This is a genomic window from Acinetobacter sp. Q186-3, assembly GCF_013420655.1.
Lineage (GTDB): Bacteria > Pseudomonadota > Gammaproteobacteria > Pseudomonadales > Moraxellaceae > Acinetobacter > Acinetobacter indicus.
The window spans coordinates 57,672-173,014 of the sequence record NZ_VOXS01000006.1 but is presented as its reverse complement, the minus strand read 5'-3'; the positions used below and the strand labels follow the sequence as shown (position 1 = coordinate 173,014).

The 115,343-nt window shown below is 46.1% G+C and carries 111 protein-coding genes, 1 tRNA gene, 1 other RNA gene and 3 pseudogenes (2 of these 116 cut by a window edge); 44 read left to right on the top strand and 72 right to left on the bottom strand.

What is annotated here, in order from left to right:
* The 5 genes from FTT64_RS07660 to FTT64_RS07640 form a co-directional block, all read right to left on the bottom strand.
* A protein-coding gene (locus FTT64_RS07660; protein ID WP_180182247.1) for a DUF6160 family protein crosses the window boundary here: on the bottom strand, nucleotides 1-69 show its beginning. It extends 2,187 nt beyond the left edge of the window; only the first 69 of its 2,256 coding nucleotides appear in the window; it begins with the start codon at nucleotides 67-69; its stop codon lies off the left edge, out of view.
* 27 nt (nucleotides 70-96) lie between these two features.
* Nucleotides 97-750: a hypothetical protein gene (locus tag FTT64_RS07655; protein WP_180182246.1), complete on the bottom strand. Its 654-nt coding sequence runs from the start codon at nucleotides 748-750 to the stop codon at nucleotides 97-99.
* 13 nt (nucleotides 751-763) lie between these two features.
* The gene (locus tag FTT64_RS07650; RefSeq protein ID WP_180182245.1) at nucleotides 764-2,224 is read right to left on the bottom strand and encodes a hypothetical protein; all 1,461 of its coding nucleotides are present in this window, start codon (nucleotides 2,222-2,224) and stop codon (nucleotides 764-766) included.
* A 244-nt stretch (nucleotides 2,225-2,468) separates the two neighbouring features.
* Nucleotides 2,469-3,038 carry a dCTP deaminase gene (gene dcd / locus FTT64_RS07645; RefSeq protein WP_005179553.1) on the bottom strand — a complete coding sequence of 190 codons (570 nt, stop codon included), beginning with the start codon at nucleotides 3,036-3,038 and terminating at the stop codon, nucleotides 2,469-2,471.
* A 112-nt stretch (nucleotides 3,039-3,150) separates the two neighbouring features.
* Nucleotides 3,151-3,744 carry a LysE family translocator gene (locus FTT64_RS07640; RefSeq protein ID WP_005179555.1) on the bottom strand — a complete coding sequence of 198 codons (594 nt, stop codon included), beginning with the start codon at nucleotides 3,742-3,744 and terminating at the stop codon, nucleotides 3,151-3,153.
* 407 nt (nucleotides 3,745-4,151) lie between these two features.
* On the opposite strand from FTT64_RS07640, the gene FTT64_RS07635 reads away from it, so the two are divergent.
* From FTT64_RS07635 to FTT64_RS07625, 3 genes are read left to right on the top strand one after another with little or no spacing between them, the layout of a single operon-like run.
* Nucleotides 4,152-5,153, top strand: coding sequence for a TAXI family TRAP transporter solute-binding subunit (locus tag FTT64_RS07635; RefSeq protein ID WP_180182244.1), 1,002 nt, complete (start codon nucleotides 4,152-4,154; stop codon nucleotides 5,151-5,153).
* Nucleotides 5,153-5,650 carry a DUF1850 domain-containing protein gene (locus tag FTT64_RS07630; RefSeq protein ID WP_180182243.1) on the top strand — a complete coding sequence of 166 codons (498 nt, stop codon included), beginning with the start codon at nucleotides 5,153-5,155 and terminating at the stop codon, nucleotides 5,648-5,650. The genes FTT64_RS07635 and FTT64_RS07630 overlap by 1 nt, the downstream gene beginning before the upstream one ends.
* Entirely contained in the window at nucleotides 5,647-7,665 is a 2,019-nt protein-coding gene (locus FTT64_RS07625; RefSeq protein WP_180182242.1) for a TRAP transporter permease, read from the top strand. Before FTT64_RS07630 ends, FTT64_RS07625 begins: the two co-directional genes overlap by 4 nt.
* A gap of 53 nt (nucleotides 7,666-7,718) precedes the next feature.
* Here FTT64_RS07625 and apbC read toward each other — a convergent pair whose 3' ends face one another.
* Nucleotides 7,719-8,996, bottom strand: a complete 1,278-nt coding sequence (gene apbC, locus FTT64_RS07620; RefSeq protein WP_168390797.1) for an iron-sulfur cluster carrier protein ApbC — start codon at nucleotides 8,994-8,996, stop codon at nucleotides 7,719-7,721.
* A gap of 250 nt (nucleotides 8,997-9,246) precedes the next feature.
* Here apbC and metG point away from each other — a divergent pair, with 250 nt between their 5' ends.
* Nucleotides 9,247-11,304 carry a methionine--tRNA ligase gene (gene metG, locus FTT64_RS07615; RefSeq protein WP_180182241.1) on the top strand — a complete coding sequence of 686 codons (2,058 nt, stop codon included), beginning with the start codon at nucleotides 9,247-9,249 and terminating at the stop codon, nucleotides 11,302-11,304.
* Between the two features lie 29 nt (nucleotides 11,305-11,333).
* On the opposite strand, the gene FTT64_RS07610 is transcribed toward metG, so the two are convergent.
* Together FTT64_RS07610 and FTT64_RS14540 are read right to left on the bottom strand one after the other, a co-directional pair.
* Nucleotides 11,334-12,221 carry a hypothetical protein gene (locus FTT64_RS07610; RefSeq protein WP_180182240.1) on the bottom strand — a complete coding sequence of 296 codons (888 nt, stop codon included), beginning with the start codon at nucleotides 12,219-12,221 and terminating at the stop codon, nucleotides 11,334-11,336.
* A gap of 342 nt (nucleotides 12,222-12,563) precedes the next feature.
* On the bottom strand, nucleotides 12,564-12,884 hold the full coding sequence (locus FTT64_RS14540; RefSeq protein WP_306670448.1) for a hypothetical protein: 321 nt from the start codon (nucleotides 12,882-12,884) through the stop codon (nucleotides 12,564-12,566).
* A 13-nt stretch (nucleotides 12,885-12,897) separates the two neighbouring features.
* On the opposite strand from FTT64_RS14540, the gene FTT64_RS07600 reads away from it, so the two are divergent.
* Both FTT64_RS07600 and FTT64_RS07595 read left to right on the top strand, forming a co-directional pair.
* Nucleotides 12,898-13,869, top strand: coding sequence for an MBL fold metallo-hydrolase (locus FTT64_RS07600; protein ID WP_180182239.1), 972 nt, complete (start codon nucleotides 12,898-12,900; stop codon nucleotides 13,867-13,869).
* A gap of 450 nt (nucleotides 13,870-14,319) precedes the next feature.
* On the top strand, nucleotides 14,320-15,507 hold the full coding sequence (locus FTT64_RS07595) for an ammonium transporter (RefSeq protein ID WP_180182238.1): 1,188 nt from the start codon (nucleotides 14,320-14,322) through the stop codon (nucleotides 15,505-15,507).
* 73 nt (nucleotides 15,508-15,580) lie between these two features.
* Here FTT64_RS07595 and FTT64_RS07590 read toward each other — a convergent pair whose 3' ends face one another.
* Together FTT64_RS07590 and FTT64_RS07585 are read right to left on the bottom strand one after the other, a co-directional pair.
* Entirely contained in the window at nucleotides 15,581-16,204 is a 624-nt protein-coding gene (locus FTT64_RS07590; RefSeq protein WP_104473084.1) for a LysE family translocator, read from the bottom strand.
* 235 nt (nucleotides 16,205-16,439) lie between these two features.
* Nucleotides 16,440-16,646: an NF038215 family lipoprotein gene (locus tag FTT64_RS07585; RefSeq protein WP_005179579.1), complete on the bottom strand. Its 207-nt coding sequence runs from the start codon at nucleotides 16,644-16,646 to the stop codon at nucleotides 16,440-16,442.
* Nucleotides 16,647-16,805: 159 nt separating this feature from the next.
* On the opposite strand from FTT64_RS07585, the gene FTT64_RS07580 reads away from it, so the two are divergent.
* Nucleotides 16,806-17,666: a 1-aminocyclopropane-1-carboxylate deaminase/D-cysteine desulfhydrase gene (locus FTT64_RS07580; protein WP_180182237.1), complete on the top strand. Its 861-nt coding sequence runs from the start codon at nucleotides 16,806-16,808 to the stop codon at nucleotides 17,664-17,666.
* 25 nt (nucleotides 17,667-17,691) lie between these two features.
* On the opposite strand, the gene FTT64_RS07575 is transcribed toward FTT64_RS07580, so the two are convergent.
* The 4 genes from FTT64_RS07575 to FTT64_RS07565 all read right to left on the bottom strand — a co-directional run bounded on the left by FTT64_RS07575 (nucleotide 17,692) and on the right by FTT64_RS07565 (nucleotide 20,151).
* Nucleotides 17,692-18,021, bottom strand: coding sequence for a hypothetical protein (locus FTT64_RS07575; protein WP_180182236.1), 330 nt, complete (start codon nucleotides 18,019-18,021; stop codon nucleotides 17,692-17,694).
* Between the two features lie 262 nt (nucleotides 18,022-18,283).
* Entirely contained in the window at nucleotides 18,284-18,595 is a 312-nt protein-coding gene (locus FTT64_RS14435; protein ID WP_227554611.1) for a hypothetical protein, read from the bottom strand.
* Nucleotides 18,555-18,851, bottom strand: coding sequence for a hypothetical protein (locus FTT64_RS14430; RefSeq protein ID WP_227554610.1), 297 nt, complete (start codon nucleotides 18,849-18,851; stop codon nucleotides 18,555-18,557). Before FTT64_RS14430 ends, FTT64_RS14435 begins: the two co-directional genes overlap by 41 nt.
* A gap of 10 nt (nucleotides 18,852-18,861) precedes the next feature.
* A complete protein-coding gene (locus FTT64_RS07565; protein ID WP_180182235.1) occupies nucleotides 18,862-20,151 on the bottom strand; it encodes a YncE family protein in 1,290 nt (429 codons plus the stop codon).
* Nucleotides 20,152-20,481: 330 nt separating this feature from the next.
* On the opposite strand from FTT64_RS07565, the gene FTT64_RS07560 reads away from it, so the two are divergent.
* Entirely contained in the window at nucleotides 20,482-21,684 is a 1,203-nt protein-coding gene (locus tag FTT64_RS07560; protein WP_075167132.1) for an NAD(P)/FAD-dependent oxidoreductase, read from the top strand.
* Nucleotides 21,685-21,708: 24 nt separating this feature from the next.
* Here the strand turns inward: FTT64_RS07560 and FTT64_RS07555 are convergent, their stop codons facing one another.
* From FTT64_RS07555 to FTT64_RS07540, 4 genes are all read right to left on the bottom strand, one after another.
* Nucleotides 21,709-21,855: a hypothetical protein gene (locus FTT64_RS07555; protein ID WP_168397513.1), complete on the bottom strand. Its 147-nt coding sequence runs from the start codon at nucleotides 21,853-21,855 to the stop codon at nucleotides 21,709-21,711.
* 133 nt (nucleotides 21,856-21,988) lie between these two features.
* On the bottom strand, nucleotides 21,989-22,183 hold the full coding sequence (locus tag FTT64_RS07550) for a hypothetical protein (RefSeq protein ID WP_168399079.1): 195 nt from the start codon (nucleotides 22,181-22,183) through the stop codon (nucleotides 21,989-21,991).
* A 76-nt stretch (nucleotides 22,184-22,259) separates the two neighbouring features.
* The gene (locus FTT64_RS07545; protein WP_180182234.1) at nucleotides 22,260-24,050 is read right to left on the bottom strand and encodes a mechanosensitive ion channel; all 1,791 of its coding nucleotides are present in this window, start codon (nucleotides 24,048-24,050) and stop codon (nucleotides 22,260-22,262) included.
* A 198-nt stretch (nucleotides 24,051-24,248) separates the two neighbouring features.
* Nucleotides 24,249-24,581, bottom strand: a complete 333-nt coding sequence (locus FTT64_RS07540) for a hypothetical protein (protein WP_005179600.1) — start codon at nucleotides 24,579-24,581, stop codon at nucleotides 24,249-24,251.
* A 442-nt stretch (nucleotides 24,582-25,023) separates the two neighbouring features.
* Between FTT64_RS07540 and FTT64_RS07535 the strand changes: the two genes are divergently transcribed.
* Entirely contained in the window at nucleotides 25,024-25,446 is a 423-nt protein-coding gene (locus tag FTT64_RS07535; RefSeq protein ID WP_034598216.1) for a hypothetical protein, read from the top strand.
* A gap of 94 nt (nucleotides 25,447-25,540) precedes the next feature.
* Here the strand turns inward: FTT64_RS07535 and FTT64_RS07530 are convergent, their stop codons facing one another.
* Together FTT64_RS07530 and FTT64_RS07525 are read right to left on the bottom strand one after the other, a co-directional pair.
* Entirely contained in the window at nucleotides 25,541-26,203 is a 663-nt protein-coding gene (locus FTT64_RS07530) for a hypothetical protein (protein WP_180182233.1), read from the bottom strand.
* Between the two features lie 70 nt (nucleotides 26,204-26,273).
* The gene (locus tag FTT64_RS07525) at nucleotides 26,274-27,035 is read right to left on the bottom strand and encodes a ferredoxin--NADP reductase (protein WP_180182232.1); all 762 of its coding nucleotides are present in this window, start codon (nucleotides 27,033-27,035) and stop codon (nucleotides 26,274-26,276) included.
* A gap of 85 nt (nucleotides 27,036-27,120) precedes the next feature.
* Here FTT64_RS07525 and gigC point away from each other — a divergent pair, with 85 nt between their 5' ends.
* Nucleotides 27,121-28,002: a LysR family transcriptional regulator GigC gene (gigC, locus tag FTT64_RS07520; RefSeq protein WP_005179612.1), complete on the top strand. Its 882-nt coding sequence runs from the start codon at nucleotides 27,121-27,123 to the stop codon at nucleotides 28,000-28,002.
* A gap of 49 nt (nucleotides 28,003-28,051) precedes the next feature.
* Here the strand turns inward: gigC and FTT64_RS07515 are convergent, their stop codons facing one another.
* From FTT64_RS07515 to ndhC, 16 genes are all read right to left on the bottom strand, one after another.
* Complete coding sequence (locus FTT64_RS07515; RefSeq protein ID WP_016659365.1) at nucleotides 28,052-28,753, bottom strand: cold shock domain-containing protein; 702 nt, start codon at nucleotides 28,751-28,753, stop codon at nucleotides 28,052-28,054.
* A 112-nt stretch (nucleotides 28,754-28,865) separates the two neighbouring features.
* Complete coding sequence (locus tag FTT64_RS07510; RefSeq protein ID WP_005179613.1) at nucleotides 28,866-29,159, bottom strand: cold-shock protein; 294 nt, start codon at nucleotides 29,157-29,159, stop codon at nucleotides 28,866-28,868.
* An 80-nt stretch (nucleotides 29,160-29,239) separates the two neighbouring features.
* Nucleotides 29,240-29,875 carry a uracil phosphoribosyltransferase gene (upp, locus tag FTT64_RS07505; protein WP_045796291.1) on the bottom strand — a complete coding sequence of 212 codons (636 nt, stop codon included), beginning with the start codon at nucleotides 29,873-29,875 and terminating at the stop codon, nucleotides 29,240-29,242.
* Between the two features lie 122 nt (nucleotides 29,876-29,997).
* Complete coding sequence (gene nuoN, locus FTT64_RS07500) at nucleotides 29,998-31,491, bottom strand: NADH-quinone oxidoreductase subunit NuoN (RefSeq protein ID WP_180182231.1); 1,494 nt, start codon at nucleotides 31,489-31,491, stop codon at nucleotides 29,998-30,000.
* A 3-nt stretch (nucleotides 31,492-31,494) separates the two neighbouring features.
* Nucleotides 31,495-33,108 (bottom strand): NADH-quinone oxidoreductase subunit M, encoded by a 1,614-nt coding sequence (gene nuoM / locus FTT64_RS07495; protein ID WP_104491474.1) that lies wholly within the window; start codon nucleotides 33,106-33,108, stop codon nucleotides 31,495-31,497.
* A 1-nt stretch (nucleotide 33,109) separates the two neighbouring features.
* Nucleotides 33,110-35,005, bottom strand: a complete 1,896-nt coding sequence (gene nuoL, locus FTT64_RS07490; RefSeq protein WP_180182230.1) for an NADH-quinone oxidoreductase subunit L — start codon at nucleotides 35,003-35,005, stop codon at nucleotides 33,110-33,112.
* On the bottom strand, nucleotides 35,002-35,310 hold the full coding sequence (gene nuoK, locus FTT64_RS07485; protein ID WP_005179622.1) for an NADH-quinone oxidoreductase subunit NuoK: 309 nt from the start codon (nucleotides 35,308-35,310) through the stop codon (nucleotides 35,002-35,004). The genes nuoL and nuoK overlap by 4 nt, the downstream gene beginning before the upstream one ends.
* Nucleotides 35,310-35,828 carry an NADH-quinone oxidoreductase subunit J gene (gene nuoJ, locus FTT64_RS07480; RefSeq protein ID WP_171065113.1) on the bottom strand — a complete coding sequence of 173 codons (519 nt, stop codon included), beginning with the start codon at nucleotides 35,826-35,828 and terminating at the stop codon, nucleotides 35,310-35,312. The genes nuoK and nuoJ overlap by 1 nt, the downstream gene beginning before the upstream one ends.
* Nucleotides 35,828-36,370: an NADH-quinone oxidoreductase subunit NuoI gene (nuoI, locus tag FTT64_RS07475; RefSeq protein ID WP_005179629.1), complete on the bottom strand. Its 543-nt coding sequence runs from the start codon at nucleotides 36,368-36,370 to the stop codon at nucleotides 35,828-35,830. Before nuoI ends, nuoJ begins: the two co-directional genes overlap by 1 nt.
* Before the next feature lie 16 nt (nucleotides 36,371-36,386).
* Entirely contained in the window at nucleotides 36,387-37,388 is a 1,002-nt protein-coding gene (gene nuoH, locus FTT64_RS07470) for an NADH-quinone oxidoreductase subunit NuoH (RefSeq protein WP_005179637.1), read from the bottom strand.
* A gap of 3 nt (nucleotides 37,389-37,391) precedes the next feature.
* Nucleotides 37,392-40,070 carry an NADH-quinone oxidoreductase subunit NuoG gene (nuoG, locus tag FTT64_RS07465; protein WP_168405462.1) on the bottom strand — a complete coding sequence of 893 codons (2,679 nt, stop codon included), beginning with the start codon at nucleotides 40,068-40,070 and terminating at the stop codon, nucleotides 37,392-37,394.
* Between the two features lie 11 nt (nucleotides 40,071-40,081).
* Nucleotides 40,082-41,413 carry an NADH-quinone oxidoreductase subunit NuoF gene (nuoF, locus tag FTT64_RS07460; protein ID WP_104487502.1) on the bottom strand — a complete coding sequence of 444 codons (1,332 nt, stop codon included), beginning with the start codon at nucleotides 41,411-41,413 and terminating at the stop codon, nucleotides 40,082-40,084.
* Nucleotides 41,410-41,919 carry an NADH-quinone oxidoreductase subunit NuoE gene (gene nuoE, locus FTT64_RS07455; RefSeq protein WP_005179645.1) on the bottom strand — a complete coding sequence of 170 codons (510 nt, stop codon included), beginning with the start codon at nucleotides 41,917-41,919 and terminating at the stop codon, nucleotides 41,410-41,412. Before nuoE ends, nuoF begins: the two co-directional genes overlap by 4 nt.
* Nucleotides 41,920-41,933: 14 nt before the next feature.
* On the bottom strand, nucleotides 41,934-43,721 hold the full coding sequence (gene nuoC, locus FTT64_RS07450; protein WP_005179647.1) for an NADH-quinone oxidoreductase subunit C/D: 1,788 nt from the start codon (nucleotides 43,719-43,721) through the stop codon (nucleotides 41,934-41,936).
* 87 nt (nucleotides 43,722-43,808) lie between these two features.
* Complete coding sequence (locus tag FTT64_RS07445) at nucleotides 43,809-44,486, bottom strand: NADH-quinone oxidoreductase subunit B family protein (protein ID WP_005179652.1); 678 nt, start codon at nucleotides 44,484-44,486, stop codon at nucleotides 43,809-43,811.
* A gap of 6 nt (nucleotides 44,487-44,492) precedes the next feature.
* Nucleotides 44,493-45,038, bottom strand: coding sequence for an NADH-quinone oxidoreductase subunit A (gene ndhC / locus FTT64_RS07440; RefSeq protein WP_005179655.1), 546 nt, complete (start codon nucleotides 45,036-45,038; stop codon nucleotides 44,493-44,495).
* 471 nt (nucleotides 45,039-45,509) lie between these two features.
* On the opposite strand from ndhC, the gene FTT64_RS07435 reads away from it, so the two are divergent.
* Nucleotides 45,510-45,866: a hypothetical protein gene (locus FTT64_RS07435; protein ID WP_180182229.1), complete on the top strand. Its 357-nt coding sequence runs from the start codon at nucleotides 45,510-45,512 to the stop codon at nucleotides 45,864-45,866.
* 36 nt (nucleotides 45,867-45,902) lie between these two features.
* Here FTT64_RS07435 and FTT64_RS07430 read toward each other — a convergent pair whose 3' ends face one another.
* A complete protein-coding gene (locus FTT64_RS07430; protein ID WP_005179661.1) occupies nucleotides 45,903-46,811 on the bottom strand; it encodes a farnesyl diphosphate synthase in 909 nt (302 codons plus the stop codon).
* A 209-nt stretch (nucleotides 46,812-47,020) separates the two neighbouring features.
* Nucleotides 47,021-48,211, bottom strand: coding sequence for a 2-methylaconitate cis-trans isomerase PrpF (gene prpF / locus FTT64_RS07425; RefSeq protein WP_160242898.1), 1,191 nt, complete (start codon nucleotides 48,209-48,211; stop codon nucleotides 47,021-47,023).
* Between the two features lie 328 nt (nucleotides 48,212-48,539).
* On the opposite strand from prpF, the gene FTT64_RS07420 reads away from it, so the two are divergent.
* Both FTT64_RS07420 and FTT64_RS07415 read left to right on the top strand, forming a co-directional pair.
* The gene (locus FTT64_RS07420) at nucleotides 48,540-49,895 is read left to right on the top strand and encodes an amino acid permease (RefSeq protein WP_180182228.1); all 1,356 of its coding nucleotides are present in this window, start codon (nucleotides 48,540-48,542) and stop codon (nucleotides 49,893-49,895) included.
* An 85-nt stretch (nucleotides 49,896-49,980) separates the two neighbouring features.
* Nucleotides 49,981-50,056, top strand: a tRNA-Arg gene (locus tag FTT64_RS07415).
* A gap of 105 nt (nucleotides 50,057-50,161) precedes the next feature.
* Here FTT64_RS07415 and FTT64_RS07410 read toward each other — a convergent pair.
* The gene (locus FTT64_RS07410; protein WP_180182227.1) at nucleotides 50,162-50,938 is read right to left on the bottom strand and encodes an IclR family transcriptional regulator; all 777 of its coding nucleotides are present in this window, start codon (nucleotides 50,936-50,938) and stop codon (nucleotides 50,162-50,164) included.
* Nucleotides 50,939-51,171: 233 nt separating this feature from the next.
* Here FTT64_RS07410 and fahA point away from each other — a divergent pair, with 233 nt between their 5' ends.
* The 7 genes from fahA (at nucleotide 51,172) to FTT64_RS07375 (ending at nucleotide 58,493) form a co-directional block, all read left to right on the top strand.
* Nucleotides 51,172-52,482 (top strand): fumarylacetoacetase, encoded by a 1,311-nt coding sequence (gene fahA, locus FTT64_RS07405; RefSeq protein WP_005179674.1) that lies wholly within the window; start codon nucleotides 51,172-51,174, stop codon nucleotides 52,480-52,482.
* A complete protein-coding gene (maiA, locus tag FTT64_RS07400) occupies nucleotides 52,469-53,107 on the top strand; it encodes a maleylacetoacetate isomerase (RefSeq protein ID WP_104490737.1) in 639 nt (212 codons plus the stop codon). Before fahA ends, maiA begins: the two co-directional genes overlap by 14 nt.
* Before the next feature lie 25 nt (nucleotides 53,108-53,132).
* On the top strand, nucleotides 53,133-53,708 hold the full coding sequence (locus FTT64_RS07395; protein ID WP_005179677.1) for a VOC family protein: 576 nt from the start codon (nucleotides 53,133-53,135) through the stop codon (nucleotides 53,706-53,708).
* Between the two features lie 18 nt (nucleotides 53,709-53,726).
* Nucleotides 53,727-54,428 carry a CoA transferase subunit A gene (locus FTT64_RS07390; protein ID WP_075168145.1) on the top strand — a complete coding sequence of 234 codons (702 nt, stop codon included), beginning with the start codon at nucleotides 53,727-53,729 and terminating at the stop codon, nucleotides 54,426-54,428.
* A 3-nt stretch (nucleotides 54,429-54,431) separates the two neighbouring features.
* Entirely contained in the window at nucleotides 54,432-55,079 is a 648-nt protein-coding gene (locus FTT64_RS07385) for a 3-oxoacid CoA-transferase subunit B (RefSeq protein WP_180182226.1), read from the top strand.
* Between the two features lie 455 nt (nucleotides 55,080-55,534).
* The gene (locus tag FTT64_RS07380) at nucleotides 55,535-57,037 is read left to right on the top strand and encodes an outer membrane protein transport protein (protein WP_180182225.1); all 1,503 of its coding nucleotides are present in this window, start codon (nucleotides 55,535-55,537) and stop codon (nucleotides 57,035-57,037) included.
* A gap of 310 nt (nucleotides 57,038-57,347) precedes the next feature.
* Complete coding sequence (locus FTT64_RS07375; RefSeq protein WP_180182224.1) at nucleotides 57,348-58,493, top strand: OmpP1/FadL family transporter; 1,146 nt, start codon at nucleotides 57,348-57,350, stop codon at nucleotides 58,491-58,493.
* 127 nt (nucleotides 58,494-58,620) lie between these two features.
* Here the strand turns inward: FTT64_RS07375 and thrH are convergent, their stop codons facing one another.
* The gene (thrH, locus tag FTT64_RS07370) at nucleotides 58,621-59,238 is read right to left on the bottom strand and encodes a bifunctional phosphoserine phosphatase/homoserine phosphotransferase ThrH (protein ID WP_075168141.1); all 618 of its coding nucleotides are present in this window, start codon (nucleotides 59,236-59,238) and stop codon (nucleotides 58,621-58,623) included.
* Nucleotides 59,239-59,440: 202 nt separating this feature from the next.
* Between thrH and FTT64_RS07365 the strand changes: the two genes are divergently transcribed.
* Together FTT64_RS07365 and FTT64_RS07360 are read left to right on the top strand one after the other, a co-directional pair.
* Nucleotides 59,441-60,175, top strand: a complete 735-nt coding sequence (locus tag FTT64_RS07365; RefSeq protein ID WP_016659380.1) for a phosphoadenylyl-sulfate reductase — start codon at nucleotides 59,441-59,443, stop codon at nucleotides 60,173-60,175.
* Between the two features lie 163 nt (nucleotides 60,176-60,338).
* Entirely contained in the window at nucleotides 60,339-61,730 is a 1,392-nt protein-coding gene (locus FTT64_RS07360) for a wax ester/triacylglycerol synthase family O-acyltransferase (protein ID WP_005179696.1), read from the top strand.
* Nucleotides 61,731-61,839: 109 nt separating this feature from the next.
* Here the strand turns inward: FTT64_RS07360 and FTT64_RS07355 are convergent, their stop codons facing one another.
* From FTT64_RS07355 to FTT64_RS07330, 6 genes are all read right to left on the bottom strand, one after another.
* On the bottom strand, nucleotides 61,840-62,013 hold the full coding sequence (locus FTT64_RS07355) for a PA1571 family protein (protein ID WP_005179698.1): 174 nt from the start codon (nucleotides 62,011-62,013) through the stop codon (nucleotides 61,840-61,842).
* A gap of 132 nt (nucleotides 62,014-62,145) precedes the next feature.
* Nucleotides 62,146-63,600, bottom strand: a complete 1,455-nt coding sequence (gene rng / locus FTT64_RS07350; protein ID WP_075168139.1) for a ribonuclease G — start codon at nucleotides 63,598-63,600, stop codon at nucleotides 62,146-62,148.
* Nucleotides 63,601-63,640: 40 nt separating this feature from the next.
* On the bottom strand, nucleotides 63,641-64,210 hold the full coding sequence (locus tag FTT64_RS07345) for a Maf family nucleotide pyrophosphatase (RefSeq protein WP_104484656.1): 570 nt from the start codon (nucleotides 64,208-64,210) through the stop codon (nucleotides 63,641-63,643).
* Nucleotides 64,195-64,689 carry a rod shape-determining protein MreD gene (gene mreD, locus FTT64_RS07340; RefSeq protein WP_016659382.1) on the bottom strand — a complete coding sequence of 165 codons (495 nt, stop codon included), beginning with the start codon at nucleotides 64,687-64,689 and terminating at the stop codon, nucleotides 64,195-64,197. Before mreD ends, FTT64_RS07345 begins: the two co-directional genes overlap by 16 nt.
* On the bottom strand, nucleotides 64,676-65,533 hold the full coding sequence (gene mreC, locus FTT64_RS07335) for a rod shape-determining protein MreC (RefSeq protein ID WP_005179707.1): 858 nt from the start codon (nucleotides 65,531-65,533) through the stop codon (nucleotides 64,676-64,678). The genes mreD and mreC overlap by 14 nt, the downstream gene beginning before the upstream one ends.
* Nucleotides 65,534-65,549: 16 nt before the next feature.
* The gene (locus FTT64_RS07330) at nucleotides 65,550-66,596 is read right to left on the bottom strand and encodes a rod shape-determining protein (protein ID WP_005179708.1); all 1,047 of its coding nucleotides are present in this window, start codon (nucleotides 66,594-66,596) and stop codon (nucleotides 65,550-65,552) included.
* Nucleotides 66,597-66,728: 132 nt separating this feature from the next.
* On the opposite strand from FTT64_RS07330, the gene gatC reads away from it, so the two are divergent.
* The 3 genes from gatC to gatB are packed head-to-tail and all read left to right on the top strand — an operon-like array spanning nucleotide 66,729 to nucleotide 70,046.
* A complete protein-coding gene (gatC, locus tag FTT64_RS07325; RefSeq protein ID WP_045796270.1) occupies nucleotides 66,729-67,043 on the top strand; it encodes an Asp-tRNA(Asn)/Glu-tRNA(Gln) amidotransferase subunit GatC in 315 nt (104 codons plus the stop codon).
* Between the two features lie 49 nt (nucleotides 67,044-67,092).
* The gene (gatA, locus tag FTT64_RS07320; protein WP_180182223.1) at nucleotides 67,093-68,571 is read left to right on the top strand and encodes an Asp-tRNA(Asn)/Glu-tRNA(Gln) amidotransferase subunit GatA; all 1,479 of its coding nucleotides are present in this window, start codon (nucleotides 67,093-67,095) and stop codon (nucleotides 68,569-68,571) included.
* Entirely contained in the window at nucleotides 68,571-70,046 is a 1,476-nt protein-coding gene (gene gatB, locus FTT64_RS07315) for an Asp-tRNA(Asn)/Glu-tRNA(Gln) amidotransferase subunit GatB (RefSeq protein ID WP_180182222.1), read from the top strand. Before gatA ends, gatB begins: the two co-directional genes overlap by 1 nt.
* 50 nt (nucleotides 70,047-70,096) lie before the next feature.
* Here the strand turns inward: gatB and FTT64_RS07310 are convergent, their stop codons facing one another.
* Nucleotides 70,097-70,804 carry a DUF4145 domain-containing protein gene (locus tag FTT64_RS07310; RefSeq protein ID WP_035363249.1) on the bottom strand — a complete coding sequence of 236 codons (708 nt, stop codon included), beginning with the start codon at nucleotides 70,802-70,804 and terminating at the stop codon, nucleotides 70,097-70,099.
* A gap of 1,085 nt (nucleotides 70,805-71,889) precedes the next feature.
* Nucleotides 71,890-72,129: pseudogene (locus tag FTT64_RS07305) on the bottom strand (hypothetical protein); the annotation flags it as partial.
* Between the two features lie 170 nt (nucleotides 72,130-72,299).
* On the opposite strand from FTT64_RS07305, the gene FTT64_RS07300 reads away from it, so the two are divergent.
* Nucleotides 72,300-72,878: a DJ-1/PfpI family protein gene (locus FTT64_RS07300; protein ID WP_005399998.1), complete on the top strand. Its 579-nt coding sequence runs from the start codon at nucleotides 72,300-72,302 to the stop codon at nucleotides 72,876-72,878.
* 173 nt (nucleotides 72,879-73,051) lie between these two features.
* On the opposite strand, the gene FTT64_RS07295 is transcribed toward FTT64_RS07300, so the two are convergent.
* The 3 genes from FTT64_RS07295 to sbmA all read right to left on the bottom strand — a co-directional run bounded on the left by FTT64_RS07295 (nucleotide 73,052) and on the right by sbmA (nucleotide 76,075).
* On the bottom strand, nucleotides 73,052-73,546 hold the full coding sequence (locus tag FTT64_RS07295) for a hypothetical protein (protein ID WP_180182221.1): 495 nt from the start codon (nucleotides 73,544-73,546) through the stop codon (nucleotides 73,052-73,054).
* Nucleotides 73,547-73,682: 136 nt separating this feature from the next.
* Nucleotides 73,683-74,648: a hypothetical protein gene (locus FTT64_RS07290; protein ID WP_180182220.1), complete on the bottom strand. Its 966-nt coding sequence runs from the start codon at nucleotides 74,646-74,648 to the stop codon at nucleotides 73,683-73,685.
* A 230-nt stretch (nucleotides 74,649-74,878) separates the two neighbouring features.
* On the bottom strand, nucleotides 74,879-76,075 hold the full coding sequence (gene sbmA / locus FTT64_RS07285) for a peptide antibiotic transporter SbmA (protein WP_180182219.1): 1,197 nt from the start codon (nucleotides 76,073-76,075) through the stop codon (nucleotides 74,879-74,881).
* 375 nt (nucleotides 76,076-76,450) lie between these two features.
* On the opposite strand from sbmA, the gene FTT64_RS07280 reads away from it, so the two are divergent.
* Nucleotides 76,451-76,648 carry a hypothetical protein gene (locus FTT64_RS07280; RefSeq protein WP_005179730.1) on the top strand — a complete coding sequence of 66 codons (198 nt, stop codon included), beginning with the start codon at nucleotides 76,451-76,453 and terminating at the stop codon, nucleotides 76,646-76,648.
* Nucleotides 76,649-76,749: 101 nt separating this feature from the next.
* Here the strand turns inward: FTT64_RS07280 and pgaD are convergent, their stop codons facing one another.
* From pgaD to pgaB, 3 genes are read right to left on the bottom strand one after another with little or no spacing between them, the layout of a single operon-like run.
* On the bottom strand, nucleotides 76,750-77,187 hold the full coding sequence (gene pgaD, locus FTT64_RS07275; RefSeq protein ID WP_160241067.1) for a poly-beta-1,6-N-acetyl-D-glucosamine biosynthesis protein PgaD: 438 nt from the start codon (nucleotides 77,185-77,187) through the stop codon (nucleotides 76,750-76,752).
* A 32-nt stretch (nucleotides 77,188-77,219) separates the two neighbouring features.
* Complete coding sequence (pgaC, locus tag FTT64_RS07270; RefSeq protein ID WP_104490215.1) at nucleotides 77,220-78,479, bottom strand: poly-beta-1,6-N-acetyl-D-glucosamine synthase; 1,260 nt, start codon at nucleotides 78,477-78,479, stop codon at nucleotides 77,220-77,222.
* Between the two features lie 18 nt (nucleotides 78,480-78,497).
* Entirely contained in the window at nucleotides 78,498-80,423 is a 1,926-nt protein-coding gene (gene pgaB / locus FTT64_RS07265) for a poly-beta-1,6-N-acetyl-D-glucosamine N-deacetylase PgaB (RefSeq protein WP_227554609.1), read from the bottom strand.
* A gap of 576 nt (nucleotides 80,424-80,999) precedes the next feature.
* Here pgaB and tehB point away from each other — a divergent pair.
* Entirely contained in the window at nucleotides 81,000-81,866 is an 867-nt protein-coding gene (tehB, locus tag FTT64_RS07260) for an SAM-dependent methyltransferase TehB (RefSeq protein WP_163145519.1), read from the top strand.
* A gap of 140 nt (nucleotides 81,867-82,006) precedes the next feature.
* On the opposite strand, the gene FTT64_RS07255 is transcribed toward tehB, so the two are convergent.
* Nucleotides 82,007-82,117: a hypothetical protein gene (locus tag FTT64_RS07255; RefSeq protein ID WP_005179737.1), complete on the bottom strand. Its 111-nt coding sequence runs from the start codon at nucleotides 82,115-82,117 to the stop codon at nucleotides 82,007-82,009.
* A gap of 190 nt (nucleotides 82,118-82,307) precedes the next feature.
* Here FTT64_RS07255 and FTT64_RS07250 point away from each other — a divergent pair.
* Nucleotides 82,308-83,546, top strand: a pseudogene (locus FTT64_RS07250) (IS256 family transposase).
* 236 nt (nucleotides 83,547-83,782) lie between these two features.
* Here the strand turns inward: FTT64_RS07250 and FTT64_RS14425 are convergent.
* Both FTT64_RS14425 and ssrA read right to left on the bottom strand, forming a co-directional pair.
* Nucleotides 83,783-83,887 (bottom strand): annotated as a pseudogene (locus tag FTT64_RS14425) (hypothetical protein); the annotation flags it as partial.
* Nucleotides 83,888-84,234: 347 nt separating this feature from the next.
* Nucleotides 84,235-84,594: a transfer-messenger RNA gene (gene ssrA / locus FTT64_RS07245) on the bottom strand.
* A gap of 132 nt (nucleotides 84,595-84,726) precedes the next feature.
* Here ssrA and glpK point away from each other — a divergent pair.
* Nucleotides 84,727-86,211 (top strand): glycerol kinase GlpK, encoded by a 1,485-nt coding sequence (gene glpK, locus FTT64_RS07240; RefSeq protein WP_075175175.1) that lies wholly within the window; start codon nucleotides 84,727-84,729, stop codon nucleotides 86,209-86,211.
* A 119-nt stretch (nucleotides 86,212-86,330) separates the two neighbouring features.
* On the opposite strand, the gene FTT64_RS07235 is transcribed toward glpK, so the two are convergent.
* Nucleotides 86,331-86,828 carry a thioesterase family protein gene (locus tag FTT64_RS07235; protein WP_034597877.1) on the bottom strand — a complete coding sequence of 166 codons (498 nt, stop codon included), beginning with the start codon at nucleotides 86,826-86,828 and terminating at the stop codon, nucleotides 86,331-86,333.
* A 108-nt stretch (nucleotides 86,829-86,936) separates the two neighbouring features.
* Here FTT64_RS07235 and hemB point away from each other — a divergent pair, with 108 nt between their 5' ends.
* Together hemB and thiO are read left to right on the top strand one after the other, a co-directional pair.
* On the top strand, nucleotides 86,937-87,950 hold the full coding sequence (gene hemB, locus FTT64_RS07230) for a porphobilinogen synthase (RefSeq protein ID WP_005179750.1): 1,014 nt from the start codon (nucleotides 86,937-86,939) through the stop codon (nucleotides 87,948-87,950).
* A gap of 16 nt (nucleotides 87,951-87,966) precedes the next feature.
* On the top strand, nucleotides 87,967-89,091 hold the full coding sequence (thiO, locus tag FTT64_RS07225) for a glycine oxidase ThiO (RefSeq protein ID WP_180182217.1): 1,125 nt from the start codon (nucleotides 87,967-87,969) through the stop codon (nucleotides 89,089-89,091).
* A gap of 67 nt (nucleotides 89,092-89,158) precedes the next feature.
* Here the strand turns inward: thiO and FTT64_RS07220 are convergent, their stop codons facing one another.
* Entirely contained in the window at nucleotides 89,159-89,608 is a 450-nt protein-coding gene (locus FTT64_RS07220) for an ABZJ_00895 family protein (protein WP_034598225.1), read from the bottom strand.
* 407 nt (nucleotides 89,609-90,015) lie between these two features.
* On the opposite strand from FTT64_RS07220, the gene FTT64_RS07215 reads away from it, so the two are divergent.
* The 3 genes from FTT64_RS07215 to FTT64_RS07205 are packed head-to-tail and all read left to right on the top strand — an operon-like array spanning nucleotide 90,016 to nucleotide 95,982.
* Entirely contained in the window at nucleotides 90,016-91,266 is a 1,251-nt protein-coding gene (locus FTT64_RS07215) for an exonuclease SbcCD subunit D C-terminal domain-containing protein (RefSeq protein ID WP_180182216.1), read from the top strand.
* Nucleotides 91,267-91,275: 9 nt separating this feature from the next.
* Entirely contained in the window at nucleotides 91,276-94,881 is a 3,606-nt protein-coding gene (locus FTT64_RS07210; protein ID WP_180182215.1) for an AAA family ATPase, read from the top strand.
* Between the two features lie 3 nt (nucleotides 94,882-94,884).
* On the top strand, nucleotides 94,885-95,982 hold the full coding sequence (locus tag FTT64_RS07205; RefSeq protein WP_180182214.1) for an acyltransferase: 1,098 nt from the start codon (nucleotides 94,885-94,887) through the stop codon (nucleotides 95,980-95,982).
* Between the two features lie 45 nt (nucleotides 95,983-96,027).
* Here FTT64_RS07205 and FTT64_RS07200 read toward each other — a convergent pair whose 3' ends face one another.
* Nucleotides 96,028-96,714, bottom strand: coding sequence for a YggS family pyridoxal phosphate-dependent enzyme (locus FTT64_RS07200; protein ID WP_005179764.1), 687 nt, complete (start codon nucleotides 96,712-96,714; stop codon nucleotides 96,028-96,030).
* Nucleotides 96,715-96,837: 123 nt separating this feature from the next.
* On the opposite strand from FTT64_RS07200, the gene FTT64_RS07195 reads away from it, so the two are divergent.
* Together FTT64_RS07195 and FTT64_RS07190 are read left to right on the top strand one after the other, a co-directional pair.
* A complete protein-coding gene (locus tag FTT64_RS07195; protein WP_005179768.1) occupies nucleotides 96,838-97,875 on the top strand; it encodes a type IV pilus twitching motility protein PilT in 1,038 nt (345 codons plus the stop codon).
* Nucleotides 97,876-97,902: 27 nt separating this feature from the next.
* Nucleotides 97,903-99,021 (top strand): PilT/PilU family type 4a pilus ATPase, encoded by a 1,119-nt coding sequence (locus FTT64_RS07190; protein ID WP_005179770.1) that lies wholly within the window; start codon nucleotides 97,903-97,905, stop codon nucleotides 99,019-99,021.
* 72 nt (nucleotides 99,022-99,093) lie between these two features.
* On the opposite strand, the gene fur is transcribed toward FTT64_RS07190, so the two are convergent.
* The gene (gene fur, locus FTT64_RS07185; RefSeq protein WP_005179771.1) at nucleotides 99,094-99,531 is read right to left on the bottom strand and encodes a ferric iron uptake transcriptional regulator; all 438 of its coding nucleotides are present in this window, start codon (nucleotides 99,529-99,531) and stop codon (nucleotides 99,094-99,096) included.
* A 112-nt stretch (nucleotides 99,532-99,643) separates the two neighbouring features.
* Here fur and FTT64_RS07180 point away from each other — a divergent pair, with 112 nt between their 5' ends.
* Nucleotides 99,644-100,042 (top strand): outer membrane protein assembly factor BamE, encoded by a 399-nt coding sequence (locus FTT64_RS07180; RefSeq protein WP_005179773.1) that lies wholly within the window; start codon nucleotides 99,644-99,646, stop codon nucleotides 100,040-100,042.
* Between the two features lie 42 nt (nucleotides 100,043-100,084).
* Here FTT64_RS07180 and FTT64_RS07175 read toward each other — a convergent pair whose 3' ends face one another.
* The 10 genes from FTT64_RS07175 to FTT64_RS07130 form a co-directional block, all read right to left on the bottom strand.
* Entirely contained in the window at nucleotides 100,085-100,408 is a 324-nt protein-coding gene (locus FTT64_RS07175) for an RnfH family protein (RefSeq protein WP_005179774.1), read from the bottom strand.
* Nucleotides 100,408-101,490, bottom strand: coding sequence for a hypothetical protein (locus FTT64_RS07170; RefSeq protein ID WP_127800517.1), 1,083 nt, complete (start codon nucleotides 101,488-101,490; stop codon nucleotides 100,408-100,410). Before FTT64_RS07170 ends, FTT64_RS07175 begins: the two co-directional genes overlap by 1 nt.
* A 166-nt stretch (nucleotides 101,491-101,656) precedes the next feature.
* Complete coding sequence (locus tag FTT64_RS07165; protein WP_005179777.1) at nucleotides 101,657-102,112, bottom strand: bacteriohemerythrin; 456 nt, start codon at nucleotides 102,110-102,112, stop codon at nucleotides 101,657-101,659.
* A gap of 256 nt (nucleotides 102,113-102,368) precedes the next feature.
* On the bottom strand, nucleotides 102,369-103,217 hold the full coding sequence (locus FTT64_RS07160) for a class II glutamine amidotransferase (RefSeq protein ID WP_075168090.1): 849 nt from the start codon (nucleotides 103,215-103,217) through the stop codon (nucleotides 102,369-102,371).
* 86 nt (nucleotides 103,218-103,303) lie between these two features.
* The gene (locus tag FTT64_RS07155) at nucleotides 103,304-104,116 is read right to left on the bottom strand and encodes a GNAT family N-acetyltransferase (protein ID WP_005179781.1); all 813 of its coding nucleotides are present in this window, start codon (nucleotides 104,114-104,116) and stop codon (nucleotides 103,304-103,306) included.
* Between the two features lie 114 nt (nucleotides 104,117-104,230).
* Nucleotides 104,231-105,133 carry an acetylglutamate kinase gene (gene argB / locus FTT64_RS07150; protein WP_016659457.1) on the bottom strand — a complete coding sequence of 301 codons (903 nt, stop codon included), beginning with the start codon at nucleotides 105,131-105,133 and terminating at the stop codon, nucleotides 104,231-104,233.
* A gap of 10 nt (nucleotides 105,134-105,143) precedes the next feature.
* Nucleotides 105,144-106,568 carry a phosphomannomutase/phosphoglucomutase gene (locus FTT64_RS07145; RefSeq protein ID WP_180182213.1) on the bottom strand — a complete coding sequence of 475 codons (1,425 nt, stop codon included), beginning with the start codon at nucleotides 106,566-106,568 and terminating at the stop codon, nucleotides 105,144-105,146.
* A gap of 193 nt (nucleotides 106,569-106,761) precedes the next feature.
* A complete protein-coding gene (gene dut / locus FTT64_RS07140) occupies nucleotides 106,762-107,214 on the bottom strand; it encodes a dUTP diphosphatase (RefSeq protein WP_005179786.1) in 453 nt (150 codons plus the stop codon).
* Nucleotides 107,215-107,244: 30 nt separating this feature from the next.
* A complete protein-coding gene (locus FTT64_RS07135) occupies nucleotides 107,245-109,284 on the bottom strand; it encodes a UvrD-helicase domain-containing protein (protein ID WP_005179787.1) in 2,040 nt (679 codons plus the stop codon).
* 127 nt (nucleotides 109,285-109,411) lie between these two features.
* Nucleotides 109,412-110,062: an OmpA family protein gene (locus FTT64_RS07130; protein WP_104472555.1), complete on the bottom strand. Its 651-nt coding sequence runs from the start codon at nucleotides 110,060-110,062 to the stop codon at nucleotides 109,412-109,414.
* A gap of 242 nt (nucleotides 110,063-110,304) precedes the next feature.
* Between FTT64_RS07130 and FTT64_RS07125 the strand changes: the two genes are divergently transcribed.
* The 6 genes from FTT64_RS07125 (at nucleotide 110,305) to FTT64_RS07100 (ending at nucleotide 114,789) form a co-directional block, all read left to right on the top strand.
* Nucleotides 110,305-111,225 carry an acyltransferase gene (locus tag FTT64_RS07125; protein WP_005179793.1) on the top strand — a complete coding sequence of 307 codons (921 nt, stop codon included), beginning with the start codon at nucleotides 110,305-110,307 and terminating at the stop codon, nucleotides 111,223-111,225.
* 18 nt (nucleotides 111,226-111,243) lie between these two features.
* Nucleotides 111,244-112,299, top strand: coding sequence for a preprotein translocase subunit SecA (locus FTT64_RS07120; protein WP_168381989.1), 1,056 nt, complete (start codon nucleotides 111,244-111,246; stop codon nucleotides 112,297-112,299).
* A gap of 121 nt (nucleotides 112,300-112,420) precedes the next feature.
* Complete coding sequence (minC, locus tag FTT64_RS07115) at nucleotides 112,421-113,143, top strand: septum site-determining protein MinC (RefSeq protein ID WP_005179806.1); 723 nt, start codon at nucleotides 112,421-112,423, stop codon at nucleotides 113,141-113,143.
* A gap of 68 nt (nucleotides 113,144-113,211) precedes the next feature.
* Nucleotides 113,212-114,024 (top strand): septum site-determining protein MinD, encoded by an 813-nt coding sequence (gene minD / locus FTT64_RS07110; protein WP_005179808.1) that lies wholly within the window; start codon nucleotides 113,212-113,214, stop codon nucleotides 114,022-114,024.
* Between the two features lie 2 nt (nucleotides 114,025-114,026).
* Nucleotides 114,027-114,299, top strand: a complete 273-nt coding sequence (gene minE / locus FTT64_RS07105) for a cell division topological specificity factor MinE (RefSeq protein WP_005179812.1) — start codon at nucleotides 114,027-114,029, stop codon at nucleotides 114,297-114,299.
* Nucleotides 114,300-114,501: 202 nt separating this feature from the next.
* Entirely contained in the window at nucleotides 114,502-114,789 is a 288-nt protein-coding gene (locus FTT64_RS07100) for a PA4642 family protein (protein ID WP_016659463.1), read from the top strand.
* Nucleotides 114,790-114,851: 62 nt separating this feature from the next.
* On the opposite strand, the gene FTT64_RS07095 is transcribed toward FTT64_RS07100, so the two are convergent.
* Nucleotides 114,852-115,343, bottom strand: partial view of a DNA translocase FtsK gene (locus tag FTT64_RS07095; protein ID WP_160242864.1) — the final stretch only. 2,568 nt of this gene lie beyond the right edge of the window; only the last 492 of its 3,060 coding nucleotides appear in the window; its start codon lies beyond the right edge, outside the window; its stop codon occupies nucleotides 114,852-114,854.

Below are 115,343 nucleotides of genomic sequence, written 5' to 3'. Positions count from 1 at the left end.
TAGTGCGTATGCCTGCTGAGCTAAACAGATAGATAAGGCAAGTACATTTAATTTTATTGTTTTATTCATTTCAATGTCCTTTTGAAATCCCAACGCTTAACAGCGGCTGGTTGCAGCTCCTGAGCAGTTATAACTGAAAATTTTGATATCTCCTGACAGATGCAAGTTGCCATGAACATTCAGTCCCATAAATCCCTGTTCCTGTCCCTGATCAAATGAAGGAACCTGAGAACCATTGTTATAGGTGGTATATCGGGTATTGTTTAAATAACCTTCATTACCTGACTCAACCGCCAGACTCGCAAAACCTAGATTCCTGATTTTCAGAGGATGCTGATCATAAAATTTAAGCAGCATCGCTGTTTGTGGATTTTTATCCTTATTAATAATGGTGGTGCCTTCCAGAGAGAATTTATCAATCTGAATCGTACCCTGAATCTGTTTAAACACCAGCCACTTCTGACCATTTTCATCACGGTGATTATTGGGAGAAAAAGCAAAACGGCATAACACATCATTGCTACATTCATACTGATAATTTGACGTAGTGACCTCACCATTACTGAGTTCGGAAATATTCTTGAGACTAATGTCATTGGCATATTTATGGTTTAAAGAAAGCGTCCAGCTTAAATCGGCACCGCCCTGCCCGACCGTATTTAACAGTTCATCTTGATTTAAACTGACCAGTTGAGCAGAACTGAATGTGCTGACACAAAGAGCCAGTGGAAAGCAGATTTTTTTCAGCATCTCAAATTCCCTCTTATAGTCCCGTGGTCTTAAACTTCAAGTGCTGGATCAGCACACCATCAATTGCCACCGAGCCCAAGTTTACAGGTGCTGTAGTTGCATGGGGACTTCTAAATACCACACCGGTAGAATTACTCGCAGTGTTGGCTTTTAACAGATTCGTGGTCGGATCACGTGTCACGCTACCAATTGAAATACTGCTATGTGTTGCATTGGTTCCCTGGTAGTTGGTGGTTCCTGCCCCTGAAAGTACTTGGGAAATATTAGAGCCACAATAAGCAACATTACAGGTTGAGCCTTTATAGTCAGCAGGGTTGATCTCGGTGTTATCGCCATCAATATCGGCATAATAGGTATAAATCTGTTTATAAATTTCAGGGACATTCGGAATGCGGGTCACTTCTAAAATAATATTCTGACCTTCCGAGCCCAAAATAAACGGTTGGTGCATATTGCCGAGCACTAAATTGATGTTAGGGCTATACAAATACAAACCCTCTTCAGCATGGAAAATTGGGGCTAAAGAACGGTCGAGTGCAGGCGTAACCGCGGTACCATCATTGAGGGTTGCTGTACTTATACGCAAACCTCTGGCATTGAGCAGTTCTTTATTGGCCTGGGTATTTTCATAAATTAGAACTTCAGGATTATCATTGGTATTCAGACGGATAAGACTGGCCATACCTAAAGTCTGACTTTCTACCGCCTTGGTAGAAGGCATGGTTTGAAACAGTCGAACCTGTGAACCACTTAGGCTTAGACCATTGGCCACCAATTGCAAACGAATTCGCTGATTTTTTAATAAGTCAGGATCATTGACCGCATCGGTCGTGACAGGTGCCCCCGTAATTGGGTCCACCTTGTTACTTGAGTTCCAGCTGCGTGAAAAAGCATCTAACCAAAGCCCAAGTTTAATATTATTGTCCTGATCATCAGCATCCACTTTGGCCAAAGGAGCTTCTAAAGAAATATAACTGATATCGGCCGCTGCATTCGTACTGTCAAATTGACGGATATTTTCGGCTGTACCAGCGCGAAATAACCAGGGATTCGCAGCACTGCCCCAATCAAACCCCTGATTACTATAGCGCTGGTTCATATTGTTATTGGTTTCAGAGAGCGCCAGACCATAAATAAAAATATCCGCTTTGGTTCTCTGATTGGCAGCATCAGTCTGACTGAGGGTTAAATTATCGTAATTTTCACCTACCGGAATGATGCGAATAAAACCGGTGTCATATTGTTCCGGATTATCGAGATTACGGGTATAACTTGATGCCGCAGACACATCATTCGGGCGCTGAAATACCATTTTGAAATTTTCAGGAAGCAAGGCAATCCCTTCACCTGTGGTATTTGCCAGATGTTCATCGGATAGATTCTGTAAAGCATATGCAGGAGAACTTAGCAACATCCCGACCAAGGCAGCTAAGCAACTTTTTCTAAAATTTAGGCCAATTCCATATTCAGTCATCTCGACCATCCTATTCCCAGATGCTCCGCATCATTCTTTTATTTATCCAGAACTTGGCTATTTATTTATGTGTTTTTATCCTTAAAAACATGCGATTACCAAGTCATAATTGTTGTTCATTATGCGTAATAATTTATCAATTGCAAAAAAATACGGGCCAAAAGGCCCGTTTTTCCGATGAATGAATTGGAGAAAAAATAAGCGAGCACAACGGCTCGCTTGTTTTTATTTTAAGTTTCCACTATCAGGCTTTCGGTAAGGTCACCCCGGTTTGGCCCTGATATTTCCCCCCACGGTCTTTATAAGAGGTTTCACACACTTCGTCTGATTCAAAAAACAGCATCTGTGCAACGCCTTCACCCGCGTAAATACGTGCAGGCAGGTTGGTAGTATTAGAGAATTCCAAGGTCACATGCCCTTCCCACTCTGGTTCGAGCGGCGTGACATTGACAATAATACCGCAGCGCGCATAGGTCGATTTGCCCAGACACACGGTTAAAACATTACGTGGGATACGGAAGTATTCAACTGTACGCGCCAAGGCAAACGAGTTTGGTGGAATAATGCAGACATCCGATTCAATATCAATAAAGCTTTTTTCATCAAAGTTTTTTGGATCAACAATGGCAGAATGGACATTGGTGAATACTTTAAATTCACGTGCACAACGGACGTCATAACCATAACTTGAAACGCCATAGGAAATCAGTTTGTTGCCATTTTCATCAAATCGAACCTGATTATGTGCATACGGTTCAATCATGCCGTGTTTTTCGCTCATTTCGCGAATCCAACGATCAGACTTAATTGCCATTTATTTCTATCCAAAAGCGAATGTTTTACTGCGCTGTACTTTAACTGAAATCGGCACCAATGGAAATAAGCAGGCATGAAGTCGACTTTTCTGCCTGCTGTAGATGGGTCATTTAAAGCCTTAAAAGCGCCGAATAACTTAACGGAATTGAAAAGCTGAACAGCAGCAAGGATGCTGTTTTTTGCAGATTGGCCGGATTAAGCCAGCGGATTTTATTGCTAGCCAAAAAGGAACCAATCAGGGTCCAGAAAAATGCAATGGGAATAATCAGGATCAGAAACATCAGAATATGTGCCACATAATGTGCGGCGCTGGTCCAGGCGATGGCCGGAAAAATTGCAGAAGCAAACAGCAAGGCCTTCGGATTTAGTAAAGTGGCCACAAACAGTTCACGCGCGCGAATGGTCGGCTGCTGAAACTGCTGTTCGACATTGGCAGTACGCCACAACTTGATGGCCAGATAAATGATATAAACCGCACTAAACAGTTTTAGCACAGTGGGCAATAACGGTAACTGGCTCGACACCTGCCCGATTAGCATGCCCCATAGAGTAATGGAAATCAGATAACCAAAGGCTTCGGCGGGAATTAAATGAAAAGATTTACGGATGCCGACCTGAATTCCGGAAGAGGCCAGCAAGGTGTTGGTTGGACCAGGTGTCAACAAGATGGTGATCACCAAACCAATAAAAAACCATGAAATCATAGCCAGCCTCATGCGCGAATGCTGCAAATGTAATGGAGTTGCAAGGCATAGGCAAAAAATAAATTGTAACTGGCCTCATTGTGCAGCAAAACAGAGGAATTCCTCAACTAAAAACACAGTCAATTACAATATATTTATTATTAATTATCATAAACTTAAAAACATATTAAAGAATATATAACAGTCATCAAAACTGGGCCGTTCATCTCCAATAAATCAAGAGTTTTTAGTCCATTTTTACCCACCTCTAATTGTATAAATGCGTAAAAAAACTGTTCAAGTTCAAATTATTCGGTTAATTTTTAACTCAACAAGCTGCCTTAATCAGAATAACCAGAACCAGCTTTAAGTTTGAAATCTTTCAATATTTCAACAATGGATGACGATAATAATCACAGGAGAAGTCAATGAAAAAATGGACGCAACTGACCTTACTGACGCTGGCCTTAGCTGGTGTAAGTGCTTGTTCCAATGATCCGGGCCAGAACAACACCCAGGCCGATCCACAAAGCAGTGCCGCTGCTGCCGACAAACTGCAAACCCGTTTTGTCAGTATTGCCACGGGTGGCGCCTCCGGTCCCTATAACGTGATCGGGACCAGTCTGGCCGAACTGTATAACAAAACCTACGGCGTTAACTCCAAAACCCAGACCACCGGCGCTTCGGTTGAAAACCTGAACCTGCTAAAACAGAATAAAGTCGAAATGGCTTTTGTGATGAGTGATAGTCTGACCGAAGCCATTCTGGGCACAGGCAGCTTTAAAGATAAAATTGGCAATGTGCAGCAAATTGCGGCTTTATATCCTAACTATGTGCAGATTGTGGCTTCAAAAAAATCCGGGATTCGCTCTATTGAAGATTTAAAAGGCAAACGTATTGCCGTGGGCGCACAAAACTCCGGGGTGGAAGTTAATGCGCGTACCCTGCTGAATGGTTTTGGGATTAGCTATGACGATGTCAAAGTCGATTACTTGGGCTATGCCGAAGCCGCCGATGCCTTAAAAGGTGGCAAACTGGATGCGGCCTTCCTGACCAGTGGTATTCCAAATTCATCATTGATGGAACTACAACAGAGTTTTGATCTGCAACTGGTGAGTATTAATGCAGATAAAGTCAAACAGATTGCCCAGAACCAGTCTTACTTCCTGCCGATGGTGATTCCAAAAGGCACGTATGGCAATACAGAAGATGTGCAGACCGCGGCCATTATGAATGCCTTGGTGGTACGTTCCGACCTGTCTGAAGATGATGTGTATAAGCTGACCAAAACCTTCTTTGACAATTTAGGCAATTTGGCCAATGCCCATCAGGCCGCTACAGATATTACTCTGGAAAAAGCCCAGCAAGGTCTGGTTGCACCGCTGCACCCAGGGGCGAAACGTTATTATGATGAGGTGGCAGCACCTTAATGTTCAGCCATAAAAGTGCAGTTTGGGCTGCACTTTTTCTGTTGATGCTGATCATCCTGCTCGGCTTGTGGTTTCCGCAAAGTTATACCCTGGTCAAGATTGAAGAGAGTCACAAAGGTCCTAACACCAGCTGTGTGATTCGCCCGCAACAGTTTCAGTTGCAGTGGCAACATTCGGTAGAAAAAACCCGCTGGAAGGAACATTATCAGCGTGAAGATCAGCATTTTATTTTAACGCATACCGACCTGGTGTCCTTTGGTGCCGGTACACCGGATCATTATCCTGTGCTGCGCCAAGCCAATGGCCAGGTACGTATGCAGGTCAATCATCGTTTAAAAGAATTACATTGGACCATTTCACGCCGTATGCAAGGACAGCTCCAGATCAATCAGAAACGCTGGCCCATTGCCGAAGATTTTCCTGATTACACGGTGGTGCATTTTTCGGTACAGCAACGACCGTTCTGGAAATGGTGGGGTCAAGGAGACTGCGTATGACACGACAAGAAAAAGTAACCATTGAACAGCTGGATGAAAAAGAACAGCAGGCCCTGCTGGAAAAATTTGACCGGGAATCGGTCACGCGCCAACCTCTTAGCAAATCGGTCAGCTGGTTTATTGCTGCGATTGCCATCAGCTATTCGCTGTTTCATCTGTTTATTACCTTTAACCCGCTTCCAGAGCTGCTGCAACGCTCGGCGCACGTGGCCATTGGTCTGGTGCTGGTATTTTTGCTTTATCCGGCACGACAGTCCAGTTCCCGCCAGCATGTGGCCTGGTTCGACTGGATTCTGGCCCTCGCCTCTCTCGCTTCATTTTTATATTTATGGAAAGAATATCAGGCCATTATGACCACTCGCGGCGGGATTCCCAATGTGCTGGATATTGTGTTTTCAATTATGACCGTGGTGCTGGTGGTCGAAGCAGCACGACGGGTCATGGGCTGGATGCTGCCAATTCTCGGGCTGATTTTCCTGGCTTATCCTTTTATCAGTCATTTTAACTGGATGCCAGAACGGTTGCTGACCCGACCTTATACCGTGAGTGATATTTTCGGGCAGATGTATCTGAAAACCGAAGGCCTGTATTCATCGGCGATTGGCGCATCGGTGACTTTCATTTTCCTGTTTATTTTATTTGGCGCCTTTCTGGCTAAATCGGGGATGGGCAAATTATTTAATGATCTGGCCATGGCCCTGGCCGGGCATAAACAGGGTGGCCCGGCCAAGGTGGCGGTTATTTCCAGTGGCTTTATGGGCAGTATTAATGGTACGGCAGTGGCCAATGTGGTCGGTACCGGTTCCTTTACCATCCCGCTGATGAAAAAGATTGGTTATCACAAAAATTTTGCCGGCGCGGTGGAAGCCAGTGCTTCAGTCGGCGGACAGATTTTACCGCCAGTGATGGGCGCCAGTGCCTTTATTATGGCGGAAACCACCGGCGTCAGTTATGGCACCATCGCCCTAGCCGCGACCCTGCCGGCGCTGTTGTATTATTTAGGCGTGATGGCCCAAGTCCATTTTCGTGCCGGGAAAGACAACCTAAAAGGAGTACCCAAAGCAGATTTACCTCGGGTTAAAGAAGTGCTAAAAGAGCGCGGACATTTGTTGATTCCGATTGTGGCGCTGGTGTTTTTCCTGTTCCAGTCAATTCCGGTCAGTTATGCCGCGGTGTATATCATTGTGCTTACGGTTATTGTGGCAGCCTTTAGAAAATCTACCCGCATGGGAATTAGGGAGATTCTGGATGCCCTGGCCGATGGTGCCCGGCAGTCCTTATCGGTGATGGCGGCCTGTGCGGTGGTCGGGATTATCATTGGGGTGGTCAGCCTGACCAGTTTCGGTACCGTCATGACCTCATCTATTATGAGTATTGGTGCGGGCAGCCTGTTCCTGACCCTGTTCTTTACCATGCTGGCTTCCATGATTCTGGGCATGGGCCTGCCTTCGATTCCGGCCTATATCATTACCGCGACCATGGCTGCACCAGCCTTGGCCCATTTTGATATTCCGACCTTGGTAGCGCACATGTTTGTGTTCTATTTTGGTCTGTTTGCCAATATCACCCCGCCAGTGGCGCTGGCCGCCTTTGCCGGTGCCGGGATTGCTGGCGGCGACCCGATGCGGACCGGTTTTCAGGCACTGAAACTGTCACTGGCCGGTTTTATTGTGCCGTTCCTGTTTGTATATAACCCGGCCATGCTGATGATTGATACCACCAATGTGGCCGTTAATGCGCGTGAATTTGCCTTCCCGGCCTGGACCACCATTGTCAGCATTACCGTGACTTCGGTTATTGGGATTCTAGCCTTGGGCGCGGCGGTCGAGGGCTATTTCAAAACCGGTTTAAACTGGTTCTGGCGAATTTTCATGGGGGTGGGTGCCTTAATGATGATTATTCCGGAAACCTATACCGATATTGCCGGTACCATCATGGTGGTGATTGCAGTGGCTGTTAATGTGCTGCAAGCCAGAAAGCAAAAATCGACGCCATCCGGTTTATCATCTGCCTAAAATAAAAGCCCAATCTGAAGATTGGGCTTTTTTCTATTCACTACATTACAGAATTAAAAAATCCGGTTCTGGTCTTTGTCTGCTTTTGGCAGTTTATCCATGATTTTCTGGGCAATTTCCCGATAGCTGTCGGCTGCATCATCTTCGGCAATCACAGACGGTTTACCGGCATCGGCATTTTCACGAATCTGTACATTCAGCGGCAAACGGCCCAGTAATGGAATATCGTATTGCTCGGCCAGTTGATCGCCACCACCGGTCCCAAAAATTTGCTCTTCAAAACCACAGTTAGAACAGATGTGCGTCGACATATTTTCAATCACACCTATCACCGGAATCTGTACACGGTTAAACAGCTCAATGCCTTTGGTCGCATCCATTAAGGCTACGTTTTGCGGTGTAGTGACAATTACGGCACCCGTGACCGGAATACGCTGCGCCAGGGTTAACTGGATATCACCGGTTCCCGGCGGCATATCAATCACCAGTACATCTAAATCTGGCCACAAGGTCTGATTGAATAACTGCATCAGGGCACCCGTAGCTTTTGGTCCACGCCAAGCCACCGGGGTATTATGATCACCAGTTAAATGACCAATCGACAGCACCGCCATCCCATAAGCATCTAAAGGCACAAAATGCTCGGCTTCAATCATCGGGGTTTGGCCGGCATTGCCGAGCATGGTTGGAATACTCGGGCCATAAATATCGGCATCCAATACACCCACTTTCAGACCCAGCTGTTGCATCGCCAAGGCCAGATTAACGGTAGTGGTTGATTTTCCAACCCCACCTTTACCGGATGACACCAGAATTACGTTTTGAATACGTGGATGTTTTGGCACATCACGCTGCTGCGGTGCAGCTTTTTGAATTGGCGCTTCTTCTTGCTGGGGTTGATAGTTGGCATTGGCTTGCTTGAGCGCATCTGAACTTGCCGAAGCATCGACCACAGGTGGCAGACTGGATTTTGCTGCAACTTGTGGCTTGCTGGAACAGCTTTCACCTTCGGCATGGTGATGACCACAGCCGCCCTCTTTTTTCGCCCCGGTTTTTTGCTGCACCACATGCAGATTCAGTTCCTTGATGCCGCATTGCTCGAGTGCATCGGCTAGTTCATCATGAATCTGCTGCAAATACTGTTTTTCTTCCGGATAAGTATTGATGGTTAATTGCAGGATTTGTCCCTGTACATTGACCTGAGAAATACGCTCTTTGAGTGCGTTTTGGGAAGCAGGAAGTACATAGTTTTGCAGTACCTTCTGGATTTCTTCCTCTTTCACCTCCTGTGCAGGAGCAAAGACCGATTTTAGTGAAGAAAGCCACGACATAAAGTTACTCCAAATCTGGATATACAACCGAATGCCCTAGTTTAACGGGTATTTAAACGAAGGTTAAGCCAGCGCAGCCACAGGAATTATAAATCTTAGTCAAAGACTTGGTTTTTTCTGTTTTTTCGGCACAGAAATGCAGATTTTATCCGGTCCTGAAAAGAATTCACCGATTCCCTTGTGCAAGCCTGCATCATCTAAGGTAAAATCGCGGACATTGCATAATGAATACGAATGAGAGAGTTAATCCGTGCGTAAAATTTTAGTCACCAACGCCCTTCCATACGCCAATGGTCCAATCCATATGGGCCACTTACTCGGTTATATCCAGGCAGATATCTGGGTTCGTGCCATGCGTGCAATGGGCTATGAAGTGACTTATGTCTGTGCGGATGATGCTCACGGTACCGCCATCATGCTACGTGCTGAAGCCAACGGTATTTCACCAGAACAGCAGATTGCCAATGTTCAGGCCGAACATATGCGTGACTTTGCCGGCTTTAAGGTCGATTTTGATCATTATGATTCCACCCATAGCGACACCAACAAGGCACGCGCGCAAGAAATTTATATCAAGAACCGTGATGCCGGCAATATTGCCGTACGTCCTGTGACACAACTGTTCGACCCGGAAAAAGGCATGTTCCTGTCGGACCGTTTCATTAAAGGCACCTGCCCGAAATGTAAAGCCGAAGATCAGTACGGCGACTCATGTGAAGTCTGCGGAACTACGTATAACGCGACTGAACTGTTAAATCCAAAATCGACGTTAAGCGGTGCCACGCCGATTGAAAAATCATCGGATCACTACTTCTTTAAATTGCCAAACTTTGGTGAATACCTGCAAAAATGGACCCGTGATGAAGGCCGTTTGCCGGTATCAATTGCCAACAAGTTAGATGAATGGTTTGACAATGGCCTGAACGATTGGGACATCTCCCGTGATGCACCTTACTTCGGCTTTGAAATTCCGGATGCGCCAAATAAATATTTCTACGTTTGGGTTGATGCACCTATTGGCTATATGTCGAGCTTTGAAAACTACGTCAAAACCAAACGTCCAGACCTGAATTTTGATGATTACTGGAAAAAAGATTCTGACAATGAGGTCTATCACTTCATTGGTAAAGATATTGTCTATTTCCACGCGCTGTTCTGGCCAGCAATGCTGGAAGGTGCCAACTACCGCACCCCAACCGGTTTATTTGTAAACGGTTTCTTGACTGTAAATGGTCAGAAGATGTCGAAATCTCGCGGCACCTTCATTAAAGCAGAAACCTATTTACAGCATCTGAATCCGGAATACTTACGTTACTACTTTGCCTCTAAACTGTCTGATAAAGTTGAAGATTCTGACCTGAATCTGGATGATTTCGTGCAGAAAGTAAACTCTGACTTGGTGGGTAAAGTGGTCAATATTGCCAGCCGTTGTGCCAAATTTATTAACACCAAGTTTGATAATACATTAAGCGCAACCTGTGCCGAGCCTGAACTGGTGCAAAGCTTTATTGACGCTGGTGATTCAATCGCGCAAGCATACGAAGCACGTGAATTCTCAACAGCGATTCGTGAAATCATGGCGCTTGCTGATAAAGCCAATCAATACATTGATGAGAAAAAGCCTTGGGCGCTTGCGAAAATTGAAGGCGAAGAACAGCAAGTGCATGATGTGTGTTCTGTCGGGATCAACCTGTTCCGTCAATTGGCGGTTTACTTGGCGCCTGTATTGCCAACATTGGCAGAACAAGTTCAAGCGTTCTTACAGTTAGACAGCTTTAACTTTGCATCGCGTCAGCAGATTCTGCTTGCACATGAAATTGCACAGTTCCAACCATTGATGCAACGTGTAGATCCAAAAGCTGTTGCTGCAATGGTCGATGCATCTAAAGATTCTTTAGCTGCGCCTGCTGAAGCACCAAAAGCTGAAAAGAAAAAAGAGAAAGCCAAAGAGAAGAAAGCTGAACCGAAAGTCGGTGAAGCTGAAATTATTGGCATTGAAGACTTTATGAAAGTTGACCTACGTGTAGCGGAAGTTTTAGACGCTGCAACAGTTGAAGGTTCAGACAAGCTTCTTCAGTTAACGCTCAATGTCGGTGAAGCTGAACCACGTAACGTATTTAGCGGTATTCGTGAGTTTTACCAACCTGAAGACTTAAAAGGCAAATTGGTGGTGATGGTGGCAAACCTTGCACCACGTAAAATGCGTTTTGGTATTTCAAACGGTATGGTGTTAGCTGCGGGTAATGGCGAAGGTGTTTGGGTGATTTCACCTGAAACTGGTGCTAAACCGGGTGATAAAGTGTCTTAATTTTTTAAATAGACATCGAAAGAACCGTCTTAATAAAGTCGGTTCTTTCGATGTCCTGTATAAATACAATTTTCGATATCAAAATTTAATTTATTATTTTTAAAATTATTATATTCTCTTGAAGTCATAAAATCTTCAAAATTACTAATATTAGCTTGATAATATGAGTTTACTAAGACTCTATTTTGCTGATTACCAATATATAATATGCTATAATTTGGTTCTATATTTGAACACAAGTGCTTACCATCAAAATCATATTGCAATGCTAATCTAAAAATTTTATATTTCAATGCATCTTCTTGAAGCACAATATTTTTACAGTGGTATAAAATAATAGAGAAAGCTATAAAAACAATAATATACCAACATTTTTCACCCCATGTAAAATGCCAATATGATTCTTTTTTCTTTTCTCCAAACTCATTTTTTTCAGGTATATACGATTCTTGGAGATATAACAATATCAACGCTAAAATAATAATGTTTGAATACCAAAAAAAAATTACTACTAAATGATTAAGAAAATAAAAAAAAGTGCCAAATGATGAACTTACTTTAAAATTACTACTAGATACTTTGAACATAGTATTTATAATAATAGAAACTTCAGCTAAAGAATAAAAAATATAACCTGAAAAGAAAAATGTAAGAATAAACTTTGTTAGCGGTATCTTTAAAAATAATTCTAGAGGGGGGATAGCCTTTATTGAATTAAAAACCAATAAAATAAAAACAATAATCATTCCTATCATTGAAGATATATATTGGTATGATGTTGGGTCTTTTTTATCAGTAAAGAAAATAGTAAAAATTAATATTGTTCCTAATGTATAAAAAAGAACATTCATATCTCTATAGTTAGGTTCACAGTTATTCCTTAATAACTGATATATTTCATCAATTTTATTATTCACAATCGGTTCCAAATTACAGATATTGAATTAAAGAAATCAAAGAATTTTATAAACCATAAACTTGTAAGATGCTAGACATACATATCACTTCAAACCTAATCTCTACTTATCAAATCTGATTTCAAATGAACCAAAAAATAAGATTATGGAAAAATATTGTTCACAATTTCAACTTTAATTTTACTCAGTATTTCATCCACCACACTTGCAAAAACCACTAACACTCTACCGATCGCTGAACAGCAACCACAAATCGGTAATACCCAAATTATTTCGCTATTGGCTAGGAAACTACCTTAATTTATTCCCTATCACTAGAGGCCTTTTGCTAAGTAACTATAATTATTCGACTACAATCATCACTTTCATCGCATTTTCATCAGCAGCATGTTTAAACACATCATAGGCTTTTTCAAACTCATCAAATTTAAAATGATGCGTTGCCAACTTCTCTAACGGTAACTTGCCCGAAAAACAGGTTTTCAGCGACATGCCTATATCCCTCACCCCGACCCTCTCCCATAGGGAGAGAGAGAACGCATTACTATAATAATTTCGTGCAGTTTCCTCTCCTTTTAGGAGATGAGTAGCACTGCTGCGCAAGGGAGAGGTATTTTTAAAAATCGCAAAAAAATATGATAAAAATAAACAGTCATTTAACATCTAAAAGAATCCTATGAAAACTCTAAAACCCCTATTCCTCACATTCGCTTTAAGCACCACAGCCTTCAGCACCCAAGCTGCTGAACCAAACCCTATCCCAACACAAAAACAGGTCGCGGGCTATTATCAGCATCAGTTTGGGCCTTATCAGATTACCGCCCTGCTCGATGGCACCAACTATCTCAACCGCTCACAATTTAAAGGTGCGGCAGATCAGGAAGTCAGCGAGATTCTGAAAAAATACTATGCCGATCAAGCCAAAGGCATCCAGACCTCCGTCAATGCCTTTTTGGTCAATACCGGCAGTCAGCTTTATCTGGTTGATAGCGGTGCAGCCAGCTGTTTTGGCGATCACTTAGGTTCAATCTATAACAATTTAAAAGCCTCAGGCCATCAGCCTGAACAAGTGAATGGTGTCTTTCTGACACATTTACACCCTGACCATGTCTGTGGCATCTCAAATAATGGTGTAGCCAATTATCCCAATGCAACCTTGCATATTGCCAAAACTGAATATGATTTCTGGCTCAATCCCAATACTGTAAAAAAACTGCCTAAAGATAAACAGGCTGGCTTTTTGGGTACGGTGGAAAAAATCAAAGCGGCTTTAGTACCTTATGAAAAAGCGAAAAATATTAAAGTCTTTTCAGACAAATCTTTAGCATTTGGTGATATTCAATTTAAGCCATCATTCGGGCATACACCGGGACATTACAGTTTTAAATTAAAGCATGAGCAGCAGAAACTGGTGTTTATTGGCGATATTGTGCATTCGCATACCATTCAGTTTGATAAACCTGAAACCGCCATTGAATTCGATATTGACCCGAAAGCAGCAGTCGAAACTCGCTTAAAGCATTTTGCTGAATATGCCAAAGACGGTCAGACTATTGCGGCCGCGCATTTACCGTTCCCGGGCATCGGCCATATTTATTCAAAAGATGGTAAAAGCTATCAATGGATTCCAGTACATTTTACCGATTAACTCAGTTCTCTTGAGCTAAGTCACTTTTATAAACAGAACCCCGCTAATGGGGTTCTTTTGTTTTAAACCCAGTACTCTTTTGCCATTTTTTTTCGTTTTTTCTGTTCCTACACGCAACCACATTAGCCCTCGCAGCAATTTTCGCCTTAATTTTTAAAATTTTCTAAACAGTTCAGCCTGTTTCAAAATGCACCGTAAACATACAAACTGCTGCACATCTTTGTATCAATCAATTTAAATCCTTCAAAAATAGCCAATAATATTGAATTTTACAGCGTTCAAAAAAGACTTGATTTGGTGCAAAAAACCGCACTGTGCTTTATATCGAGTCTTATTCATTTCACGAAATTCTTCATCAAAATTTCCGCAGTCTGCCCCTCTTTTACAATCTATTCGCCTCGATATACTGAGCTTCTTTTCCTGATCCCGTGCACTCAATTGGAACGCACAATGCCAAATATCGACTTATTATTTCTCCTTCTTGGTGCAGTGCTGGTACTGGCCATGCATGCCGGATTTGCATTTTTAGAGCTCGGCACCGTTCGGCATAAAAATCAGGTCAATGCCCTAAGCAAGATTCTCACGGACTTTGCCATTTCTGCGGTGGCCTATTTTCTGGTGGGCTATTATATTGCCTATGGCCAGCATTTTTTCCATAGCTCGACCACTCTGGCGGCCGATCATGGCTACAACCTGATGCGCTGTTTTTTCCTGCTGACCTTTGCAGCGGCGATTCCGGCCATTATTTCTGGTGGGATTGCCGAACGTGCCAAAATGCGTTCGCAGGCCTTGGCGACCTTATTTCTGGTGGCGCTGATTTATCCATTTTTTGAAGGGATGATCTGGAATGGCAACTTTGGTCTGCAACTCTGGCTAGCACACAGCTTTGGTGCCAGTTTCCATGATTTTGCCGGTTCGGTGGTGGTACATGCCATGGGGGGCTGGATTGCACTGGCCGCGGTGATTCTGCTGGGCGCGCGTTATGGGCGCTATAAAAAAGATGGTCGTATCAGTGCGCATCCGCCCTCGTCTATTCCTTTTCTGGCTTTGGGTTCCTGGATTTTAATTGTCGGCTGGTTTGGCTTTAATGTCATGAGCGCACAGCGTCTGGATGCCATTTCCGGACTGGTGGCAATCAATTCTTTAATGGCGATGGTCGGGGGCACAATAGCCGCCAAAATTGCAGGTAAAGATGACCCGGGCTTTTTACATAATGGTCCGCTTGCCGGTCTGGTGGCCATCTGCGCCGGCTCCGATGTGGTACATCCACTCGGTGCCTTTGTGATTGGCGGCATCGCCGGGATTATGTTTGTCAAACTCTTCACCTATACCCAAAATAAACTCAAGATTGATGATGTGCTTGGTGTCTGGCCCTTGCATGGCGTATGTGGTGCTTTTGGTGGACTGGCAGTCGGTATCTTTGGGCAGCAATGGCTTGGTGGTATGGGGGGCGTATCCCTGATCTCCCAGCTGTTCGGCACAGCGCTGGCAATTCTGATTGCACTGGCCGGTGGTTTCCTGATTTATGGCATGCTTAAACTGCTGATGGGGATTCGTTTAAGTCAGGAAGAAGAATTTAATGGCGCAGATTTATCTATCCACCGGATTTCCGCCAATTCTGAAGAAAATATGTTCTAAGATAAAAAAGCCTCCGACAAAACGGAGGCTTTTTTGAGATATGTTGATCAACGATCAACACAATTTAAGCCATCTATTTCATACCAAAAATCAGCTTTAGACCCAGCACCGTCATCACCACACCGGCCGCACGATCAAACACTTTTTTAAACTTTAAATAGACTGCGCGCGGTTTTTCCGCCGATAGTGCCACCGCCAGCAAGGAACACCAGCCGGCATCAATAAAGAAACACAGAATAGGCAGGACAAAATAAAAATACAGCGGAATCTCTTTGGGTAATAGCGCGGTAAAAATACTGGCCAGCACAATGGCAATTTTAGGATTCGACAATTGGGTAATCAGACCGGTCATAAAAGCACGGCGTAAGGACATTTGCGTGCCGGCAGCATGATCGGCCTGAATCGGGTCTTTGGCATGTTTAATAATTTTAAATGCCAGCCACAGCAGGTATAAACCGCCACAAATTTTTAAGGCCAGATAAGCCGATGGCACAGCCAGTAAAAAGGCCTGTAAGCCCAGCACCGCAAGCAAACCAAAGATGGCTGCGCCCAAACCGGTGCCCAGCGCGGTAAACAGACCATGCTGACGTGAAATCGCAATCGAGTTTTTCGCCACATAAATTGATGTTGGCCCCGGACTCATGGCCCCCAACATCAATGCCAGCGCAATTGATCCCAAAATAAAAACGGATTCCACAGTCCTATCCAATACAATGATCTGCCGGCATTTTACAAGCAAGTGCTTTGAATATCTTCCTATTTTTTACCAGTTGTTTTGATTTTCACAATATTTTTCACTATAGATCTTTATACTGACCTTATAAAATTCACTCCGTATTTTAATCAATCTGCTGAAATTTGCTTGCCATAAAAAAGCGCCCAGATACCAGCATGGCCTGAGCGCTTTTCAAGATCATCAATTAAATACAATATTAATAAATCTGTGATGGATCGGTCTGCTCTGGCCTCACACTCGCTTCTTGCTTGGGCAGCAGATAATCCTGATCATGCACCGGCACACCGCCAATAATCATGCTGCGTGTTTCTTCCGTTTTGGGCTGGTTTAAATCTTTGGTCGGGTCACAAGCCGCCAGTAAAGCGCCCTGGATTAAAATAAGCAGGAAGATGATTCTTTTCATCATTATTCTCCCTTTCTGCAAAGTCTATCCGTTTATTTTTTGCACAGTTACTATTTTTATGCAAGCCTGATCCGGCTTTTATCGTGAAAGATTATTTAGCCTCGTTGATGGCCGCGCCCCGTTTTCAGTTAGAATTGTCAAAAACGTTCCGTTCTGTCTATGTTTGATTCTATTACCCAGCAGGTGCCTGATCAGCACATTGAATATCGCCACCAGCGCATCAGCATCAAGCGGCTGGATCTGATTCATCCGCAGATTTCGGGCAACAAGTTTTTTAAACTGAAATACAACCTGCTGGCCGCCCGGCAACAGGGGCTTGAAAAAGTACTGACCTTTGGCGGAGCCTATTCCAATCATATTGCTGCAACCGCTTTTGCCTCGCATAAGTTTGGTTTTCAGAGCTTAGGCATGATTCGCGGTGAAGAACTGGCGCAGCGTCCTCTAAACCCAACCTTGGCTACGGCGCAGCAATTTGGCATGCAGCTGGAGTTTATCTCCCGCAATGCCTATCGCCAGAAAGATCAGCCCGATTTTTTGCAGCACCTGCAACAGCAATATCCCGATTTTTATCTGATTCCGGAAGGTGGCACCAATGCGCTGGCGGTTCAAGGCTGTCGGGAAATTCTGACAGCGGAAGATGCGCAATTTGACCTGATCTGCTGTGCCGTCGGTACGGGTGGCACGTTTGCCGGGTTGATTGAGGCCAGCCAGCAACATCAGCAATTGCTGGGATTTTCGGCCTTAAAAGGTGATTTTTTAACTCATGAGGTCGCGCAGCTCACGACCAAATGCAACTGGCGTATTCTGGATAATTACTGCTGTGGCGGTTATGCCAAAACCACACCCGAATTAATCCAGTTTATTCAGACGTTTGAGCAGCGTTATAATATTCCGCTGGAGCAGGTTTATACCGGCAAAATGCTGCGCGGCATCTTTGATCTGATTGATCAAGATAAAATTGGGCCAGACCAGAAAATTTTACTGATCCATACTGGCGGGCTACAGGGACGCGCGTTTTAAAGCATTAGCTTCAAGTGCAGTCTATTTATGATACCGGCTGGTTATTGTTTAGCGCCATCAGGCCTTTCACCAAACGGTAGATATGCCAGATAAAGGCCAGCAACAGCACAATAAAACCAATCAGAATGGTGGTCAGAACCGCACCGACCAGATAGGCAATCAGCGTCACCCAAAAGGTTTTGATTTGCCAGTTCACATGACTTTCCAGCCAGGTACCACGCATTTCCGCGCGTTTTAAATAATTCATGATAATGGCAATAATTAGCGTAACACCGACAAAAAAGCCGACGATATACAGAATATAGGTGATCAGGTTGTATTGTTTGAGCTGATCCAGCCCCGCGGTTTGATTCATTGATTTTTTCCTTTTTTATAAAGTCCGATACCAGATATAGATGTCTAGCCGACATTTCTATTTATTGTTAAGCAAATCAAAGTGCAACTGCGTCAAGTTGAAGCTCGACATCTTAATATAAACAGATCATAAAAAAGTCTGATGAAAGTTTTGTTGATGATCTGTATGTGCTGTGAAATTCAAAGTTCATCTGTTGTGACGTCCTCAATCGGGCTTCCATCCAGCGGATACAGTTTCAACTGGATGGAAGGAAAATCAAAACTTAAGGCTGATTGGTCTCTGGCAATGGATTGGCGGCAAAATAGCGCTCCAGATGATTCACATGTGAATCCGGACGTGGTCGGCGCATATTTTCTGCGACCCCGTTATAGAGCTCAGCCCGTGGCGTTAAGTGGAATTTATTCAGCTCTGGGTCCATATACGGCAAGCGCTGTTTACGCTGTAAATATTGATGCAATTGCTGATTAATTTCCTGTAAACCGTAGCCGCCTTTGGCCCAGGCGCTGTCGTAGCTGCCCCAGTGATGGCCGAACTCATGGCCCACAGCCAATACTGGTATTAAAATAATGCGCATAGAACAGCCAGGTATCGACTCCCAGCACATTTCGTCCGCCTAAACCGCCGCCCACGGTGGTCACCCCGAGCGTCACTTTGCCACGGTTCATAATCTCATCATAATATTTTTGATACTCCGCTGCGGTAAAGTAACCGCCATCTCCGACCACTTGGCCCTTGTTGCCAAAGAAGTCATGCCCCATGACCGCTTTATGGTTAAACCAGATGTGTTTAAACTCAGGGCTATTCACCAGATAGGCAAAATTGGTAATCATAATCACCCATTCACGCGCATAGGCCGGGGTAATTTTGCCCCAGATGCTGTAAATTTGCCGATAAAATATTATCCATATAAAAATGGCGCAGGTTTTCATTGGTCAGGGTTTCCCAACTTTCACCATCTTGCAGCACATAACTGCGGCTTTGGGCCTGCTGCTGCTTGAGTGCCGTGACTGTGGCAGCAGTATTGGACTGGAACTGCTGCAATCGCTTAAGCGGCATCATGACAATTTTGCCGTTAAACAGGCTGAATAAATGTTCCTGACTAACCTGAATATCTAAGGCACCGGCCAGTTGCTGATCGGTACTCGCCCCTGCCGTACGATATTTATAAAAACTTTCTTCTGCGGCTGGAAAAATATTCTGTAGATTTTGCGTATTTGGTAAAGCTGAACTGTCGATCCGGCCTGAAGTATGGGCTGCATAAAAACGCTGGTCATCCGCGGCATGAAATACCCGTGTTCCCACATTTTCCTGTCGTGTCGCCGCCACGTTTGTTGCGCCTTCTTCAAGATGAGTCAGGTCATATACATAGCTCATACCATTATTAAAACTGGCATACAGCAAATTACCGACAGCTTCCAAACGCGCACTACAGTTATAACCACAGTTCGGCAAGGACAAACGTGCATATTTTTTGGCTTTTAAATGATTGGTGCTACTGATCTCACTTTGCTTCCAGACATTAATCCGGCTATGCGTATCTGTGGCAAATACATATTGATCATTCGCTGCCACCGACATAGGATGCACAACCACGGTATTGTGCTGATCACCCGACCAACTGCCGGTTCCCAACGACATCAGAAATTGTGGTTTGCCTGAGCCTAAATCAAAGACATCGACCCGGTTAGACGAATAAGAAGCCGCATATAAGCGGTCGTTATGTACACTTAAATCAAACAACCGATTCCACGGCCGACCAATGCCGGAAATATTCTGGGCATGGATCGAACTCAAGACTCGCTTGGCTTTCAGGTCATAACGCAAAATGCTTGCTTCGGCGCTGTCATTGGCCACATACAAAATATCCTGATGCACCACCATCGCTTTCGGATTCCAGCTGTCCAGACCAAAAGACTGGGCACTAAATTCGGTGGCCAGATCTGCAAAGCGAACGTCATTAATCAAGCTGGCGGTGACAGGCGTGGTATCAGGTGTTGAACCAGGTGAAGTTGGCGTCACAGGAGCCGGTGCAGATGGATTTGAAGATGCTGCCGTATTGCTGTCACTGCCACCGCAGCCAGTGAGAGCCATACTCAAAATTACCGCCAGGCTTAATAATGTTTTATTCATTGTGTTCCCCAAGAGACAAAGTCATGACATAAAAAATATGTCTAAAAATTGCTATTTATTCTGAACAACAATGCCCCTTTAATAAATACCAAACTATTGATTTAAAACAACTTTAAAATAAAACCAGATCAAATAAACACGACTTTGCCGCGTAAAAAATCACCTTAAAACAGTAAAATGTGGCCTTGCTAACGATGATTTGGTTTATTGATAGACCATTCCTGCTTTATAGGAAAAGTAAATATTCTGCGCACATTTCAATCTGGAAAATGCGGCATCATCAAACGATAAAGTCTATAATAGTCCGCTTTCATTTTCTCTCGGTGCAACATGGCAACAGCAAATCAATACGATGTTCTAGTTTTGGGTGCCGGTGCGTCTGGTTTAATGACCGCCTATATGGCTGCCCAGCGCGGACGCAAAGTATTGGTGCTGGAAAAAGCCAATAAAGTTGGCAAGAAAATCCTGATGTCGGGCGGTGGTAAATGCAATTTCACCAACCTCTATGTCGAGCCAAGCAACTATATTTCACATAATCCGCATTTTGTGATTTCCGCGCTCAGCCGCTATACCAATTGGGATTTTATCGGGCTGGTCTGCGAATATGGCATTGACTATGAAGAACGTAAACATGGGCAGCTGTTTACCTTAAATGGCGCCAAAGACATTCTGAATATGCTGCTGGCCGAGTGTGACAAAACCGGTCTGGTCGAGATTAAAACCAGCTGTGAAGTCAAAGCCATGACCGCCATAGATGATTTGGGTTTTCAGGTCGCAACCACTTTAGGTTATTTTCAGGCAGAATCTGTGGTGGTCGCTAGTGGCGGCCTATCCATTCCGACGCTAGGGGGTTCCGGAATCGGTTATGAAATTGCCAAGCAGTTTGGCCATCATGTCTATCCGACCCGTGCCGGCTTGGTGCCGTTTACCTTTTCCGACAGCTTTAAAGAAGTCACCACCCGCCTCAGTGGTAATGCTGTAGAAGCCACGCTTTCCAATGCGCTAAACAGCTTTACCGAAGCCTTGCTATTTACCCACCGCGGTTTAAGCGGACCAAGTTCACTGCAGCTGTCCAATTACTGGGATGTCGGCCAAAGTTTTCATATCGACTTCCTGCCGGCCGTGGATTTAGCCGAGTTTTTTAAAGCCAAAAAATCCAGTCAGCCGAAAGTGCTGTTACGTACCTTACTGGCCGAACATTTACCGAAAAGTGTGGTGGCAGAGCTGCAACAGCTGATCTGGCCGGAACAGGCGGAAAGCGCGATCGGGCAGCTGAGTGATGAAAAACTGGAGCAGATTGCAGCGCGCCTGCATAGCTTTGAAGTCAAACCGTCAGGGACCGAAGGCTACCGTACCGCAGAGGTGACTTTAGGTGGCGTGGATACCACTGAAGTTTCTTCCAAAACCATGGAAAGTAAAAAGCAGAAAGGCTTGTATTTTGTCGGTGAGGTGCTGGATGTGACGGGCCATTTAGGTGGTTATAACTTCCAGTGGGCCTGGGCGTCAGCGCATGCCGCCGCCCAATATGTCTGATGGTTTATAAAACTGGTGGATGAATTATTCCAGATAATCTGTGCGCAATAAGCACAGATGATTCTGGCGTTGTACACGTAAAATGGTCTGCTGCATTTTCATCACGGCGCACTGAATATGCTTTGGTAATACTACCGGCTGTTCTGATTGTTTTAAGCTAATTTTTAACATAAGGTCTTCCCCAAATAGACTTTCGTCGATTTTATTCCCTGAATATTTCATACAGATTAAATCTAAGCATCTAAAATATATGAAATATTTATTCCTTTTTTATGAAGCTTCACTATAGCAAAAAATTGTTCATTTATACAACATCATCGACTTTGGTCGCAGCTTGCCCGGTATCGCCCGAATCATCAGCGGTCTGGGCGGGTTGGTTTTGATTTTGGTTTTGAGTTTTGGCAAAAATAAATTTATAGGCGCTGGCCAAAAAGCCAAGGGTAATCCCTGCAATCACTACGGGTGCAAAAAGATTGGAAGGCGCTTTCTTTTTCGTCATTCTGCTTCTCCAGTTTTCAACAAAAAACGAGGTCGATCAACACTCAGTTTGATCGACCTTGTAGATAGATGACAGGTTATTTCGGGTCATCTTTTCGTGGTTGATGTGCATCGACATCCGGTTCTTTTTCACCAGTTGAACCAAACGGATTATTATTGGCCGGATGCGCCGGGTCTACCTTTAGCGTATCAGGTGTAACCTGATCTGCACCGGATGCTTCATCTTCCTGTGGTGCAGTGGTCAGCGTTGCCGGTGTGGTATTCGACAAATCCGTAGTCATGGGGGTATTTGTCCCTTGTGACGGGTCCTGTTTGTTCATTGGATTCACTCCTGGGGTCGTAAAGCCACTATTGGCCGCACTGTCCTGCTCCTGTTTCAACGGATTCGGCTGCTTGGCTTCGCGTTTGGCTTTATCAATCAGATCGGTTAAAACACGTTCTGCCGGTTGACGGCCACCCAGACCAAAGGCCAGAGCAAAGGCCACCGCAACTGCACCCAAGGTTAAACCGAAGGCCAGGTTCACAATAGAATCGGCAATGCCCATGGCACGTAAGCCCATTGCTACGACCAGACCCATAATCAGTACGCGTACCAGCGTCGCTAACCAGCGTGAACTGTTGTATTCACCACGCTCGACCACTTTGGCCACCACATTCGCCAGCCAGAAACCGACCACCAGAATGACCGCACCCAGCAGGATATTGGCACCGAAGTAAATGAACATGGAAATCAGACCACTCACCTGCTCGAAACCAAGACGGTTAGCCGCTTCAGACACAGCAAACAGCATGGTAAAGAACACGATCAGACAACCAACCATGGTCGATACTTTGGTGGTACCGAGGAAACGCTGTACACCCAGTTTGGCCGGAATTTCATCGACACCTGTGCCTGAAATAATTTCAACCACCAGATTGGCCACGAAACGCGACACCACATAGGCAATGATCAGAATTAAACCGGCGGCAATAATATGCGGGATTGCATACATGATTTCATGCAGCATGGCGGTTGCCGGCTGAGAAATCGCCTCAATACCCAAGGCTTCAAATGCAATAATTAATGCAGTAATGATAATAATGGCAAAAACAAAAGAACCGACCAGCTTCGGCAAGTTAGAGTTCTTGAACAGGCCAATTTTTTGCGCCTGCTGTTGCAGATTCAGGCTACCAATTAAACCTTCGACAATACCACGGACAATTTTAGCCAGAATATAACCGACAAAAATAATCACGCCGGCAATAAAGATATTCGGCAGATAAGAAATGGCTTCAGTCACCATGTTTTGTACTGGATACAACAGGCCGTTTAAGCCCAGAATCGACAGCACAATTGGCAAGAACAGTAGCAGGATTAACCAGTACACAATATCACTGATATTGCGGCTAATCGGGCTAACCCCGACATCGGCACTGAGCTTTTCATCCAGCTGGGTACGGTTCAGTACGCGCTGCAGGCCCATTTTGACCAGCGTTGCGACAATCCAGGCAATAAAACCGACCGCAATGGCTGCCAGCAATTGGGGAATAAAGACCAGGAAGCTTTGAATCATATTGCTAAACGGCCCACTGACACTTGTCAGGTTCAGCACATTCAGCGCCGCGATAATCGCGATAATCATGATAATCCAGAAGGCAACTCTGGACAGGATACTTTCTACATTGGGACGGTGCCCGGTGGCATGCGACAGCTTCTGGTTGGTGCCCAGCTTTTCTAAGCCTTTTTTAACGGCTGCACCGACAATTAATGCAATAATCCAACCAATAATAAGTATGGCAATCGCCGATAAAATGGGATGAAACTGTTCCCAGTAGTACATGGCATCGAAGCCTGCACCTCTCGGGTTTCCATCAAAATAATCATTCATATGTCTTGCCCTCTTGTTATGACTTTCTACATTCGTTGTTCATGGCAAAAGATGCGCATCTTGATCATGGTAAAATGAAAGGTTTAAGTACTTTGTGTTTTTAAGTACCGTGTTTTTATGAAGTACCAAGCGTGTAAAAATGCACGGCTATCGCAAAAAACCCTGAACTGACGGTCAGGGTTTATGCAATCTTCAGACTTATTGAGCGGTGGCCGTAGCGGTATCGCCATCTGTGGCGGTAGCTGAATCACCATCTACAGCGGTGCCAATGTCGCCATCCACACCTGTGGTCGCCACACCTTCTTCAGCCATTGCAGGCGTACTGTTATTGGGTGTAGCCTGTTCTACATTGGCATTCGGATGCCCAGGTGGTGCCTCACTCGGTTTAGGATCACGATCCGCAAACATATACACCACCAGTGCCAGCAGAAAAACACCCACAGCAATCAAGATAAAAACTGGCATACGTTTTTTCTTTTGTACTTCTTCTGCGCTTGTGACATGAGGTGGCTTGTTAAAATCATGGCTCATGTTTCCCTCACTTCTTTTCTATTCGCTTGTCGAATTTTTATACTAACAAGAAGCATTGTTGTGTTGTGTGACAAAGCATTGTGAGATGGTGAAAAATGTAATTACAAAAAATGAAGTTTTTTACTGCTTTCATTTTATTCAAAATTTTGACGTAAACTGGATTTAGCAGCTGACAGGACTTGTATACTTTTTAGTCGCAATAAGCAGATGAATAACTGATGCAAAATTAGAAGAATAAGCACATGAAAAGGAATATAGAATCGCCTAGATGAGAGAAAAAATTCAGCAGCCTGAGCATTCTCCAGTGCTGATCAGCCCCTCCTTGCTTGATACAGCAAAATGCTAGGTAACAATTTGCTTCAGCTCGCCCACCACAAGCGCTGCCTTAACGCATACAAATGCGCTATAATATGTCACTCTTTTTTTCATGCTCCAGAATTTTATGGCGTATCGTCAACAAAGTGTAACGCTTGATCTTGACACTGACGTCACACATCAATGTGCTTTGCACTACACGCGTGATCAGCATTTAATCGGGATTATTGAGTTCAGTAAACCGAGCTTTCTTCTGAAATGGGGCGATCTGGAATATTTCCGCCGTCGTACTGAAGAGTTTTCAGTGATGCCGTTTCCAGACTGCATTAATGCCATGGTGATTGATGTGCGTAATGTCGCGGCCTGGCTCGATAATGAAGTGCCGATTATTCCATGGCGCTTACTGGAAGAAGAATGTCCAGTGCGTCTGGTGGTCCCTGCAGACCGTGTCGAACACTATGCTGGCTTTTTTGAACCGACCTGGCTGACTACTGATACAGAAACAGCGATTCAGGAAATCCGTCATTTTATGGATATGTTTGTGCATTAAGCATATTCAAGTGGTGCTGACACTTCATCAAAAAAACCTCATCTGAATCATACAGATGAGGTTTTTTAATAGAATATACGTTTCATTTAATCCGCTAGCGAATGGTAAAAATACACTGCTGCTTAAAACTGGATTTGGGTAGCCAGATCAGCTGTTTATAGCGCACCTGATCAATTCCCAAACTTTGCATTTTCTGGCGTGTATAGCGCCAGCCAATACAATCTTGATAGCGCACATATTCAGGGGCTTGCCCTGCTGTAGTCGATGCCTGCTGGACCTGAATTTTCTGGAAAAACGCGGTTTCTCTGGCGCGCATCGGGCCAATATACTGCTGATAGGCCTGCTCCATGTCTGCATCATCAAACTGCATTGGTTGCATGGCGCCGCCATGCCAGCCCAGCTGACTGCGCCAGTTCAGATATTTGATCTTTCCGGCCGGAAACACATAATTGGCGCAGGAGGAAAAACAGTATTGCCCGACTTCTACATTCAACTGATGCGCATAGACCAGATCACCCAAATCCATTCCCAGACCAATTTCACCCCCTTGACTGGTGATTTTCAGGGTCTGTACTTGCGGGAACTGCTTTAACAAGGCAGCTGCACGGGTATTGGCATCTTGGCTGAGCGGGCCAGTATAGATCAGCACATTTTCTTGTACCGTCACTTCTGTTTCCGTGCCTGTGATATTTGCCTGCAGCGTAGTTGCCGCCACCAGCGCGACGCTGGCCATAAGCATGGATTGAAACACTTGCATCACATCCTCACAGAACAATAAACCAGGCTGAGAACAGCAGACCATTGAAGTAAGCCTGTAGCACTCAAGCTTACCAGTAATTCTCTACCGCGATATTGCCTTCTCCACGGCGATTCATGCTCAGGCCACGCGCTTTTAGGGCTTCTTTGGTATCTTCCACCATTTGCGGGTTACCACATAGCATCACATGACTGCTGTCCGGATTAAAAGACAGGCCCACAGCTTTTTCCAGCTCGCCATTGGCGATTAACACCGGCAGACGGTCATGCAAAAGTGCGTTCGGATCACGGGTAATAATCGGCACAAATTTAAAACCTGTATGCCCTTCGCCAAAAGTCGCTGCAATTTCTTCAATCCGCTCGACATAGGCCAGTTCAGCGGCAGTACGGACACTATAGACCAGATGGATATGCTGGTATTTATTCCAGGTGTCGAAGTCTTGCAGCATCGACAGGAATGGTGCCAGTCCGGTGCCGGTACCCAAGAGCCATAAGTCTTGTGGCAAAGGCAACTGATAACGCGCCAAGGTTAAAAAGCCATAGGGGACTTTTTCCAGATACAGCTCATCGCCAACCTGTAGATGTTGCAGATTGGAGGTAAAGGCCCCATCGGGTACGACAATTGAAAAGAATTCCAGGGTTTCATCAAAAGGTGAGGACACCACTGAATAGGCCCGCACCACCAGTTCATCGCCGACTTTAAGGCCAATACGCGCAAATTGCCCGGCAGTAAATTTAAAGTGGGCTGGACGCGTCATGGTAAAGCTGAACAAGGTATCGGTCCAGCGATGTACAGATAACACCGTTTCTAGGCTAAATTTTTCAATTGACATAATTTGTACGTGGCATGAAAGACTGCGCTCATGGTAGCATGGCAGCATAATTTATTAATATTTTTTAAATGTTAAGGCTATATTCATGCGCATGACTTTACGCCAATTGGCTGTTTTTGTAGCAGTCGCTCAAGAAGGCACAGTAACCAAGGCCAGTGATGCCGTCAAACTGACGCAAAGTGCGGCGAGTATGGCTTTAGCAGATCTGGAAGATGGTTTAGGCGCACCATTGTTTGACCGTTTAGGTAAACGCCTGCAATTGAATGATCTGGGCCGTTTTTTACTCCCGCAGGCGCTTGAAATTCTTGGCCGCTGTGAAGCCTTTGAACAGGCCGCCAAAGGCGAGCTGCAAAGCATTGATTTGCGCCTGGGCGCGACCCTGACCATTTCCGATTATCTGATGCCAGATTTAATGGCCAACTTCCTACAAATTCAGCCACAGGCGCATTTACAGCTGCAGGTCGGCAATACCCGTCAAATGATTGAAGCAGTCAACCAGTTCCAGCTCGATTTAGCCCTGATTGAAGGTTCCTGTCATTTACCGCAGCTGCAATGTATCCACTGGCGTGATGATGAACTGGCGGTCTGCTGTTCACCGAATCATCCGCTGGCGCAGCTAGACCGTGCCTTAACCGCAGAAGACTTTAAACAGGTGGAATGGATTTTACGAGAAGAAGGTTCAGGCACGCGTGAAGTATTTGATAACGCCATTTTAAAAGATGTGCCAGATGCCAAAATCCGTTTAACCCTGGGTCATAATGAAGCCATTCTGAAAATTGTGGCCGGCGGCTTAGGCATGTCCTGTATTTCAAAACTGGCGATTGAGCCTTTACGTGAAAAAGGCCAGCTGGTGATTTTAGACACTCCATTCTGGCAACTGGCGCGGCCTTTATTTATGCTGGTGCATCGTCAGAAATACCAGGGTCCAGGTCTGAAAGCCTTTATGAAGTTCTGTGACAGCAAATAAGACTGTATTTAATCCATAAAAAAGCGCCTGCAGGCGCTTTTTTCATACCTTATCGAAATTGGCTTTCACATGGAATCCCGTCGCCATCACCATCCATTTTGGTATTTGGGCAATTACGAATAAAGAATAAAGCCTCCTCATAAGACTTCATCTGACTACAATGCTCGCGGCCATCACATTTAAATTGTTCAGATGAGCTGCTACTTACCGGCAGCGCTTGCTCTACATTCTCTTGGACATTTTCTAAATTCTTTTTCCCTTTTTCACTAAGTCCAAGTTCCGGTAATTCGCCATGTACCGCTCTTTGCTCAGCTACGATCTGTTGCTGAGCAATCATCAGTTCTTCAAGTTTTTGCTGTTTCTGAGCTTGATATTCTTGATATTTCTTATATACCAAAATACTTAATCCTAAAATAATGATTAAGCCTAATACAGTAATGATCTTTGAGTTAAGCCATGAAGACTTCTTTTTATCTCTTGACGAAACTTTACCCTCGATATTTCTGTATCGTAGATTGTTCTGTTCAGCAGGCTCTGATACTTTTAGGTCTAAGCGCACAATATTCGCGGCTTTAAATTTTCCTGCATCTTCAACAATTATAAATTTTAGATTTTCACCGATTTTAGGTGGAACATTCTTATTGGGAAAATCTTTGATGTGGAAAAATAAATCTTTTGACTCTTTCTCTATCTGAATAAAACCAAAACCACGATCTTCATGATAGCTTTTGATTTTCCCCTCTTGAAACATAATGCGCTCTTATCTTTGATATTTTTAATAATTGTAATAAAAAAGAAGCTAAAAAGCCTCTTTTCTATTCTTATACTCGACTTAAGCAGAATATATAAATTCTACCTCAGTACTAACGTCGGAAATTGGACAGCAGGGAAGAAGTAATCGACTGGTTATGGGCGGCCACTTTGGATTTTTTGGCTTTGGCCGACTGGTCTTCAACCCGCTCAATTTTCACTGCTTTAAACTTGTTGCCGTTTTTGACCACATTAAATTTCACCCGGTCATTTCGCTTCGGTTCTATCCCATCGGCCGGGAAATCGGAAATATGAAAAAACACTTCGCCTTCCGGACAGGCAATAAAGCCGTAACCCTTGTCTGCGTTGTATTGCTTAACTTTACCCTGATATTGTTCGTTGCTCATCGACCTGTCCCCCTTTTGCGCTTCAAGCTTAGTATATAAAAAAGAGGCTATAAAAGCCCCTTCTCTGTTCACTAGCAAAATCAGTCTTTTTGCACGGAACCGAAAATTTTGTCACCGGCATCACCCAGGCCCGGTACGATATAGCCATTTTCATTCAGGCCCTGATCCACAGAGGCAGTGAAAATTACCACATCCGGATGCGCTGCTTCTACACGCTGAATACCTTCTGGCGCAGCCACCAGCACCATCACGCGAATATCTTTACAGCCGCTGGCTTTTAACACATCAATCGCCGCCACTAAAGATGAACCGGTGGCCAGCATTGGATCAATGATCATGGCAATACGGTTTTGTACATCTGGCACCAGTTTTTTATAGTAGGTACGCGCTTCCAGCGTTTCTTCATCACGTTCTAAGCCCAGTACAGAAACTTTGGCACTTGGAATCAGGTTCAGGAAACCATCCAGCATGCCAATACCAGCACGTAAAATTGGCACTACAGTAATTTTTTTACCGGCAATACGGTCTACCGTGACCGCACCATTCCAGCCGTCAATTTCATGCTCAACCATTGGCAAATCTTTGGTCGCCTCATAGGTCAACAGCATGGTCACTTCTTGCGCCAGCTCGCGGAAGTTTTTAGTGCTGATATCTGCACGACGCAGTAAACCGAGTTTATGACGAATGAGCGGATGACGAATTTCATGGATAGCCACGGGAGAACACCTAAAAGGTTAAGATAAAATTCCGTCTATTATAATCATTTTTTGACCCTGATAAAAACAAAAAAGCCCTCAAATATTGAGGGCTTTTTGCTAGACAATTCTCTTTTTCAAGATTATTGCTGAGACAGCATGAAGTGAATTGGAGATAAAATCTCGGCTTCAAGTGCCATCTGGATAATTGGATCCGGATAAACACCAATCACCAATACCGCCAGTGCAGCCAGCAGAACCATGATCCCGCCAACGCGTTGACCCCAGTGATCGACTGCATCCATTTTTGGTGTTTCTGGCGGAGTCATATACATCACCACCATCACACGTAAATAGTAATACAGACCAATACCCGAACCGACAATAATCATCGCTGCCAGGAACCAGTGCTGGGTTGTTACCGCAGCCATGACAATCAGGAACTTACCAATAAAGCCTGCAGTCAGTGGAATACCGGCCAGAGACAGCATCATCACGGTTAATACAGCAGTCAGCACTGGACGACGCCAGAACAGACCACGGTATTCAGCCAGACTTTCTGCTTCTGAAGTGTTGTTATATGGACTCGACATTAACGCTACGGCACCGAAAGCACCAATCGTGGTTAATACATAGGTAATCACATAAACAGTCACATTACCCAAGCTGGCATAAGTCAGACTGATCAGACCAATCAGCAGATAACCGAAGTGTGCGATTGAAGAGTATGCCAGGACACGCTTCAAGTTCACTTGGCGTACCGCCAGGAAGTTACCGACCACAATCGACAGTACGGCAATAATGGTCAGCAGTGTAATAACTGATTCTTGCAGGATGGCACCTGAAGTCAGCAAGTAACGTACGAACAAACCAATGGTCGCCACTTTGGCAGCCGTTGCCAGGAAGGTCGCGATTGGTGCTGGTGCACCCGCATAGACGTCTGGTGTCCATTTGTGGAATGGTGCCAAAGATAGTTTGAATGCAACCGCAAAGATAATTAAGGCAATACCTAAAATGACCAGTGGCTGGTGCAGGTTCTGCATAAGCGCCTGTACAGAGTCATAGAATGACAGTGAACCGGTGTAGGCATAAATATACGCCATACCCATCAGCAACATCGCAGATGCGGTTGCTGAAAGTACCAGGTATTTCACCCCTGCTTCTAAAGACTTCGAACGCTGATGTGTATAGGCCAACAAGCCATATACCGGAATCGACATCAATTCCAGGCTGATGAAGAATGAAGCATAGTGCGAGCTTGCCACCATGAGCATTGCGCCTGCAACTGAGGACAACATCAGGATGTACAGCTCTTCACGATTGTCTTTATAGCTTTCAATATAAGCATGTGACAAGGTACAGCAAGCCAGTGCAGCAACCAGGATCAGTAACTGATAAACCAGTGTGAACTGATCAATCATAAACATGCCCATGACATTCACTGGTGCAAAAGCACCACCGAATAATGAGAGCAGAATATACGCTGCAGCAAGGTTTAAGCCCACTACAGATGCTGTCGCAATCAGGTTATGGTTACGCTTGATTGCGGTGAGAATCATCACGACGATCGCAGTTAAAGCCACGATCATCACAGGAGCTAATGGCATAAGCTCGGAAAATGACATTGTGAAGTTCATGACTTATTGGATCTCCACATTTTCGAGTTGAGTGCTTACCTGTTCGGTCACTTCAACTAGCTCTTGAACTGGAATGTAGCTGTTTGCTAACCACGCCATGCTTGAATTGGAAATATCAAGGAAGCTTTGTGGATACAGACCAAGCCATAACAGACCAACGGCACAAATTAACAGAATCACAATTTCACGCGCATCCAGATCTTTTAACGGATTGCTGTAATGCTGTTTTTGCTCTTCGTTTGGTGTACCAAATAATGCTTTGTGAATCAGGATCAGACCATAAAGACCTGCAAACACCAGACTCACTGCAGCAATGATTGTAAATACAGGGAACTGGTTGAATGAACCCATCAGAATCAGGAATTCACCAATAAAGTTACCCAGACCCGGGATACCGACCAATGCTGCCACGAAGAACATCAGGAAGAAGGCCAGATACGGGAATTGACCACGAATACCACCCATCAGACGCATGTCACGGGTATGCACACGTTCATAAACCTGACCACACATAATGAACAATGCAGCAGATGACAAGCCATGTGCCAGCATCATGATCATTAAGCCTTGGTAAGTCAGGATATTACCTGCGTAAATCGCCAGTAACACAAAGCCCATGTGCGAAATAGAGGTATAAGCCAACAGGCGTTTCATATCGGTTTGCTGGAAGGCACACCAAGCGCCGTAGAAAATACCAATTAAACCGAAAATAATCGCGATGTCTGCAAACTGTGCAGAAGCCGCCGGGAAGAATGGAATCACGAAACGGAGTAAACCGTACGCTGCAGTCTTAATCAAGATACCTGCAAGGTCAACAGAACCCGCTGTTGGTGCCTGTGCGTGGGCATCTGGTAACCAGCCGTGTAACGGGAAAACTGGAAGTTTTACCGCAAAGCCGATGAACATACAGATCATGAAGGCATAAGCCACTGCCGGTAACTGTGCATCAAGTGTATTCGCCACCGCTAACAGATAGTGGTAGTTGAACGAGATGGTACCTGACAGCATGTAACCGTAAATCACCAGACCCAGGATGCCGATCAGCATGATCAGACCTGCAACCTGTGTATAGATGAAGAACTTGGTTGCTGCGTAAACACGCGATTTACCATCTGCCCCTTTATGCCCCCAAAGCGCAATCAGGAAGTAGATTGGAACCAGCATCATCTCCCAGAAGAAGAAGAACAGGAACAGGTCAATCGCCAGGAATACACCAATTACGCCACCTAAAGACCATAACAGGTTCAGGTGGAAGAAGCCCACGTTCTTCTGGATTTCACCCCAAGAACAGCCGACGGCCAAAATACCCAGCAGCGCTGTCAGGCCAACCATGAGTAATGATAAGCCATCTACCGCCAGGTGAATGTTAATGCCTAGGGTTTGAATCCAAGGCAACTGGAATTGGGCAGCCCAGCTTGGAACCTGTGCACCCAATTCATATTGATACGTACCTGATTGCCATAACGCCAGGGTCAGACCCAGCGTTACCAGCATACCCACCAGCGCAATATAGCGCGGCAGTTTGTCGTCGAGCTTGTCGACGATCCAACAAATAAAACCTGCAATGAACGGAACGAGGATCAGTGCGGGTAAAATGATATTGTTTGGAGCTTCCATCTTATTTCCCCACGACCTGAGTCACGACCACGACCAGCAGTAAAACAACAACACCGAGGGCCATACTAGAGGCGTATTCGCGCAATGAACCGGTTTGACGTGAACTGGTAAAGCTGTTGCCTGCTTTAACAATTGCAGGAAGCACCAGCCACAAGCCATCAATCGGATCGCGACCTAAAATTTTAGCGATAAGCAGGTAAGGCTTCACGAATACGATGTCATACAACGCATCGAAACCAAGTGCATTACGGCAGATATTGGCCAGACCTGAACCCAGAGAAGTCTGAGCAAAGCCTTTTACGGCATTGTAAGCAAACGCAAACAGCACCACGCCAACAGCAAGACCTGTCAAAGCAACCCCAATCGCGATGTATTCAGCACCATGTGCACCGGCTTCAAGCGCTTCAGGAATAATGAAGGCTGGAATTTGTGCAGCATCCAGAATGCTCATCACTGGTGCTTTCAGCACAATCGCCAGACCCGTTGAAAGCACTGCCAGAATTGCCAGTGGAGCCCAGTAAGTAATGCCTTTGATTTCATGATAAGGCGTGTTTTCTTTGCCGAAGAATACTACCCAGATTAAACGGAAAGTATAAATAGACGTTAAGAACGCACCTGCAACACCCACCCAATACAGTGTATTGAAGACTGGTACGCCAGCTAAATGGCTTTGTGTCCACACCGCGGCCAGAATCGCATCTTTAGAGAAGAAGCCGATGGTCAGGAATGGAATGGCTGCCAAGGCACCGCCACCAATCGCGAAACATGCAAACAGGAATTTGTTCTTGTAGAACAGACCACCCATCTTGAAGATGTTTTGTTCATGATGGTAAGCCAGAATCACCGCACCTGAAGACAAGAATAATAATGCCTTGAAGAATGCGTGAGTCAGCATGTGGAACAGACCCGCCTGGTACGCTTCAGCACCTACGGCCATAAACATATAACCGAGCTGACTCATGGTTGAGTAAGCCAGAATACGTTTGATGTCGGTTTGAACCAGCGCTGCAAAACCAGCCACCAGCAAGGTTACCGCACCGGTAATAGAAATGAAGATCATCACTTCTGGTGCAAGTTCAAATACGCTGAACATACGGCAGCATAGATAAACACCCGCAGTCACCATGGTTGCCGCGTGGATTAACGCAGATACTGGCGTCGGACCTGCCATCGCATCTGCCAACCAGGTTTGTAACGGGATTTGCGCAGATTTACCAGCAGCACCCAAGAACAACATTAAGGCAGTCCAGATGGTAATTGATGAGCTTTGGGTCATAACCGCAGCAGCATTCTCAACGATATACTGTGTATTCAGGGTACCGAACTGTTGGTACAGCAAGAACAGTGCAATCAGCAGGAATACGTCACCCACACGCGTTACGGTAAATGCTTTAATGGCAGCAAAACCGTTGGCCGGGTTCTGGTAGTAATAACCGATTAACAGGTAAGAACACAGACCTACACCTTCCCAACCCAGGAACAATAACGCTAGGTTATCGCCCAGTACCAGCAGTAACATGCTGGCCACGAACAGGTTGAAGTAAGAGAAGAAACGTGCGAAGTCTTCCTCACCACGCATATACCAAGATGCGAAGATATGAATCAGGAAACCAACACCGGTAATCATGCCCATCATCAGCAACGATAAGCCGTCAAGCTGCAAACTGATGCCTGGGGCAAAATCACCCACGCTAAACCACGTCCACAAATGCTGAACGTAAAGTTCTTTACCGTTATTGACAAAGTCAAGGCCGGCAATCAGGGCAAATAATGCCGATAGACCAACTGCCCCTACCCCGATAATCGCCGCAACTTTCTCAGGAAGATTGTGACGCCCTGCCGCTAATAAAATAAAACCGATTAGCGGGAACAAAATTGTTAAATATAAATAACTCATCCGCGCATCTCACTAGCAGCATCCACATCCAGGTGATGGAAGCGATGATAGAACTGAAGGACGATCGCAAGACCGATACACGCCTCTGCCGCAGCCAGCGTCAGAATCAAGATGAACATGATCTGGCCATCTGGTTGTACCCAGGCACTACCCGCCAGAACGAACGCAAGTGCTGCTGCGTTCATCATGATTTCAAGGCTCATTAAAATGAATAACAGGTTGCGTCGCACCATTACACCGTAAAAACCCAGTGCAAAAAGAATGGTTGCAACGATCAAACCATGTTCTAAAGGGATGTTGCCCATTATTGTTTTTCCTCTTCTGCACCTGGTTCACGTTTACCTAAGTGGAATGCTGCAACCAGGGCTGCTAGCAATAACATCGCGGCAACTTCAACCAATAATAAATAGTGAGTAAAGAGTGCTTGACCGACTTCTTTAGGACCAACAATTTCGGTTCCCATGACAGCTGGCGTGCTGGAGTAATCCGATGCAAGCATCCATACCAGAACCAGACCCATCAGGAAGCTCATTAATGCTGGATATGCCCATGCAGATGAGTTGAGCCATTTGCTCTCTTGTTCAACAGTTTGCTGACCCAAGTTCAACATCATCACCACGAACACGAATAACACCATGATCGCGCCGGCATACACAATAATTTCCAGGGCACCGGCAAACGGTGCACCCACAATCATGAACATCCCTGCAACTGCAAGTAATGACACGATCAAGCTCAGTAACGCATGTACTGGGTTCGTGTTGGTGACAACACGAACAGTAGAGATAATGGCCACGAGTGCCATCAAATAAAACGGCCACATCATGGTAATAGACTCCGTACATCAACAGGTGCACTTTCTTTTTGTGCTTGACCTTTGTCTTTACCTGTAACTGCCATACCGGTTACACGGTAGAAGTTATAGTCAGGATATTTACCCGGACCTGAAATCAGCAAGTGTTCTTTTTCATAGACCAGGTCCTGACGAACATATTCACCCAATTCAAAGTCTGGTGTCAGCTGAATTGCAGTTGTCGGGCAGGCTTCTTCACACATACCGCAGAAGATACAGCGAGAGAAGTTGATACGGAAAAATTCCGGATACCAACGACCATCTTCCTGCTCTGCTTTTTGCAGTGAAATACAGCCCACTGGACACGCAACGGCACACAGGTTACAGGCAACGCAGCGCTCTTCGCCATCTGGGTCACGTGTAAGCACGATACGACCACGGAAACGCGGTGGTACGATTTCTTCGGCTGGCACTTCCGGATATAAAATGGTGTCACGTTTGCGGGTTGCGTGGCTGAACACCATCCACAACGAGCGCACGATTGACCCAAATCCAGCTAGAAACTTATACATTTTGTTCTCCCTGCCCTTACCACAAGATAACCGCGCCAGTAACCAGCAGGTTCACCAACGCTAATGGCAAGCAAATTTTCCAGCCAAAGTTCATTACCTGGTCATAACGTGGACGCATTAAAGAACCACGTGCCAGAACGAACATCATTACAAAGAATGCTGTTTTGATAATGAACCAGAATGCTGGAGGTAAGAAATCAAGTCCGAATGGCGCTAACCAGCCACCGAAGAATAACGTCACGATCAGCGCAGAGATCAGCACCACGTTGACGTATTCCGCAACGAAGAACATCCCCCATTTCATACCGCCGTATTCGACGTGATAACCTTCTGCCAATTCCTGTTCTGCTTCTGGTTGGTCAAACGGGTGACGGTGCGTTACCGCAACACCTGCAACCACGAAAATCAAGAAGCCCAAGAACTGAGGAATTACAAACCAGACGTCTTGCTGTGCTTCTACAATTTCACGCATGTTGAATGAGCCGGCAATTGCCACCACACCCATCAGGGAAATACCCAGGAACACTTCATAAGAAATGGTTTGCGCTGCAGAACGTAGACCACCCAGCAATGCATATTTGTTATTTGATGACCAGCCACCAAACAGAACCGCATAGACTGCAATACCCGCCATTGCCATAAAGAACAGCAGGCCGATGCTCATGTCTGCCACACCTAAATACGGTGATACAGGAATAACCATGAACGACAGTACCGCAGTTGCCATTGCAACTGCAGGTGCCATACGGAAAGTCAGCTTGTCAGCGAATTTTGGTGTCCAGTCTTCTTTGAACATGATTTTCAGCATGTCGGCGACAATCTGGAACATACCGCCCGGACCTACACGGTTCGGACCGTAACGGTCTTGCCATAAACCGAGCAGACGACGCTCGATAAATGACATTAATGCTGCAACCAGTACCACAACCAGCAAGATCACAATCGCTTGAATGACTGAATAGGCAATTGGCCAGTTCTCAGCCCAAAGCGGTGTTTGACGCATTAATTCTTGTTCCATGAATTATACTCCTACCGCGACTGACACAGGCTCAGCAAGAGATACCGTCGGTGCTAGACCAATTGGGTAACCAATATAACCTGTAGGTAAATATTCAATCACTTGAACTGGAAGAACAATTGAAGTCTCGCCTGCTTTCACAGTGATCTTCTGTCCATCTTTCAGGTTCAAACGGCTTGCATCCTGTTCACCCACGGCAAACATGGCTTCAGGAATACGTGATTCCATCGCTGGTGTTTTAATGGTGAATTCACCTGACGCAAAAATATGATGCATTGGCACCAAACGGAAGCTGTCCGGATTGGCCAATACAGGGCTTGGTGCTACGAAGCTACGTGCTGGACGTTTTGGTAAACGGTCGAATAAACGTACGCCTGAATCACCACCTTTTAAGTGACCGCCCACATTGTCCTGGAATTTGTTCCAGGCCTGTGGCGAGTTCCAACCTGCAGACCACGCAAATGGCACCAGTGCAGATGGCGTCTGATTACCGACATAACCTTCCATCGAGAACGTTAATGCAGAATCGACATCGGTCGGCTGTTTTGGTTCGTGAATCGAAAGCGGTGCACGAATTGCAGTACGACCTGAGTAACGACGTGGTTCACGTGCCACTTTCAGACCATGGACACGGAAGCCCGCATCTGGCGCAACGTCTAAAATACCTTCTAATGCCGGTACATTTTTCGCTACAGACTCGATCACATCATCCAGCAAGGTCCATGAAATCGCTTTGCCTTTCATGCCAGTTTCAAGGGCATGTAACCAGCGCCAAGATTCTTTAATCGCCAGTTCCGGCTTGTAGTAGCTTGGGTCATACACTTGGTAGAAACGCTGTGCACGGCCTTCTTGCGAGACTACAGTACCATCACCTTCAGCGAAGCTTGCTGCTGAAAGTACGATGTCTGCTTTCGCTACAGTCGCAGTTTCAGAGTGATCCAGCACAATAATATCTTTGCCTGCAAGTGCAGCATCGACCTGAGCCGCTGGTAAACGACGGTAAAGGTCATTTTCCACCACAATTACAGTGTCATAGTCTTGTGCAAAGGCTTGCTCCAAGCTTTGACCACCAAAGATCGCCAAGCCCATTGAGTTCACTTCAGGAACAGTCAATGTTAAGCCTGCATTACCCAGATTCTGCGCCACTTGTGCAGCAGCTTCCATGATGGTAGCGTCTTGTAAGCTTGTACCAGAGATGATTAAAGGCTTCTTCGCCGCTTTTAAGGTATCTGCGATGGTTTGTGCAAATGCTTTGGCATCGTCATCCAGACCGGTAATCAGTTCGCCTTTTACGCCAGCGGCAATGGCAAAGCCTAAACGCGCGATGTCATTTGGAGATGCAACCACTTCACCAGTTGCCACGTCAGCAAGACGGGTTTGAGTTGCAGCCAGAATGTAAATCGGAGATTTTGCATCTTGCGCAATACGTTGTACCGGTTCAGCCAGCCATTCTTGAGTACGACGCTCTGCCGCCATTTCTTTGGCTTTGTTTTTCGCTGCTTGACGAACAGATAAAGCCATACGTGGTGCAGTTTGTGTCAGATCTTCACCCAGAATTAACACGGCGTCATAGCTTTCAATTTCACGCATGCCCGGGTTGTAAACACCTTCGGTTTGCATGATTGATGCCGCCAGTTCCACCAGACTTTGCTCTTTTTGCGACATACCGGTTGAGTAGTTGTCCTGACCAACCAGTTCGCGCAGTGCAAAGTTCGATTCAAGCGAGGCACGTGGTGAGCCAATACCCAGCACTTTTTTGCCTTGAAGATTCTCGATCACGGTGTCTAATGCCTGATCGACAGACACAGTCGTGACATTTTGACCATCACGGAATTGTGGCTGACGCGGACGATCTTCACGGTTCACATAACCGGTACCGAAACGGCCTTTGTCACACAGGAAGTACTGGTTCACTTCACCATTGAAACGGTTTTCTACACGACGCAGTTCACCATAACGCTCACCTGGAGAAATGTTACAGCCTGAAGAACAGCCTTGGCATACGCTAGGCGCATACTGCATGTCCCACTTACGGTTGTAGCGCGCAGAGTGAGTTTTGTCGGTGAATACACCTGTTGGGCAGACTTCAGTCAGGTTACCCGAGAATTCAGATTCTAAAGTCCCTGATTCTGGACGACCGAAGTACACACGTGATGCGTTGGCATACACGCCAAAGTCGGTACCGCCAGCATAGTCTTTGTAGTAACGCACACAACGGTAACAGGCGATACAGCGGTTCATCTCGTGCGCAATAAACGAACCCAGTTCCTGGTTGTAATGCGTACGCTTGGTGAAACGGTAACGACGACGGTCGTGTTGCGTCATTACAGTCATATCCTGTAAATGACAGTGACCACCTTCTTCACAGACCGGACAGTCGTGCGGGTGGTTGGTCATCAAGAATTCAACAACAGAAGCACGGAAATCTTTTGCTTCTTTGTCTTCAATCGAGATGTAGGTATTGTCAGCAGCAGGCGTCATACATGACATGACCAGACGACCACGCGTATCTTCAGGATTCGCGTATTGCGTCACAGCACATTGACGGCAAGAACCGACAGAACCTAAGGATGGATGCCAACAAAAATATGGGATGTCGATGCCAAGGCTTAAACAAGCTTGCAGCAAGTTTTCTGAGCCGTTGACTTCATACGATTTTCCATCGACATGAATTGTAGCCATAGTCGAATTCCTTAAGCTTGTTCTACGTTGCTGGTCTGAGCTGCGGCATTCACCACTTTCGCTTCAAACTCGCCACGGAAATATTTGAGTGCGCCCATTAACGGTTCCATCGCACCTGGTGCGTGTGCACAGAAAGTTTTACCAATCCAAAGCTTACGGGTCAGTTCCTGTAAGTGATCGATGTCTTCTTTCGTACCCGTACCATCTTCGAGTGCTTTCAGTGCTTTCACCGCCCACGGTAAACCATCACGGCAAGGTGTACACCAGCCACATGATTCACGCGCAAAGAATTCTTCTAAGTTACGGGTTGCTGAAACCATACATTGGGTTTCATCGACTACCATCAGCAGACAGGTACCTAAACGTGAACCCGCTTTCATGATGCTTTCTGCATCCATTGGCAGGTCAATGTGCTCAGCAGCCAGGAAGTCTGTTGATGCACCACCTGGTAACCATGCTTTCAGCTTCAGGCCGTCACGCATACCACCGGCATGTTCTTCAATCACTTCACGTGCAGTGGTACCAAAAGGCAGTTCCCAAAGACCCGGGAATTTCACCTTACCTGATGCACCGTAAATTTTCGTACCTGGATCTTTAGATTTACCCGCAGACAGGTTGATGTACCACTCAGGACCACGTAACAAAATAGCTGGCAAGTTGTTGTAGGTTTCTACGTTGTTGACAATCGTAGGACGACCCCACGCCCCTGCAACTTGCGGGAATGGTGGTTTAGTACGCGGATTGGCACGGCGACCTTCCAGCGAGTTAATCAGTGCGGTTTCTTCACCACAGATATAACGGCCCGCGCCGGTGTGCACATACAGTTCGAAGTTCCAGCCAGAATCCAGGATGTTGTCACCCAGGTAACCTTTGGCACGAATCTGCTCAATTGCTTCATTTAAGTATTGTGCAGCTTCGATGTACTCGCCACGGATAAAGATATAGCCGTGAGTCGCTTCCAGTGTATAAGCTGCAATCAGCATGCCTTCAATCAATTGATGTGGAAGTTTTTCCATCAACAAGCGGTCTTTGAAGGTACCCGGTTCCATTTCGTCGGCATTACAGATCAGGTAACGTGGACCTGAATTGTCGTTTGGCGCCATCAGCGACCATTTGATGCCCGCCGGGAAGCCTGCACCACCACGACCTTTAACGGTTGCAGCTTTCACCACATCCAGCACTTCAGCCGGTGTCATGCTAATGGCTTTTTTGAAGCCGGCATAACCATCAAGCGCTTCGTAATCATCTGCATTACGAACATGCTCTTGTTTACTCAAACGCCAAGTTAATGGATGAGTTTCTGGGTTACCGTCGCCATAAATTGGTTTTGGTTCGGTATTCATACATACTTCTCCAATAACTGTTTAATTGATGTCACTTCAACCAGACCGTGAGTATCTTCATCAATCATTAACGTTGGACCTTTGTCACAGTTGCCCAGACAGCAGATTGGCAGCAAAGTGAAACGACCATCTGCAGTCGTTTGACCAAACTGAATACCAAGCTCGCGCTGGAACGCTTCTGCCAAAGTTTCCGCCCCCATCAAGAAGCACGCGATAGAGTCACACAAAAGAATAACGTGACGACCTACCGGTTGACGGTAAATACGGTTATAGAACGTTGCTACCCCTTCTAAATCAGCAACACTGATTGAAAGCAGTTGAGCAATCGCATTGAGCTGTGCGTCATCAATCCAGCCATTACGGCGTTGTACACACTTCAGCGCATCCAGAGATGCTGCACGTGGGTACGGATAGTGACCAATGTGATGTTCGATTTCGTGGATTTCATCTGCAGTTAAAATCCCTTCAACATTCACACGTGGCTTTTTATCAGTCAAAATCATCATAATGCGTTTACCCCTTAGCGATCCACGTCAGCCATTACGACATCAATTGTCGCTAAATAAATGATCAAGTCAGAGACCAGACTGCCGTTAATCACCGAAGGAATTTGCTGTAAGTGCGTGAAGGTTGGTGTACGGATACGGGTACGATAACTCATGGTTGACTTGTCTGAAGTCAAGTAGTAGTTCGACGCCCCTTTCACCACTTCTGCCATTACAGATGCTTCACCTGCCGGCATGACAGGACCCCAAGACACGCTCAAGAAGTGCGTAATCAGGGTTTCAATATCTTGTAATGTCTTGTCTTTTGGTGGTGGAACAGCCAGAGGATGATCCGCTTTATATGGACCAGATGGCATGTTATCCAAGCACTGCTTGATGATTTTTAAAGACTGTTCGATTTCGCGGTAGTGAACGATGACACGCGCATAGGCATCACCTTCGTACTCCACCGGCACTTCGAAGTCATAGTTTTCATAGCCGCTGTATGGACGGTATTTACGTACGTCAAAGTCGATACCTGTTGCACGTAAACCGGTACCTGTCACACCCCAGGCCAATGCAGATTTTGCATCGTACTGCGCTACATTGCGGGTACGGCCTTCAAACACCGAGTTTTTCAGCGCTGCAGTGTGGTATTCCTTCAGACGTTTTGGCATCCACTCCAGAATCTCGCGGATCAGGTGCTGCCAGTTGTTTGGAAGGTCATGCGCGGTACCGCCAATACGGAACCAGGCTGGGTGCATACGGTAACCAGTAATGGCTTCAATCGCGTCATAAATCTTCTGACGGTCGGCGAACATATAGAATACTGGGGTCATACCGCCGGCATCCTGAATTGCTGTACCGATATAAAGCAAGTGGTTATTGATACGGAACAGTTCCGACATCATCACACGGATACATTGTGCACGCTCTGGCACCTGAATACCGGCCAGCTGCTCCACACCCATCACATACGGCATGTTTTGCGCACAACCACCGAGGTAGTCGACACGGTCGGTATACGGAATAAATGAGTGCCAGGTTTGACGCTCAGCCATTTTCTCTACACCACGGTGGTGATAGCCGATGTCGGGTACACAGTCTTTTACTTCTTCACCATCCAGCTGCAAGATGACACGGAACGCACCGTGCGCAGATGGGTGGTTAGGACCCAAGTTCAGGAACATGAAGTCTTCGTCTTCGTTACCGCGGGTCAGACCCCAGTCTTCCGGTACAAAACGCAAGTGTTCCTGTTCAAAATCCTGCTTGGCCTGGTTCTGCATATACGGGGTATATTCAGTGGCACGTGCAGAATATTCCTTGCGCAGCGGGTGACCTTCCCAATAGGTTGGCAGCAAGATACGACGGAGCATTGGATGCCCTTCGAAGTTAATGCCGAACATATCGTAAGCTTCACGCTCGTACCAGTTGGCATTTGGCCAGATATTGGTCGCAGTCGGAATATTCAGATCGTTCTCATTTAGCGCAACTTTGACACGGATATCGCTGTTACGTTCTAACGACAACAGGTGATAGAACACGGTAAAGTCAGATGCAGGCAATCCGTCGCGGTGCGTACGTAAACGCTCATCTACCGCAGACAGGTCAAACAGCATCACGTATGGACGTGACACTGTACGCAAGAACATCAAGACTTCTTGTACGCGTGCGCGCTCAACCCAGACCGTTGGAAAATCTTCAAAAGTCGTTTGCACATAGAAGTTCTCACCAAATTTGGTTTTGAGCTCTTCTACAATTGCAAATGCTGGGCGGGAATCAACTGCTGTTGATTCTGGCATAGCAATGTCAGTTTCAGCCATTGGCTTGGCTTCCTATTTAATACAAATTCAGTCAACCTAAACGACAACTACACCCATAACGGGTGCACCACGATTTTGTCGCTTAAATTATTTAATTTCATCCATAGAGCGCAGGTTTTTCACCGCAATACGCTGTGCTTGCTTACGGTCACGTTCTGGCATCATCTTTGGCTTATACACTGGCTTAAGATCATCACCAATCACCGCAGACAGCGGACGGCGCTCTAATTGAATTTGGTCTTGCAACAACATTAATGCCTGAATTAAGGCTTCAGGACGTGGTGGGCAACCTGGGATATACACATCGACAGGAATGATTTTATCCACACCTTGTACAACCGAATAAATATCGTACATACCGCCTGAGTTTGCACATGCACCCATTGAGATGACCCATTTTGGCTCAAGCATTTGCTCGTACAAACGCTGGATTACTGGGGCCATTTTCACGAAACAGGTACCGGCGACAATCATGAGGTCGGCCTGACGAGGTGAAGCACGAATAACCTCGGCACCAAAACGTGACAAGTCATGCACGCCGGTTAAAGTCGTTGCATACTCTACGTAGCAGCAAGATGTACCAAAGTTAAACGGCCAAACTGAGTTCTTACGCCCCCAGTTTACTGCTGTATGTGCCAAGTCTTCTAAACGAGTCATGAACACATTTTTATTCACTTCTTCTTCAAGCGGATCTGTAACGATCTGGCGCTCCTGAAGTGGATATTGATCAGCATCCGGATTCGCACGGGTTAAGGTATATTTCATCCCGAGTTACTCCTTATCAGATGATATAGCCTGTGATTTTTTCACATGACCAGCAGATTGAGCAGGAATTTGACCAGTAGGGTCGATTACCAGCTCTTCAATTGAGTTAAAGCGGGTAATTTCTGCAAGATCCATATTTGGTGAACCGATTTTAGGTTTAATCCCTGCAGCTTTACGTTTGTCAGATGGAGCCCAGTTCAGTGCACCGGTTGACAGTTCGTAAATCAAACCAACGAGTAAAACTAAAATAAATACAGCAGCAGTTGCAAAACCAACCCAGCCTACTTCACGAACAGAAGCTGCCCATGCGTAGAGATAGAGGGCTTCTAAGTCGAACACAACGAAGAAAATCGCAACTAAATAGAACTTGGCAGACAAGCGAATGCGTGCACCACCTGCACTCACAACACCTGACTCAAACTGCTCCTGCTTGGCACGGCCCCATGATTTACCCCCTAGGAGTAACGGGACAGTGAGCATAAAGACGCATAAAAATGTAACGCCGATCACGAAGGCAATAATTGCCCATTCGTATGGAGTAATGGCACTCATGCGGGGATAACTCCTGGCAGGCCTATTTATTAACAAAGAATGTATGTATTGGCCTTCAAATACACCAAACACAAAATTAATCCCGCCAATTGTACCTGATTTATGATTTCACTTGCTAGCTTATAAGCCTTAGTCTTTCGGATGATTTTTCCGCGAAACAAATGCCAGAGCACCATTCTGTTGGCCCCTACAGGCCATAATCGCTTTACTAAATCAAGATGTGTTTATTTATTAATTTTTCCAAAATGTTGCATGAGTCGCTGCTATTGATCACTAAATTTGCAATGGCCAATCCTGCCAGCCGTATTCGGCTTCATTTACACCGAATTAAAATGATGATCTTATTCTGCCGCCTGAACGCTGGCGTGATTTGTATATTTTTGCAATTTAAAGCGCTTAAGGCTTCATCAATCTGAAGGCTTATGGTATTCCTAAGAAGAACTATAAATTTCAATAATAAGGAGTACATACATGAGCTTAAAATTTACCCATCATCCTGAGTACTTTCTCTTTGCCCAGCTAATTATGCGTCATATTGAAAATTATATTGAGAAACATCCAGACGCGAACAATGCCATTTTCGATTTAAGTGATATTTACGAGCTGTTCCGTCAGGACAAAGCCTCAGCCAGTATTAACCTCGATGGTATTTTAAATATTGCTGATGAGTACACGGTGGATACCCTGGACGGTGACCAGAAACTGATTAGCCGTTACAATATTGATGCCAAAGACAATAAGCTGCTGTTTGACTTTAATCAGGCTGCACTGGAAGGCCTTAAGAAAGGCAAAGCCCTGATTGCTCCGGATGCCAAAATCCAGGAATAAAACAAAAAAGCGTGTTTTGACAACACGCTTTTTTAATTAACTTTTACGTTGCCATAAAAATTGTGAAATGGCTCTTAATGCGGCGGCATCTTCAGCAAAATAGTCTAGCGCCTGCAAAGCCTGATCATGCAAATCTGTGGCATAAGCCTGTGCCTGCTCCAGCCCCATCAATGCCGGATAGGTCGATTTCTCCACCTGTTCATCCTTCCCGGCAGTTTTTCCTAACACTTCAGTATCAGAAATAATATCCAGAATATCATCCTGGACCTGGAAGGCCAGACCAATCACCTGCCCATATTCGCGCAGTTGTGGAATCGCGCGATCGGTACCCTCAAAAATCGCTACTGCAGCCATCATAATCGCCGCAGAAATTAAAGCACCGGTTTTATTGCGATGAATCGTTTCTAACGCAGCCTGATCAACCTGTTTGCCTTCGGCCTGTAAATCCAGCACCTGTCCGCACACCATCTTGGAAGACGCGGTCGCCAGAATCTGCATCTGCTTTAGCACAATTGTCGCATCTACTGCCGCCCCCTGATCAAACAAACGGCTGCCCAATACCTCAAAGGCCATTGACTGCAAAATATCACCGGCCAACAGTGCCGTATCTTCACCAAAAGCCGCATGACAGGTCGGCTGGCCACGGCGCAGCAAATCATTGTCCATACAAGGCAAATCATCATGCGCCAGCGAATAGCAGTGAATCAGCTCAATCGCCACCGCTGCACGGCGCACTGCCGCCATATTGGTATTCGGTTTTAAGGCTGCTGTGGCATAACACAAGGCCGGACGCACGCGTTTTCCACCCAGCATTACTGCATGATAGACCGCCCCTTTTAAAGGCTCAGGAATGGCAAAAGCGTCTAAGGCTGTCAATAAATCTTGTTGGATACGTTGTTGCGCTTCAGTCAACACGGTTACAGGGACGTCAGTGAGAGATGACACATTTGCCTCGAATTGGTTGTTCTATAAGATTGTTAGCCGTCACTGGCCAACCCCCTGTCCGCATTGTACCTCTAATTTAAGTTTTTTTAAGCCTTAACTACAGACAAGCGGATATTTCAGTTTTTTTCAGCTTTCGATCTCAATCCATAAAAAACGCCCCTATTGAACATAGAGGCGAATTCATTAATTCAGGCAAAATCAAGTCAGCGTTATTCCAGCACCTCGGCCGGTACACGTACCCAGCCTTCCATCAGCACCCGCGCACTACGGCTCATCACCGCTTTTTTCACCTGCCACTGACCGTTTTCCTGCACCGCTTGCGCGCCGACGCGTAAAGTCCCAGAAGGATGACCAAAACGCACCGCTTCACGCTCGCCACCACCAGCAGCCAGATTCACCAAGCTCCCCGGCACGGCAGCGGCTGTCCCAATGGCCACCGCAGCAGTGCCCATCATGGCATGGTGCAGTTTACCCATCGACAAGGCACGCACCAGCAAATCGACATCTTCAGCCTGAATATTTTTACCACTTGATGCGGTATAGCTCTGTGGACGCGCGACAAAAGCAATTTTCGGGGTATGCTGACGTTTTGCCGCTTCCGCTACATCATCAATCAAGCCCATCTGCTTGGCCCCATAGGCCCGGATTTTTTCAAAACGCGCCAGCGCCTCCGGATTACTATTAATGTCATCCTGCAATTCGGTACCGCTATAGCCAATTTCATCGGCATTTAAAAAGATGGTCGGAATACCGGCATTAATAAAAGTCGCCTGAAAAGTCCCGACATCTGGTACCACAAAGGTATCCACCACATTGCCAGTCGGAAACATGGCCCCGCCCTCTTCGCCATCATCGGCCGGATCTAAAAATTCAATTTGTACTTCTGCTGCCGGAAAAGTCACACCATCCAGCTCAAAATCACCGGTTTCCTGCACCTGACCATTGGTGATTGGCACATGCGCGATAATGGTTTTCTGAATATTTTTCTGCCAGATGCGTACGGTACACAGACCGTTTTCCGGAATTTTATCGGCATCCACTAGCCCCTGACTGATGGCAAAGGCACCCACCGCAGCAGTCAGGTTGCCACAGTTACCGCTCCAGTCCACAAAAGGCTGATCAATTGCCACCTGACCAAATAGATAATCGACATCATGCTCCGGCTGGCTGCTTTTGGCCAGAATCACGGTTTTACTGGTACTGGAAGTGGCGCCGCCCATGCCATCAATCTGCTTGCCATAAGGGTCCGGGCTGCCAATGACCCGTAGCAGTAGCTGATCACGAATTTTTCCAGGCACTTGCGCTTCGACTGGTAAGTCATCTAATTTGAAAAAGACACCTTTACTAGTACCGCCACGCATATAGGTGGCTGCAATTTTAATTTGTGGAGCGCAGCGCATTCTTATCTAATCCTTTGATTTTTCGTTGTATTACATAATCCAAAGCAAGGTTTTTGCTTGCTTTAAATGATAACGTCTTTTGCTTAAAAAATCAGGCGAACTGGACTTAAGTATAAAATTTACCCAAATCTTGGGCTGTAGACTTGAAATTTTCAAGCCTAAAAAAATATAGCCAATAAAATTAATATCTTGATTCAATTATTGTTTCAACAAAATGAACATTTTTCGATTTTATGAGCTGTTCTGAAGCGACTGGTGATCTACTAGGCTAATTTGCAACTATCTATTACAATCGAGCCACTTATTATACATTGTCGGGCTGAACACTTTGAACAACGAGTCTTCTCAACTTCAGCGTGGCTTAAAGAACCGTCATATCCAACTCATCGCCATGGGCGGCGCGATTGGTACTGGCTTATTCTTAGGTTCCGCTCAAGTCATCCAATCCGCAGGTCCCTCTATTATTTTAGGCTATGCGATTGGGGGTTTGATTGCATTTTTAATTATGCGCCAACTGGGCGAAATGATTGTTCATGAACCGGTTGCAGGTTCTTTCAGCCATTTTGCTTATCGCTATTGGGGGAAATTCCCTGGCTTCCTGGCCGGCTGGAATTACTGGATTTTATATATTCTGGTCGCCATGACCGAACTCACCGCTGTCGCCAAATATATTAACTACTGGTGGCCGCATATTCCGGCCTGGTCCTCGGTCCTGTTTTTCTTTATTGTCATTACCCTGATCAACCTCGGCAATGTAAAATTTTATGGGGAATCAGAATTCTGGCTGGCAATTATTAAAGTGGCCGCAGTAGTATCGATGATCATTTTTGGTCTGTACCTCCTGTTGACCGCAGATGCCAACTCGACTGCTTCATTTAGCAACCTCTGGAGCCATGGCGGATTCTTCCCGCACGGCTTTGAAGGCTTATTCTTCATGCTGGCCTTCCTGATGTTTGCCTTTGGCGGGATCGAGCTAATTGGTATGGCAGCAGCAGAAGCGCAGGATCCGAAAAAGACCATTCCCAAAGCCATCAATCAGGTGGTGTTCCGTATCCTGATTTTCTATGTTGGTTCATTGACGATTTTACTGTCGTTAGTGCCATGGAATCAGCTGGAACTGGGCGGTCTGGATAAAAGCCCATTCGTGATGATCTTTAGCCAGTTAGGCATTGGCTGGGCGGCACATCTGCTGAACTTTATTATTTTAACGGCGGCGCTGTCGGTTTATAACAGTGGTATGTATGCCAATAGCCGGATGCTGTTCGGTCTGGCCCAACAAGGCAATGCGCCAAAAGTATTCCTGAAAGTGAACAAGCAAGGCGTGCCAATTCCTGCGGTGCTGTTCTCTGCCCTGCTGATTTTTGGCTGTGTATTGTTGAACTACTTTGTACCGGAAGATGCTTTAAGCCACCTGATTTATATTGTGGTCGGTGCCTTGGTACTGAACTGGGCCATGATTACCCTGACTCACCTGAAGTTTATTCAGGCCATGAAAAACTCAGGTCAAACCACCTCTTTCCCTGCACTGTGGTCACCTGTGGGTAACGTGATTGTGCTGCTGTTTATTGCCACCATCCTGTACATTATGTGGACCCAAGGCTTTAGCGAATCGGTGTATATGATTCCGGTCTGGATTGTGCTGATGTGGGGTCTGTTTAAATTGCTAAAACAAAAAAACAACTAAGTTATTTTTACTGACAAAAGAAAAAGTTATTACTTCGGTAATAACTTTTTTTTCAGCTTTTTTTCAGCTAAATTAAGGGCGTTTTGTGCCCTTAGCTTAACTGGATAGAGCAGTTGCCTCCTAAGCGACCGGCGTGGGTTCGAGTCCCGCAGGGCACACCATCGTATCTATAAAAAAGGAAGGCGCATCTCCTTCCTTTTTTATCTTCAGCACTTCACCGAGATGAAGCAACTCGCGTAGCTGCCTTGGCGAATTCCCCCACCATTTTAAATCGGCTGTAACTGTGCGCTTAAACGTGCTGCCATCTCTCTTAAATACTGGATTTTTGGATGCTGCATATCCAGCGGCAAATCCGAAGTAGTGCCCAACACCGAAATCGCATATTCAATTTCATGGTGCTGATTTAATACCGGCACACAAATCGCATGAATTCCGGCCAGCAAATCGCCTGCGACCGTGGCCACACCTTCACTTAGAATCTGCTGTTTTAAAGTTAAAAATTCATCCCAGTTCTGCGGATAGACCACTTTCTGCTGTGCCTGATGCTGCTGCCATTCTTTTTCCAGCAAAGGTCGCACCAATGCTTCCGGCATAAACGCAGCATAAGCCCGGCCGGTGGCCGAATTCAGCATCGGCATGATCGAACCGACACGGGTAATTACCGAAACTGGCTGATTCGGCTCCAGCCACTGTACAATCAGTGGGCCTTGCGTCGTCCATTTGCTAATCTGCAATCCACAATCCAAATGCCGGTGCAGTTCATTAATCTGTGCCTGTGCCGCCTGCAGACTGTCACTGCGCTGGATACAGCTCAGACCAAAACGATAAGCCTGATCGCCCAGTGCATAACGACCATCTTCCAGCTGCTTGGCATAATTCATACGTACCAGACTGACCATATAACGGTGCACCTTGGCCGGATGCATGGCCAGTTTTTCAGATAAATCTTTGAGCATGACCGGATGACGATAGGTCATCAGCGCATCCAGCACGGTTAAACCCACCTCTAAAGATTGCACGCCCACCTGATTCTTTTCTGACATAAGAATTTTACTCTCCTGTAAACACCGAGCATTTTAGCGTGCTGTTCTGATTTATAAATGCATCTCTGCAGAATTCTTTTATTTACATTTTTACGATATTCGTAATTTAATTAACTATTGCGTAATTAATAAAAATGAGTATGATGAGATTTATGACAAAAATCAAGTGATCCAGATCACTCCCCAGATAGAAAACACTGGACCGTTTTCATCGAGATATGCAGGAACCCCATATGACTCAGCAAGCATTTGTAGACGTTGCAGCACATTCAGATTTCCCGATTCAGAACCTGCCGTATGGCGTATTTAGCGAAAGCCCAACGGGCCATCGCCGTATTGGTGTAGCCTTAGGTGAATGGGTGGTGGATTTGGCCATGCTGGAAGCGAACGGTTTTCTCAGCATTCAGGCCGGCGAAAGTTATTTTAATCAGCCGACCTTGAATAAATTTATTGAATCAGGTCAACACAACTGGCGCAAAATCCGTCAGGAATTACAAAGCCTGCTGTCTGCCGACAACCCGACATTACGTGACAATGACAGTTTACGTGCACAGGCTTTCTTCGCTCAGGCAGAAGTGCATATGCATCTGCCGGTACATATTCCGGGCTATACCGATTTCTATTCATCTAAAGAACATGCCACCAATGTCGGCTGCATGTTCCGCGATCCAAAAAATGCGCTATTACCGAACTGGTCAGAATTACCGGTCGGTTATAATGGCCGCGCCAGTTCTGTGGTGGTGAGTGGTACACCGGTGGTACGCCCATCTGGCCAGATCAAGTTACCAAATGCCGAACGTCCAATTTTCTCGGCTTGCCGTAAACTCGATTTTGAACTGGAAACCGGCTTTATTGTTGGCAAACCCAACAAACTGGGTGAACCAATCTCAATTGAGAATGCTTGGGAGCATATTTTTGGCATGGTGCTGTTCAATGACTGGTCAGCACGTGATATCCAGCAATGGGAATATGTGCCTTTAGGGCCGTTTAATGCCAAGACCTTTGCTTCATCCATTTCACCATGGATTGTGACCATGGAGGCGCTGGAACCGTTTAAAACCCGTACTCCGGTGCAAGAGCCACGTCCCCTGGCCTATTTACGTGAAGAACAGGTCGATAACAGCTATGACATCCATTTGTCGGTTGAGCTCAAAGCCGCACAATCGGAACAGAGCGATGTGATCTGCCAGACCAACTTTAAATATATGTACTGGTCGATGGCACAGCAACTGACCCATCACACTGTTTCAGGCTGTAATGTTCAGGTTGGCGATTTAATGGGTTCCGGCACCATTTCTGGTCCAACGCCGGATTCTTATGGCTCCTTGCTGGAACTGACCTGGAACACCAGCAAACCGTTAACTTTGGCCAACGGTCAACAGCGTGGTTTCCTAGAAGATGGCGACACGCTAATCATGAAAGGCTACTGTGAAAAAGATGGCCTGCGCATTGGCTTTGGTGAAGTCAGCGGCACCGTCTTGCCTGCAGTGCAATTTAACTTTGCCACAGATGAAGCGCAGGATGCTGCCCATGAAACTGTATAGTTATTTTCGCAGTTCAGCTGCTTACCGGGTGCGGATTGCGCTGAACCTGAAGGGCTTAAAAGCTGAGATTATTCCGGTACATTTGCTAAACAATGGCGGCGAACAGCATCAGCCTGCCTATCGTCAAATCAACCCAAGCGGCCTGATTCCGGCCTGGGTGGAGGATGATTTTCAGCTGAGCCAGTCGCTGAGCATTCTGGAATATCTGCAAGAAAAATATCCGCAGCCAGCCCTGTTACCGGCCGATCTACAGCAACGCGCCAAAATCCGCGCCTTTTGCCAGAGCATTGCCTGCGATATTCATCCGATTAATAACCTGCGCGTGCTGCAATATTTAAGCGGAACGCTACAACTCAGCGATGAACAGAAAACGGCATGGTATCAGCATTGGGTGACTTTGGGCTTTCAGAGTCTGGAAGCACAATTGACCGATTCCAATGGCCGTTTCTGTTTTGGCGACCAGCCCACTTTTGCAGACTGCTGCCTGATTCCACAGGTCTATAACGCCCAGCGCTTTCATGTCAATTTAACCGACTTTCCAAAAATTGCCGCGATTTATAGCCATTGTCTCACTCTGCCTTCATTTCAACAAGCCGCACCCGAAGCACAGGCAGATGCCGCTTAAGATTCATCAATAAGGATATTGAACCATGACCATTCAAATTGAAAAAATTCACCACGTTGCCTATCGCTGTAAAGATGCCAAAGAAACCGTCGAGTGGTACAAAAAAAACCTGAATATGGACTTTATTCTGGCTTTTGCCGAAGACTATGTACCGTCGACCAAAGCCTTTGACCCATACATGCATTTATTCCTGGATGCCGGCAATGGCAATGTACTGGCCTTTTTTGAACTGCCGACCCAGCCAGAAATGGGCCGTGATGAAAACACCCCGAAATGGGTGCAGCATATTGCCCTGAAAGTCAAAGACCGCGCTGCACTGCTCGAAGCCAAAGCGCATCTGGAAGCCAATGGTGTCGAGGTTTTAGGCGTGACCAATCATGGCATTTTCCATTCAATTTACTTTTTTGATCCGAATGGCCATCGTCTGGAACTGGCCTACGATGATGAAGCTGCGCCAGAAAAAATCGCCCTGATTACCGAAGACATGAAGCATGAAATGCTGGAGCAATGGAGCAAAACCAAACGCGCGCCGCATCATACCCATTTCCTGCATGCCTCCGAGTTAGACAACAACGCTGGCAGTGCCAAAGTCGACAGCTAAACAAGCAGGTTAAAACAGATGAATAAAGTAGTAGCAACTGCTGAGCTGGCGTTGGCCGATGTGGTGGCCGATCATCAAACGCTCGCGGTAGGTGGTTTTGGCCTCTGTGGCATTCCTGAAGCCTTAATTGAAGCGCTAAAAAATACCGGAGTGACTGGACTGACCTGTATTTCCAACAATGCTGGGGTCGATGATTTTGGTTTGGGTAAATTGCTACAGACCAAACAGATTAAAAAGATGATCTCTTCCTATGTTGGTGAAAACAAGGAATTTGAGCGCCAGTATTTAAGCGGTGAACTGGAAGTGGAACTAACCCCTCAGGGCACACTGGCAGAAAAATTACGTGCTGGCGGCGCGGGGATTCCGGCATTTTATACACAAACCGGGGTCGGCACGCTGATTGCCGAAGGCAAAGAAGTTCGTGAATTTGAAGGAAAATCCTATATTCTGGAACACGCCTTAACTGCCGATGTTGCATTAATTAAAGCTTACAAGGCAGATAAAGCCGGAAATTTAATATTCCGCAAAACTGCCCGTAACTTTAATCCTGAATGTGCCATGGCCGGCAAATTTACCATTGCGGAAGTCGAGCAGATTGTGGAAATCGGCGAGCTAGACCCGGACGAGATCCATCTGCCTGGAATTTATATCAACCGTGTGGTACTGAACAGCACACCCGAAAAACGGATTGAACAGATGACCTTAAAGGCGGAGGCTTAAACCATGGCATGGACGCGAAATGAAATGGCCCAGCGTGCTGCGCTTGAGCTGCAAGATGGCTTTTATGTTAATTTAGGGATTGGCCTGCCCACCCTGGTTGCTAACTATATTCCAGAACATATCAACGTCTGGCTACAGTCTGAAAATGGCCTGCTGGGCATTGGTGAGTTTCCGACTCAGGACACGGTTGATCCCGATCTAATTAATGCCGGGAAACAGACTGTAACCGCACAAGCGGGTGCATCATTTTTCTCGAGCGCAGAGTCCTTCGCTATGATTCGTGGGGGGCATGTCAATATTGCCATTTTAGGTGCCATGGAGGTGTCGGAACGTGGCGATCTGGCTAACTGGATGATTCCAGGTAAAAAAGTCAAAGGCATGGGCGGCGCCATGGATCTGGTGGTTGGGGTACAGAAAGTCGTAGTGCTCATGGAACACTGTGCCAAAGATGGCAGCCCAAAACTACTTTCCGAATGTAACTTGCCCCTGACCGGTCAAGGCGTCGTCAACCGGATTATTAGTGACCTAGGTGTAATCGATGTGACTGAACAGGGCTTAAAGCTCGTAGCACTGGCCAAAGATGTGACTGTTGCGCAGATTCAGTCCGCTACAGGTGCAAAGCTAATCACAACGGGGCTAGATGCAGCTTAAATTCCACCGATCAGGAGCAGCCAAATAGCTGCTTCTGTTTTTAACCCACTAATCACCTGATTTTTTAAGAGCACGCGAGTCTCTAAAATTTTGAATTAAATCTCAAAAATTATAGTTTCACATAAATAAGCCTCAAATTTTTAACTACCAAAATCGATCAAATTTCAATCAATTAAAAACATTCAAACAAGAGATTGATTCTAAATTTTATTCTTTAATTTTCAATCACTAACAATCCAAAAACCCACACCAATTAGAACAAATACTCTATTCAGCGTGTTTTTTATACTGAATAGTTTTTTCTAGAGCATTTACTCTTATTTTAATTGTGATATTTTTGTCACATGGAGTAACAAATGGTCTCGGTGAATACAAGCCGAAATCATCTTAGATGAAAGCTTAAAGCATCAACAAAAACTGTCATAAAAGACTTTATAGCCCAAGGGAAATGTATAATGAAATTAAAAGCACTAAGCACAGCAATGATTTTAGCAACTGTACCAATGACAGGTGCTTTTGCTGCAGCTCTAGATCGTTCTGGTCAATCTATGGCTGCATTCTTACAACCGGGTAACTATTTTGAAGCAGGAATTTCTGTATTAGATCCAAGTGTTTCTGGTAAGGAAGCAGGTGAAACCCCTACTCGCCGTAATATTGGTGATATGGCTGGCGATTATTACTTCCCTAGTGCAGCCTTAAAGCTTCAACCAACAAAAAACTTCTCATTTGGTATTTTATACGATCAACCATACGGTGCTGATGCTGCTTATACTGGTAACAATGTTTTCGTTTCAGATACGACCAATACAATTCTAGCGCCTGAAGCTTTGGCTGAGATTCGTCAAAACACTATCACTTCAACATTTGAAGGATTAACTGCAGAGGAAAGAGTTGGTGCTGCCCTGGAAGCCCAAGGTGTAGACTTAACAACTGCTGCTGGACAACTTCAATACCAAGGTACTTTAGCGGCATACAACACTGTAGATGCAGTTAAGCAACAAATCGACGCTGGCGTTCTTGCTGGTGTTACAGCTCGTGTAGATGCAGGATTGGCCGATGTCAATGATTTACTGGGTGTAGGCAATACTCAAGTTGAAGTTGATACTCAAAATCTATCGTTTGTAATGGGTTATCAACCGACTGAGAACTGGAATATTTATGGTGGTGCTGTTTATCAAACTATTAAAGGTAATGTATCTTTACGTGGTCAGGCATACAGCCTATACAATGGCTATGATGCCTCCATTCCAGAAGACAGCGCTGTAGGTTGGTTAGCAGGTATTGCTTATCAAATTCCTGAAATTGCATTAAAAGCATCCCTAACGTATCGCTCAGAGATTGATCACGACGTTAATGTGCGCGAAACATTACCAACTCTTGAAGCATTAGCATTACTGCCGAATGGTGCGGCAGCAGCAGGTGCTATCGCAACTTCAGAAGGTAAAACTACAATTACCACACCACAGTCTGTAAATTTAGATTTCCAAACTGGAATCATGGCAAATACTGTGGCATTTGCAAACTTACGTTGGGTAGAGTGGTCTAAGTTCTCTATCCGTCCACATAAATTTGGTCTTGTAAGTGAGGCTGTAGGTCCTCTAGTTCAACGTCCTAATGGCTTTAATCTAGTTGAATATGAAGATGACCAAATTTCTGCAACTGTAGGTGTTGGTCGCAAACTAAGTGAGCAATGGGCGGGTAACGTTTCTGTAGGTTGGGATTCAGGTGCAGGTAACCCTGTATCAACACTTGGCCCAACAGAAGGTTATTGGAATGTCGGTTTAGGTGTTCAATATTCACCTGCACCAAACTACTTCATTGCTGGGGGCGTTAAATATTTCATGTTAGGTGATGCTAAAGCACAGACCGGTGCTCAAGCAGGCGGCAATGAGTATGTAGCAGAGTTCGAAGATAACGATGCTTGGGCGTATGGCCTCAAAATCGGTTACCGCTTCTAATTCCAATATTTTTCAAAAGAGCCACCCTTCGAGGTGGCTTTTTTTGCACTTAAAACTCCTCTTTTTTATACAAGTGTTAACTAAATGTTCAAATTTAAAACAATTAAACACATATTTACCCAAATACCACCCTAAAAAATTATTTAATAAAATTCATTTACTTAAGACCTGAAAATAGTACTTTCACTCTAATCAACTGCTATTTATAACTTATTCAGTTCATTTATTCTGCGAAGTCGAGCATTTACTCTTTTTTTAAATATGTTACTTTTCCTGCACTTTTTGTTACATAAAGCATCAGGGAACGACCATGAAGCTCAATAAAATCTATTCGGCTATATTACTTAGTACTCTCCCACTTACACCTGCGCTTGCTGCTGGTTTAGACCGTTCAGGTCAATCAATTCAAGCATTTTTACAACCTGGAAATTATGCTGAAGCAGGTATTTCTGTTTTAGATCCGGATGTAAAAGGTTCATCGAAGATTCTCAAAGAAGACATCAGTGATATGGCTGATGACTATTACTTTGTTAATGCTGCAATTAAAGTTCAGGCAAATGATAAAATTTCATTAGGCTTAATCTATGATCAGCCTTATGGTGCAGACGCAACCTATGCTGTAAATGGACCTGTATCTACTTTCTCTCAAGCAGGCGAAGGTACATCTGTAGAAGTTGAAACTCAGAATATTACTGCGCTCATTGGTTATCAACCCAATGAAAACTGGAATTTATATGCTGGTCCAGTATGGCAAACAGTAGAGGCCGATATTTCACTAAGAGGTAATGCTTATGCTAAATCTCCTACTGAGACATTGGGTGGCTATAATATTAAAGTTGATCAAAAAGAAGCTTACGGTTGGTTAGCTGGCTTTGCTTATCAAATTCCTGAAATTGCATTAAAAGCTGCTGTGACATATCGTTCAGAAATCAAACATAATGCTAAATCACATGAAACTCATAATTTAGATCCTCGTATTAATGTAGTAAGTACAGTACAAGCGGTAACTCCACAGTCTGTCAATGTTGATTTTCAAACGGGTGTAGCACAAAACACTTTAGCTTTTGCTAATATTCGTTGGGTACATTGGGATCAATTTGTTGTACAACCTACTTTTTTAGCCAGTCAAAAACAAAATTTAATTGATTATTCTGATGATCAATTTTCTGCAAATATTGGCTTAGGTCATAAATTCTCAGATAAATGGTCAGCATCTACGACTATTGGCTGGGATTCAGGTGCAGGCAACCCTGTAACGACACTTGGTCCAACCGAAGGCTACTGGAGTTTAGGTCTCGGTGCACAGTATAGCCCTGCTGCAAACTACTTTATCCAAGCGGGTGTAAAACACCTATGGTTGGGTGATGCAGACGCTCAAACTGGCGGTAAAGTGAAAGCATCATTTGAAGACAACAATGCTTGGGCATATGGTATGAAAATCGGTTATCGCTTCTAAAACACTCTCTTGATGCAAAGCTTGTTTGGGGGCGCCTTCGGGCGCCCTTTTTTATTGTTTTAATGAATGAAAATCTCAATAAAAAAGCCGCATAATTTGCGGCTTTCCTTAGTTCAGCGGGTATCCATTAAGCTGGAATATCACGCACAGAAGCTTTACGGATCGCTTCTTTTAGCGCTTCATAGCCATGAATGGCCGGGAACTGTGGAAATTCTGCAATCACATTTTCAGGTGCATCAAACAGGAAACCGGCATCGGCTTCGCCAAGCATGGTGGTGTCATTATAAGAATCGCCTGCGGCAATCACACGGAAATTCAAACCATGTAATGCTTTTACGGCCTGACGCTTCTGGTCAGGTTGACGCAGCTTGTACGCGGTGATCATGCCATTTTCATCAGTTTCCAGTTTATGGCAGAAAATAGTTGGCCAGCCCAGTTGCTTCATTAGCGGATGGGCAAACTCGTAGAATGTATCAGATAGAATAATCAGCTGGAAATGGGTACGCAACCATTCCACAAATTCTTTAGCACCCGGAAAAGGACCCATATCGGCAATCACTTCCTGAATATCATTTAAACCCAAACCATGCTGTTTTAAGATATTCAAACGCTGTGTCATTAATACATCATAGTCAGGAATATCACGGGTTGTCGCTTCTAGCTCTTTAATCCCAGTTTTTTTTGCAAAGTTAATCCAAATTTCTGGAACCAACACACCTTCAAGATCAAGACATACAACTTCCATGAATGCTCCCCATATCTGTCATTGAAAAAAATTTGCTCTATCATAGACCAAGATCGCGCTTTTGACTTGTTCTTTTTTAAATCTATTTTTTTCATAAGCATTGATTTTTTAGTGATAAGTCGGTTTTGGCATTTCTATTAAAATACAGCCGAAATAAATTAATATAGGTTTTGTCATCTCCAAGCCTATAGCCAGGAATATTATGACTACCATTCCCACTATTGATCTCGTTGACGCGCTTGCCGCCGAATATGCAGATAAATCTCCAAGTGAAATTCTAAAACTGGCACTCAGCCAGCCAGGTGAAATTGCGATTTCCTTTTCAGGCGCTGAAGATGTGGTGCTGATTGATATGGCGGCCAATCTGGGTCTGCCTTTTCGTGTCTTTAGCCTGGATACCGGCCGTTTGCATGGCGAAACCTATCAATTTATTGAAACCGTTCGCAAGCACTATAATATTCCAATTGAAATCTGTTTCCCCGAAACTGAAGCGATTCAGCAACTGGTTAATGAAAAAGGCTTATTCAGTTTCTACGCCGATGGTCATCAGGAATGCTGCGGCATCCGTAAAGTTCAGCCGCTGCGTAAAAAGCTGGCCACGCTAGATGGCTGGATTACCGGTCAGCGTAAAGACCAGAGTCCGGGCACGCGCAATGAAATTCCAGTGGTTCAGGCTGACCCGGGTTTTTCTGGTCCTGGCAAACAGCTCATCAAGTACAATCCGCTGGCCAACTGGTCCAGCAGTGATGTCTGGAATTACATCCGTTTAATGGAAATTCCATATAATCCATTACATGAAAAAGGTTTTATTTCGATTGGCTGCGAACCATGTACCCGTGCAGTGTTACCAAACCAGCATGAACGCGAAGGCCGCTGGTGGTGGGAAGATGCAACCCATAAAGAATGTGGACTTCACGCCGGAAATCTGAAAAAATAAATGCGCTAGACCACTGCCCAGCAGTGGTTTATTTTTTTACGCAACAGAATAAACAAAGTTCCGCGTTTATATGATAAACACTATATACTAAGTCAGTTCACCTATAATTCTAAAAAGCCGTTCCAATGAGGGTCGGTCATATTGCAGTGAGGCAATTAACGCTATGCGTCCATTACATCCGATTGATTTTATCTTTCTGTCTTTAGAAAAACGCCAGCAACCAATGCATGTTGGGGGGTTATTCCTATTTCAGATTCCAGAGAACGCACCTGAAACCTTTATTCAAGATCTGGTCGAAGACATCCGTAATTCTCAATCGATGCCGATTCCACCATTTAACAATAAATTAAATGGACTATTCTGGGATGAAGATCCTGAATTTGATCTGGACCACCATTTCCGTCATATCGCCCTGCCTCATCCGGGACGAATCCGTGAATTACTGACCTATATTTCTCAAGAACACAGCGCACTGATTGACCGCGCCAAACCGCTGTGGACCTGTCATATTATTGAAGGCATTGAAGGCAACCGCTTTGCCATGTACTTCAAAATCCATCATGCCATGGTTGATGGCATTGCCGGCATGCGCTTACTGGAAAAATCGCTCTCACACGATCCAGATGCCAAAAGTATTGTACCGCCTTGGTGTGTAGAAGGCCGCCGCGCCAAACGCCTGAAAGAGCCAAAAGCCAGCCGCTTTAAAAATATTGCAGCAGGCCTGAAAAGCCAGCTGGAAGCCACACCGCGAGTCATGTACGAGTTATCACAAACCGTAATGAAAGATATGGGCCGTAATCCGGATTATGTCTCCAGCTTCCAGGCGCCAAGTTCAATTCTGAATCAGCGCGTCAGTTCTTCACGCCGCTTTGCTGCACAGTCCTATGAGTTTGCCCGTCTGCATAAAATTGCCAAGGCCCTAGGCGTGACGATTAATGACATTGTGCTGGCCATTTGTTCAGGTGCCTTACGTGAATATTTACTCAGCCAGAATGCCCTGCCAAGAAAACCACTAATTGCCATGGTACCCGCGTCAGTCCGGAGCGATGATTCCGATGTATCCAACCGGATTACCATGATTCTGGCCAACCTGGCGACGCACAAGGACAATCCGCTGGAACGTCTCAGCATTATTCGCCGCAGCGTACTAAATGCCAAAGAACGCTTTAAACGCATGAATGCCAACCAGATTCTGAACTATAGCGCCTTTGTTTATAGCGCCGCCGGCCTAAACATTGTGTCTGGTTTAATGCCAAAACGTCAGGCCTTTAACCTGGTCATTTCCAATGTGCCGGGACCGCGTGAAGCGCTGTACTGGAATGGTGCCAAACTCGAAGCGCTGTATCCGGCTTCAATTGTGCTGGATGGTCAAGCGCTGAATATCACCATGACCAGTTATCAGGACAAGCTGGAAGTCGGTTTAACGGCCTGTCGCAATGCCCTGCCAAAAATGCAGAACCTGTTACAGCATCTGGAAGATGAAATTCAGCGTTTTGAACGGATTATTGAAACGGTAGATGTGACCTTGGACGAGGTGGAACAAAAAGTCAGTTGAAAGACTCGGCCCAGGCCGGAAGAATATCGAGATTCAGACGAAAAGTATGAATCTCTTTTTTAAAATTGTAATGATAAGAGAAAAAATTAAGGGGCTTTCAAAAGGCCCCTTAACTTTTAATGGTTCGACATTGTTTTAATAATTGCTGACAGACGGTGCGAATCATGGCGGTAGTAATTTGTACTTCTTTACCTTGCTCATCTACGATATACGCCGCACTGTGTACAGTTTTTGGTTCTAAAACTTTAAGACTTTTATTAATCACGACTTCGCTCATACCCATGATAGACCTCATTTTGCTGAAACCGTAAGGGAGATTACGGCTTTGGCTTTGGTGTATGCTTAGTATTGTGAATCTACCTAAAAAAGTAAAATTTCAGATGTAACAACTGTTTAACGATATCCTGTTACAATTTCAGCTTAAAATGATATCGTATTGCTCTTGCGTGTATAAATTTTCAACCTGGAATTTTATGACACGATTCACGAAATGCTCCAGATCCGCGACAGCTGGTGCTTCTGCGGTTAACAGCCGGTCAATCACCGATGGATGGGCAACGACAGTAAAGCCACGCTGAGATTCAAAGGCACGTGCATAGCGCATAATTTCTCGAAAAATCTCGTAACACACTGACTCGGCTGTTTTCACATAACCGCGGCCCTGACAGGTTGGACAAGACTCACACAGCAAATGTTCCAGAGATTCACGGGTACGCTTACGGGTCATTTCCACCAGACCCAGTTCAGACACCTGGGTAATTTTGGTTTTGGCATGATCGCGTTCCAGCATTTTCTCGAACTGGCCCATCACTTCTTCACGATGCTGCGCTTCCTGCATGTCAATAAAATCAATGATGATAATCCCGCCCAGATTACGCAGTCGCAACTGACGTGCAATCACCTGTGTGGCTTCCATATTGGTTTTAAAGACCGTGTCTTCCAGACTACGCCCGCCGACATAAGAACCGGTATTGATATCAATGGTGGTCATGGCTTCGGTCTGATCAATCATCAGATAGCCACCCGATTTCAGCGCCACGCGGGTTTGAAGCGCCTTCTGGATATCTTCTTCGACATTGTATAAATCGAACAGCGGCCGTTCGCCCGGATAATGCAACAAGCGGTTTTGCATATTCGGCACAAACTCATCGACAAAGTCTTTCAGCTTGGCATAAATTTCACGTGAATCGACATAGATTTTGGCGGTTTCTTCATTGGCCAGATCGCGAATCACACGCTGCGGTAAAGGTAGCTCTTCAAAAATTAAAGACGGCACCGCAATAATTTTCTGTTTGCGCTGAATATGCTCCCACAGCTTGGCCAAATAGGCCATATCCTGGGCAATGGCGGCTTCTTCCACCCCTTCTGCAGCGGTACGAACAATCACCGAGCCCGGCAGTTTATGCTGTTTCTGAATCCGTTCAATCATCGAGCGTAAACGGTCACGCTCTTCATCCGATTCAATCCGCTGTGATACGCCAATATGACTGCCAAATGGCATCAAAACCAGATAACGCGAAGGAATTGACAGATCGGTCGACAGACGCGCACCTTTGGTGCCGAGCATGTCTTTCATGACCTGCACGGTAAGGATTTGCCCCGGCTGTAACAGCTCGAAGACATTTGGCGTTGGCTGGCTACGCGGCCAGACCATGTCATTGATATGTAAAAAAGCGGTACGTGACAGCCCAATATCGACGAAAGCGGCCTGCATGCCTGGCAGCACCCGTACCACTTTGCCTTTATAAATATTTCCTACTAAACCACGTTTGGCGGTACGTTCAACAAATAATTCATTGACCGTGCCGTTTTGAATTAACGCGACACGACATTCCATAGGCGTGACGTTAATCAACAACTCGTCAGACATAATACAACTCAAAGCCTTATAAAAATTCTTGTAGCAGCAGTTAATTTAGTGCCTTAACTGTCTGTAATAACTGTACGGTTTCATGCAGCGGCAATCCCACCACGTTGCTATAACTGCCTTCAATACGCGGAATATAACGTGCTGCAATGCCCTGTATGGCATAGGCTCCCGCCTTGCCCACCGGCTCTCCACTGGCCCAATAACACTCCATGTCACTCAGGCTCAGCGCTTGAAATTCAACCTGGGTACGTACCACTATACTGTATTTTTCTGCTTTTGTGCGTACGCAAACACCTGAAAATACATCATGTTTTCGACCAGAAATCTGCTGCCACATGGCAAAGGCATGCGCCTTGGATTCTGGTTTTCCTAAAATCTGCCCATCAACGCCCAAACTGGTATCAGCGGCAATCACAATCGCCTCTGGAAAACGTGCCAACACAGCATCAGCTTTGGCACAGGCCAGCCGCTCAACATACTGCTCAACTGGCTCATCTGGCAAAATAGACTCGTCGATGTCCGGGCTGTAAATCTCAAATTGCAGCCCCAACTGTTCAAGCAGCTCACGGCGTCGAGGTGAGCTGGAGGCCAGAATTATACGCTGCGCCATTTTCGTAGCAGATAATACAGCACCGGCCAGACCAGAATGCTGGACAGCACCGGTTGCCAGTGACGGGCAAATGGAAATTCAATACCAGCCATAACCTGTAACAGCCAGATCAGCGCCAGATGGACCACAATGGCAATACTGGCAATCACCCATAAATTGGCAAAAGTCATCACCCGGCGTTCACGAGTCAAGAATCGCGCCACAAAAGTAATTAATACAAAACTTAAGGCATTCATGCCCAGCGGTGCATCCAGCAGCAAATCTGCAAACAGGCCGGTGCCAAAGGCAAACCAGACGCCGCACCAGGTCGGCTGGCTCATGACCCAGAACAGCATCACCATCATCATAAATACCGGACGCCAGCCCGATAAGCCATAAGACAAAGGATAAACCAGCAGCACCGAGGCAATAATGACCGAAAAAATAATCGGGAATAAAGGATCTTTGGGTTTGCGCTGGCCCATTTTAGCGATTGGCATGTGGCTGCTCCCGTGATAAGGATTCAGAGAATAACACCACCACATGATGTCCACCGGCCAGCTGTGCAGCAGGAATCACATCAATTTGCGCAAACTCGCCCGAGTTATGCCGGCTGACCTTGGAAATAGTTCCGACCAGATAACCTGCCGGGAAATGTTCACCGAGTCCGGAGCTATAGACTTTTTCACCGACTTTGATATTGGCGCTGGTCGGCACATATTCCATTTTTAAACGACCTAAGTCACCCGTACCCGAAACAATCGCGCGCATACCGGTATGTTCCAGACGTACCGACAGCGAATGTTCTTTATCGGACAGCAGCATCACCCGGCTACTGTGCGGATAGACATCAACAATCTGGCCCATAATACCACGATCATCCAGCACGGTTTGCCCGACTTTGAGCTGACGGTTGGCGCCGCGGTTAATCACAATAATATGTCGTAGCGGATCGGCATCGGTCCCAATCACTTCGGCAATTTCCATGCGTCCGTCAATGATCAGTGGCGTATCGAGCAGGCCACGTAAACGGGTATTTTCGGCAGACAGTTCGGAGAGTTTTTGCAGGCGTACCTGTGCCTGAAGCAGCTCGGCCTGCATCGCGGTATTTTCACGACGCAGCTGGGCTTCAGATTTACTTTGTTGACTTAGCCATTCTCGCGACAACACCGGATAACTTGCCAGCGCATAAATCGGATTATATGCCGCGTACAAGAGATCCCTTGCCGGTTGAATTACATGCGGCATGCGCCAGTTAAAAAACAGCACCACCAGGCATGTAATGACCGCAATAATAAAGGAGCGAAAAGATGGCGGTTGTCTGGAAAACAGATGTGATTGCACCGCCGGGTCCTTTTGATTAGCCTACAAATAACATGTCATGGTTTGGATTATCAAAGAATTCCAGTACCTTGCCACCACCACGGGTGACACAGGTTAAAGGTTCTTCAGCCACAACCACTGGCAAGCCGGTTTCTTTGGCCAGCAGCTTGTCCAGATTACGCAGCAAGGCACCACCGCCGGTCAGGACAATACCGCGCTCGGCGATATCTGAAGATAATTCTGGTGGTGTTTGTTCCAGCGCCGATTTTACTGCGGACACAATATTTTGTAACGGGTCAGAAATCGCCTGAGTAATTTCATCAGAAGTCACGGTAATGGCACGAGGCACACCTTCGGCCAGGTTACGGCCACGCACTTCAATTTCCAGTGGTTTCGCACCCTCTTCAGGAACTGCCATGCCCACTTCTTTCTTGATGGTTTCTGCTGTGGTTTCACCAATCACACAGCCATGCGCTTTACGGACATAGTTGATGATCTGCTCATCAAACACATCACCACCAATACGCAGTGAATCTGCATAGACACAACCTTGTAGCGAAATAATCGCAATTTCAGTTGTACCACCGCCCACATCGACCACCATCGAACCACACGCCTGCTCAACCGGCATACCGGCACCAATTGCTGCAGCCATCGGCTCTTCAATTAAACGGACATCACGCGCACCGGCATTAAACACTGCCTCACGAATGGCGCGACGTTCAACCAGCGTCGATTTGCATGGCACACAGACCACCACACGCGGTGCAGGCGGAAACAGGCGCTTTTCATGCACTTTACTGATGAACTGGTTCAGCATGGTTTCAGTCACTTCAAAGTCGGCAATGACGCCGTCTTTCATTGGACGAATGGCAGAAATATTGGCAGGTGTACGACCCAGCATCTGTTTAGCATCCAGACCGACTGCGGCAACGATTTTCTGTGAACCGCTGTGACGAATTGCCACAACCGTCGGTTCATTTAATATAATGCCTCGTCCTGGCGCATAAATAAGTGTATTTGCTGTACCTAAATCAATGGCTAGATCTGGTGAAAACAAGCCAATTAGTCGTTTTAGAATCACGGAGTCGTTCTCGATTAAACTTTATGTGGACGCAAGTTGGCAACTTTAACTAAATGTGATGCTTTGGACAAGTCAATCGCTTATTATAACGCACGATATTTTGAAAATTTTTAATACTGATTAGGTGATGTTATGTCTACATCGGATGCACAGCATTCTGCAGATTTAAATGCACAAACAGTTTCAGCAATCGCCAATCTTGCTCGGTTGTCGCTCAATGATACGCAATCTGCTGAATATGCTCAAAGTCTAAATAAAATTTTAGGCATGATGGAAACCTTAAAAGGCATCAATACCGATGGCGTTGAGCCACTCAAAAGCCCATTTGACCACCCTCAACCGCTACGTGAAGATGTGGTGTCTGAAGATAACCATCGTGAGGAATATCAGGCCGTTGCACCTGCCGTGCAGGACGGTTTATATCTGGTACCACGCGTAATTGAATAATTTTTTCAGCGCTCATCTTTTTGTTGAATTCAGGTAAAGAATATTTCTCATGACAGATTTACATCGCTTATCCATTCGTGAACTGACTGAGGGTTTAGCCAATGCAAAATTCTCTGCTCGCGAATTGACCGAACATTATTTAAAACGCATCGAAAAAATTGATGCCCAGGTCAATGCCTATGTCACCGTAACTGCGGAACAGGCGCTGGCCCAAGCCGATGCTGCCGATGCGTTGCGTCAAGCTGGCGGCGCTGGTGTGCTGACCGGTGTGCCTATTGCGCATAAAGATATTTTCTGTACCCAAGGCATTAAAACCACCGCTGGTTCTAAAATGCTGGATAACTTTATCTCGCCTTACGATGCTACGGTGGTTGCCAAAGGTAAAACTGCTGGCTTAGTCACTTTAGGTAAAGTGAACATGGACGAATTCGCAATGGGTTCGACCTCGGAAAGCTCATACTTTGGCGCAACCAAAAACCCGTGGGCACTGGATCGTGTACCGGGTGGTTCTTCAGGTGGTTCGGCTGCGGTGGTCGCGGCTGATCTGGCGCCATTTGCGACCGGTACCGATACCGGTGGTTCGATTCGTCAACCTGCCTCTTTCTGTGGCTTGACCGGTCTGAAACCGACTTATGGCCGTGTATCGCGTTTCGGTATGATTGCCTATGCATCATCACTGGATCAAGGCGGTCCAATGGCACGCTCTGCGGAAGACTGTGCATATCTGATGAACGTGATGGCGGGTCATGATACCAAAGACTCAACGTCGGTCGAGAAAGATGTCGATGATTACGTGGCGAACCTGAACGGTACATCGGTAAAAGGTTTACGTATTGGTATTCCAAAACAGTACTTTAATGTTGCCGGTCTGGCCGCAGATGTAAAAGCGCGCGTTGAAGAATCGCTGAAAAAATTAGCAGAGATGGGTGCCATTCTGGTTGAGGTTGATCTCAACATGACTGAAGCCTATGTACCAACCTATTACCTGATTGCGCCAGCGGAAGCATCTTCAAACCTGTCACGTTATGACGGCGTACGTTATGGCTATCGCTGTGAAGATCCAAAAGATATTCTGGACCTGTACAAACGCTCCCGTTCAGAAGGTTTTGGTGCCGAGGTACAGCGCCGTATCCTGATTGGTACTTATGCCCTGTCTGCTGGTTATTACGATGCTTATTATGTGAAAGCACAAAAAGTACGTCGTTTAATTCAACAAGATTTCTTGAAAGCATTTGAATCTGTAGACGTCATCGCTGCGCCTTCTGCACCGACTACTGCATATCGTATCGGTGCAAACCTGTCTCCGGTGGAAATGTACTTGGGTGATATCTACACCATCGCGGTGAATCTTGCAGGTCTTCCTGCGATTAACGCGCCTGTTGGTTTTGACAAAGACAACTTACCAGTTGGCTTACAGTTGATTGGTAATTACTGGTCAGAATCTCAATTGTTGTCTGTGGTACATCAGTATCAACAAGCAACCGATTGGCATACTAAACGCGCTGCAATTGCTGAGGAGAATGCATAATGGCTAAAAACGCTGCTAAACCGAAATCTAACCTGATTGACGGTTGGGAAGTCGTTATTGGTATCGAGATTCACACTCAGCTTGCGACGAAATCTAAAATCTTCTCTGGTTCTTCTACCGAGTTTGGTAATGATCCAAACACTCAGGCGAGCCTTGTAGATTTGGCCATGCCGGGCGTATTGCCAGTGCTGAACAAGGAAGTGGTTGATCTTGCGATTCGCTTTGGTCTGGGGATCGATGCATATATCGATCAGGCTTCAGTATTTGCACGTAAAAACTACTTCTATCCGGATTCTCCAAAAGGCTACCAGATCAGCCAGATGGATAACCCGATTGTAGGCTTGGGTCATATCGACATTCAACTTGAAGATGGCACGGTAAAACGCATTGGTGTGACTCGTGCGCACCTTGAGGAAGATGCGGGTAAATCAATCCATGACCAGTTTGAAGGCATGTCAGGCATCGACTTGAACCGTGCGGGTACACCTCTTCTTGAAATCGTATCTGAACCAGATATGCGTTCGGTTGAAGAAGCCGTTGCTTACATTAAAGCGATTCATACGTTAGTACGCTGGTTAGGTATTTCTGACGGTAACATGGCAGAAGGTTCATTCCGTGCGGACTGTAACGTGTCGCTACGTCGTCCGGGTCAGCCATTCGGTACACGTTGTGAGCTTAAAAACTTGAACTCATTCCGTTTCATTGAACAGGCGATTAATGTTGAAATTGAACGTCAAATGGAAATTTTGGAATGGGATGGTACCATTGATCAGGAAACTCGTTTGTTCGACCCTGTGAAGATGGAAACCCGTTCAATGCGTTCGAAGGAAGAAGCCAACGACTACCGTTACTTCCCTGATCCAGACTTGTTGCCTGTAGTCATTCCAAACGAACAGATTGAAGCGATTAAAGCGACCATGCCTGAGCTTCCTGCGGCACGTCGTGCACGCTTTGTAGCCGACTTTGGTGTGACTGAGTACGATGCACACGTATTGACGCTTACACGTGAAATGAGCGAGTTCTACGAAGATGTCGTGAAGGCTGCTGGCGGTGCTGCACAAGGTAAGATTGCGGCAAACTGGGTGATGGGTGAGTTCTCAGGTGCTTTAAATAAAGCAGGGTTGGAGTTGGCGGATTCTCCTGTATCTGCGGAAAAACTTGGCGGTATGATCGCGCGTATTGTGGACAACACGATTAACGGTAAGATTGCGAAACAAGTCTTCGGCTTTATGTGGGAAGAAGGCAAATCTGCGGACGAAATCATTGCTGAAAAAGGCTTGAAACAGGAAACTGATATAGGCGCGATTGAAGCAATCATTAAAGACGTGCTTGCTGCGAACGAGAAGATGGTTGAAGAGTATAAATCTGGTAAAGAGAAAGCTTTCAACGGTCTTGTTGGTCAAGTGATGAAAGCTGCGAAAGGTAAAGCTAACCCTGCACAAGTAAATGAATTAATGAAGAAATTGATTGGTTGATCTGATTAATTTTGGAATAAAAAACCCGCTTTAGAGCGGGTTTTTTATACTTATAATGAAGCTCTTTTTTGTTCTGGAAATAAGGAGTTAATTTCATCAATTTCCTTTGGTTTTGTAATAGCATAATCCACTATTAAATTAATATAAGTAAAAATAGCAGGATTAATATCTTCTAAAACTTCATCACCAATAATCCCTGGATGTACATTTGCATTTCCAATCAATCTAATATTATCAGCAGCTTGTGCAACTCTTAATGGAATAATTTGTTGTTTTGCCAACTCTTCAATTGACTCTTTAATATTCTTCTTTTTAACACCTAAATGCTCGCATAATTTTTCCAAAGCCAAACGTATAAGAGCGGCACCAGAACGTGGTGACAATTCAAAAATCAAAGCTGCCTCTTTATATAATTTTTTCACTTCTTCTGGCGTATCAGGTAAATAATCTGGAATATCTTGACTATTGACTTCCTGAACTGGAAATAATCTTAATAGCTCAGTGTTATCACTAGGTCTAGGTATACCCTGTAAAGCTAACCAACCAGTAACTTCTCGATGGTTATACCAAATACTATCTTTATTACATGATGCACAATTTGCTTGATGAACCCTAGTTAGAACGTTATGTTCAGCGCCTTGGTCATCATATACAAGTAAAGATAAATTATCCCATTTCATATATGAAAATGCTCCACAATGGGGACATTTAAAACTTTTTTGATCAAGAATTGTTTTTGGTAGCTCTGGTATTTTCATGATGTTTAACTAGCTTGAATTTTTCTTTATTTAACAAGTTTACATACAAATCTGTAAGTTTTAAAACTATTATTACTTTGAAAAATTTAAAGAAATTTTTCTTTAAATAATTACCACTAAATACATAGACGCCTACTAAATATTTTCCATCGTCAAACTCAAAGACTTAGGACTTATCCCCCCTCATCCCCGCCTTCTCCCAATGGGAGAAGGAGCATCCATTACTAATTTAATACCGTTATAGGTTCTGCAATAGAAATTCCCTCACTTTTAAAAAGAGGGTTAGGGAGAAGTAAATATTTAATTTTCATATTTTTAACCATACAATCAATCCAAATACTTCACACCAAAAACAACATGACCATCAAAAAAGCATCCTCAATTGGCAAACTTGAAGACTTAGGACGTATCCAACTTTCAAAGTCATTTTTTATGCGCGATTTCCTCTATAGCGAAATCGCAAATTGGTACGTTGTACCTAACTTCCCCGACCATCCTGACATTGCCATTTGAACAGGCAAAGAACTCTGCCAACAACTGCTCGAACCACTCCAAGAAAAGTTTGGACGTATTGCGATTCGCTCCGCTTATCGCTCACCAAGCGTCAACCAACTTGGTAATGAAAAAGGACATAACTGCGCCAGTAACGAGAAAAACTTTGCCAGTCACATTTGTGACTATCCCGATGCAAAAGGTTATGGGGCAACGGCGTGTATTGTCATTCCATCATTTTTAGAGCTATATGAAAAAGATCAAGCCAATTGGCAACAACTCGCCTATTGGATTCATAATAATTTGAATTACAATCACCTACAATTTTTCCCAAAACTTTGTGCATTTAATATTGGCTGGCATGAACAACCTGCTCGAGAAATTTATAGCTATATTCAACCGAAAGGCTACTTACTGCGTGGTGAAGCAGCGCATGAAAAATTTGAAAAGTTTTATCCTAATTTATTGTAATACCCCCTCATCCCCCCTTGCGCAACAGTGTTGCTCATCCCACAAGGAGAAGGAACTTTCATTACAAATTAAATGTCATAATTAGAGTAATGAAGATTCCCTCTCTGTTAGAAGAGATAAAACTACCTCACCACACCCAACTTATTCCAAATCTCAGGTGTCAAAAACGTCGTCACCATCTTGTTTAAATCCACATAACGCAACAAACCATTCAACTGCTGCTTTACTTCAGTATTCTTTACAATTTCCTCGCCTGTAATGCGCCCCAACTGCTGAAAACTCTCGCCAACCGCTTGAATGCCATCTGCCTGAATCACGGCTTTGGTCTGTGCTGAATATTGCTCAACCAGAATTCGCTGTAACGCCTACACCACGTTTTATCTAGTAGCTACTTGCTTCCTGTATTCCATTTCAAACAAAAAACCTTTACGACTAAAGACAGCAAACCACCACTTAAAGATAACATCTGAACTGTGCTAATTTAGATCAAAATTGAACATAAATATCTACAAACAATAAAGAGGGTTTAAAGATGTCAAAACAAATTTTAATGCTCGTCGGTGACTATGCTGAAGACTATGAAACCATGGTGCCTTTTCAGTTTTTAACAGGTCTCGGTTATACCGTACACGCGGTCTGCCCCGATAAAAATGAAGGTGAAAGCATCGCTACAGCTATTCATGACTTTGAAGGCGAGCAAACCTATAGTGAAAAACGCGGTCATAACTTTGCCATCAACTACAACTTTGAAGCGGTACACACTGCGGACTATGTCGGTTTAGTCATTCCCGGTGGACGTGCGCCCGAATATTTACGCATGAATGAACGTATCCTTGAGATTGTGCGTGAGTTTGATGCTGCGAAAAAACCAATTGCAGCAGTTTGTCATGGTGCACAAATTCTTGCGGCAGCCGATGTACTCAAAGGTCGTACTTGTTCCGCTTACCCTGCCTGTGCAGCCGAGGTGAAACTTGCAGGCGGAACTTACGCAGACATTGAAGTAACCGAAGCTGTAACTGATGGACACTTGATCACAGCGCCGGCTTGGCCTGCACACCCTGCTTGGATGGCACAGTTTATTCAAGCTTTAGGGGCGACTGTGACGATTTAATTGTGTTGTTCCTCAAGTGAATCTTTTATGAGATGACCTATCAGCCTTTAGATTCAAAAATAAAAAAAGCTCCTTTGATTCAAGGAGCTTTTTTAATGGCTTTTTTTATAACATTAATGCTTTCGATTCAGTTTATAAATCGCTCTCACTATTCATAATCTTCAAAGGCCGAACTACCTCGTTACACCCAACTTATTCCACACATCTGGCGTCAAAAAGGTCATCATCAACTTGTTTAAATCCAGATAACGCAGTACACCATTCAACTGACTTTTAATTTCAGGCGTCTTTAAAAGTTCTTCCCCGGTAATTTGTCCCAGTTCCTGAAAACTACTACCGACCGCTTGGATGCCTTCAGACTGAATCACTGCTTTGGCCTGCGCGGAACATTGCTCTACCAGTATCCGTTGCAAAACGGTTGCCAGCTTTTGATCTAAAACCTGTTTTTGTTCTGGCGTCCCCTGACTCAAATGTTTTAAATCCGGATGTGCAGATAGCGCTACAAAGGTCCACTGTAATACCGCAGTTTTATCAGTTACCGTGGTCGACTTCACCAGACAGTCACTCAACTGATCAACGGCCGGACCAGCCGTACTCACTTGTGAGCAACCCAATAGCGCAAACGCCAGGCCCCATCCTCGTAGCTGCTTTAGACTCAACTGCATCATGCTATACCTCGCCAACATCGGCTCATACCAGAAATAGCCTATTTGTAGCATGCCAGCAGCAATCTCACCTGTTATGACTGTGTAACGCGTATAAAAAAAGGAGAAGTGATGTGCTTCTCCTTGTTACTTATACTGACTATTTCATTTGCCTGAGCATACGCTTGGCACCGGCATGATTATGCTGGTTGGCCAGCTCCTGCAAAATCCGTTTGGCCCGGGCTTTGGGCTGGGAAAAACGGTTACTAAAACTCGGCACAGCGCTTAAGCAACGCGCCAGCAAAATCCCCGATTCAGCATAGACATTCCGCGCATTGGTGCCCTGCAACCGGCCATAATTATAGGCCCGCTGTGCGCTGTTACAGGCATTTAACTCATTGCGGCCGCTGTTTAAATCACGGCGTGCAGCGACATAATATTTCATCTGCTGCTGTTGTGGGGTCGCAGCCACCACAGGCGCCGCTTTTACGGGTGCAGGGGTTTTCTCGGCTGGAAGTTCCGGTGTTTCTTTTGGTTCGGGCTCTTTGGCAACAGCTTTAGTGCTTTTATTATTCCGACTGGTATTCGTATTAGCCTTCTTGCTGCTGGAAGATGCCGAACGATAAAAACGCCGTGCTTCATCTTCCGTCATGACTTGAGTAAGTAAATGCACAATGCGGACTTCACCCTGGCCATCGCGTTTACGCTCGCTGACCGGCTCAATTGAAACAATCCAGTCCGGGCCATTTTTTCTGACACAGCGATAGGCACCAATGCCCTGATTAACATCACGATAAGTCGCCAACAGTTTTTTGGACCAGCTATTTTTAAGCATCGACATCGTGCTTTTATAGGCCAGTTTTAAATGCCCTTGCTGCGACTGACAATAGCTGCCCATATATTTGCGCGGAATCAGCGATTCTGCCGCCAGCTCTTTACGCTGCGGTCCCCAGTCATACACATAGGCTTTGGCTGAACCATTGGTCTGATTCAGATTTTTTTTCGCAATCAGCTCTTGTGGCGAAGCAAAGTGCTTCAAGGCATCTGGACTAAAACTCTCTACACTGACACAGCCCGAAAAGACGACACCGACCCCAGCCAACATCATGAAGGTTTTGACATTCACGTCTTTATTCTCTATTTTTCCCCACTCAAAACATAGCTCAAATAGGCGCAAATAACAAATCTATCCAATTGATTTTACTTGATATTTCTCGTTTATTTATTACTACTGCCCCGCACTATCATCTGATAAATGCAAAATATCCAGAGTTTTAACAACGAAACCTGAACGCCTTAACACTTTCATCCGATCATTAAAAAACCCGCCTTAACAGCGGGTCAGTTGGGAATGACTTAATCATCCAGGGTCGATTCAAATGCTTTTAAACGTTTATAAATCGACAGCAGTTCAATAATGGTTGGCCAGGAGGCAATTAAATACTGGAACGATTCACGTACCTTACCGAACACGTTACCAATCTGCATCATCAGGCCAAGGGTAATCGCTCCCGCAGCAATACTCGGGAACAGCACAAACAGACCGTAAATATTGTCCAGCTGCATGTACCAGATTCGTACCAGGTTGAAATAGGCATAATGGAAATACAGGCGGAAATAGTTCAGACGAACCTTGCTAAACAGCTCTTTCAAAGTCAGCGGATCGGCACGCTCGGCATGATCTTCCCCATAGACCAGTTCTTTACGATAAGCCGCTTCCACCTTCTGGTTGTTAAACTCCAGTCCTGGCAGTTTATAACCGACCACCATCAGCAGTACGGTACCAAACACCGCCCAACCAATTGCCGCCCATACCAGCGCATAAGGAATTTCCCCCAGAATTGGCAGGGTTTTCACATGGCTCGATAGCGTCACCAAAACCGGTAAAAAGGCAATCAGGGTAATGAGCGCTTCAATCAGGCTCACCCCCAGACCTTCGGTGGTACGGGCAAAGCGCATGGTATCTTCCTGAATACGCTGCGATGCCCCTTCAATATGACGTAACCGGTCCCAGTAGGCGGTGTAATAATTGTTCATTGCCGTCCGCCAGCGGAACACATAGTGGCTGACAAAGAACAGGTTAAATACCGAAACCGTCACCGCCACAATTGCCACATACAAAAAGGTCATGATCTCGGCATAGAGATTATTCACATCACCGCCGCCATTACTCAGCATTTGCTGGATCAGGTCATAAAACGGGCTGTACCAGGCGTTAATGACCACGCTCACCTGCACCCAGAACCAGATATTAAACAGAATGAAAGATGAGCCCCATACCGACCAGCGCTGCCAGGGATTATCCGATTGAATCCGCCAGAAAATTGCAAAAATAGCTGTGGTCAGAAAATACCAGAGATAGAACCAGAGAAATGCCGGTGACCAGAAACGGCTGACCCCAATCGGGAGTTCTGCTTCATGATAGCCTTCAGGCAAACCGATGATGGTGCCCCAGCCTTCTCCACCGGAATACCACAGCACCAGATTAAGAATGAACCAGAGTAACAGCGAACTAAAAAACCATTTCGGATGTGGAAAAAATGACTTAAACATGCAGTGTTCTATTTCCTTTATTCTTTTCAAGACGTTGAAAAGCCGCGTTTACAACATTGCAGCGTGCAATGCGCCACGCGATGACTTCAACATGAGCAATATACAAGATTTCCCCGACAGCGCATGTACTTTTCAGTACCGATTTTTCCGCTGACCAGTATTTAAAGCAATATAAAACCCCAATACTCCCCCTGACTATTTTTAGTAAAACAATAAAAAATCAAGAGCTTAAAATACCAATTTTTAGACTAAAAATTTAACTTTATTTTTTAAAATATCAATTACTTATTTATAATCTGACAAATAAAACCCATATTCCCGACCAGACAATGCTAAGATAAATATGTGATACATAATACATTTTTGAGGGAAATCATGATGGAAGTGAAAGCTGTTGAACTTATTCAGCCTCTGGTACTTGAGAAAGAGAACTGCCCACCTATCCATTTTGAGACAGGCACTATTTTAAAAGTTCTGATGACCACGCCAACAGCGTATCTGGTCACCGCCGACACTGAATTTAATTTCACCATTTCATTTCAAGATGAAAACAAGGTCTGGCGCAAGCTTTAGTCCTCATTCCAAGCGCGATTCTTATCTCCATTCAGGCAGCTTATCAGGCTGCCTGTTTTTTTGCAGATATAAAACCAGAGCAGCCGAATTCCAGCCAACCTTTAAGATACAGGGTGCTGGGAATGTGCCTGTAAATCGACAATCTTGCCCTCCTGATCATGATAGACCGTGACAATTTTGGCCTGACGGGATTGCGTTAACATCACCGGTTCCAGCTGAAAATGCTCGGCAAACTGGTTTAGCGGTGCCGGTTGCATGGTCTGGATGGAGTGCGCCGGAATATAGTTGGTCCACAGCCATAAACTCAAGCCACAAGCCACCAGCGCGCTAAAGCCATTTTGCAGAATACTCAGCATCAACTGGGCCACTTGCTGAATCAGTGCATCCCGTTCCAAATCCAGTAAACCCAGACTGCTTAAAACTGGCTGCCACAACAGGCCCCAGGTCAGCCATAAGCCGGCGGTACACACGTTCGAGGCATAACGCTTTTGCCACGGCAATTCATAGCGATAATCAATAATTAAAGTATTGGCTTTCACAACTTTACTCTCAACACATCACATCGCGACAGTTAGCTGTCACGTTTAATTCCACGATCGGGACTGATCCAGCGTGCACGTTTCCCTTCCCCACGCAGCAGCATTTTTGGAAACGCCACAATACTGGCCGATACGGTAATCAGCCAGAACATGAACGGATACCAGATCATCCAGAAATAGTTTTTGGCCAGATTTTTTTCATAGCGGCTGTCCATCCATTTGCTGACCATAAACTGGAACAAACAGGTCGCGCCCAGCACAATACCCACCCCTTGCGGTAAAAACGGCGATTGCAGTTCCGGCAACGGTAAAATAGGCAGGCAGAAACTTAACATCCAGAGCAGACACAGCAACAGCAGCAGATATGACCAGACCAGAGTCAGCATCATTTCCAGAATCAGCGGCCACAAATAATTCAGCTTGGGCTTAAAAATTACATCAATATTTTTATTTAACACCTGCGCCCCACCCATGGCCCAGCGCAAACGCTGTTTCCATAAGCCTTGCAGGGTTTCCGGCATCAGTACCCAGACCAGCGCATTCGGTTCAAATTCAATTTTCCAGCCGGCACGCTGCAGTTTCCAGGAAATATCAATATCTTCGGTCAGCATATCGTGCGACCAGTAACCGACCTGATGTACCGCGCTTTTACGAAAGGCGGTAATCGCCCCTGAAACAGTAAAAATACGACCATAGGTGCGCTGGGCACGTTTAATCATGCCAATAATCGAGGAGAATTCACCGACCTGGACCCGGCCCAATAAGGTCGAGCGATTGCGAATTCGCGGATTGCCCGTAACGGCGGCCACCGCCGGATCACGCTGAAAATGGCGTAACATCCAGCTGGCCGCATGTGGATCGAGCAAGGCATCGCCATCAATTCCAAGCAGATATTCAGCATCGGTGACCAGACTGCCAGCTTGCAGCCCCATGGCCTTGCCCTGATTTTCTGCCAGATGCACCACCCTTAACCGTGGATGCTGGGCCGCCAGACGGTTCAGTACCTCGCCAGTATTGTCCGAGCTGCCATCATTAATCGCAATGACTTCAAAGTTGGGGTACTTTAATGCCAGTGCCTGGGTGATGGTTTCCTCGGCATTATCGCCTTCGTTAAAACACGGAATGAGCACCGCCACCAAAGGATATTCCTGTAAAGCCGGTGGCTGGGTAAAGGCCGGATCTTTGCGTTCTTTGACATAGAAAATCAGCGCGCCCATCATCCATAAATAGGACATGAATAGCGGATAATAAAACACAAAGTTCAGCACCGATTGCCAGAGTTCTTGCAACATGGTTGTTCCTCTAGCCTGTTACGGTGCTGATGCTGGCTGAGACTGGAAGGCCTGACGCAGCACAGCCGGATCAGGATGATTCTGGATCGGATCATCCGGATAGTAGGCAATGTGCTTCACACCGGCCTGATAGAGTTTCTGAATTGTTTCCGCAATTTCCGCAGATGGAATTTTATTGCCATTACGCCAGTCGACGGCCTGCAATTCAAACACCGTTTTACGCAGCCCTTGCGGATACTGCTGCACCCGACTCAATAACTGCTGATAAAACTGCGCCGGATCATCGACCTGTTCCATATATGGCATGGCCATAATCGCGGTGAAGTCATAACGGTTTAGCGACTGTTCCAGCGACTGGGCATACCAGTTTTCTGAATAGGCCGACAGCGCCACCTGCGCATACAGGTTACGCGAGGTCTGCAAATAAGGCTGATACTGCCGCACGGTCTCGGCCAGCTCCATGGCAAAATCATCAATCACTTTGACTTTATAAGCTGTCCATTTCTGCAAGGCAGTATCATCAGCACGCAGTTGTGCCAGATCAGTCGCTAAGCCCTGCTGCTGATAGGCCTTTTTGGCCCAGCTGCTGGCATCTTCATAATCGGACAAGGTGGCATCATCATGGAAAATAATGCCGTTGAACTGTGCCGATTTGGCTAGATCTTCATAAATGCCTTTAATGGTGTTGCGGGCGCGCGGCGAAAATGGGCTTAAACGGTGATAGCCCATGTTCAGATGCTTACCGCTATGCGGCTGCTCGGTTTGCACCAGATCTTGGGCCACCGGATTCGAGGCGGGTAATTCCCAGGCAAATACCGGCATCCAGGCATAGACACGACGTACCTGAGTCCGGGTCTGGATTTGCCAGGCCACACGGTTAAACAGGTCGGCACGCATTGGAATATAACGGTTCGGGAAATAGACCAGATCGGCCGAGCCATTGCCATCCGGATCAGAAAATGCCTGCAAATATACGGTATTGACGCCAATCTGCTGAATCCGGTCCAGCAATAAGCCTAAATTACGTTCCTGCTGCTGCGGGTCCGGATCATAAATATAGTCAATATCGACATGCATGATCTTTTGCGGACGATCATTGTCCGTGCGCTGCTGCTGATGTTTCTGGATTTCTTTGGCCAGTAGCGCTGCATCCATGTGTTTTTGAATCAGGATTCGCGGCAATCTGGAAAAACTGTTTACAGGTTGATTCTCGGCATCATCTAGCGTCAGGCTGATTGGCATCTTCAGTTTTTCAGCAATTTTTACCGTATGCAAGTTATAGCGACCATAGGGCCAGACCATAATTTTTGGCGCTTTCAGGCCATGTTTTTGCAATAGGCGCTGATTGGCTTTTAAGTCCTGCTGAATACGTTTCTGATAAGCGTTGTTATCTTCATAACGCTGCTGCTGCGGAAAATAGGCACGTGCTACGGTGGCCGGCAATTCATTGCCCTGCGGATTGGCCACAATGCCTTTATGCAGGTCATAACTGTGGCTGGCAATTTCCACCAGACCGCTGGCCTGTAATTCTTTTAACTGTGCCCAGCTTAAAAAATGCTGGCGTGACACCAGTTGCCCGCCAAAATTAACCTGTTGCTGTTCTGCTGGTTCTAACCAGCGCCCAACCACCGACAACACGGCCGGAATATTCCGCTGTTTTAAAACAGGATAGACATGCTGATAAAAACTTTGATAGCCATCATCAAAACTCAACAAGACTGATTTTTCCGGTAGCGCCTTGTTGTGTTGCTGTGCCTCTAACAGTTGCTGACTGCCAATAAACTGAAAGCCATTTTGTACCAGCCAGTCCAGATGCTGCTGCAATTGTTTAGGCTCAATCGCATATTCAGGCATTAACGGTTGTGGTTCAGAAGTGACTTCGTGGTAGGCAAGGATCGTCAAGTTTTTCATTTCATTTCCCGCCTGTGCCCAACCCATGAGCATACTACAAAGAAAGAAAACAAAAATCTGGACCGCTTTAATAAACTGAAATAGAGGAGACATAAGGCGCGCGGAATTCATGGTACAGACAAGAAGATACGATGCTACATTCGAGCAATTGCGCAGATTCAACCATTATTTTATTATTATTTGTGTATACATTTGTTAATTAATCCCGTTTTTTTGCTTTTTGCCCTTGCTTTCAAAATAAAGCAATAAAATATTTATCATTTTATATCATTCACTTAGTTTTACTTATTTTTTAGCCACCCGCCAACGGGTCAGTTGATAATTTTCTAAAGTGTATAGGCTTTTCCAAGCCCAAAATGTGACCTGGTTTTCACTTTTAAATTCTCACTATTTGATACTGAAGCATTTTTCAAAAAGCTAATCCATCTGCAAAAATGGAAATGTGGAGATCATTTTGAGCTGAATCTTCATGGCTGAAATAGTATGGATTGAGCCATCTAGATGATTGGAAGTGGGCCGATGAAATCATGCCCTTTACCCTCCCCTCTCTGGCATATTGTGCAGGCTTAGGGTTTAATGACATTTGCCCCAAGTGCACATGGAGAAAAGATGCAAACGCTCGTATGCTATAAACAGCTGCCGATCTGGACACAAGACACTATCCCACCCGGCTTTTTACGCCAGCACAATACCAAAGCCGGCACTTGGGCCCAACTGAAGGTTTTAAAAGGTGAATTGCGTTTTGCCTTGCTCGATGAAGCAGGCATGCTGTTGTCTGAACATCTGTTTAGCCCGGAGCAGCAACCGCCCATGCTTGAACCGCAGGTGTGGCACAAGATTGTTTCAGCCAGTGCCGATATTGAATGTCAGCTCAGCTTCTACTGCACAGCCGATGACTACTTTGCCAAAAAATATAAACTGACCCCGACCCATTCAGAAATTCTGGCCGCACAGCCATCTTTACAGGGCAACACGGCGCTGGATGTTGGCTGTGGCAGTGGTCGTAATGCGCTGTTTTTAAGTCAGCACGGTTTTCAGGTCGATGCCTGGGATGTCAATGCCCAAAGTCTGGAGCGCCTGAACGAGATTATTCAGCAGGAACAGATTCAGAGCATTCATACCACGCTACGGGATTTAAATATTAATCCACAGATTCAGGGTCAATACGATTTTGTGTATTGCACGGTGGTGATGATGTTTTTACAACCCGACACCATCCCGACTTTGATTCAGCAGATGCAGCAGGCCACCAAAGCTGGTGGCCTTAACCTGATTGTTTGCGCGATGGATAGTGAAGATTATCCGATTCAACCGGACTTCCCTTTTAGCTTTAAAGCCGGTGAGTTAAAAGCTTATTATGAAGGCTGGACTTTGCTGAAATACAATGAAAATGTGGGTGAACTGCACCGTGTCGATGAACAGGGCAAGCGTATTCAACAGCGCTTTGCGACATTATTGGCACAGAAAACAGCGTAAAAAATTTATCCTTACATATAAAAGCTGATCATCTGGATGATGGGTCGGCTTTAGAGAAAGAATAAAAAACAGTGATAGTCAGCAAGTTTAATAACTTGCTGATGATTCAATAATTATTGGATAAAGCGACTTAGAAAACGTTACAGCAGATATTCCCAGATCACATAGCCTAGACCAAAACCAATCAATGAGTACAGCGTAATAATAAAGAAGACAAAACTCGCGCTATTTTTCTTTTTTAAAAAGCTCATTGGGATCTCAACGGTAGAATCTGTTGTCACATCTTACCCCAATTTGAGGATTTTTAAAGAGAAATTGGAGTTTATCGTGCTGACTAAAAAAATCCAGAAGTGCAATTACTCATCACTCGAGACTGTAAATTAAATTGTGTAATTGCCTGAATTTGCTATGTTCATATTCACAACGGAGTCAGGCAATATGATGAACGAACAACAACTAAAAGACCTTGCAGCAGAATTTACTAAAGGAATCAAAACAGAAGACGATCTCAACCAATTCACCCGATTGTTGACCAAACTCACTGTTGAAACGGCTCTTAATGCCGAACTTACCGAACATCTCGGACATGAAAAAAATGCCCGTAAATCTGGCTCAAATTCACGCAATGGTTATTCTAGTAAGACTGTACTTAGCGATGATGGGGAGATTGAGATCACCACACCACGTGATCGTGATGGCACTTTCGAACCTCAGTTGATTAAGAAAAATCAGACCCGTATCACGCAAATGGATAGCCAGATTCTATCCCTTTATGCCAAAGGCATGACCACCCGTGAAATCGTTGCTACCTTCAAGGAAATGTACGATGCCGATGTATCTCCAACGCTCATTTCCAAGGCGAACAGCACTGCTGTGAGGATGCCGTCAATGAGCAGGTTGCTGAATGGCAAAACCGTCCGCTGGATGTGATCTATCCCATCGTTTATATGGACTGTATTGTGGTTAAAGTCCGTCATAATGGCAGTGTCATCAACAAGGCTGTATTCCTTGCCTTAGGCATTAATCTTGATGGACACAAAGAACTGCTCGGCATGTGGATGGCTGAGAATGAAGGTGCCAAGTTCTGGCTGAATGTCCTAACTGAGCTTAAAAACCGAGGGTTGCAGGATATTCTGATCGCCTGCCTTGCGAAGCAGTGCTTCTCAGGACTAAAAGGCTTTCCTGATGCCATTAACAGCGTATACCCGCAAACCCATATCCAGCTGTGCATTATCCACATGCTGCGCAACAGCTTGAAATACGTGTCATGGAAAGATTACAAGGCGGTCACTCAGGATTTAAAAGCCGTTTATCAATCACCCACTGAAGAGGCAGCCTTGATGGCCCTGGATCAATTTGCCCAAACATGGGATGACAAGTACCCACAGATCAGCAAAAGCTGGCGTACGCACTGGGAGAATCTGAATACCTTCTTTGCTTATCCAGCCGAGATACGCAAAGCCATCTACACTACCAACGCAATCGAGTCATTAAACAGCGTAATACGCCAAGCGATCAAAAAACGTAAAGTCTTTCCAACGGATGATTCTGTACGTAAAGTGATTTACCTGGCAATTGATGCAGCATCTAAAAAGTGGAATATGCGCGATTAGCGACTGGCGTTTAGCCATGAGCCGCTTTATTATTGAATTCGGTGACCGCTTAAGCAATCACCTTTAAATTGATGAAAAGCAATTACACAAAATTATTTACAGGCTCCATCACTCTAAAATAGAGTTGCAATTTTTATTCTGTTTTATAAAAGCATGGTACGCGGATTCAATTTATAGGGCTTATATGTCGATTGTAATCTTCTATTATGCTTTTTATCTCTAAACAAACTTGTATCTTTTATGTCCAAGCTCAATCATTTTTGCCAATCTATTTATTGATCATTCACCGATATGAACATTATCTTATCGCTCCAACACCTCATTAGGTAAAACAAACTCTAACTTAATATCGTATGCAGTCACTGTCCGTGTACACTTTGGTTTATCTAGCCCTTTACATTTTTCATGACGGTCTAATTTATTGTTTTTTTTAAATCAAATTAATAAGAAATAAAAATCTCCTCTTAAAAGAGCGGTCGTACATTCTATTATTCTTCACCATCAAACTGCCAGAATACAATCCCCCTATCACTTTTAAAATCAGGAAAGATATCTCCCTGTTTAAAATATTGACGTGAATTTTCTTTGGCAAATGTATACCAGTAGCCGCTGCATGGGGATAAGAACAAGCAAGAAATTGCAAAATTAAGCGTGGCACACACAGCATAAGGCCACTGATATTTCTACTTGTTGAAATAAAAATGTGGCAAATAAAAAAGCCACTTACATAAATGGCTGATTTATAAAATAAATTCTGGTGGAGGTGGCGGGAGTTGAACCCGCGTCCGCCAACACTACGCTCGAGAATACTACATGCTTAGATATCGTCTATTGTTTTAACACTTTAAGACCCGACGAACAGGGTTCAAAGTGCGATCCTCTAAGTTTGGTATAAAGCCCCGAGGCTTGGCTCTATACGGACTTGTGTGCGTTCGCTTCGGTCGGGTTCACTGACCACAAGTATTCAGTGAAGCGGACAAGCGGCCCTTAGGCAGCTAGAGCGTAAGTTTCGTCGTTTGCGACTATTTAAATGCAAATTTGATTTACGAGAGAAAATGCGCTCTCGGCATGCATCTATGAGTTTCATCATCAGCGTCGAAGCCAATAACACCCCCAGACTACAGCGCCATCATAGCATAAAAGTTGAAAATTACGAGATCATTTCACAACTATTCACCGCAAGTTCTGCGCTTAATAACATAATTGCGCTAATATTTTAAATTTCAAGTCAGATAACAGTATAAATTATGACTTATTTACTCGCCCTTGATCAGGGCACGACCTCAAGTCGCGCGATTATTTTTAATGAACATGGGCAGGTTCAGGCCAGCGCGCAACGCGAAACCCAAATCAACACCCCGCAATCCGGCTGGGTGGAACAGGATGCCCAGGAAATCTGGAGCAGCCAGATGGCTGTGGTGCAACAGGCGCTAGCATCTGCACGGATTCTGGCCAAAGATATTCAGGCCATTGGCCTCACCAACCAGCGGGAAACCACCATCGTCTGGGACAAACGCAATGGCCAGCCCTTGGCGCCGGCCATCATCTGGCAAGACCGGCGCGCAGCCGACTGGTGTAATCAGCTGCTGCAACAGGGACTGCAACAAAAAATACAGCAGACCACCGGATTATTAATTGACCCTTATTTTAGTGCCGGCAAGCTGGTCTGGTTGCTTAAGCATATTCCCGGTCTGGCCGAACTGGCAGCGCAAGGTCATGTTGCCTTTGGTACCGTCGATAGCTGGCTAATCTGGAATCTGACCCAAGGCGCCGAGCATGTAATTGAAGTCAGCAATGCCTCACGCACCATGCTCATGAATTTACAGACCCAAAGCTGGGATGAAGAATTGCTGCAACTTTTTCAGATTCCCGCTTCGGTCTTACCAAAAATCATCAGTTCCGATCATTATGTAGCTGATACCGCTGCCGGCTTACTCGGTGCCCGAATTCCAATCAGCGGCATTCTGGGCGATCAGCAATCTGCCCTGTTCGGCCAGTCCTGCTTTGAGCCGGGCATGGCCAAAAACACCTATGGCACCGGTTGCTTTATGCTGTTTAATACCGGTTCGACACTGCAATACAGCCAGAATAAGCTGCTCAGTACCCTGGCCTGGCAATGCCAGAACCAGACCCATTATGCGCTTGAAGGCAGTGTGTTTATGGCTGGCGCGATTGTGCAATGGCTGCGCGATGGTTTGGGCATCATTCAACAGAGTGCCGAGGTCGAACAGCTGGCCAGTCAGGTCCGCGATACCGATGGCGTGGTGCTGGTGCCGGCTTTTACCGGTCTAGGTGCGCCGCATTGGGACAGTGATGCACGTGCCCTGCTCTGCGGTATGTCGCGTGGCACTCACAAAGCCCATATCGCCCGGGCAGCGCTTGAAGCAATTGCCTTTCAGGTGGCCGATGTTCTCAGCGCGATGCAGTCAGATATTCAGCAACCGCTCAAAGAATTACGGGTCGATGGCGGCGCCAGCTGTAATGATATGCTAATGCAGTTTCAGGCCGATCTGCTCAATGTGCCAGTGTTAAGGCCGCAAATGCGAGAATCCACCGCCTGGGGCGCAGCGGCAATGGCCGGGCTTAAATCCGGGGTGTTTAACAGCTTAAGTGATATTGCCGATAACTGGCAGCTGGAACGCGCATTTGAACCCGGTATGGGAGAAGATCAGCGTCAGGCACATTTGCAAAAATGGCAACAGGCGCTAAAACGTGCCCGTTCCGATCTTTAAACGGCGAATACCCGCGAAATCGCTCAAGCTTGATTTTTACGCTATTCACCGCGACTGATCCAAATAAAAAACAGGCCCGATTGAGCCTGTTTTTTTATCTGCCAATCAATCCATTTGGATTAATAAGCATAAGACGCAATTGCGGTGGCAATGGCTTTATGTTCATCATTGACCAGAGTCATGCGCATGGTACAGCCTTTACGGCCCAAACGCAGGGTTTCAGCACGGGCCGTAAAATATTTGCCTCGCCCCGGCGCCAGATAATCCACCCGCATATCCACCGTGGCCAATCGGGTCACTTTCTTGATGGTATCAGGTAACTGCTCCGGCTCGGTGCGCTTATACAGCTCGCCCATCGCCACAATCCCGCCCACACTGTCCAGAATTGTCGCAGCAACCCCGCCATGTAAAATCTGGAAAGCCACATTGCCAATCAGCTGCGGCTGCATCTCGATATAGGCTTCAATCTGCTGATCCACCACCCGCATCTGCATGCCGTTATGCTTGAAAAATGGTGAACTGTTAAAGGCCTGACACAATTGCTGTAAGACGACATCAATATCTACTTTCGAACCCAAATGAATGCCTCCGGTCCACTTTTTTGCCATATCGCTCATAAATTGGCCAATTACCTTAAATTGAGAAAAAACGCATGTATTTTGCCCCACAATCCTGTTTATGGGTCTACAATATTGCCTAGTTTAATACTGATCAGTGAGATTGTTATGACTTATACGTTCAATCGTCCCGCATTTCCTGCCACTCGTATGCGTCGTATCCGTAAAAATGACCAGCTACGTGCCATGGTGCGAGAAACCCAGCTCACGGTTGATCATCTCATTTATCCAGTATTTGTTTTACCCGGTCAGAACCAGACCCAAGATATTCCAAGCATGCCCAACATTCAGCGCCTGTCGGCCGATCTGCTGCTGAAAAAAGCCGAACGCCTGCTGGAACTGGGTGTGTCTAAACTGGCGCTGTTTCCGGTCACCCCACAAGAAGATAAAAGTCTGACCGCCGAAGCTGCCTGGCGCGAAGATGGCCTGGTACAAAGCACGGTCCGTTTACTGAAAAAAGAACTCCCGGAGATGGTGTTGATTACCGACGGCGCCCTCGATCCGTACACCACCCATGGTCAGGATGGCATTATTGATGACAGTGGTTATGTGCTGAATGATGAAACCGTAGCAGCCTTAATCAAGCAATGCTTAAGCCATGCCGAAGCCGGTGCCGATGTGGTTGCGCCAAGCGACATGATGGATGGCCGTATTGGTGCTATCCGTCAGGCACTGGAAGCACAAGGTCATATCTATACCAATATTATGGCTTACTCGGCCAAATATGCTTCCAGCTTTTATGGCCCGTTCCGTGACGCCGTCGGCTCGGCCAGCAATTTAAAAGGCGGCAATAAATACAATTACCAGATGGATATTGGCAACCGTGCAGAAGCGCTGCATGAAATCGCGCTGGATATTCAGGAAGGCGCCGACATGGTGATTGTCAAACCGGGTATGCCGTATCTGGATATTGTCCGTGAAGTCAAAGATACCTTCGCTGTGCCGACTTTTGTCTATCAGGTCAGTGGCGAATACGCGATGCTGGCTGCTGCCATTCAAAATGGCTGGTTATCCGACAGCGTGATCATTGAATCGCTGATGAGCTGCCGCCGTGCCGGTGCCGATGGCATTTGGACCTACTTTGCAGAAGAAGCCGCACTCAAACTCAAAGACATGAAATAAGGATATTGCCACTGCAATGAAGCACATTGCTATGATTGGCGCCGGCATTAGTGGACTGATGTCGGCGCTGGAGCTCTTGGAACAGGGCTGCTCAGTCAGTATTTTTGATCAGCAGCAATCTGGTCAGGCGGCCTCCTGGGCCGGTGGTGGTATTCTCTCTCCAATGTATCCGTGGCGTTATCCGGCTGCGGTAAATGTGCTGGCGCAATCGGCCAAAACTGAATATCTGCGCTGGAATGCCAAACTTCAGCCTGACACCGGCATTGATTTTCAGATCCATGAAACCGGTATGCTGATTTTTGATGAAAGCGATTTTGACATTGGCCTGAATTTTGCCGAGCAGTTTCAGCAACCGATGCAGCAGGCAAAGCATCTGCACAGCGCCGAACTGCATCAGCTGAATCCGCATATTTCCGCACAGTTCCAGCAGGCCATCTATTTCCCGCAGCTGGCCAATGTGCGTAATCCGCGTTTATTACAGTCAATTCTGTGCTATTTAAAGCAGCATCCACGGGTGCAGCTGTTTGAACACTGCCCGATTGAACTCCTAGAACTGCACGGTCAGCAGGTATGCGCTATTGTCGATCAGGCCGGACAGCGTTATCAGGCCGATGACTATGTCTTGACCACCGGGGCCTGGTCAGCGCGCTGGGCCGAGCAGCTTGATGTACAGATTCCGGTACGTCCGGTGCATGGACAGATGGTGCTATTCAAAACTCCAGAAAACTGGCTGCCCACCATGTGCATGAATCAAGTCATGTATCTGATTCCGCGTCAGGACGGCCATATTGTCTGTGGTTCCAGTATGGCAGAACAGGGCTTTGATACCCGTTTGAATGCCGATACCACGGCCAATATTCTGGAGGCCAGCTATGCCATGGTGCCAGCCTTAAAAGACCTGCCCATCGTCAAGCAATGGGCCGGTTTACGCCCGGGCTCACCAGACGGCGGTATTCCCTATATTGGCTTGATGCCAGCGTTTGACAATCTGTGGGCCAATTTTGGCCATTTCCGCAATGGCTTATGTATGGCACCAGCCTCTGCGCGTTTGCTGCGTCAACTGCTATTGGGCCAGACCCCGGATGTATCTCCTGAGGCTTATAGTCCCGCCCGTTTACAGCATGCTGCACTGGCCAGTTAAGATTGGAACAATTCCCCTACCCGAGATGAGGCGAAGGGAAAATACGTCAGATGATTTAGCCCTGATGCTATGAACCAAACATTTTCGCCGCCATCCGCTGCGCCTGTTTGCCATAAAACCAGTACGTCAGCAGATACAGCGGAATGGCAATTAATAACCACATAATCACCACCACGCTTAAAAATTGCGGCTGCTGTAAATACAGCAGAAAATCCTGCCAGATGGTTGGATTCTGACGGGAAAAAATCCAGATGCCGAGTAATAAAAAGGCCAGATTATAGCCCCAGAAAATCAGGCTAAAACCCAAGGTCAGCTTTTTACGCTCGGCCTGAGACGGTGCGCGCTGCTGCTGTTTTAAAAATTTAAACAGCACCCAGATCATGGCAACCAAGTAAGGCACTGCGGTTAAAATGCCGCCCACACCTGCCGGTAACAATGCAGCCAGTACCCCGCAGATACAGGTAAAGATCAGACAGAAAAATAAAAACCAGAGAAAATAACGTGTTAGAGAAATCATTAAACTGTCTACCTGAGCCATAAGCAACTAGTATAAAAAAAATTAATTTTTTTTGCATGATCCTGTCAACCGTTGTGCCCGAACAGGCGTTATATAGGGCACAAGCTTCATCTCCGGCGAATTTGTAACGGCATCCACAAATTTTTCGGGAAGCTTTGCTAAAGCAATAAGCGAATGTGAATCAAGTTTTTGTATAGCAGCCAAATGCTTTGTTCATCGCACTTTTTATTTGGCCGACGATTTATCATCACTCGAATCGTCGGCTTTTATTTGTCTGGCCTTTGCTGGTGAGCAGCACTCATCTTCAGGACAATAAAGATTAAACGTCAGCGTTTTATACCGGTACAGAATTTTAAATTTCGCCCTCAGCTATAGTATGCTTGCCTAAAGCAAAACAGGTTGATGACATGGCAGTGCATTTTTTTCATACGTCAGATTGGCATTTGGGGCAATTTTTCCATAACCACGATCGTGAATATGAACATGCACAGTTTTTAGACTGGTTATTAGAACAAATCCAGGAAAAACAGCCGAATGCCCTGTTTATTGCCGGGGATATTTTTGATGTGATTAACCCGGCCTCCAGCGCGCAGCGCCAGCTGTACCAGTTTCTGGCCGATGCCCACGCCATTGCACCGCACATGCAGACCCTGATGATTGCCGGCAACCATGACTCCGGCTACCGCATTGAACAGGTGGAACCGTTGCTGGCCAAGTTTAAGGCCAAGGCGGTTGGGGTGATTCAGCGCAATGCCGACAACCAGCTGGATCTCGACCGTTTACTGGTGCCAATTTATGATGCCGAAAACAAAGTTATTGCCTGGTGTCTGACTCTGCCATTTTTACGCACTGCGGAAATTACCGGACTGAATGAGCAGACCCAGAACGCCCAGAATGCGATTGCCTATTTGCATCAGCAGCTGATTGCCGAAGCCAAACGCCGTAAAACGGAAGATCAGGCATTAATCCTGATGTCACATGCGCATATGCAAGGCGGCGAAACTTCAGATTCAGAACGGCCGATCATTATTGGTCATGAAGAAGCACTTTCCACTGCCCTGTTTGATGATGTGATTGACTACGTCGCGCTGGGCCATCTGCATAAACCACAAAAAGTCCAGCATCCACATATCCGCTATAGCGGCTCGCCAATTCCGCTGTCTTTTAGTGAAATCCAGTACAAGCATCAGGTGCTCGAGGTCAAGATTGACCCGCAGGTTGCGCCCGAACAGCGCCTGCAACTGGACTCACTGCTGATTCCGCGCAGTGTACAGCTGCACCGTATTCGCGGCAGTCTGGATGAAGTGTTTCAGCAACTGAAAGCCCTCCCGCAAGGTACGGTGGAACGCATCTGCCAGCGTGATTATCTGGAAATTGAATACAGCACCGATGTACCACCACCGGTCGATTTACGCCAGCAGATTGAACAGACCTTACCGGAACAGCGCTATCGCCTGTTACGCATTTGCCGGGTCTACACCCCACAGGAAGATCAGGCCGCAGATCAGTCCAAAATTGATCTGGCCCCGCCCACACCGGACAGCTTATTCAAACAGTTGTGGAGCAAAATGGGCTATCAGCCGGATGCCTCGGTCGAGCGAGATTTTATGCAGCTGCTGATTGAAGCGCAGCATAGCCTTGAACAAGAACAGCCATAAGGATCAGACATGAAAATTTTACGTTTAAGTCTGAATAATCTGGCTTCTATTGCCGGCACCCAGGACATCAACTTTGAAAGCGCACCGCTGGCTCATGCCGGCCTGATTGCGATTACCGGAAAAACTGGGGCCGGTAAATCGACCCTGCTCGATGCCATGTGTCTGGCGCTGTATGACCAGATTCCGCGCTTAAACGGCGCTGCCGGGGCGCTTAAAGATGCCAGCGGTCAGGGCATCTCGATTAAAGATTCTAAAAATATTCTGCGCCGCGGCTGTACCCAAGGCTTTGCCGAACTGGAATTTATTGCGCTGGATCAAAAGCGTTATCTGGCACGCTGGGAAGTGCGCCGCGCCCGTAACAAGGTCGATGGCAATTTAAAAGTCGAACGCGCGATTACCGCTGTGGAAGATCAGCGCGTGCTGACCCAGAAAATTTCGGAATGCACCCCGACTGTTGAAAAGCTGATTGGGCTGAGTTTTGAGCAGTTTACCCGCGCCGTCTTGCTGGCCCAGTCTGAAGTGGGTGCGTTTTTAAAGGCCAAAGATCAGGACCGCGCCGACTTGCTGGAATATCTGACCAATTCCCATATTTTCAGTCTGGTCAGTCAGAAAGCCTTTGAAAAAATCCGCCAGATTCGCAGCGAAAAAGAACAGTTACAACAGCTGATGGGGCATATTGAGTTGCTTAGTGATGAGCAGCTACAAGCCCTGCAACAGCAGCATGCCCAGAGCAAACTGAGTCTGCATGAAAAACTGCAAAGCGAAAAACTGCTGTTGAATGATTTAAGCTGGTACAAGCAGCAACATCGTCTGCACAGTGAAATTCAGGCCAAAAAAGAATTTTATCTGGTGCAGGTCGATGCCAACCAGAAAATGCAGCCGCAGCGTGACCTGCTGGCGCAGCTGGACCAGTTTCAGGAAATCCGTGAACAGTATCTGCAGCAGCGCCAGCAACAGTTGCAACAGCAACAACTAGCGCAGCAACTTGAGCAATTCCAGCCGGAATTTCAACACTGTGAACAGCAGCATCAGCAGGCACAGCAGCAGCTGGAACAATTGCAGCACAGCGCGCAACAACAGCAGAAAGAACAGCTACAGTTACAACCCGTGTTAGAACAGGCACTACAGCTGGATGGCCAGATTGAGCATCTGATTCAGCGCTATAAAGAAGCCGATGCCCAGCTGAAACAGATTCAACATGAAAAAATTACGCCACTAACCACCCAGCAGCACGGCCAGCAACAGCACTTACAGCAGTTGCATACGCATTTAGAACATCTGGAACAGCAATCGGTCCAGCATGCCTTTCTGGCAGTATTTGACCGTGAGCCGCACAGTATTTTGCAACGCTTGCAGCAATTTCAGAAACTGCAGCAACAGCTACAGCAGCAGGCACCGGCACATGCGCACAGTTCACTGGCCCAGTTGCAACAGCAGCTAGATGATGTAAAACAGCAACAGGCCGATGCGCTCCAGCAGGCCGGCTCAATGGCTGAACTGGAACAGCAAGCAACAGAACTGGAACAGCAGCAGGTACAGCACCAGCAACACAGCCAGCAGCTGGAACAAGCCCTGTTCCTGTTACAACACATGCTGAACGAGCAGCAGGAACAGCAGCAATTACAGCAGCACATGACCCAGCTTCAGGCCGAGCTAAGCAGCTTGCAACAGGCGCAAACTGAAGCACAGCAGCACTACCAGAATGCCCAGACGGCACGTGAACAGCTGGAACAGATTTTTGCCCAGCAGCGTTTATTGCAGGCACAAAGTGTGCAGGAGTTGCGTCAGCAGCTGCAAGCAGAACAGCCGTGTATGGTCTGCGGTAGCACTGAGCATCCATTTGTCAGTCATCAGGATTTGCTGGAATCTGCACTGCAGTCGGTGCAGGACACCCAGTTACAACAGGCCCAGCAGCAGGAACAGCAGTGCCAGCAGCAGCTCCAGCAATTACAACTACAACATTCCAAACAGCAAACCCTGCTAGAACAGAAACAGCTACGCTCTAGCCAGCTTCAAGACAGTGTGCAACAGAAACTGCAGCAGGTTCAAAAGCTCAGCCCAAACACACAGCTGGATGATACAGCACACGATCTGACCGCCTTGCAGACCACACTGCAACACAAGCTAAATCAGCAGCAACAGCAGTTACAGCAGCTAAAAACTCGCCAGCAACAGCTGAAAAGCCAGACCCAGCAGCTGCAACATTTGCAGCAACAGATTCAGTCCCTGCAGTTACTCTGTCAGCAATTCCAGCAGCTGGAACAACTGATTGAACCGGTTACCCAGGCACTGGAACCGGCCCAGCAAGCGCAATGGGCGAACCAGGCCGAGATGTGTCAGACTCTTATTGCCCTGCTGAGCAGCCGGACTCAATACCTGCAACAGCGCGAGCAATGCCTGCAACAGCAGCAGGAATTACAGCGCCAGATCAAAGACGGCGAACAGCAACTACAGTTCTATCAGCAGCAACAGCAACAGCTGAGCAATGACCTTACCCATGCACAAACTCAAGGCAGCCAGTTGCGCCAGCAGGTACGTGATCTCAGCCAGCAACATGCTGGACAGGTGCTGGATACCGGCAAAGCCTGGCAGCAGCTGTTACGAGAGCAGCAGCAACAACTCCAGCAGCAGGTAGAACAGCAACACCTGCACTGCCGTCAGCTGGAACAGCAATTCCAGCAGGCGCAGCTGAAACAGCAAGACCTGCATACACGCCAGCAGCAGCTTCTGGAAAGTGTACAGCAGCTACAGCACAACATTCAGCAGTGGCAAAGCCAGCATCCACAGTTCACTGCCGAGAAGATTGAGCAGTGTCTGGGTATTGATCTGGCCAGCTGGCAGGCCATGCGTCAGGCCATCCAGCAACAGCAGCAAGCCATGCTCAGTGCACAAAGTGCGCTGGATGTATTGCAGGAGCAATTCCAGCAGCATCAGGCCCAGCAACCAACTGCCAGCTATGATGAGGTGACCACCCAACTGGAACAGCTGGAACAAGAAAAAAACAGCTTGCAGGAGCAGTTTAACCAGCTGGAAACCCAGTTACGCATGCAGCAACAGGCGCAGGCACAACTGTCCAAATTCCAGAGCCAGATTGAAAAAATTCAGGCTGAAGAATATCGCTGGGGCCGGATTGCCGATTTAATTGGCAGCAAGGAAGGCACCAAATTCCAGAAAATTGCCCAGGAACATCATCTGGATATTCTGGTGGAACATGCCAACCAGCAACTGCAGCCACTGGCGCCGCGTTATCAGCTACAACGTATTCCCAACAGTCTGGGCCTCGCGATTCTGGATCATGACATGAATGGCGAAATCCGGCCGGTACTGTCTTTATCGGGGGGTGAAACCTTCCTGGTATCACTGGCGCTGGCACTGGCCATTGCCAATATGGCCTCCGGCTCCATGAAACTGGAATCGCTGTTTATTGATGAAGGCTTTGGGACGCTCGATCCGGCCTCGCTACATATGGTGATGAACGCACTCGACCGGCTGCAAAGCCAGGGCCGTAAAGTGGTGCTGATTTCCCATATTCAGGAAATTCACGAACGGATTCCGGTCCAAATTCAGGTCAAACCAATTGGTGCTGGGGCCAGTACCCTGCAGATCGTAGGCTAGACCATGTTCTGGCACTATCGTCCGCTCTCGCCGCAGCTCAGCCTGCAGCTGGAAAGCCTGCGCGGATGGAGTGCCATTCTGGTGCTGTTCAGCCACTGTTTTCAGGCCTTTATTGGTCCGCTGGATCAAACCCTCTATTCGGGTGTGCGTCTGCTCGGACAAGCCGCAGTGATGATGTTCTTTGTTCTAAGCGGCTATCTGATTGGACATTCCATCCGTCACAATATCCATCGCCATCGACAGTTTTCAGGCTTGGCCTATAGCCGGCAACGCTGCCAGCGTATTCTGGGACCATTTTTATTTGCCATGTTGCTGACCTTGTTATTGTATGCACTGGCGCCCTATTTCTTTGCATCCGGCTCCCATAACATTGAGGCGAGCCAAAGCTTTATGATCCGGCACAGCTATGACATTAATGCAGCCGATTTTCTCGGTTCACTGTTTTTCGTCAATGGTTTTGTAACGCCAACCGTATCGGCCAATGCTGCCCTCTGGAGCCTGAGTTATGAAGTCTGGTTTTATGTTCTGGCCGGTTGTCTGGTGACATTCAGACCTGGGAGCATCCTGCTGTTTTTAACCCTGCTGCTTGGCTTAAGCCTGCTCAATATCCAGTTCCTGATTTATTTTCTGGTCTGGTTGTTGGCTTTTGCTTTTGCCAGTCCGGCATGGAGCAAACAGATTCCAGCCGCCCAACTGCACTATTTTAAATCCGGTTTTCTGCTCTTGGCGGTGCTGATTGCCCTGTTTGATGCCTACCAGTTTCACTCCATTTATCTGGCGCAGTACTATACTGGCGAAAATTTCAGGCTGTTTAACCTGTGTATCGGGATTGCAGCGGCCTGCTGGCTGCTACAACTGGCGCGTGGTGAACGGCAGATTCAGGTGATCTGGCCGGCTTCCGCGCAGTTTTCCTATACCCTGTATATCACCCATTTCCCGTTGCTGATTTTTATCCTGGGCTGTTTCCCGTTTACGCTGCAGCATGGTTTAGGAGTGGCTCTGCTCAGCCTGATTATCACGATGGCGGTGCTGATTGGTTTTGCCTGGCTGGTGGCGCAAAAACTGGAACCACCTCGCCGAATTGAACGGCACTTATCCTAAGCAGGCTGTGACACCAAAGAACAATCTGAATATTGTAATGCAGCATTATTTCGAATAATCGCGCGCACCAAATAATGCCGTACCAATCCGCACCATGGTCGAACCTGCGGCAATTGCTGCATTTAAATCACCGGACATGCCCATACTTAACGTATCCCAATCTGCAGGCTGTGCATGTTGCGCCTTGACCGTATCAAACAGTTGTTTGGCATCCTGAAAGGCGGCAGTGTTATTTGGTGCCGGAATCACCATCAGGCCACGTAAACGTAAATTCGGCAACCGACTGATCTGCTCGACCAGCGCCGGTACTTCGCCAGGGCTACAGCCATCTTTGCTATCCTGTCCATCAATATTGACCTGCAGGCAGATATTCAGTGGCGCCTGCTGATCGCTGCGCTGATTGGACAAGCGCTCAGCAATAATCAGCCGGTCTACCCCATGTACCCAGGCAAATTTTTCAGCCAGATGTTTGGTTTTGTTGCGCTGCACATGGCCAATAAAATGCCACTCAATCTCTAAATCCTGCAGCGCCTCAATTTTTTCCAGCGCTTCCTGTAAATAGTTTTCGCCAAAGGCTCGCTGTCCGGTCTGGTACATTTCCTGCAACACAGCACTCGGATGGGTTTTGGAAACCGCCAGCAGCTGGACCTCTGCCGGGTCACGCTGCGCCTGCTGACAGGCATGCTGAATTTGTTCTAACACATGTTGACGCGATTTTTGCAGGCTATTCATTGATGCGGTTCTCATTTTCATTCATCTTTTTTACTTTGCCCTCGTGCTAGGTGTTGGTTAAGCTGAGGGAAAGCCGTATTATTCTAACAAAATAATTAAGATTTATATGATCTCGGGGAACTTATGGATATTACAGAACTATTGGCCTTTTCGGCAAAAAATGGGGCATCGGATTTACACCTGTCGGCAGGCATGCCGCCACTGATTCGTGTGGATGGTGAAGTACGCCGCATCAATTTGCCCGCCTTGGAACATAAAGAAGTCCACAAGCTGGTCTATGACATCATGAACGACAAACAGCGCCGTGATTATGAAGATAACCTGGAAACCGACTTCTCGTTTGAAGTCCCGGGCGTGGCGCGTTTCCGTGTTAACGCATTTAACCAGAACCGCGGTGCAGGCGCGGTGTTTCGTACCATTCCCTCTAAAGTGCTGACCATTGAAGATTTGGGAATGGGTCAAATCTTTAGAGATATCTGTGACTATCCACGTGGCCTGGTGCTGGTCACGGGGCCGACTGGTTCGGGTAAATCCACCACCCTGGCGGCGATGATTGACTATATCAATGACAATCGCTATGACCACATCCTGACCGTGGAAGACCCAATTGAATTTGTGCATCAGTCTAAAAAATGTCTGGTCAACCAGCGTGAAGTGCATCGTGATACCCACGGCTTTAATGAAGCACTACGTTCGGCGCTGCGTGAAGACCCGGATATTATTCTGGTCGGTGAGATGCGTGACCTGGAAACCATCCGTTTGGCACTTACCGCGGCAGAAACCGGTCACCTGGTCTTTGGTACCCTGCATACCACCTCGGCGGCAAAAACCATTGACCGTGTGATTGACGTCTTTCCGGCCGAAGAAAAAGATATGGTGCGTGCCATGCTGTCTGAATCTTTACAGGCGGTCATTTCACAAACCCTGCTCAAGAAAAATGGCGGTGGCCGTGTGGCGGCGCATGAAATCATGATCGGGATTCCGGCCATCCGTAACCTGATTCGTGAAAACAAGGTTGCACAGATGTACTCGGCCATTCAAACCGGTGCCAACTACGGTATGAGTACGCTGGACCAGAGCCTGAAAGCCCTGGTCAGCCGTGGCGTGATCAGTCCACAGACCGCGCGTACTGTGGCGAAACAGCCAGAATCGTTCCTCTAATCGTGTGCAGGAAGCCAGGACAGCGCTATGGACTTTAATGATTTATTGAATTTAATGATTCAGCAAAAAGCATCGGACCTGTTTATTACGGCCGATGTTGAGCCTTCCATGAAAATTAACGGCCAGATTGTGCCAGTGGCCAAATCCAAACTGACCGGGGAAATTGTCGGCCAGCTGCTCAACTCGATTATGACCGACAAGCAGCGCAAGGAATTTGCCGATACCCGTGAATGTAACTTTGCCATCACCAACCGTGATAAAAGCGCACGTTTCCGTGTCAGCGCTTTTCAGCAGCGTGATGAACCGGGCATGGTGCTGCGTCGGATTGAAACCAAAATTCCGACCATGGAAGAACTGAAACTGCCACCGATTTTAAAAGATCTGGCCATGACCAAACGTGGCATCATCATCTTTGTCGGGGCAACCGGTACCGGTAAATCGACCTCTTTGGCGTCAATTATTGGTTATCGTAACCAGAATTCCAAAGGTCATATCATCACCATTGAAGACCCGATTGAATTTGTGCACGAACACGCCGGCTGTATTATTACCCAGCGTGAAGTAGGCATTGATACCGATTCGTTTGAAGTGGCACTGAAAAACACCTTGCGTCAGGCCCCAGATGTGATCCTGATTGGTGAGATCCGTTCACGTGAAACCATGGATTATGCAATTGCCTTTGCCGAAACCGGTCACCTGGTATTTGCCACCCTGCACGCCAACAACGCCAACCAAGCCATTGACCGGATTATCCACTTCTTTGAGGCTGACCGTCATGGCCAGCTGTTTATGGATTTATCACTGAACCTGAAAGCCATTGTGGCACAGCAGCTGATTCCTACTATTGATGGCAACTCACGTCGTGCCGCGATTGAACTGCTGATTAACTCGCCACTGGTGTCCGATTTAATCCGTAAAGGCGATGTGCACGAAATTAAAGACCTGATGAAGCGTTCACGTGAGTTGGGTATGCAAACCTTTGACCAGGCCCTGTATGACCTGTATAAAGCCAAGCAGATCAGCTACAAAGATGCCCTGAAACATGCCGACTCGCCAAACGATTTGCGTCTGCAAATCAAGCTGTCGGAAGAAGGCGGCGAGCGTTTAATGCATGCCACTTCGAATATTACCTTCGACGGGCAATAATTTTAGGCAAAAAAAACAGGCTGATCTTCAGCCTGTTTTTATGGGTTGATTTATTGATTGGCAGTTTTGCGCTTATTTTTTACGGAACGCTTCGCGGCATTCCGGCGCATCGCAGTAGCCATATAAATTCAGTGAGTGACCGGTCAGTTCAAAACCAAACTTTTTCGCCACTTCATGCTGTTCGTGTTCAATTACGTCGTTGGTAAATTCCACCACTTTATTACAGTTCTGGCATACCAGGTGGTCGTGGTGATCTTCCTGCATAATTTCAAAAACCGAATGATTATTTTCAAAATTATGACGCTCGATAATCCCCGCGGCTTCAAACTGTGTTAACACGCGATACACAGTTGCTAAACCCACATCTTCACCCTGTTCGAGTAAAGTCTTGTAAATATCTTCCGCGCTTAAGTGATGTTGTCTTGAATTTTCTAATAATTCCAATATTTTAATTCGTGGAAGTGTAACTTTAAGGCCAGCTTTGCGTAGATCTTGATTTGAAATAGGCATGAAAAAAGGTCTCTCAACAAAATTAAAGTTGGAATATGCAACAAAGTTAAGATGCAGTATGATCTATGCTTGGATCGAATGCATCAATAATTAATTGGGATAGTGTAGCAAAATGCAAAAAGTCATGTTGACGTTATTCGTCACTTCATTGCTCATGGGTTGTTCGACCTTGGGCGTTTATAAAGTAGATATTCCTCAAGGCACCCCCTTAACCCAAGCACAAGCTGCAAAAATTCAGGTCGGCATGAGCCACCAACAGGTCCGCTTTTTGCTGGGTAGCCCAACCATTTCAGATCCAATGAATCCTTTACGTTGGGACTATATTTACCATTATATCCCAGGAACCTATGCTAAAAAAGCCAAGATTCCCGCTGCACAAGGTCAACACTTAAAAATCTACTTCGATCAAACCGGTATTGTGCAGAAAATTGAAGGTTTAGAAACCATTCCTGAACAGCAACCAGGCTTACCGGGTTCAAAAGAAGCAATTTTAACCGCGCCCCCACTATAGCCCCTTTCAGATAAAAAGAAACCCCTCAGTGAGGGGTTTTTCTTATGAACTCAATTGCTTAAAGCGATTGCCTTTGGCATAGCGGCCCACTGGGTTTTTCGCTGCTCGTTTGCGGCGGATATCTTTCGGATTAATGGTCAGCGGCCGGTAAATCTCGACCCGGTCACCCGGTTGCAGTGGCTGCTGCGCATCGGTTAAACGGCTACCAAAAATTCCCAGTTGCAGCGGTTCAGGCAAACTGACCTGTTCGCTAATCCCGCTCTGCTGAATCGCATCCAGCGCAGTCATGCCATTTTGATACGGCACTGCCAGATGAAACTGCTGTTCGGCTGAGGCAAAAGCCACCCAGACATACTGCGCAGTCATCAGAACATTTGTCCAATCACGGCCAGCAGCGCAGCAATAATTGCCAGTGGCAAGACAATACGGATGGCAATACGCCACAGGTTATAAAAGGCTTCACTGCTGAAGTTCATGGATTTACGCAAATGACTGATTTTCATGATCCAACCGGCGAAAATCGCATAAATCAGACAAATCACCAGGCCCCAGATCATCAGCAGCGGATTTAACACACTGGCCAGACCTGGAATGGCCCAGATCAACGTGGCTGCCAGCAGAATGATCCATTGAATTGCCACTGCAATCTGACGCTGTGCCAACTGTTCACGTGCCAGTTGCAGGATGAGCGCAGCAGCCATCACCACAGCAAAAGCCAGCGCAAAAGCGGGTAGCTGAGCAGTCGCGGCAAAGAAAGCAAAGGCAATCACGGCCAGTAATTGCGCCAGCCAGATCGGGAACACGGTTTTGGTCGCCACCTGTTGCTGTTGTACCGCCGGCAAACTGGTTTGCCAGTACAGACCCAGACCTAGGCCACTAGCCACCAACGCCAGTACTGTGGCATTGCCCCACTCGCCAAACTCAAGCGCGGTCATTTGCCATTCAGCAACCGGAGCACCCATCACTTGCGCCAGAATAAAGGCAGCAATCACACCGACCGCAGTCAGGCCAAGCAGCAGCAGACGCGAAATAAAAGACAATGCCAGGGCAACCAGTGCCAAGCCAATAAAAATCCACAACGGTAGAATCGTTGGCAGTGCCAGCTGGGTCAGCATTTGGCTGACATTAAACAGCATCGCGCCTGCTAAAAATGGAATAAACACCGCGGCCAGCCAGCCCACCAGACGCCACTGTGCAGAGGCATCGGCATCACGGGTCAAACTGGATAGAGCCTGCAAGGCTGTAGTTTTTGAGCGCTTGGCCAGCGCAATTTCCATATAGGTCAATGGCAAGGCCAGCACCAGCATGGTACCCAACCACAGCAGCCAGAAGTCCAGTTGACGTTCCAGCTGAATGCCAGTGACCGGTGCCAGTGTGGCAATCAGAATAAATGATAAACAAAATGCCATCAGCGGCGATAACCATCGTGACATAGCATTGTCCTGCATGATGCTTTCCTAATAAAAATCTATCGCTATTTTGCCCTTGTCACCCGGGAAAATCAAAAACTAAAAAAGAAAAAGCAAACCATTGCCATCAATGGTTTGCTGCGCTAGTTTTTAGTCCAATATTGTTGTTCTCTGGTTTTATTAATTGTGCAGTAATTTATTCTGTTTATGAGAAGAAACGGGCAAACCAGTTTTTACCTTTTTTCTTTTCTTTTTCCTGAATAATACCCATCATATTTTCTTTTACAGCGCCAACATAATCTGCATCATCATGCTGAATATGGTTAATTAACCATTTTGACAACACTTCGTGCAGTTCTCCTTCAATGGAATGCCCCATTTCAAAGCGTTCACGATACGACTCGATTTTTTTAATAAATAAGTCATGTACGCGTTTATGTGGTACGCGGTATTTATAACCGGCTTCTTCTTGTAAAGATTCTTCAAAGGTAAAATGAGACTGGGTATAGTCAATAATATTATCGAGAATCTGTTTAATACGGGCACGATCGGTATTTTCACCAATCTCGACAATTTCGTTAATATAATCAAGAATACGTTTATGTTGGTCATCAATCACATCGATGCCAGTATTATATTCTGGAATCCACTTCATTTTCATACGACCACCCCTGAATCAAATGATTTATAAACTTTGAGCATAGTAGCCATATTTAATTTAAAATAAAAATGAAGTGATTTACTTGGGATTCCTGTTTCTGCCAACAAATTCACACAAACCCTTGTTTTATAATGTTTATATTATTTTAACCTGAGCAAAAGAGTCAGTTATTATTTAACCGTTTTATTATTTTCTGCCGTATTTTTAGACTTAAATAAAATACGGCACTATTTAAAATAAAATATACAACAGTAGATTAATATTGATCGGCGCGGGTAATCCGTTTTAATTCCGGATTCAGACGTTCTTTTTCCAAACGTTCAATATAAGTCAGCTGTTTTCTGATCGGCTGTCCCTGCTGGAATAAAATCATTTCGCCGGGGCTAAAAGCCTGCCAGGTTTCATTTTGAGTCAACGGTTCAGTGGTAATCACCGCCACCCGATCTTCCGGTGTGGTAACCTGGCTAAAATCGACCTCGACATCAATATCAATTAATTGTGCCGGTTTAAACGGGTATTCACGCACCAGCCAGTGCAGTTTGGTGGTGGCATAGCTAAACAGCGCCTGACCATTAGACAGACAGAAGTTAAAGGTGCCATGCTCGGCAATTTTCGGGGAAATTTCGGTCAGCAGTTCAAAGAGCTGCTCTAAAGACGGTTCCACAAAACCGAATTTCAGTACCATCTGATCGAGCAAATAACAGAATGCCCGCTCGCTATCGGTATTGCCCACCGGGGTAAAATGACCGCTTAAGGCTGGATCAAAATGGTGTAAATCGCCATTATGGGCAAAAATCCAGTGGCGTCCCCACAGCTCCCGAATAAAGGGATGGGAATTTTCCAGGGTAATTTTGCCTTGCGTGGCTTTGCGAATATGCGCAATCACATTGCGTGATTTAATTGGATAGTTGCGTACCAGCTCGGCAATCGGTGATTCCACTGCCGACTGGTTATCGACAAATAAGCGGCAGGCCTTGTCTTCAAAAAAGGCGATGCCAAAACCATCACTATGGTCGGAAGTTATGCCAGCACGTTGTGAAAAACCACGAAATGAAAAGGTAATATCAGTAGGTGTTGCACAATTCATTCCGAGTAACTGGCACATACAGGACTTCAACATCTGATTAAAACTGCATTTATTGTGCATGACTCTGTCAGGCCATGCAAATCACAATCGCTGCAAAGTTTTATTTATTCCACAATGTGACGGGTATTTTTCTTGAGTACCATCTTTTTTAGCACCTGGTTCATTTCGACAAAGACAAAATAATCCAGACAGTTAAACTCCTGATCATAATAGGCTTCGGTGGACAGCTTGCCCTGCATTTTCAGGTAAATATCAAACAGCTTGGGAATCCGGCCCTGTTTCAGCGAAGTCATTTCAGAGGCCTGCGGAATATACGCCTGTTTCGAGGCAATGCTACAGCGCTGCTGTTCGCTTAACTGCTGGATATACTGATGGGTATGATAGGCACGCGCTTCATTGCCTTCTAAACGCACACTAACACAGCCAATCAAATAGCGGGCTTTCATGCTCCACAGTACTTTGGGCACCAGATTCAGCCATAAAATGGATAAGGCTTTACCGGCCCGATGCCGTGGATGCACGCAGGTACGGCCAATTTCCACAATATTGTTGAGATGCTTTAATTGCTCTTCAATGGCAAATTCGCTGGCACTATAACTTTGCGCCAGCTCATGCCCTTGAAACAGTTTTAATCGGGTATAGGCCACAATTTCCCCACTGGCCTTATCCCTTAATACGGCATGTTCGCAGCCAAAATCGTAAACATCCTGATCCAGTCCATGCTCAAACTGCAAACCGAACTGGTTGGCAAACTGCTCGGCACGAAATTGCTGTACTTCTTTTAACTGTTTTAAATTTTCAACCCATTCAAAGCTGTATTCTGTTTTTGTTGTGGTTTTAAAATCATATTTGGTATGATTTTTTTTGCTTAAAGGAAAACTCAAATTTTGTCGATATTGATTGAGTTTGGCTAACATCGATCAGCACTCCTAATGTTCTGCCTATACACTAGGCGATGCAGATGACAATTCAATGACCAAAAATCAGCCATAAAAAAAGGCCTCCTTAGAGACCTTGAGTTGTTTTAACTCTTAGTGTTTGGCGGCACGGTTGGTAATTAAAGTGCCCACTCCATGGTCAGTAAAGACTTCCAGCAAAGAGGCATGTGGCACACGGCCATCGACAATATGCGCACTGACCACGCCATTTTTGACGGCATCCAGCGCACAGCCTACTTTCGGAATCATACCGCCATAAATTACGCCGGTTTCAATTAACTGATCGACTTCCTGAGTGGTTAAACCGGTCAGCAGATTCTTGTTGGCATCCAGTACACCCGTAATGTTGGTCAACAGAATCAGTTTTTCTGCGCCCAAAGCTTCAGCCACCTTACCAGCGACCAGATCGGCATTAATATTATAGGTATTACCGTCTTCGTCGACGCCTAACGGCGCAATCACCGGAATAAAATCGCTTTGGGTAAACATTTCCAGTACGTCGGTTTTCACGCCGACCACTTCGCCGACCAAGCCTAAGTCAATTTTCTGTACTGAACCATCTTCTGCGGTTTTTTCCATCAGCAGTTTTTTGGCCCGAATCAGGTTGCCATCTTTACCGGTCAAACCAATGGCACGGCCGCCATGCTGGTTAATTAAATTGACGATAGATTTATTCACGCTACCGCCAAGCACCATTTCTACCACTTCCATGGTCGCCGGATCAGTCACGCGCATGCCATCAATACGGTCAGATTCGCGGCCCAGCTGTTTCAGGAAGGAATCGACCTGTGGACCACCGCCATGCACCACAATCGGGTTTAAACCGACCGTTTTAAGCAGCACAATGTCACGTGCAAATGAACTTTCCAGCTCAGGATCGGTCATGGCATTGCCACCATATTTCACGACCAGCGTTTTACCCATAAAACGTTGAATATACGGCAAAGCTTCTGTCAGAATCTGTGCTTTGTCGATGCCAGTCTGTTGCTGTGGCATGCGCCTCTCCTTATTGAGCATCTAAAATGTCTTGAGCAATCTGCGGATAACGGTTGCTCAGCATGGAAACAAAGGTATGACGAATATCCGCTAATCGTGCCGGATTATCGGCATCAAAACGTACTGTAAAATATTCGCCCGTATTCGATGCTCGAATAATGCCAAAACCATCTTCAAAATCAAGTCGAACGCCATCAATTTTACTTAATTGTGCGGCCAATGGCTGACTTAAGGTTTCAAGCTCATGTAAAACATGCGCTGAAGCAATGTTGTGGGTGCTGATATAAGTATCTTCAGTACAGCAGCGTTCAGGATATTTGGCCAGCAGTTCAGACAGGCTTCGCTCCGGGCGCTGGCTTAAATATTCCATTACCCGCAGCGCAGCATACAGGCCATCATCATAACCAAAGCCACGCCCGTCATTAAAGACATAGTGCCCGGCATATTCACCGCCAAACACCGCGTTTCCCTTTGATTGCGCCAGATACTGACGCAGGAAGGTGCTGCCGGTACGAATCATCACCGGATGACCACCCAGCGCGCGTACCGTATTACGCACCATGGTCGAACACTTCACATCAAACACCACTTCATGCTGTGGATGCTGCTGTAAACACATTTCGGCAAACAGCGCCAGCAAACGGTCTGCACCAATCACTTTGGCCTGTTCATCGACCAGAACCAGACGGTCGCCATCGCCATCCAGCGCAATGCCTAAATCTGCCTGATGCTGCTGTACCGCCTGTTTCAGCTTGCTTAAATGCTTTTCCTGAGATGGGTCTGGGGCATGATCGGGGAAATGCCCATTGGCCTCACAGCGGATTGTGATCAGCTCGCAGCCCAGTTTTTGCAAGACCAGCGCAGCGCAGCGACCCGCTGAACCATGCAGACCATCGAGCACCACCTTAAAACGGCGCTGTAATTGAATATCATCGAGTAGCGCCTGCTGATACTGCAGGCAAAATTCCGGATAAATCTGATGCGGCTGTTCAGCCACAGGCTGCTGTCGATGTGCCAGAAAATAGTTGCTGGCATGGGCCGCCACCTGCTGGATCTTGTCTGGCGTCGGGGGTTCTCCACCCAGAATCCATTTAATACCATTGTCAGATTTGGTATTGTGACTGGCCGTAACCATAATGCCATTGCCATCAAACTGGCGGGCAATGTAATACAGCATCGGACTGGAACAACAGCCCATTAAGGTCGGGCTTAAGCCCTGCTGCTGGAGCACCTGCATGATCAGATCGGCATAGGCCGGACTGCTGAGTCGAGCATCATAACCAATCACCACGCGTGTGCTGCCCGTGTTTTTAATTTGTACGGCCAAACCCAACGCCACCGCTTGCACCAGTTCAGGCGTCAGCAAAGTCACCTTGCCACGAATGTCGTAAGCACGGAAAACCTGAAAAGGGAAACTGGACTGTTGAATATCCATGGCAGAACTACTTTATATATGAATAGGGAGAATGATTGTTTTAGGCTTTTTAATATAAGTTAATATAAGAACTGATTCTATGCGGCCGAAAACAGAATTCACGCTACAAAATGTAATTTTAAGTGTTTGTTGCGTTACTTTCTAGCGTGTTGTGATAAAGCCTAATGTTTAGGCTTTATCATTCAAGCAGATTTTAAGCTTTACCGGTATGGCCAAAACCGCCAGCACCACGTTCGGTGGCTTCAAATTCCTCAACCAGATCAAACTGGGCTTGTACCACCGGCACCAGCACATATTGCGCCAGACGCTCACCTGGTTCCAGGCTAAATGCAGTCTGACCACGGTTCCATACCGACACCATCAGCTCACCCTGATAGTCAGAATCAATCAGGCCAACCAGGTTGCCGAGCACAATACCGTGTTTATGGCCCAGACCCGAACGCGGCAGAATTAAACCGGCAAAATGCGGATCTTCAATATAAATCGCCAGACCGGTTTTCACCAATACGGTTTGACCCGGCTCAATGACAGTGGTCTCATGCACGCAGGCACGCAAATCCAAACCTGCCGAACCAGAGGTGGCATAGGTTGGCATTGGCCATTCTTGGCCCAAACGTGCATCAAGCACTTTTACCTGAACTTTCATCAGTAATTCCTGTTTATATCAATGAATGGTTTAGCGTTTAATTAACGCACGTAAATTTTCCAGATAATGCTGGGCCTGCAGTTTCGGATCGATATCGCCAGCCAGCTTTTTCTTGCGACCCAGCCATTCCAGCTCATCTTGTGGCATTTCATCTAGGAAGCGGCTTGGGGTCATCTGTTTCATCTGCCCGCCAGCCTTACGCTGCTCGGCCAGGGTAATGGTGAGGCCTTGACGCGCACGGGTAATGCCCACGTACATCAAACGGCGTTCTTCTTCGACCGTCTCAGCCACAATCGAGTTTTTATGCGGCAGAATTTCCTCTTCCAGTCCAATTAAATAGACATACGGAAATTCCAGACCTTTGGAGGCATGCAAGGTTAATAAGTTGACCTTGTCAGTGTCTTCTTCCTCCTGTTGCTGCTCCAGCATATCCAGCAGCACCATTTTACGGATCACGCTTTCAATATTTTTTTCGTCCACATCTTCAGCGCGGTTAATCAGGCTTTGAATACTGCTGTACAGCACTTCAATATTGTCCAGCTTGGTTTTTTCCTGCGCAGGCGTGGCGGCGCTTTCTTTGACGTAGTCGATATAACCAGCTTCGTTCATCATCTGGCGGATGATTGGCACCGGTTCATCATCTTCCAGCAATTCACGGGTAAAGTTCTGGATAAAGTCGGCAAACTCGGCCAGCTGAGTCGTGGCTTTTTTCGGAATGGCCATGGTCAAACGCTGATCACCTGCTGCCGCCAGCAAGGACAGATGGTTTTCCTGTGCAAATAAGCCCAGTTTTTCCAAGGTCACCGGGCCGATGGCACGTTTTGGCGTGTTGATAATGCGCAGGAAAGCACTGTCATCTTCCGGGTTAATAATCAGCCGTAAATAGCTCATCACATCTTTAATTTCTGCCCGGGCGAAGAAAGACTGACCTCCTGACAGCTTGTACGGAATCTGCATCTGGCGCAGCTGGGTTTCCAGAATACGCGCCTGGAAGTTACCGCGATACAAAATCGCATAATCTTTCCAGTTTTTACCGTTCATCAGTTTATGCGTGATCAGGTCTTTGACCACGCGCTCTGCTTCATCATCATCATTGCGGCAGGTAATCACCCGGATGACTTCACCATGGCCTTTGTCCGACCAGAGTTTTTTGTCAAAAATATGCGGGTTATTGCCAATTACAGTATTGGCCGCTTTTAGAATCCGGCTGGTGGAGCGGTAGTTCTGCTCCAGCTTGATCACTTTTAAATTTGGGAAATCTTCTTTTAAGAGCGCCATATTTTCCGGTTTGGCGCCGCGCCAGGCGTAAATGGACTGGTCATCATCCCCTACGGCGGTGAACTGTCCCATTACCCCGACCAGAAGTTTGACCAGAATATACTGCGCGGTGTTGGTGTCCTGATACTCATCGACGAGCAAATAACGCACCCGGTTTTGCCATTTATCGCGGACTTCAGCATTTTCCTGCAATAACCGGGTTGGCATCACAATCAGGTCATCAAAATCGACTGCGTTATAGGCACGTAAATTACGCTCATACAGCTGATATAAATGCGCCATTTGGATATCTTCTGGCGTTTCACAGGTGGTATGTGCCTGCTCCGGTGGAATCAGGTCATTTTTCCAGTCCGAAATCATTTTCATGGCCCGCGCAATCAGCTCTTTGCTTTCTGCACCCGATAAATTGTCGCGATGCATCAGATCCATCAGAATGCGTTTGCAGTCGTCGGCATCCAGAATCGAAAAGTTGGCTTTAAGCGGGGTATGTTTCAGCTCTAAACGCAGTAAATTTAAACCGAACGTATGGAAGGTCGAGACCGAAAGACCTTTGGCTTCTTCACGCGACAGCAACTTACCAACCCGCTCTTTCATTTCACGCGCAGCCTTGTTGGTAAAGGTCATGGCGGTAATCCGGTGCGCCGGAATACGGCATTGCTGCACCAGATAGGCAATTTTCCGGGTAATCACCGAGGTTTTACCTGAACCTGCACCTGCAAGCACTAACAAGGGTCCTTGAGTATATTTCATGGCTTCAAGTTGCTTGTCATTGAGTTGACTTGCCAGTGACATAGTGTTTCCTCTATTTCGGTTCGAGCTCGATTATAGTCATCTCCACCACAGTTGCCTAATCTAAAATGCTGCTTTTCTGGTCATAAAAAAAACCACCCGAAGGTGGTTTTTTGAATTCTGGACCGAATTACTGGATCGCGTAAATGCTGATCTCAACACGACGGTTTTGTTCACGGCCTTCTGCAGTTGCGTTAGATGCGATCGGGTTTGATGAACCGTGACCTTGGGCATTAATACGTGCAGTTGATACACCACGAGATGCCAGGTAGCTCGCTACAGATTGTGCACGCGCCTGAGATAACGGGATGTTGATAGAGTCATTACCGGTGCTGTCAGTATAACCTGTCACCAAGATACCGCTCTTGTTATCTTCTGTCAGGACTTGCGCCACTTTATCTAGAGTTGCATAGAAGTTTGGCTTGATGTTTGACTTGTTGGTATCAAAAGTAATGTTACCTGGCATGATCAGGCCAACAGAACCATCTGGGTTACGGTTAACATCTACACCGGTACCAGCCATTTGTTGACGTAATTTTTTCTCTTTATTGTCCAAGTAGATACCTGCAGCCCCACCGAGTACCGCACCAATTGCTGCTGCACGGTTGTTTTGTGCGCTGGTATTGGCGTTCCCTTTAGAAATACCATAACCTGCTGCCGCACCAATAATGGTTCCTAATGCGGTTTTGTCATATTCTACGCCGCCCAGGTTATTACCAGTGGTTTGACAACCTGTTAATACCATTGCCCCGACTACTGCTGAAATTGCTAGTGCACGCATCGCATGCCTCCTTACTTGTGTTTTTCGTATATGGGAAAGTTTGGATGAAATAAAGTGCTTAGACCATTGATTTTTTGTTAATAAATAAACTTTTATTTACAATTTGCAATAATCTCATGTTGTTCTACGCATAAGTTCACCATAATTCCTACACAGTTTCACTTCAACACTTTTTTATTTTAAAAACAACAATTATATTGGGCAGAACTTCGTATAAGTTGTTTTTATATTCAGGACTGTTTATGTCATCTAAAACCAATAAGCAACCGCTCTTAAAAAAAATCACAAAAGGGCTTACGGTCAGCTCAGTGATCACCGGCAGCACTTTTTTACATGGACCGCCGGTACTGGCTTTGGGCCTGACCAAATTGTTCAAGAAATCGGCCAAGGTCGACCAGACCAATATCCAGATTACCAACAGCTGGCTGAGTGTCAACAACTGGCTGATTGACCATGTATTACCCAATACCCACTGGGACATCAGTATTGAAGATGGTCTGGAACTGAGCATGCAGGGCCGTTATTTAATGACCTGTAACCACCAGAGCTGGGTCGATACCACCGTCAACCAGTATTTCGGTTTAACCCGCATGCCGCTGACCCGTTTCTTTACCAAATGGGAACTGATCTTCATTCCTTTTGTCGGACAGGCCTTTAAAATTCTGGGTTTTCCAATGATGAAACGGCACACCAAAGAACAGATTGCCAAAAATCCGGCGCTAAAAGACCGCGATATGCTGGAAGCGCGTAAATCTTGCGAGCAACTGCTCAGCCAGCCATTTACCCTGCTCAACTATCTGGAAGGCACGCGCTTTACCCAGGAAAAGCATGATCAGCAACAATCACCGTATCAGCATCTGCTGAAACCCAAAGCTGGCGGTCTGGCGCTGGCGCTGAATATTCTCGGCAATGAAATTGATGCGCTGGTAGATATGACCATTGTGTATCCGGACGGCGCACCGGGTTATGGTGAATTCTGGCTGGGTGAAGTGCCACGTATTGCGGTCAATCTGCGAAAAATTGACATTCCAGACTGGGTCTTGGGTGGTGACTATGAAGAAGATGCCGCATATCGGGAACGTTTTCAGGACTGGGTGCATCAACTCTGGACAGAGAAAGATCAGCTCATTCATGAAATGAAACAGAAATTTGCTGAGCAGTAAGCGAGTACCAAAAGCATTATGAAGAAACGCGAAGAGCCGGTGATCAAATCTTCCTTTCACTTTGTCAGAAAGGACTCATGGAGCTGGAAAGTGGTGCTGGTATACGACATCTTTATGATGGCGTTAATTCTCATCAACCTGTTCTGCCTGAGTGCCAATGCCATTTTGATGAGTGATTTTGGTGACTGGCTCTTCAACTTTATTCAGCTGCCAGAGGTATTGCAGTTTTATCGCACGGAACTGCGTCCCTGGGTCATTATTACCGAAGGCTGGTTTACCACCTTCCTGATTATTGAATTGCTGGTACGCTGGGGCCTGGCGATTATTTTCCGGCATCATGCCCGCTGGTGGTTCTTCCCTTTCGTGCACTGGTATGAAGTGCTGTCGATTCTGCCACAGCTGCGTTTTCTGCGTTTATTACGCGCCGTGGCAATTGGCTACAACCTGTATAGTCATGGCTACAAGGTTATTCCGGACAGCATCTTCCGACGCGCCAACTTTTATTACAACCTGGTGATGGAAGAACTGTCGAGCCGGATTGTGCTGACCATTGTCAATAACCTGCAACGTGAACTGAGCAGCAGCACTGGTCATCGCCAGTTTATTGATGATCTGGTCGAGCAGCACCGCAAACTGCTGGCCGCAGCACTGGCCGACATCTTGCAGCAATCTTTGGGTAAAGAATTGCAGAGCCAGCGTCAGAGCATTGCCGAAAATGTCGGTCAGGTGGTGAGTCAGGCCATTGAAGATACCCCGGAGCTGACCCAGTTACTGCGTCTGCTGCCAATTGTCGGTGGACGTATGGAACGGCAGATTCAAAGCATTGGCCAACGTTTGGGCGAAAATATTACCCAAGGGCTGATTCAGCCTTTTGCCCATCATGACAGCTTGCCAGATAATGTGGCCTATGCGCATATTGCTGACAAAGTCAGCCAGATCGAGATTGAACATAATCCGCATATTGATGCGTTGGTAGAATCTGCGGTATTTGAAACCCTGGAAGCCATTCGCAAACAGGTGAAAGTGAAAAAGTGGCAACAGATCCTGAATGAGCAGGAAACTGACAAAGAATAGCCAGCAATAAAAATATTTAAACCTTCGGCTAGAGTATTCGGCCGAATTGTTCTAGGATTTGCTCTATTTACAACATTTACTTCGACAACAATGAACAGGTCAGAAGTCTTAAGGAATCATTATGGCTGACATACGGATAAAAGGCAGAATGGTCAATGCGATTCGCATTAGCTTAGATACAGATGATCATGATGCGATCCGCCAGCAATTGAGCCCAATGTTACAAAAAGGGTTTCCACCCCAAATTCCGGCGGTGATTGAAAGTTCGGTAGATCAGGAATTAATTGCCCTGATTCAACTGCTGATTGATCTGAATGTACAGCCACTGGCCGTGGTAGAAGGCATTCTGTCGGAACAGGCGCGTGCCATCCAGTTCCCGGTAATTCCGCAAGATCGTCAGTTACAACAGATCAAAGCCACCCAGGAACAGGTCATTGAAACTCCGGCAGAACCTGAAGCGCCTGCCGCAGAAGCCGCGGTGGTAGAAGCTGCAGCGGCACGAATTTCGCATGTGACCTCTTATCACGATGAAATTCTGCGTACCGGTCAATGTCTGGTCCAGAACCAGGGCGATATTATCTTGAAAGCTGGTATTAACAGCGGTTCGGAAGTGATTGCTTCAGGAAATATACATATTTATGGTAGCGTTCGTGGTAGAGTCATTGCCGGCGCAGGTGGGAACAGTTCAGCACGAATTTTCTGTCATTCCCTAGAAGCAGAATTGGTATCTATTGCAGGCACTTACTGTGTGGCGGACGATATTCCCCCGCACGTAACGAAAAAACCGGTACATATTTACCTAAATGACAACCAAGAGCTTGTATTTGAAGCTCTGGAATTTTAATGTATAAATAAACACCAAAAAACCCCATACACAAAAGGGGGATTTAAACCATAACAGGAGTGGATTCGGTGGCGAAAATTGTTGTCGTAACATCAGGCAAAGGTGGCGTAGGTAAAACTACAACGAGTGCATCTTTTGCAACAGGTTTAGCCCTACGTGGCCACAAAACTGTTGTTATCGATTTTGACGTGGGTTTGCGTAACCTGGACTTGATCATGGGTTGTGAACGTCGCGTTGTTTATGATTTTGTGAATGTTTTAAATAATGAAGCGCGTTTACAACAAGCATTAATTCGCGATAAAGATATTGAAAACCTTTATATTTTACCTGCTTCTCAAACTCGTGATAAAGATGCCCTGACCGATGAAGGTGTGGCACGTGTCATGGATGAGCTTGCTCAAGAGTTTGATTACATTATCTGTGACTCACCAGCAGGGATTGAGCGTGGCGCCATTTTAGCCATGTACCATGCCGATGAAGCGATTATTGTGACCAACCCTGAAATTTCTTCAGTACGTGACTCGGATCGTATTATTGGCATGCTCGACAGCAAAACCAAAAAAGTAGAACAAAACGAAGGACGTATCCGTAAGCATTTATGTATCACACGTTTCAATCCGGAACGTGCCGATAAACAGGAAATGCTCACCATTGACGATATTTCAAAAGATATTTTACGTGTACCAACTTTAGGTGTAATTCCAGAATGTAAAAGCGTTCTGCAAGCATCTAACGAAGGTAAGCCAGTCATTCTGTATAGCGAAACTGAAGCGGGTCAGGCGTATGATGACCTGGTGGCACGTTTCTTGGGTGAAGAGCGTCCATACCGTCACATTACTGCTAAACCTAAAGGCTGGTTAGCACGATTATTTGGAGCGTAATTATGGCAGGATTCTGGAGTAAATTATTTAGCAGCGAAGAAAAAGCATCAAGTGCTCAAACCGCCAAGGATCGTTTAAAAGTCATTGTTGCTTCTGAAAATGGTTTAGGCCGCCGCCTGAGCCAGGACAAAATTGACCAGATGAAAAAAGAAATCATGCAGGTCGTGAACCGCTATGTCCGCGGTGTCGATGAACAGCACATTCAAATGTCGGTACGTTCTGAAGCCAACATTGAAATGCTTGAAATGAATATCAATTTGCCTGAAGAGCGATAATCTGATTTTTGATTAGTCAAGCAAATTGAATCAAGGCAGAATATGAGGCGGAAATAGCAAACTTAAAGCATTGCTTTAAGGATTTGCCCAGCCGCAAGACGAGAAGCTGTGCTTCAAGATAAAGTGCACAAAGACACTTTGCCTCTTGCGAACTCATATTTTGCCTTTTTTTCATTTCGAAAAACTATTCCAGGAGATTGCGATGGCATTGTCTCAACCAGCAACATTCAATGAAGAATGGTCAGATGAGCGTGTATTTGCCTACCTGAATCAGCTTCCTCCGAATGGCGTGAATGCTGATTTCCATGTGCTTTACCATGCATTTAAACATATGCGCCCAGCAGACTATGAGCGCTTACTGACCCAGTTTGTTGCCGATGGCCGTGATGTAAATGCCACCAATCCGGAAGGGCAGCGCATTCATGACGTGATTGCAGAATTCCCGCGCCAAAGCGCAGAATTCTTGGCAGTACTGGCAAAATTTGCTTAAGTCGCACTGCCGATAAAAAGCCCACCTATTGGTGGGCTTTGTTTATAAAGATCGAGAACAGCTTAAACCAGAATTTCACGCTTGCCGTTCGGACCCTGTTCACTGACAATACCCTGCTCCTGCATCTGATCGACAATACGCGCCGCACGGTTATAACCGAGGCTAAACTTACGCTGTAAAGACGATACCGATACTTTACGGGTTTCCAGCACAAAGGCCACACACTGGTCATACAGCGCATCACGGTCTGAGCCGCCATCACCACCATCTTCAAAACCACGTGACGCTGGTTCTTCATCAAATGGAGTCAGAATTTCATCGACATAATCCGGTGAACCCCGTTCACGCCAGGCATCACAAATCCGGTTGACTTCATCATCGGAAATAAAGGCACCATGCACACGTTCCGGTTCAATTTTACCTGGTCCAAGGAACAGCATGTCACCATGACCAAGCAGGTCTTCTGCCCCGCCAGCATCCAGAATAGTCCGTGAGTCAATTTTTGAGTTCACGCGCAAGGCTACGCGAGTCGGGATGTTGGCCTTGATCAAACC

Coding starts and splice junctions, on each gene's coding strand:
- thrH (WP_075168141.1), bottom strand. CDS start 59,238: ATGGAAGTTGTATGTCTTGATCTTGAAGGTGTGTTGGTTCCAGAAATT.
- FTT64_RS07355 (WP_005179698.1), bottom strand. CDS start 62,013: ATGGGTATGAGCGAAGTCGTGATTAATAAAAGTCTTAAAGTTTTAGAA.
- nuoL (WP_180182230.1), bottom strand. CDS start 35,005: ATGAGTTATTTATATTTAACAATTTTGTTCCCGCTAATCGGTTTTATT.
- fur (WP_005179771.1), bottom strand. CDS start 99,531: ATGCCTATTTCAAATCAAGATCTACGCAAAGCTGGCCTTAAAGTTACA.
- dut (WP_005179786.1), bottom strand. CDS start 107,214: ATGAAAGTTCAGGTAAAAGTGCTTGATGCACGTTTGGGCCAAGAATGG.
- mreD (WP_016659382.1), bottom strand. CDS start 64,689: ATGCCAATCGCTAAAATGGGCCAGCGCAAACCCAAAGATCCTTTATTC.
- FTT64_RS07395 (WP_005179677.1), top strand. CDS start 53,133: ATGACCATTCAAATTGAAAAAATTCACCACGTTGCCTATCGCTGTAAA.
- FTT64_RS07365 (WP_016659380.1), top strand. CDS start 59,441: ATGACTACCATTCCCACTATTGATCTCGTTGACGCGCTTGCCGCCGAA.
- FTT64_RS07390 (WP_075168145.1), top strand. CDS start 53,727: ATGAATAAAGTAGTAGCAACTGCTGAGCTGGCGTTGGCCGATGTGGTG.
- FTT64_RS07120 (WP_168381989.1), top strand. CDS start 111,244: ATGAAGAAACGCGAAGAGCCGGTGATCAAATCTTCCTTTCACTTTGTC.
- pgaC (WP_104490215.1), bottom strand. CDS start 78,479: ATGTTGCAAGAACTCTGGCAATCGGTGCTGAACTTTGTGTTTTATTAT.
- FTT64_RS07165 (WP_005179777.1), bottom strand. CDS start 102,112: ATGAAAATGAAGTGGATTCCAGAATATAATACTGGCATCGATGTGATT.
- nuoN (WP_180182231.1), bottom strand. CDS start 31,491: ATGAACTTCACAATGTCATTTTCCGAGCTTATGCCATTAGCTCCTGTG.
- FTT64_RS07600 (WP_180182239.1), top strand. CDS start 12,898: ATGAAAACTCTAAAACCCCTATTCCTCACATTCGCTTTAAGCACCACA.
- FTT64_RS07300 (WP_005399998.1), top strand. CDS start 72,300: ATGTCAAAACAAATTTTAATGCTCGTCGGTGACTATGCTGAAGACTAT.
- FTT64_RS07515 (WP_016659365.1), bottom strand. CDS start 28,753: ATGTTTCAAGAGGGGAAAATCAAAAGCTATCATGAAGATCGTGGTTTT.
- FTT64_RS07380 (WP_180182225.1), top strand. CDS start 55,535: ATGAAATTAAAAGCACTAAGCACAGCAATGATTTTAGCAACTGTACCA.
- gatA (WP_180182223.1), top strand. CDS start 67,093: ATGACAGATTTACATCGCTTATCCATTCGTGAACTGACTGAGGGTTTA.
- nuoF (WP_104487502.1), bottom strand. CDS start 41,413: ATGAATACCGAACCAAAACCAATTTATGGCGACGGTAACCCAGAAACT.
- FTT64_RS07655 (WP_180182246.1), bottom strand. CDS start 750: ATGCTGAAAAAAATCTGCTTTCCACTGGCTCTTTGTGTCAGCACATTC.
- FTT64_RS07445 (WP_005179652.1), bottom strand. CDS start 44,486: ATGAAATATACCTTAACCCGTGCGAATCCGGATGCTGATCAATATCCA.
- FTT64_RS07510 (WP_005179613.1), bottom strand. CDS start 29,159: ATGAGCAACGAACAATATCAGGGTAAAGTTAAGCAATACAACGCAGAC.
- dcd (WP_005179553.1), bottom strand. CDS start 3,038: ATGGCAATTAAGTCTGATCGTTGGATTCGCGAAATGAGCGAAAAACAC.
- FTT64_RS07130 (WP_104472555.1), bottom strand. CDS start 110,062: ATGCGTGCACTAGCAATTTCAGCAGTAGTCGGGGCAATGGTATTAACA.
- FTT64_RS07435 (WP_180182229.1), top strand. CDS start 45,510: ATGAGCTTAAAATTTACCCATCATCCTGAGTACTTTCTCTTTGCCCAG.
- FTT64_RS07640 (WP_005179555.1), bottom strand. CDS start 3,744: ATGATTTCATGGTTTTTTATTGGTTTGGTGATCACCATCTTGTTGACA.
- maiA (WP_104490737.1), top strand. CDS start 52,469: ATGAAACTGTATAGTTATTTTCGCAGTTCAGCTGCTTACCGGGTGCGG.
- FTT64_RS07310 (WP_035363249.1), bottom strand. CDS start 70,804: ATGAAAATACCAGAGCTACCAAAAACAATTCTTGATCAAAAAAGTTTT.
- hemB (WP_005179750.1), top strand. CDS start 86,937: ATGACTTATACGTTCAATCGTCCCGCATTTCCTGCCACTCGTATGCGT.
- pgaB (WP_227554609.1), bottom strand. CDS start 80,423: ATGCTCATGGGTTGGGCACAGGCGGGAAATGAAATGAAAAACTTGACG.
- FTT64_RS07295 (WP_180182221.1), bottom strand. CDS start 73,546: ATGATGCAGTTGAGTCTAAAGCAGCTACGAGGATGGGGCCTGGCGTTT.
- FTT64_RS07235 (WP_034597877.1), bottom strand. CDS start 86,828: ATGAGCGATATGGCAAAAAAGTGGACCGGAGGCATTCATTTGGGTTCG.
- FTT64_RS07540 (WP_005179600.1), bottom strand. CDS start 24,581: ATGAGCCATGATTTTAACAAGCCACCTCATGTCACAAGCGCAGAAGAA.
- FTT64_RS07580 (WP_180182237.1), top strand. CDS start 16,806: ATGTTTGATTCTATTACCCAGCAGGTGCCTGATCAGCACATTGAATAT.
- gatB (WP_180182222.1), top strand. CDS start 68,571: ATGGCTAAAAACGCTGCTAAACCGAAATCTAACCTGATTGACGGTTGG.
- FTT64_RS07135 (WP_005179787.1), bottom strand. CDS start 109,284: ATGTCACTGGCAAGTCAACTCAATGACAAGCAACTTGAAGCCATGAAA.
- FTT64_RS07170 (WP_127800517.1), bottom strand. CDS start 101,490: ATGCAGGACAATGCTATGTCACGATGGTTATCGCCGCTGATGGCATTT.
- argB (WP_016659457.1), bottom strand. CDS start 105,133: ATGCCACAGCAACAGACTGGCATCGACAAAGCACAGATTCTGACAGAA.
- FTT64_RS07545 (WP_180182234.1), bottom strand. CDS start 24,050: ATGAATGATTATTTTGATGGAAACCCGAGAGGTGCAGGCTTCGATGCC.
- FTT64_RS14435 (WP_227554611.1), bottom strand. CDS start 18,595: ATGCGCATTATTTTAATACCAGTATTGGCTGTGGGCCATGAGTTCGGC.
- FTT64_RS07255 (WP_005179737.1), bottom strand. CDS start 82,117: ATGAGCTTTTTAAAAAAGAAAAATAGCGCGAGTTTTGTCTTCTTTATT.
- FTT64_RS07385 (WP_180182226.1), top strand. CDS start 54,432: ATGGCATGGACGCGAAATGAAATGGCCCAGCGTGCTGCGCTTGAGCTG.
- FTT64_RS07190 (WP_005179770.1), top strand. CDS start 97,903: ATGGACTTTAATGATTTATTGAATTTAATGATTCAGCAAAAAGCATCG.
- nuoK (WP_005179622.1), bottom strand. CDS start 35,310: ATGGGCAACATCCCTTTAGAACATGGTTTGATCGTTGCAACCATTCTT.
- FTT64_RS14540 (WP_306670448.1), bottom strand. CDS start 12,884: ATGTTAAATGACTGTTTATTTTTATCATATTTTTTTGCGATTTTTAAA.
- minE (WP_005179812.1), top strand. CDS start 114,027: ATGGCAGGATTCTGGAGTAAATTATTTAGCAGCGAAGAAAAAGCATCA.
- FTT64_RS07160 (WP_075168090.1), bottom strand. CDS start 103,217: ATGTGCCAGTTACTCGGAATGAATTGTGCAACACCTACTGATATTACC.
- sbmA (WP_180182219.1), bottom strand. CDS start 76,075: ATGTTTAAGTCATTTTTTCCACATCCGAAATGGTTTTTTAGTTCGCTG.
- FTT64_RS07575 (WP_180182236.1), bottom strand. CDS start 18,021: ATGAATCAAACCGCGGGGCTGGATCAGCTCAAACAATACAACCTGATC.
- fahA (WP_005179674.1), top strand. CDS start 51,172: ATGACTCAGCAAGCATTTGTAGACGTTGCAGCACATTCAGATTTCCCG.
- FTT64_RS07215 (WP_180182216.1), top strand. CDS start 90,016: ATGGCAGTGCATTTTTTTCATACGTCAGATTGGCATTTGGGGCAATTT.
- FTT64_RS07195 (WP_005179768.1), top strand. CDS start 96,838: ATGGATATTACAGAACTATTGGCCTTTTCGGCAAAAAATGGGGCATCG.
- FTT64_RS07220 (WP_034598225.1), bottom strand. CDS start 89,608: ATGATTTCTCTAACACGTTATTTTCTCTGGTTTTTATTTTTCTGTCTG.
- gatC (WP_045796270.1), top strand. CDS start 66,729: ATGTCTACATCGGATGCACAGCATTCTGCAGATTTAAATGCACAAACA.
- FTT64_RS07550 (WP_168399079.1), bottom strand. CDS start 22,183: ATGACGAAAAAGAAAGCGCCTTCCAATCTTTTTGCACCCGTAGTGATT.
- FTT64_RS07200 (WP_005179764.1), bottom strand. CDS start 96,714: ATGAATAGCCTGCAAAAATCGCGTCAACATGTGTTAGAACAAATTCAG.
- FTT64_RS07175 (WP_005179774.1), bottom strand. CDS start 100,408: ATGACTGCGCAGTATGTCTGGGTGGCTTTTGCCTCAGCCGAACAGCAG.
- FTT64_RS07525 (WP_180182232.1), bottom strand. CDS start 27,035: ATGTCAATTGAAAAATTTAGCCTAGAAACGGTGTTATCTGTACATCGC.
- FTT64_RS07210 (WP_180182215.1), top strand. CDS start 91,276: ATGAAAATTTTACGTTTAAGTCTGAATAATCTGGCTTCTATTGCCGGC.
- nuoI (WP_005179629.1), bottom strand. CDS start 36,370: ATGTATAAGTTTCTAGCTGGATTTGGGTCAATCGTGCGCTCGTTGTGG.
- nuoG (WP_168405462.1), bottom strand. CDS start 40,070: ATGGCTACAATTCATGTCGATGGAAAATCGTATGAAGTCAACGGCTCA.
- rng (WP_075168139.1), bottom strand. CDS start 63,600: ATGTCTGACGAGTTGTTGATTAACGTCACGCCTATGGAATGTCGTGTC.
- FTT64_RS07595 (WP_180182238.1), top strand. CDS start 14,320: ATGCCAAATATCGACTTATTATTTCTCCTTCTTGGTGCAGTGCTGGTA.
- FTT64_RS07180 (WP_005179773.1), top strand. CDS start 99,644: ATGCAAAAAGTCATGTTGACGTTATTCGTCACTTCATTGCTCATGGGT.
- apbC (WP_168390797.1), bottom strand. CDS start 8,996: ATGTCGTGGCTTTCTTCACTAAAATCGGTCTTTGCTCCTGCACAGGAG.
- glpK (WP_075175175.1), top strand. CDS start 84,727: ATGACTTATTTACTCGCCCTTGATCAGGGCACGACCTCAAGTCGCGCG.
- FTT64_RS07560 (WP_075167132.1), top strand. CDS start 20,482: ATGGCAACAGCAAATCAATACGATGTTCTAGTTTTGGGTGCCGGTGCG.
- nuoC (WP_005179647.1), bottom strand. CDS start 43,721: ATGGCTGAAACTGACATTGCTATGCCAGAATCAACAGCAGTTGATTCC.
- FTT64_RS14430 (WP_227554610.1), bottom strand. CDS start 18,851: ATGATTACCAATTTTGCCTATCTGGTGAATAGCCCTGAGTTTAAACAC.
- FTT64_RS07100 (WP_016659463.1), top strand. CDS start 114,502: ATGGCATTGTCTCAACCAGCAACATTCAATGAAGAATGGTCAGATGAG.
- FTT64_RS07565 (WP_180182235.1), bottom strand. CDS start 20,151: ATGAATAAAACATTATTAAGCCTGGCGGTAATTTTGAGTATGGCTCTC.
- FTT64_RS07345 (WP_104484656.1), bottom strand. CDS start 64,210: ATGGCGCAGCGTATAATTCTGGCCTCCAGCTCACCTCGACGCCGTGAG.
- FTT64_RS07125 (WP_005179793.1), top strand. CDS start 110,305: ATGTCATCTAAAACCAATAAGCAACCGCTCTTAAAAAAAATCACAAAA.
- prpF (WP_160242898.1), bottom strand. CDS start 48,211: ATGCGCTGCGCTCCACAAATTAAAATTGCAGCCACCTATATGCGTGGC.
- FTT64_RS07410 (WP_180182227.1), bottom strand. CDS start 50,938: ATGTCAGAAAAGAATCAGGTGGGCGTGCAATCTTTAGAGGTGGGTTTA.
- ndhC (WP_005179655.1), bottom strand. CDS start 45,038: ATGAGTGCCATTACTCCATACGAATGGGCAATTATTGCCTTCGTGATC.
- FTT64_RS07375 (WP_180182224.1), top strand. CDS start 57,348: ATGAAGCTCAATAAAATCTATTCGGCTATATTACTTAGTACTCTCCCA.
- FTT64_RS07205 (WP_180182214.1), top strand. CDS start 94,885: ATGTTCTGGCACTATCGTCCGCTCTCGCCGCAGCTCAGCCTGCAGCTG.
- FTT64_RS07155 (WP_005179781.1), bottom strand. CDS start 104,116: ATGTTAGCCAAACTCAATCAATATCGACAAAATTTGAGTTTTCCTTTA.
- FTT64_RS07145 (WP_180182213.1), bottom strand. CDS start 106,568: ATGGATATTCAACAGTCCAGTTTCCCTTTTCAGGTTTTCCGTGCTTAC.
- FTT64_RS07650 (WP_180182245.1), bottom strand. CDS start 2,224: ATGACTGAATATGGAATTGGCCTAAATTTTAGAAAAAGTTGCTTAGCT.
- FTT64_RS07625 (WP_180182242.1), top strand. CDS start 5,647: ATGACACGACAAGAAAAAGTAACCATTGAACAGCTGGATGAAAAAGAA.
- FTT64_RS07555 (WP_168397513.1), bottom strand. CDS start 21,855: ATGTTAAAAATTAGCTTAAAACAATCAGAACAGCCGGTAGTATTACCA.
- nuoH (WP_005179637.1), bottom strand. CDS start 37,388: ATGGAACAAGAATTAATGCGTCAAACACCGCTTTGGGCTGAGAACTGG.
- nuoJ (WP_171065113.1), bottom strand. CDS start 35,828: ATGTGGCCGTTTTATTTGATGGCACTCGTGGCCATTATCTCTACTGTT.
- FTT64_RS07535 (WP_034598216.1), top strand. CDS start 25,024: ATGGCGTATCGTCAACAAAGTGTAACGCTTGATCTTGACACTGACGTC.
- FTT64_RS07360 (WP_005179696.1), top strand. CDS start 60,339: ATGCGTCCATTACATCCGATTGATTTTATCTTTCTGTCTTTAGAAAAA.
- gigC (WP_005179612.1), top strand. CDS start 27,121: ATGCGCATGACTTTACGCCAATTGGCTGTTTTTGTAGCAGTCGCTCAA.
- minC (WP_005179806.1), top strand. CDS start 112,421: ATGGCTGACATACGGATAAAAGGCAGAATGGTCAATGCGATTCGCATT.
- thiO (WP_180182217.1), top strand. CDS start 87,967: ATGAAGCACATTGCTATGATTGGCGCCGGCATTAGTGGACTGATGTCG.
- nuoE (WP_005179645.1), bottom strand. CDS start 41,919: ATGATGATTTTGACTGATAAAAAGCCACGTGTGAATGTTGAAGGGATT.
- FTT64_RS07530 (WP_180182233.1), bottom strand. CDS start 26,203: ATGCAAGTGTTTCAATCCATGCTTATGGCCAGCGTCGCGCTGGTGGCG.
- nuoM (WP_104491474.1), bottom strand. CDS start 33,108: ATGGAAGCTCCAAACAATATCATTTTACCCGCACTGATCCTCGTTCCG.
- tehB (WP_163145519.1), top strand. CDS start 81,000: ATGCAAACGCTCGTATGCTATAAACAGCTGCCGATCTGGACACAAGAC.
- FTT64_RS07585 (WP_005179579.1), bottom strand. CDS start 16,646: ATGAAAAGAATCATCTTCCTGCTTATTTTAATCCAGGGCGCTTTACTG.
- FTT64_RS07280 (WP_005179730.1), top strand. CDS start 76,451: ATGATGGAAGTGAAAGCTGTTGAACTTATTCAGCCTCTGGTACTTGAG.
- FTT64_RS07635 (WP_180182244.1), top strand. CDS start 4,152: ATGAAAAAATGGACGCAACTGACCTTACTGACGCTGGCCTTAGCTGGT.
- FTT64_RS07630 (WP_180182243.1), top strand. CDS start 5,153: ATGTTCAGCCATAAAAGTGCAGTTTGGGCTGCACTTTTTCTGTTGATG.